Source organism: Pseudomonas sp. TWP3-1, assembly GCF_049896625.1.
GTDB lineage: Bacteria > Pseudomonadota > Gammaproteobacteria > Pseudomonadales > Pseudomonadaceae > Aquipseudomonas.
In genome coordinates, this window is the sequence record NZ_JAFCUQ010000002.1 from 287069 (window position 1) to 399566 (window position 112498).

General features: G+C 59.7%; 104 protein-coding genes and 1 pseudogene (2 of these 105 cut by a window edge). 55 read left to right on the forward strand and 50 right to left on the reverse strand.

Annotated elements, in window-relative coordinates; genetic code table 11:
- On the reverse strand, positions 1-342 hold the 5' portion of the coding sequence (aguA, locus tag ACP7BN_RS04500) for an agmatine deiminase (protein ID WP_426201940.1). It extends 765 nt beyond the left edge of the window; only the first 342 of its 1107 coding nucleotides appear in the window; it begins with the start codon at positions 340-342; its stop codon lies off the left edge, out of view.
- A 138-nt stretch (positions 343-480) separates the two neighbouring features.
- Complete coding sequence (locus ACP7BN_RS04505) at positions 481-3393, reverse strand: aminotransferase (protein WP_426201942.1); 2913 nt, start codon at positions 3391-3393, stop codon at positions 481-483.
- A 215-nt stretch (positions 3394-3608) separates the two neighbouring features.
- Between ACP7BN_RS04505 and ACP7BN_RS04510 the strand changes: the two genes are divergently transcribed.
- The 5 genes from ACP7BN_RS04510 (at position 3609) to ACP7BN_RS04530 (ending at position 8592) form a co-directional block, all read left to right on the forward strand.
- Positions 3609-4133 (forward strand): DUF3916 domain-containing protein, encoded by a 525-nt coding sequence (locus ACP7BN_RS04510; protein WP_426201943.1) that lies wholly within the window; start codon positions 3609-3611, stop codon positions 4131-4133.
- A gap of 140 nt (positions 4134-4273) precedes the next feature.
- On the forward strand, positions 4274-4819 hold the full coding sequence (gene rfbC, locus ACP7BN_RS04515; RefSeq protein WP_426201945.1) for a dTDP-4-dehydrorhamnose 3,5-epimerase: 546 nt from the start codon (positions 4274-4276) through the stop codon (positions 4817-4819).
- Between the two features lie 104 nt (positions 4820-4923).
- Positions 4924-6732: a sensor histidine kinase gene (locus tag ACP7BN_RS04520; protein ID WP_426201948.1), complete on the forward strand. Its 1809-nt coding sequence runs from the start codon at positions 4924-4926 to the stop codon at positions 6730-6732.
- Complete coding sequence (locus tag ACP7BN_RS04525) at positions 6729-8114, forward strand: sigma-54-dependent transcriptional regulator (protein ID WP_420646783.1); 1386 nt, start codon at positions 6729-6731, stop codon at positions 8112-8114. Before ACP7BN_RS04520 ends, ACP7BN_RS04525 begins: the two co-directional genes overlap by 4 nt.
- 22 nt (positions 8115-8136) lie before the next feature.
- Positions 8137-8592 carry a YiiD C-terminal domain-containing protein gene (locus tag ACP7BN_RS04530; RefSeq protein ID WP_426201951.1) on the forward strand — a complete coding sequence of 152 codons (456 nt, stop codon included), beginning with the start codon at positions 8137-8139 and terminating at the stop codon, positions 8590-8592.
- A 9-nt stretch (positions 8593-8601) separates the two neighbouring features.
- Here the strand turns inward: ACP7BN_RS04530 and cysQ are convergent, their stop codons facing one another.
- Positions 8602-9429, reverse strand: coding sequence for a 3'(2'),5'-bisphosphate nucleotidase CysQ (cysQ, locus tag ACP7BN_RS04535; RefSeq protein ID WP_426201952.1), 828 nt, complete (start codon positions 9427-9429; stop codon positions 8602-8604).
- A gap of 11 nt (positions 9430-9440) precedes the next feature.
- On the reverse strand, positions 9441-10007 hold the full coding sequence (nudE, locus tag ACP7BN_RS04540) for an ADP compounds hydrolase NudE (RefSeq protein WP_420646781.1): 567 nt from the start codon (positions 10005-10007) through the stop codon (positions 9441-9443).
- 88 nt (positions 10008-10095) lie between these two features.
- Here nudE and yrfG point away from each other — a divergent pair, with 88 nt between their 5' ends.
- Complete coding sequence (yrfG, locus tag ACP7BN_RS04545) at positions 10096-10758, forward strand: GMP/IMP nucleotidase (protein ID WP_426201954.1); 663 nt, start codon at positions 10096-10098, stop codon at positions 10756-10758.
- A 30-nt stretch (positions 10759-10788) separates the two neighbouring features.
- Here yrfG and lysM read toward each other — a convergent pair whose 3' ends face one another.
- Complete coding sequence (lysM, locus tag ACP7BN_RS04550) at positions 10789-11229, reverse strand: peptidoglycan-binding protein LysM (RefSeq protein ID WP_426201956.1); 441 nt, start codon at positions 11227-11229, stop codon at positions 10789-10791.
- A 138-nt stretch (positions 11230-11367) separates the two neighbouring features.
- Here lysM and ACP7BN_RS04555 point away from each other — a divergent pair, with 138 nt between their 5' ends.
- The 4 genes from ACP7BN_RS04555 to ACP7BN_RS04570 all read left to right on the forward strand — a co-directional run bounded on the left by ACP7BN_RS04555 (position 11368) and on the right by ACP7BN_RS04570 (position 16225).
- Positions 11368-12255: a LysR substrate-binding domain-containing protein gene (locus ACP7BN_RS04555; RefSeq protein WP_426201958.1), complete on the forward strand. Its 888-nt coding sequence runs from the start codon at positions 11368-11370 to the stop codon at positions 12253-12255.
- Positions 12256-12347: 92 nt separating this feature from the next.
- The gene (gene fdhD / locus ACP7BN_RS04560) at positions 12348-13187 is read left to right on the forward strand and encodes a formate dehydrogenase accessory sulfurtransferase FdhD (protein ID WP_426201960.1); all 840 of its coding nucleotides are present in this window, start codon (positions 12348-12350) and stop codon (positions 13185-13187) included.
- Complete coding sequence (locus tag ACP7BN_RS04565) at positions 13184-15532, forward strand: FdhF/YdeP family oxidoreductase (RefSeq protein WP_426201962.1); 2349 nt, start codon at positions 13184-13186, stop codon at positions 15530-15532. Before fdhD ends, ACP7BN_RS04565 begins: the two co-directional genes overlap by 4 nt.
- A gap of 210 nt (positions 15533-15742) precedes the next feature.
- Complete coding sequence (locus tag ACP7BN_RS04570) at positions 15743-16225, forward strand: glycine zipper domain-containing protein (RefSeq protein WP_420646775.1); 483 nt, start codon at positions 15743-15745, stop codon at positions 16223-16225.
- A 56-nt stretch (positions 16226-16281) separates the two neighbouring features.
- On the opposite strand, the gene ACP7BN_RS04575 is transcribed toward ACP7BN_RS04570, so the two are convergent.
- From ACP7BN_RS04575 to ACP7BN_RS04590, 4 genes are all read right to left on the reverse strand, one after another.
- Positions 16282-16713 (reverse strand): acyl-CoA thioesterase, encoded by a 432-nt coding sequence (locus ACP7BN_RS04575; protein ID WP_426201964.1) that lies wholly within the window; start codon positions 16711-16713, stop codon positions 16282-16284.
- Positions 16714-16744: 31 nt separating this feature from the next.
- A complete protein-coding gene (locus ACP7BN_RS04580) occupies positions 16745-17968 on the reverse strand; it encodes a 3-hydroxyacyl-CoA dehydrogenase NAD-binding domain-containing protein (protein WP_426201967.1) in 1224 nt (407 codons plus the stop codon).
- 111 nt (positions 17969-18079) lie between these two features.
- The gene (locus tag ACP7BN_RS04585) at positions 18080-20008 is read right to left on the reverse strand and encodes a RecQ family ATP-dependent DNA helicase (protein ID WP_426201969.1); all 1929 of its coding nucleotides are present in this window, start codon (positions 20006-20008) and stop codon (positions 18080-18082) included.
- Positions 20009-20401: 393 nt separating this feature from the next.
- Positions 20402-20905, reverse strand: coding sequence for a polysaccharide deacetylase (locus ACP7BN_RS04590; RefSeq protein ID WP_426201971.1), 504 nt, complete (start codon positions 20903-20905; stop codon positions 20402-20404).
- A gap of 304 nt (positions 20906-21209) precedes the next feature.
- Between ACP7BN_RS04590 and ACP7BN_RS04595 the strand changes: the two genes are divergently transcribed.
- The 6 genes from ACP7BN_RS04595 (at position 21210) to ACP7BN_RS04620 (ending at position 25530) form a co-directional block, all read left to right on the forward strand.
- Positions 21210-21488: a hypothetical protein gene (locus tag ACP7BN_RS04595; RefSeq protein ID WP_426201973.1), complete on the forward strand. Its 279-nt coding sequence runs from the start codon at positions 21210-21212 to the stop codon at positions 21486-21488.
- 106 nt (positions 21489-21594) lie between these two features.
- Positions 21595-22722 carry a hypothetical protein gene (locus ACP7BN_RS04600; RefSeq protein WP_426201974.1) on the forward strand — a complete coding sequence of 376 codons (1128 nt, stop codon included), beginning with the start codon at positions 21595-21597 and terminating at the stop codon, positions 22720-22722.
- Between the two features lie 343 nt (positions 22723-23065).
- A complete protein-coding gene (locus ACP7BN_RS04605) occupies positions 23066-23365 on the forward strand; it encodes a hypothetical protein (protein ID WP_426202209.1) in 300 nt (99 codons plus the stop codon).
- 60 nt (positions 23366-23425) lie between these two features.
- Positions 23426-23680 carry a hypothetical protein gene (locus tag ACP7BN_RS04610; RefSeq protein ID WP_426201976.1) on the forward strand — a complete coding sequence of 85 codons (255 nt, stop codon included), beginning with the start codon at positions 23426-23428 and terminating at the stop codon, positions 23678-23680.
- Between the two features lie 102 nt (positions 23681-23782).
- The gene (locus tag ACP7BN_RS04615; RefSeq protein ID WP_426201978.1) at positions 23783-24262 is read left to right on the forward strand and encodes a helix-turn-helix domain-containing protein; all 480 of its coding nucleotides are present in this window, start codon (positions 23783-23785) and stop codon (positions 24260-24262) included.
- Entirely contained in the window at positions 24259-25530 is a 1272-nt protein-coding gene (locus ACP7BN_RS04620) for a type II toxin-antitoxin system HipA family toxin (protein ID WP_426201980.1), read from the forward strand. The genes ACP7BN_RS04615 and ACP7BN_RS04620 overlap by 4 nt, the downstream gene beginning before the upstream one ends.
- 76 nt (positions 25531-25606) lie before the next feature.
- Here the strand turns inward: ACP7BN_RS04620 and ACP7BN_RS04625 are convergent, their stop codons facing one another.
- Complete coding sequence (locus ACP7BN_RS04625; protein ID WP_426201982.1) at positions 25607-27148, reverse strand: phosphoenolpyruvate carboxykinase; 1542 nt, start codon at positions 27146-27148, stop codon at positions 25607-25609.
- A 182-nt stretch (positions 27149-27330) separates the two neighbouring features.
- Positions 27331-28233, reverse strand: a complete 903-nt coding sequence (hslO, locus tag ACP7BN_RS04630; protein WP_426201984.1) for an Hsp33 family molecular chaperone HslO — start codon at positions 28231-28233, stop codon at positions 27331-27333.
- A 104-nt stretch (positions 28234-28337) separates the two neighbouring features.
- Between hslO and ACP7BN_RS04635 the strand changes: the two genes are divergently transcribed.
- The gene (locus tag ACP7BN_RS04635) at positions 28338-29138 is read left to right on the forward strand and encodes a phosphatase PAP2 family protein (RefSeq protein ID WP_426201986.1); all 801 of its coding nucleotides are present in this window, start codon (positions 28338-28340) and stop codon (positions 29136-29138) included.
- Between the two features lie 131 nt (positions 29139-29269).
- Here ACP7BN_RS04635 and ACP7BN_RS04640 read toward each other — a convergent pair whose 3' ends face one another.
- Positions 29270-29677, reverse strand: a complete 408-nt coding sequence (locus ACP7BN_RS04640; protein WP_426201988.1) for an RNA-binding S4 domain-containing protein — start codon at positions 29675-29677, stop codon at positions 29270-29272.
- A 253-nt stretch (positions 29678-29930) separates the two neighbouring features.
- Here ACP7BN_RS04640 and ACP7BN_RS04645 point away from each other — a divergent pair, with 253 nt between their 5' ends.
- Both ACP7BN_RS04645 and rimK read left to right on the forward strand, forming a co-directional pair.
- Positions 29931-30377: an ATP-dependent zinc protease family protein gene (locus ACP7BN_RS04645; protein WP_175559556.1), complete on the forward strand. Its 447-nt coding sequence runs from the start codon at positions 29931-29933 to the stop codon at positions 30375-30377.
- Positions 30374-31279: a 30S ribosomal protein S6--L-glutamate ligase gene (gene rimK, locus ACP7BN_RS04650; protein WP_007949201.1), complete on the forward strand. Its 906-nt coding sequence runs from the start codon at positions 30374-30376 to the stop codon at positions 31277-31279. Before ACP7BN_RS04645 ends, rimK begins: the two co-directional genes overlap by 4 nt.
- A gap of 150 nt (positions 31280-31429) precedes the next feature.
- On the opposite strand, the gene ACP7BN_RS04655 is transcribed toward rimK, so the two are convergent.
- Both ACP7BN_RS04655 and ompR read right to left on the reverse strand, forming a co-directional pair.
- Entirely contained in the window at positions 31430-32743 is a 1314-nt protein-coding gene (locus ACP7BN_RS04655; protein WP_420646765.1) for an ATP-binding protein, read from the reverse strand.
- Between the two features lie 102 nt (positions 32744-32845).
- A complete protein-coding gene (gene ompR, locus ACP7BN_RS04660) occupies positions 32846-33586 on the reverse strand; it encodes a two-component system response regulator OmpR (protein WP_426201991.1) in 741 nt (246 codons plus the stop codon).
- A gap of 360 nt (positions 33587-33946) precedes the next feature.
- Here ompR and ACP7BN_RS04665 point away from each other — a divergent pair, with 360 nt between their 5' ends.
- From ACP7BN_RS04665 to tauD, 7 genes are all read left to right on the forward strand, one after another.
- Entirely contained in the window at positions 33947-36277 is a 2331-nt protein-coding gene (locus tag ACP7BN_RS04665) for a Tex family protein (protein WP_426201993.1), read from the forward strand.
- Complete coding sequence (locus tag ACP7BN_RS04670; RefSeq protein ID WP_426201994.1) at positions 36277-36660, forward strand: PaaI family thioesterase; 384 nt, start codon at positions 36277-36279, stop codon at positions 36658-36660. The genes ACP7BN_RS04665 and ACP7BN_RS04670 overlap by 1 nt, the downstream gene beginning before the upstream one ends.
- A gap of 214 nt (positions 36661-36874) precedes the next feature.
- Positions 36875-38458 (forward strand): glutamate--cysteine ligase, encoded by a 1584-nt coding sequence (gene gshA / locus ACP7BN_RS04675; RefSeq protein WP_426201996.1) that lies wholly within the window; start codon positions 36875-36877, stop codon positions 38456-38458.
- A 271-nt stretch (positions 38459-38729) separates the two neighbouring features.
- Positions 38730-39707, forward strand: coding sequence for a taurine ABC transporter substrate-binding protein (tauA, locus tag ACP7BN_RS04680; RefSeq protein ID WP_426201997.1), 978 nt, complete (start codon positions 38730-38732; stop codon positions 39705-39707).
- A gap of 16 nt (positions 39708-39723) precedes the next feature.
- The gene (gene tauB / locus ACP7BN_RS04685) at positions 39724-40518 is read left to right on the forward strand and encodes a taurine ABC transporter ATP-binding subunit (protein ID WP_420646759.1); all 795 of its coding nucleotides are present in this window, start codon (positions 39724-39726) and stop codon (positions 40516-40518) included.
- Positions 40515-41354: a taurine ABC transporter permease TauC gene (tauC, locus tag ACP7BN_RS04690; protein ID WP_426201998.1), complete on the forward strand. Its 840-nt coding sequence runs from the start codon at positions 40515-40517 to the stop codon at positions 41352-41354. Before tauB ends, tauC begins: the two co-directional genes overlap by 4 nt.
- Positions 41355-41380: 26 nt before the next feature.
- A complete protein-coding gene (gene tauD, locus ACP7BN_RS04695; RefSeq protein WP_426202000.1) occupies positions 41381-42223 on the forward strand; it encodes a taurine dioxygenase in 843 nt (280 codons plus the stop codon).
- Between the two features lie 160 nt (positions 42224-42383).
- On the opposite strand, the gene mgrA is transcribed toward tauD, so the two are convergent.
- Genes mgrA through ACP7BN_RS04710 form a run of 3 tightly spaced genes read right to left on the reverse strand, consistent with a single transcriptional unit; the run spans position 42384 to position 47007 of the window.
- On the reverse strand, positions 42384-43421 hold the full coding sequence (gene mgrA / locus ACP7BN_RS04700) for an L-glyceraldehyde 3-phosphate reductase (RefSeq protein ID WP_426202002.1): 1038 nt from the start codon (positions 43419-43421) through the stop codon (positions 42384-42386).
- A 39-nt stretch (positions 43422-43460) separates the two neighbouring features.
- On the reverse strand, positions 43461-44780 hold the full coding sequence (locus tag ACP7BN_RS04705) for an LLM class flavin-dependent oxidoreductase (RefSeq protein WP_426202003.1): 1320 nt from the start codon (positions 44778-44780) through the stop codon (positions 43461-43463).
- Position 44781: 1 nt separating this feature from the next.
- Positions 44782-47007: a TonB-dependent receptor gene (locus ACP7BN_RS04710; RefSeq protein WP_426202007.1), complete on the reverse strand. Its 2226-nt coding sequence runs from the start codon at positions 47005-47007 to the stop codon at positions 44782-44784.
- Positions 47008-47213: 206 nt separating this feature from the next.
- Here ACP7BN_RS04710 and ACP7BN_RS04715 point away from each other — a divergent pair, with 206 nt between their 5' ends.
- A complete protein-coding gene (locus ACP7BN_RS04715) occupies positions 47214-48266 on the forward strand; it encodes a LacI family DNA-binding transcriptional regulator (protein WP_426202009.1) in 1053 nt (350 codons plus the stop codon).
- Between the two features lie 18 nt (positions 48267-48284).
- On the opposite strand, the pseudogene ACP7BN_RS04720 reads toward ACP7BN_RS04715, so the two are convergent.
- Both ACP7BN_RS04720 and ACP7BN_RS04725 read right to left on the reverse strand, forming a co-directional pair.
- A pseudogene (locus ACP7BN_RS04720) lies at positions 48285-48380 on the reverse strand (type II toxin-antitoxin system HicB family antitoxin); the annotation flags it as partial.
- Positions 48381-48400: 20 nt separating this feature from the next.
- Complete coding sequence (locus ACP7BN_RS04725) at positions 48401-49291, reverse strand: LysR substrate-binding domain-containing protein (protein ID WP_426202011.1); 891 nt, start codon at positions 49289-49291, stop codon at positions 48401-48403.
- Positions 49292-49422: 131 nt separating this feature from the next.
- Here ACP7BN_RS04725 and ACP7BN_RS04730 point away from each other — a divergent pair, with 131 nt between their 5' ends.
- Genes ACP7BN_RS04730 through ACP7BN_RS04750 form a run of 5 tightly spaced genes read left to right on the forward strand, consistent with a single transcriptional unit; the run spans position 49423 to position 52458 of the window.
- On the forward strand, positions 49423-50163 hold the full coding sequence (locus ACP7BN_RS04730; protein WP_426202013.1) for an SDR family oxidoreductase: 741 nt from the start codon (positions 49423-49425) through the stop codon (positions 50161-50163).
- Positions 50164-50195: 32 nt separating this feature from the next.
- Positions 50196-50702 (forward strand): DUF1097 domain-containing protein, encoded by a 507-nt coding sequence (locus tag ACP7BN_RS04735; RefSeq protein ID WP_426202015.1) that lies wholly within the window; start codon positions 50196-50198, stop codon positions 50700-50702.
- A gap of 30 nt (positions 50703-50732) precedes the next feature.
- The gene (locus ACP7BN_RS04740) at positions 50733-51629 is read left to right on the forward strand and encodes an SDR family oxidoreductase (RefSeq protein ID WP_426202016.1); all 897 of its coding nucleotides are present in this window, start codon (positions 50733-50735) and stop codon (positions 51627-51629) included.
- Between the two features lie 51 nt (positions 51630-51680).
- A complete protein-coding gene (locus tag ACP7BN_RS04745) occupies positions 51681-52172 on the forward strand; it encodes a DoxX family protein (RefSeq protein ID WP_426202017.1) in 492 nt (163 codons plus the stop codon).
- A 25-nt stretch (positions 52173-52197) separates the two neighbouring features.
- A complete protein-coding gene (locus ACP7BN_RS04750; protein ID WP_426202018.1) occupies positions 52198-52458 on the forward strand; it encodes a hypothetical protein in 261 nt (86 codons plus the stop codon).
- A 22-nt stretch (positions 52459-52480) separates the two neighbouring features.
- On the opposite strand, the gene betT is transcribed toward ACP7BN_RS04750, so the two are convergent.
- Both betT and epsC read right to left on the reverse strand, forming a co-directional pair.
- Positions 52481-54442: a choline transporter BetT gene (gene betT, locus ACP7BN_RS04755; RefSeq protein ID WP_426202212.1), complete on the reverse strand. Its 1962-nt coding sequence runs from the start codon at positions 54440-54442 to the stop codon at positions 52481-52483.
- Between the two features lie 502 nt (positions 54443-54944).
- Positions 54945-55871 carry a serine O-acetyltransferase EpsC gene (gene epsC, locus ACP7BN_RS04760; RefSeq protein WP_426202020.1) on the reverse strand — a complete coding sequence of 309 codons (927 nt, stop codon included), beginning with the start codon at positions 55869-55871 and terminating at the stop codon, positions 54945-54947.
- Between the two features lie 190 nt (positions 55872-56061).
- On the opposite strand from epsC, the gene ACP7BN_RS04765 reads away from it, so the two are divergent.
- The 12 genes from ACP7BN_RS04765 to ACP7BN_RS04820 all read left to right on the forward strand — a co-directional run bounded on the left by ACP7BN_RS04765 (position 56062) and on the right by ACP7BN_RS04820 (position 68182).
- Positions 56062-57054, forward strand: coding sequence for a D-cysteine desulfhydrase (locus ACP7BN_RS04765; RefSeq protein WP_426202022.1), 993 nt, complete (start codon positions 56062-56064; stop codon positions 57052-57054).
- Positions 57055-57259: 205 nt separating this feature from the next.
- Positions 57260-58060 carry a cystine ABC transporter substrate-binding protein gene (tcyJ, locus tag ACP7BN_RS04770; RefSeq protein ID WP_426202025.1) on the forward strand — a complete coding sequence of 267 codons (801 nt, stop codon included), beginning with the start codon at positions 57260-57262 and terminating at the stop codon, positions 58058-58060.
- Positions 58060-58725 (forward strand): cystine ABC transporter permease, encoded by a 666-nt coding sequence (gene tcyL / locus ACP7BN_RS04775; protein ID WP_420646745.1) that lies wholly within the window; start codon positions 58060-58062, stop codon positions 58723-58725. The genes tcyJ and tcyL overlap by 1 nt, the downstream gene beginning before the upstream one ends.
- A 4-nt stretch (positions 58726-58729) precedes the next feature.
- On the forward strand, positions 58730-59479 hold the full coding sequence (gene tcyN, locus ACP7BN_RS04780; protein WP_426202027.1) for an L-cystine ABC transporter ATP-binding protein TcyN: 750 nt from the start codon (positions 58730-58732) through the stop codon (positions 59477-59479).
- Between the two features lie 461 nt (positions 59480-59940).
- Entirely contained in the window at positions 59941-60705 is a 765-nt protein-coding gene (locus ACP7BN_RS04785) for a hypothetical protein (RefSeq protein WP_426202029.1), read from the forward strand.
- A 271-nt stretch (positions 60706-60976) separates the two neighbouring features.
- A complete protein-coding gene (locus ACP7BN_RS04790; RefSeq protein ID WP_426202030.1) occupies positions 60977-62218 on the forward strand; it encodes an SfnB family sulfur acquisition oxidoreductase in 1242 nt (413 codons plus the stop codon).
- A 36-nt stretch (positions 62219-62254) separates the two neighbouring features.
- A complete protein-coding gene (locus ACP7BN_RS04795) occupies positions 62255-63448 on the forward strand; it encodes an SfnB family sulfur acquisition oxidoreductase (protein ID WP_426202033.1) in 1194 nt (397 codons plus the stop codon).
- On the forward strand, positions 63448-64806 hold the full coding sequence (locus tag ACP7BN_RS04800) for an LLM class flavin-dependent oxidoreductase (protein WP_426202035.1): 1359 nt from the start codon (positions 63448-63450) through the stop codon (positions 64804-64806). The genes ACP7BN_RS04795 and ACP7BN_RS04800 overlap by 1 nt, the downstream gene beginning before the upstream one ends.
- Positions 64807-64932: 126 nt before the next feature.
- The gene (locus ACP7BN_RS04805) at positions 64933-65742 is read left to right on the forward strand and encodes a MetQ/NlpA family ABC transporter substrate-binding protein (RefSeq protein ID WP_426202038.1); all 810 of its coding nucleotides are present in this window, start codon (positions 64933-64935) and stop codon (positions 65740-65742) included.
- On the forward strand, positions 65743-66867 hold the full coding sequence (locus tag ACP7BN_RS04810) for a methionine ABC transporter ATP-binding protein (RefSeq protein ID WP_426202040.1): 1125 nt from the start codon (positions 65743-65745) through the stop codon (positions 66865-66867).
- Positions 66857-67501, forward strand: a complete 645-nt coding sequence (locus tag ACP7BN_RS04815) for a methionine ABC transporter permease (protein WP_064116958.1) — start codon at positions 66857-66859, stop codon at positions 67499-67501. Before ACP7BN_RS04810 ends, ACP7BN_RS04815 begins: the two co-directional genes overlap by 11 nt.
- A 54-nt stretch (positions 67502-67555) precedes the next feature.
- Positions 67556-68182 (forward strand): class I SAM-dependent methyltransferase, encoded by a 627-nt coding sequence (locus ACP7BN_RS04820; protein WP_426202043.1) that lies wholly within the window; start codon positions 67556-67558, stop codon positions 68180-68182.
- A 3-nt stretch (positions 68183-68185) separates the two neighbouring features.
- Here ACP7BN_RS04820 and ACP7BN_RS04825 read toward each other — a convergent pair whose 3' ends face one another.
- The 4 genes from ACP7BN_RS04825 to ACP7BN_RS04840 form a co-directional block, all read right to left on the reverse strand.
- Positions 68186-70438 (reverse strand): glycoside hydrolase, encoded by a 2253-nt coding sequence (locus ACP7BN_RS04825; RefSeq protein WP_426202045.1) that lies wholly within the window; start codon positions 70436-70438, stop codon positions 68186-68188.
- A 157-nt stretch (positions 70439-70595) separates the two neighbouring features.
- The gene (locus ACP7BN_RS04830; protein ID WP_426202047.1) at positions 70596-73649 is read right to left on the reverse strand and encodes an efflux RND transporter permease subunit; all 3054 of its coding nucleotides are present in this window, start codon (positions 73647-73649) and stop codon (positions 70596-70598) included.
- Positions 73646-74713: an efflux RND transporter periplasmic adaptor subunit gene (locus ACP7BN_RS04835; RefSeq protein ID WP_426202048.1), complete on the reverse strand. Its 1068-nt coding sequence runs from the start codon at positions 74711-74713 to the stop codon at positions 73646-73648. The genes ACP7BN_RS04830 and ACP7BN_RS04835 overlap by 4 nt, the downstream gene beginning before the upstream one ends.
- A complete protein-coding gene (locus ACP7BN_RS04840; RefSeq protein ID WP_426202050.1) occupies positions 74710-75813 on the reverse strand; it encodes an efflux RND transporter periplasmic adaptor subunit in 1104 nt (367 codons plus the stop codon). Before ACP7BN_RS04840 ends, ACP7BN_RS04835 begins: the two co-directional genes overlap by 4 nt.
- 146 nt (positions 75814-75959) lie before the next feature.
- On the opposite strand from ACP7BN_RS04840, the gene ACP7BN_RS04845 reads away from it, so the two are divergent.
- The gene (locus tag ACP7BN_RS04845) at positions 75960-77156 is read left to right on the forward strand and encodes an AAA family ATPase (protein WP_426202051.1); all 1197 of its coding nucleotides are present in this window, start codon (positions 75960-75962) and stop codon (positions 77154-77156) included.
- A gap of 198 nt (positions 77157-77354) precedes the next feature.
- Here ACP7BN_RS04845 and ACP7BN_RS04850 read toward each other — a convergent pair whose 3' ends face one another.
- From ACP7BN_RS04850 to ACP7BN_RS04910, 13 genes are all read right to left on the reverse strand, one after another.
- Entirely contained in the window at positions 77355-78233 is an 879-nt protein-coding gene (locus ACP7BN_RS04850) for a transporter substrate-binding domain-containing protein (protein ID WP_426202052.1), read from the reverse strand.
- Positions 78230-79012, reverse strand: coding sequence for an amino acid ABC transporter ATP-binding protein (locus ACP7BN_RS04855; RefSeq protein ID WP_426202054.1), 783 nt, complete (start codon positions 79010-79012; stop codon positions 78230-78232). The genes ACP7BN_RS04850 and ACP7BN_RS04855 overlap by 4 nt, the downstream gene beginning before the upstream one ends.
- Positions 79009-79668 (reverse strand): amino acid ABC transporter permease, encoded by a 660-nt coding sequence (locus ACP7BN_RS04860; RefSeq protein WP_426202055.1) that lies wholly within the window; start codon positions 79666-79668, stop codon positions 79009-79011. The genes ACP7BN_RS04855 and ACP7BN_RS04860 overlap by 4 nt, the downstream gene beginning before the upstream one ends.
- Complete coding sequence (locus ACP7BN_RS04865; RefSeq protein ID WP_426202057.1) at positions 79649-80314, reverse strand: amino acid ABC transporter permease; 666 nt, start codon at positions 80312-80314, stop codon at positions 79649-79651. Before ACP7BN_RS04865 ends, ACP7BN_RS04860 begins: the two co-directional genes overlap by 20 nt.
- A gap of 682 nt (positions 80315-80996) precedes the next feature.
- Entirely contained in the window at positions 80997-81794 is a 798-nt protein-coding gene (locus ACP7BN_RS04870; RefSeq protein WP_426202059.1) for a MetQ/NlpA family ABC transporter substrate-binding protein, read from the reverse strand.
- A 160-nt stretch (positions 81795-81954) separates the two neighbouring features.
- Positions 81955-82875, reverse strand: a complete 921-nt coding sequence (locus tag ACP7BN_RS04875; RefSeq protein WP_426202061.1) for a sigma 54-interacting transcriptional regulator — start codon at positions 82873-82875, stop codon at positions 81955-81957.
- A gap of 62 nt (positions 82876-82937) precedes the next feature.
- Entirely contained in the window at positions 82938-83519 is a 582-nt protein-coding gene (locus tag ACP7BN_RS04880; RefSeq protein WP_426202063.1) for an alpha/beta hydrolase, read from the reverse strand.
- A 169-nt stretch (positions 83520-83688) separates the two neighbouring features.
- A complete protein-coding gene (locus tag ACP7BN_RS04885; protein WP_003220570.1) occupies positions 83689-84090 on the reverse strand; it encodes an ExbD/TolR family protein in 402 nt (133 codons plus the stop codon).
- A gap of 1 nt (position 84091) precedes the next feature.
- On the reverse strand, positions 84092-84817 hold the full coding sequence (locus ACP7BN_RS04890; RefSeq protein WP_426202065.1) for a MotA/TolQ/ExbB proton channel family protein: 726 nt from the start codon (positions 84815-84817) through the stop codon (positions 84092-84094).
- 45 nt (positions 84818-84862) lie between these two features.
- Positions 84863-85678 (reverse strand): energy transducer TonB, encoded by an 816-nt coding sequence (locus ACP7BN_RS04895; protein WP_426202066.1) that lies wholly within the window; start codon positions 85676-85678, stop codon positions 84863-84865.
- Positions 85679-86066: 388 nt separating this feature from the next.
- Positions 86067-86393 (reverse strand): hypothetical protein, encoded by a 327-nt coding sequence (locus ACP7BN_RS04900; RefSeq protein WP_426202067.1) that lies wholly within the window; start codon positions 86391-86393, stop codon positions 86067-86069.
- A gap of 189 nt (positions 86394-86582) precedes the next feature.
- Positions 86583-87926, reverse strand: a complete 1344-nt coding sequence (locus tag ACP7BN_RS04905) for an aryl-sulfate sulfotransferase (protein WP_426202069.1) — start codon at positions 87924-87926, stop codon at positions 86583-86585.
- Between the two features lie 23 nt (positions 87927-87949).
- Entirely contained in the window at positions 87950-90310 is a 2361-nt protein-coding gene (locus ACP7BN_RS04910) for a TonB-dependent receptor (RefSeq protein WP_426202071.1), read from the reverse strand.
- A 165-nt stretch (positions 90311-90475) separates the two neighbouring features.
- Between ACP7BN_RS04910 and ACP7BN_RS04915 the strand changes: the two genes are divergently transcribed.
- Together ACP7BN_RS04915 and ACP7BN_RS04920 are read left to right on the forward strand one after the other, a co-directional pair.
- Positions 90476-91420, forward strand: a complete 945-nt coding sequence (locus ACP7BN_RS04915; protein ID WP_426202073.1) for a LysR family transcriptional regulator — start codon at positions 90476-90478, stop codon at positions 91418-91420.
- A 229-nt stretch (positions 91421-91649) separates the two neighbouring features.
- A complete protein-coding gene (locus tag ACP7BN_RS04920) occupies positions 91650-93266 on the forward strand; it encodes an alkaline phosphatase family protein (RefSeq protein ID WP_426202075.1) in 1617 nt (538 codons plus the stop codon).
- Between the two features lie 208 nt (positions 93267-93474).
- Here the strand turns inward: ACP7BN_RS04920 and ACP7BN_RS04925 are convergent, their stop codons facing one another.
- A complete protein-coding gene (locus tag ACP7BN_RS04925) occupies positions 93475-94383 on the reverse strand; it encodes a TauD/TfdA dioxygenase family protein (RefSeq protein WP_426202076.1) in 909 nt (302 codons plus the stop codon).
- 181 nt (positions 94384-94564) lie between these two features.
- Here ACP7BN_RS04925 and ACP7BN_RS04930 point away from each other — a divergent pair, with 181 nt between their 5' ends.
- Complete coding sequence (locus ACP7BN_RS04930) at positions 94565-95491, forward strand: LysR family transcriptional regulator (protein WP_420651268.1); 927 nt, start codon at positions 94565-94567, stop codon at positions 95489-95491.
- A 205-nt stretch (positions 95492-95696) separates the two neighbouring features.
- On the opposite strand, the gene ACP7BN_RS04935 is transcribed toward ACP7BN_RS04930, so the two are convergent.
- Positions 95697-96710 (reverse strand): ABC transporter substrate-binding protein, encoded by a 1014-nt coding sequence (locus tag ACP7BN_RS04935; protein WP_426202079.1) that lies wholly within the window; start codon positions 96708-96710, stop codon positions 95697-95699.
- Positions 96711-97011: 301 nt separating this feature from the next.
- Here ACP7BN_RS04935 and ACP7BN_RS04940 point away from each other — a divergent pair, with 301 nt between their 5' ends.
- The 3 genes from ACP7BN_RS04940 to ACP7BN_RS04950 are packed head-to-tail and all read left to right on the forward strand — an operon-like array spanning position 97012 to position 101047.
- Positions 97012-98610 (forward strand): ABC transporter permease, encoded by a 1599-nt coding sequence (locus ACP7BN_RS04940; RefSeq protein WP_426202081.1) that lies wholly within the window; start codon positions 97012-97014, stop codon positions 98608-98610.
- Positions 98607-99422 (forward strand): ABC transporter ATP-binding protein, encoded by an 816-nt coding sequence (locus tag ACP7BN_RS04945; protein ID WP_426202083.1) that lies wholly within the window; start codon positions 98607-98609, stop codon positions 99420-99422. The genes ACP7BN_RS04940 and ACP7BN_RS04945 overlap by 4 nt, the downstream gene beginning before the upstream one ends.
- 14 nt (positions 99423-99436) lie before the next feature.
- Complete coding sequence (locus tag ACP7BN_RS04950) at positions 99437-101047, forward strand: arylsulfatase (protein WP_426202085.1); 1611 nt, start codon at positions 99437-99439, stop codon at positions 101045-101047.
- 104 nt (positions 101048-101151) lie between these two features.
- On the opposite strand, the gene ACP7BN_RS04955 is transcribed toward ACP7BN_RS04950, so the two are convergent.
- Positions 101152-102225 (reverse strand): fatty acid desaturase, encoded by a 1074-nt coding sequence (locus ACP7BN_RS04955; RefSeq protein ID WP_426202087.1) that lies wholly within the window; start codon positions 102223-102225, stop codon positions 101152-101154.
- A 100-nt stretch (positions 102226-102325) separates the two neighbouring features.
- On the opposite strand from ACP7BN_RS04955, the gene ACP7BN_RS04960 reads away from it, so the two are divergent.
- Complete coding sequence (locus ACP7BN_RS04960; RefSeq protein ID WP_426202089.1) at positions 102326-103330, forward strand: AraC family transcriptional regulator; 1005 nt, start codon at positions 102326-102328, stop codon at positions 103328-103330.
- A gap of 128 nt (positions 103331-103458) precedes the next feature.
- On the opposite strand, the gene ACP7BN_RS04965 is transcribed toward ACP7BN_RS04960, so the two are convergent.
- Positions 103459-104844 carry a heavy metal sensor histidine kinase gene (locus ACP7BN_RS04965; protein ID WP_426202092.1) on the reverse strand — a complete coding sequence of 462 codons (1386 nt, stop codon included), beginning with the start codon at positions 104842-104844 and terminating at the stop codon, positions 103459-103461.
- The gene (locus ACP7BN_RS04970; RefSeq protein WP_420646708.1) at positions 104834-105514 is read right to left on the reverse strand and encodes a heavy metal response regulator transcription factor; all 681 of its coding nucleotides are present in this window, start codon (positions 105512-105514) and stop codon (positions 104834-104836) included. The genes ACP7BN_RS04965 and ACP7BN_RS04970 overlap by 11 nt, the downstream gene beginning before the upstream one ends.
- A gap of 136 nt (positions 105515-105650) precedes the next feature.
- Between ACP7BN_RS04970 and ACP7BN_RS04975 the strand changes: the two genes are divergently transcribed.
- Together ACP7BN_RS04975 and uraH are read left to right on the forward strand one after the other, a co-directional pair.
- Complete coding sequence (locus ACP7BN_RS04975) at positions 105651-106133, forward strand: GlcG/HbpS family heme-binding protein (RefSeq protein ID WP_426202094.1); 483 nt, start codon at positions 105651-105653, stop codon at positions 106131-106133.
- 16 nt (positions 106134-106149) lie between these two features.
- A complete protein-coding gene (gene uraH / locus ACP7BN_RS04980) occupies positions 106150-106560 on the forward strand; it encodes a hydroxyisourate hydrolase (protein WP_426202096.1) in 411 nt (136 codons plus the stop codon).
- A 61-nt stretch (positions 106561-106621) separates the two neighbouring features.
- Here the strand turns inward: uraH and ACP7BN_RS04985 are convergent, their stop codons facing one another.
- Together ACP7BN_RS04985 and ACP7BN_RS04990 are read right to left on the reverse strand one after the other, a co-directional pair.
- The gene (locus ACP7BN_RS04985; RefSeq protein ID WP_426202097.1) at positions 106622-106948 is read right to left on the reverse strand and encodes a hypothetical protein; all 327 of its coding nucleotides are present in this window, start codon (positions 106946-106948) and stop codon (positions 106622-106624) included.
- 69 nt (positions 106949-107017) lie between these two features.
- Positions 107018-107695, reverse strand: coding sequence for a Crp/Fnr family transcriptional regulator (locus ACP7BN_RS04990; RefSeq protein ID WP_426202099.1), 678 nt, complete (start codon positions 107693-107695; stop codon positions 107018-107020).
- Positions 107696-107778: 83 nt separating this feature from the next.
- On the opposite strand from ACP7BN_RS04990, the gene ACP7BN_RS04995 reads away from it, so the two are divergent.
- On the forward strand, positions 107779-108303 hold the full coding sequence (locus ACP7BN_RS04995; RefSeq protein WP_426202101.1) for a DUF962 domain-containing protein: 525 nt from the start codon (positions 107779-107781) through the stop codon (positions 108301-108303).
- A 99-nt stretch (positions 108304-108402) separates the two neighbouring features.
- On the opposite strand, the gene ACP7BN_RS05000 is transcribed toward ACP7BN_RS04995, so the two are convergent.
- The 5 genes from ACP7BN_RS05000 to oscA form a co-directional block, all read right to left on the reverse strand.
- Positions 108403-109392 (reverse strand): sulfate/molybdate ABC transporter ATP-binding protein, encoded by a 990-nt coding sequence (locus ACP7BN_RS05000; RefSeq protein ID WP_420646702.1) that lies wholly within the window; start codon positions 109390-109392, stop codon positions 108403-108405.
- 3 nt (positions 109393-109395) lie between these two features.
- The gene (gene cysW / locus ACP7BN_RS05005; protein WP_426202102.1) at positions 109396-110268 is read right to left on the reverse strand and encodes a sulfate ABC transporter permease subunit CysW; all 873 of its coding nucleotides are present in this window, start codon (positions 110266-110268) and stop codon (positions 109396-109398) included.
- A gap of 12 nt (positions 110269-110280) precedes the next feature.
- A complete protein-coding gene (cysT, locus tag ACP7BN_RS05010) occupies positions 110281-111099 on the reverse strand; it encodes a sulfate ABC transporter permease subunit CysT (protein WP_420646700.1) in 819 nt (272 codons plus the stop codon).
- 145 nt (positions 111100-111244) lie between these two features.
- A complete protein-coding gene (locus ACP7BN_RS05015) occupies positions 111245-112258 on the reverse strand; it encodes a sulfate ABC transporter substrate-binding protein (RefSeq protein WP_426202104.1) in 1014 nt (337 codons plus the stop codon).
- Between the two features lie 97 nt (positions 112259-112355).
- On the reverse strand, positions 112356-112498 hold the 3' portion of the coding sequence (gene oscA, locus ACP7BN_RS05020) for a sulfur starvation response protein OscA (protein WP_420646698.1). 40 nt of this gene lie beyond the right edge of the window; only the last 143 of its 183 coding nucleotides appear in the window; its start codon lies beyond the right edge, outside the window — the gene reads right to left on this strand; its stop codon occupies positions 112356-112358.

The following is a 112498-nucleotide window of genomic DNA, read 5'->3' on the forward strand; positions in this document are numbered from 1 at the left end:
ATCCCAGTTCACGCCGCGCACTTCGCCGCTGTTATTGATGACGAACGTCGGGCCGCTGTCGCGCACCCAGGCGTCATCACTGGACATCTCGACCACACGGATATTTGGCACGTCGAGGCGCGCGCGGGCGTTTTCGTACTGGCCGGCGGACACTGCCACGGTAACCGGTTCGAAACGCGCGATAGCCTTGGCCACTGCAGCGTGAGCCGCTTGCGCTGGCTTGCCACCCAGACGCCAGTTGTCCGGACGCTCGGGCCAGATCATCCAGGTTTGAGTTTGCGGCGCCCACTCGGCCGGCATGTAGAAGCCATCAGCGCGGGGGGTACTTTTCAATGTGGTCATGGCGATCAGGACTCCGGGAAACCGACGAGGTTTGCAAATTCAGCAATGGCGACTTTATAACCGATAAATATCGGCAATAGAAGAAAATTAACCGCCACCCATCTAAAATACGAAGAATAATACAGATATAAATCTGCTTTACAGACCTTCATCAAGCACTTTGGCCAGCATGTCGACAAAGAAATCCACGCTTTGGCGCGACGTGACCATCGGCGGTTTGATCTTCAATACGTTGAGATAGTCGCCCGTGGGCTGCATGAAAATCCCCAACTCGCGGAGACGATCGCACAGCAGCGTGGTTTCTTCAGTCGCCGGCTCCAGCGTTTCGCGATTGCGGACCAACTCAACGCCCAGATAAAACCCCGAACCATGCACCGCGCCCACCAGCGGATGTTTATCGATCAGCGCTTGCAGCCGTGCCTTGAAGTGCGCGCCCACCACTTGCGCGTTCTCCCAAAGCTTTTCTTCTTCCATCACATCCAGCACCGCCATGCCAATCTGGCAGCTCAGCGGACTGCCACCGGCAGACGAGAAGAAGTAGCCTTCAGCCTCCAACGCCTCAGCAATTTCCCGGCGAGTGATCACCGCGCCCAGCGGCTGTCCGTTGCCCATGCCTTTGGCCATGGTGATGATGTCCGGCACCACGCCCTGTTCCTCGAAACCCCAGAAGAAATGCCCCATACGTCCGTAACCGACCTGCACCTCGTCGGCGATGCACACCCCCCCACGCGCGCGGACTTTTTCGTAGACCGCCTGCAGATAACCCGGCGGCAGCGAGATGCCGCCAGCATTGCCATAGACCGGCTCGCAGATGAACCCGGCCAGTTGCCGTTGCTGTTCATCGATTTTTGCCAAGTGATGTTCGACGCTGCGCACGTAGTCCGGCGCCGAATCAACGCCGCGAAATTCGCCGCGATAGGTGTTCGGCGCTGTCACCGCATGCACCCAGTCCGGCCGGCTGCCGAGGGCTTGCGGGTTGTCGGCAATCGAGGTCGATACCGCATCCGCGCCGACTGTCCAGCCGTGATATGCCTCAAGCACACTGAGCATGTCGCGACCACCGCTGTAGGCCCAGGCCAGACGGATCGCCAGGTCATTCGCCTCGCTGCCACTGTTGACCAGAAACACCCGGTCCATGCCTTCCGGCGCCAGTTTCAGCAAGCGCTCGGAAAACTCCGCCACCGCCGCATAGTTGAAGCGCGAGTTGGTGTTGAGCAGCGACCACTGACGGCTCGCAACGGCCGCCATGCGCGGGTGACCGTGACCGAGCACCGCAACATTATTGAGCATGTCCAGATAGGAACGCCCCTGCATGTCGATCAGGTGATTGCGCCAGCCGCGTTCGATGCGCGGCGGGTCAACGTAATAGTGCTTTTGGGTACGGGCGAAACTGGCATCACGCCGAGCCAGCAAGGTTTGCCCATCCAGCTCCGGTTCGGCATCGCACGCCAGTCCCAGCAGCGCCGCTGGCGACGGGCACAATGCTTGCCACGCGGCTGCGCGCGAGGGCGTGCAAAACAGCGGCGCGTCGAGTTCAGCATCACGGATCAACTGCACGATCAACGGGCCGTTGACCGAACCCAGCACTTGTCCTTTTACCAGCGCGGCGCCGCTGTGCAGCGAGGTGACAATGCCCCACAGCCGCACGCTCAGTTGCGGGCCGTCCAGACGTAGCCCGCCATCCGCAGTTTGATGCAGCACACCGGCAAACGGCGCTTCCACCGTCGCGCCATCCGGCACGCGGAGTTCGACGTGCAGCGGGAAAGTCTCCGGCTCGTCAGCGCAATCGGGCCGCGTGCGCGACAACCGATATTGCCCATAGCGACTCGCAGCCAGACCATGCGCAGTCGCCGCTTCACTCAACAGCCGCTGATCAACGCCCTGCTGCTCCCAGTTGCCTGCCTCGAAATGCGGGCTGAGTACGCCAAGATCGATCAGCGCGAATTCGCGGCCGACCAGACCGGGTAACAGCGGCGCAAAACCTTCGCTGTCGATAGCCGGCAGACTCTGCCCGACCGTAGTGAGAATCGCCGCTTCCATCAAGCCCAACGGCACCGAAGTAGCAACGTGGAAAATCTCCCACTCGTGGCTGAGATTGTCACGGCTATACGTATTGCCGGGATCGATGCTGACCTGTTGCTCGCCGCTGAGCACCAGTACCGCCGCCCGCGCGACGATCAATGGCCAGAGCGCCAGCAGCTCAGCGTGTTGCAGTGGATTGACCGCGTGATACGCCTGCACCGCCGGCAGGATGACAAACGGATCGCCACCGGCGTGATGCAGCAGCGCTGCGCAGGTCACCGACAGATCGGTAATCCGCCACGTGCGAATCAGATCGCCGAAATCGATCACGCCTTGCAGTTGCCAGTGGCGCAGGGCGTCGCGCTGCCAGACTACGTTGTCATCAGTAATGTCCATGTGAATAGCTTGCACCGGCAGCTTTTCCAGCAACGGCTGCAAGCGGCGCTCGGCGTGCTGCGCAGCTTCGGCGATCAGCGTGCGCTGCTGCTCGTTCTTGATCACCGGCAGCAAATGACTGATCAGCGCGCTGGCATGGCGCGCATCCCATTGCAGCGTGCGTTCAAGGCCCGGATGGTCGAACCCGGCCAGGGCCAGATCCATCTCGCCGCAGAGTCGGCCAAAACCGGCCACCACATCGGCGCCCAAGTGGTCGAGGTGAGTCAGCGACTGGCCTTCGATGTAGCCCAGCAGCCGCACATGCACCGGCTCACCGTCAATCTGCAGCGACAGCAGACCTGCACCGCTGTTGGACGGGATCACTCGAGGGACATGCACGTTCGAATGTTCCGCCAGATACTTGAGGCCGGCGTGCTGGGCCTGCAACTCCGCCAGCGAATAATCGCCACGGCAGATCTTCAGGACGAATCGTCCGCGCTCGCTGTCGACTCGATAGTTGAGATCCTGCTGACTGCCCAGCGCCTGCAACGTACCGCTCAGCCCGTAATGCACCGCCAGCACATGCAGCGCCTGCTCCACTGAAACCTGCGGGCTGGGCAAACTGGCGCGGTGAATCAACGTGGCGAACGACATGGAACGACCCCTGAAATTTTATTAGGTGCTTATATCGCCATTGCTTCTGGCGATAAGCAACCCCTTATACCGGTCGCAGATCCGGTCGCGGTGGATGCCTCCCATCGACAGAGCGCCAGTCGAATTTTCCTACAGCATTCTCGGATTGCCTTTCACCTCTCCCCGCTTCACCCTAGTGTCCAAGGATTTCTCAATATCAAGGATAAATGCTCCAGATGACCCTTCGCCGTCTTGCACTCACAAACAAAAAGGTTCGCAATATTCCTCGTCGGCTGAGAGCACTCGCGGCATGGGCGGCAGATTTCGACGGCTATTTTCCTGAGCACCTTACGGCGCAGCAGAAGTACAGCAACTGGAAAATTCCGGTCATCACATCACTGGTCGAAGGGAAACAAGCGACCACAGCTATCCGCAAAGAATGCGCGCAATCGATGATTGACGCCGTTCACCACCTGATTATGGCAAGGCCGAAAGACGCGCTGGACTGTCGGATCGTTGCGTGCATTTGTCTTCCGAGCATGTTTTCCAGTGAGATTTGCATCTACACCGATCTCGAGTACCACCGCAGCCACATTCCATCTGCCGACTCTGGAAGCGTCGAAAACACAATGAGCCTCGCGGCAGACTGGGGACTGGTTCTACCAGAGGGCGTGAAAGAGCGGGGGCTGAGCTACATGACCGAGGACTGGGATGATCAACCTTATGAGGAGCATCAGTGGTATTTCGGTGAGGTCGACTGAAGCATCTCAAGATTGCTTTGCGCACGCCGATCACCGGCTGGCCATCAGTGAATCCATCGTTGAACCAAAACAAGGCACTCGCGTCGCTCGACGCTTTACGCAAGAATGTCCGCCATCTACGCTTATCCACAGGAGCTCCCATGAATGTAATCACCACCGACCTGCCCGGTGTTCTGATCATCGAACCCAAGGTATTTGGTGACGAACGCGGTTTCTTCTACGAAAGCTTCAACGCCAAGGCTTTCCGGGAAGCAACCGGTCTGGACACGCAATTTGTCCAGGACAACCATTCCCGCTCGCAAAAAGGCGTGTTGCGCGGCCTGCATTACCAGCTGGAAAACGCTCAGGGCAAACTGGTGCGTGTGACTGTTGGTGAAGTGCTCGACGTAGCCGTGGATATCCGCCGCAGCTCGCCGAATTTCGGCAAGTGGGTAGCTGTGCGCCTGTCTGCTGACAACCATCGGCAACTTTGGGTGCCGGAAGGTTTTGCCCACGGTTTCGTGGTGTTGAGCGAGTTCGCCGAATTCCTCTACAAGACCACCAACTACTACACGCCATCGGCCGAGCGCGCGATTCGCTGGGACGACCCCGATCTGGCCATCGACTGGCAGTTGGGCGCAGAACCGAAACTGTCCGCCAAGGATCAGGCCGCGTCGTTCCTCAAGGACGCTGAAGTTTTTTCCTGAAACCTTGTACGAATCTTCCACGGGCGCGCATCCGACAGCGGGTGCGCAGACTAAGCCCGTGGGCCTAGGCATAATGCGTCTGTTCCCTCAGGCGTTTGATGCTCATGACTCCACCACTCCCCCGCGGACCTCGCTGGCGCAGCCTCGCCCTGCTGGCCCTGTGCCTGGCTCCGCTGCTGTGGCCGCTGGAGCATCTGGCCGAGCGCTATTACCGCAGCGAACTGGCCGGCCAGAATCGTCAGACCCTCGACCTCTATGTGGCCAATCTGCTGGGTACCCTGCACCGCTACGAAGTGTTGCCGCAGATTCTCGGCGATCTGCCGGCCCTGCGCAGGGTGCTCGGCGCACCGGACGATGGCGTCACTCAGGGCAACGCCAACCGCCTGCTGAAAAACATCGCCGCACAGACCGGTGCCGAAGTCATGTACCTGATGGACACCAGCGGCAAGACGCTGGCGGCGTCGAACTGGGATAAACACGACAGTTTTGTCGGACGCAATTTTTCCTTCCGGCCGTACTTCAGCGAGGCCATGGCCGGGCGGCTTGGACGCTTCTTCGGTCTGGGCACCACCTCGGCCAAGCGTGGCTATTTCTTTGCTGCTGCGGTGCGCGACGGCGAAAAAGTCATCGGCGTGCTGGTGATCAAAGTCGACCTCGATCACACCGAAAGCCTGTGGGGCAAAACGCCCGAGCAACTGCTGGTAACCGATCACAACGGTGTAGTCATTCTCACATCGCGCCCGGAATGGCGCTTCCGCTCGACCCGTACGCTGAGCGACGCCGAGAATGCCGCCATCACTGCGATCCAGCCCTATCCGACCCGCGAACCACGGCCGCTGGACCTCAGCCCGGCAGCCTGGCTGACGCAGACCCACGACATCGCGGAAACCGGCTGGAGCGTAAGCATCCTCGCCCCACGGACCTTGATCGATCGCCCGGTGCGCACCGTGGTCGCCATCGGCGGCGCGACTCTGTTGGTGGTGATGCTGTTGCTCGGTCTGATGATGCAGCGTCGGCGCCATTATCTGGAACGCATTGCCTTTGAGGCCAAGGCCCGGCGAGAACTCGAAGGCCGGGTTGCCGAACGCACCAGCGATCTCGAAGGCCTCAACCGACGGCTGAAACAGGAAGTATTGGAGCGTGAACAGGCCCAGCAGGAACTGGTGCGCGCTCAGGACGATCTGGTGCAGGCCGGCAAGTTGTCGGCATTGGGCACCATGTCGGCGAGCATCAGCCACGAACTCAACCAGCCGCTGGCGGCGATTCGCAGCTATGCCGAGAACGCCGAAGTGCTGCTCGATCACCAGCGCACCGATGATGCCCGTGGCAACCTCAAACTGATCAGTGAGCTGACCGGACGGATGGCCTCGATCATTGCCCACTTGCGCGCCTTCGCCCGCCGCGATCGTCATGCGCCGGAAAGCGTCGCCCTGCAACCGGCGCTGGACGATGCCTTGGCGCTTCTGGCCAAACGGCGCAGGAGCATGGATGTCGAGTTGATCCGCGACCTGCCCGCCGCGACGCTGTGGGTCGAGGCCGGCGAAACCCGCTTGCGCCAGGTACTCGGCAATCTGTTGGCCAACGCTCTTGATGCCCTGACCGAGAAAGGCCCGCCGCGCAAACTCTGGCTGAGTGCCGAAGCCACCGCCGATGGCGTCAACCTGTACATTCGCGACAATGGCCCGGGGTTCTGCATGGAAGCCCTCGGCCGCGCCAGCGAACCCTTTTACACCACCAAGACCCGCACCCAGGGTCTGGGGTTGGGCCTGGCAATCTGTGAAACCCTGATGCGCGCCTTTGGCGGTGAACTGTCGTTCGCCAACCACAAGCAAGGTGGCGCCTTGATTACCCTGCGGCTGCGCGCCGGTGCGCCCGGGGTCAGCCTGCAACCGTCCGAGGACCGAAGTGCATGACCATCGACAACCGCATTCAGGTGGTGCTGATCGACGACGATCCGCACCTGCGACAGGCCCTCGGGCAGACACTGGATCTGGCCGGTCTGAAAATTCTGCCGCTGGCCGAGGCCAAAGGTCTGGCCGGGCAACTCGAACGCGACTGGCCGGGCGTGGTAGTCAGCGATATCCGCATGCCGGGCATGGACGGTCTGGAGTTGCTGAGCGAACTGCACGCTCAGGATCCGGAACTGCCAGTGCTGCTGATCACCGGCCACGGCGACGTGCCGCTGGCCGTCCAGGCGATGCGCGCCGGGGCCTATGATTTTCTCGAAAAACCCTTCGCCAGCGACGCCCTGCTCGACAGCGTGCGCCGCGCCCTGGCCTTGCGCCGGTTGGTGCTGGACAACCGCAGCCTGCGCCTGGCCCTGAGCGACCGCAATGAACTGAGCACGCGGCTGGTCGGTCAATCCGCCCCCATGCTGCGCTTGCGCGAACAGATCGGCGCGTTGGCGGCGACCAAGGCCGACGTGTTGATCCTCGGCGAAACCGGCGCCGGCAAAGAAGTGGTCGCCCGTGCATTGCATGACTTGTCGAGCCGTCGCAACGGCCCGTTCGTGGCAATCAACGCCGGTGCGCTGGCTGAGTCGGTGGTCGAGAGCGAACTGTTTGGCCATGAACCCGGCGCGTTCACCGGCGCGCAAAAGCGCCGGATCGGCAAGTTCGAATTTGCCAATGGCGGCACACTGTTCCTCGATGAAATCGAAAGCATGAGCATGGATGTGCAGGTCAAACTGCTGCGCATGCTGCAAGAGCGCGTAGTAGAACGGTTGGGTGGCAATCAGTTGATCCCGCTGGATATCCGGGTCATCGCGGCGACCAAGGAAGACCTGCGCCAGGCTGCGGACCAGGGGCGTTTTCGCGCCGACTTGTATTACCGCCTCAACGTCGCACCGCTGCGCATTCCGCCACTGCGCGAACGCGGCGAAGATGCGCTGGTGCTGTTTCAGCACTACGCCGACGAAGCCAGCGCCCGTCACGGTTTACCGCCGCACGAACTGCAACCGGCGCAACGCGCGCTGCTGTTGCGTCACACCTGGCCGGGCAATGTCCGGGAATTGCAGAACGCGGCGGAGCGTTTCGCCCTCGGTCTGGAACTGGCGCTGGACAACACCGAGTCAGAGGGCCATGGCGGCGCGTCATTGGTACTCAGCGGCGGCCTCAGCGAGCAAGTCGAGCATTTCGAAAAATCCCTGATAGCCGCCGAACTCGCGCGTACGCACAGTTCCGTGCGCAGCCTCGCCGAGGCCTTGGGCATTCCGCGCAAGACCCTGCACGACAAACTGCGCAAGCACGGCTTGAACTTCGCCGACAGCGGTAGTCACACAGACGATTGCGAATGAACACTTTTCGAGAGATCAGGACATGAACCGCGATAGTGAGTATCTGGAAGTCGTGCTTCATCGCGACATTCCGCTGACCCGGGAGATGGGCCTGAAAGTGCTCGGCTGGCACGACCACCAACTACGTCTGCACTTGCCGCTCGAACCCAACGTCAATCACAAGAGCACCATGTTTGGCGGCAGCCTGTATTGCGGCGCGGTGCTGGCCGGTTGGGGCTGGCTGCATTTGCGTCTGAAGGAAGCCGGCATAGAGGACGGACACATCGTGATTCAGGAAGGCCAGATCAGTTATCCACTGCCGGTCACGGGCGATGCCACCGCGATTTGCCCGGCGCCGGATGCCGCGGTGTGGAAGAAGTTTCTGGCGATGTATCAGCGTTACGGGCGGGCGCGGTTGACCCTGAATACGCGGATTGTGAACGTGGGAAGTGATGAAGATGCAGTGACGTTCAGCGGGCAGTACGTCCTGCACCGCTGAAACAACAGATCAGCCGCGGGCCAACTCCAACAACTTCGCCCGCCACGCAGCCTTCGCCGGCAGCGCCAGAAAAAACTCGTTGCGCAACGATTCCCGCGCCGGATAACAAAACGCTTCACCGTTCAGATCCAACACTTCGCCGCCCGCCCCTTCCAGCACACCTTGCGCCGCCGCCGTGTCCCACTGCGAAGTCGGCGCCAGTCGCGGATAGCAGTCAGCCACGCCTTCAGCCAGTAAACAGAATTTCAGCGAACTGCCGATATTCGCCAGTTGCAACTCACCCAGACTGGCGCTCAATCCGGCCAGTAAGCGCTCCTGCTCCGGACTGGAATGACGACGGCTGGCAACTACCGTAAATGCTTCACCCGGAGCCAGAGCATCGCGAACTTGAATTTGCTCAGGCGTGCCGCCGGTGTCGCCGCGCCATGCGCCGAGCCCGGCGCCGCCAACGTAAAACCGACCGCTGGTCGGAATCGACACTACACCAAACACCACCCGGCCGTTTTCGATCAGGGCGATATTAACCGTGAATTCCTCGCTGCCGCTGATGAACTCCTTGGTGCCATCCAGTGGATCCACCAACCACCAGCGCGTCCAGCCGGCACGCACGCTCTGGGGAATGTCGGCATCCTCTTCGGACAGAATCGGAATGCTCGAATCCAGCGCCGTCAGACCGGCCACGATCACATGGTGCGCCGCCAAGTCGGCAGCGGTGACCGGCGAATCATCGGACTTGGCGGTGACCGCCACCTCGGCGCGCCAGAACGGCAGGATCGCCGCGCCAGCTTGCAATACCAGCTCGATCACCGGCGCCATCAACGGATGGGGTAAATTCATCGACACTTCACTCATGACTGAAAAAATCCGCGCTGGCTTAGCAGATCGCGGGTCAGATACAACGCCGCCAAGGCGCGCCCCTCGGTAAATTGCGGATTCTGCGCCAGCGTCGACAGATCGCGCAGGTTGACCTTGTCCACGCGCATTGGCTCGGGTTCGTCGCCTTCAAGACGTTCTTCGTACAGATCGGTGGCCAGCACAACCTGGATCTTCTGGCTCATGTAGCCGGGGGACAAGGACAGTTCGGTCAGATGCTCGAGTTGGCGCGCGCCGTAACCGGCTTCTTCCTTGAGCTCACGCTCGGCCGCTGCCAGCACATCTTCGCCCGGCTCGATCAAACCTTTGGGTAACGACAATTCGTATTCATCGGTACCGCCGCAGTATTCCTCGACCAACACCGCGTGCTCGCCGTCGAGCATCGCCACGATCATCACGGCGCCATAACCGGCGCCCTTGCCGACCAGTCGCTCATAGGTGCGCTCCACGCCGTTGGAAAAACGCAGCTTCAGCTCTTCCACGCAGAACAGACGACTGGTGGCAACAATCTCGCGGGCAAGTACGGTGGGTTTCTGGCGCATGCAAAGCTCCTTGGCGTGAACGCGCTACTATAACGCGGCTTTTCCGATTGTTTGCGTCGGATATCTTTCTACCGTTCGAGACGTTGCCATGCCTTCACTACCCTGGTCCGACATCGATACCGTTCTGCTGGACATGGACGGCACGCTGCTGGACCTGCATTTCGACAACCATTTCTGGCTGGAATATCTGCCGCAGCGCTACGCTGATCTGCACGGCGTCAGCCGGGCCATGGCCGAGATGGAATTGCAGCCGCTATTCGAGCGCCATGCGGGTCAATTGCAGTGGTATTGCCTGGATTTCTGGAGCACCGAGTTGAAGCTGTCAGTGCGCGAGCTGAAACTGGAAACCGCACACCTGATCGCCCTGCGCCCGGATGCCGATACGTTTCTGGCGGCGATCAAGCAAGCGGGAAAACGCGTGGTGATGATCACCAATGCGCACCGTGATTCACTCTCACTGAAACTGGAACGGATCGAGTTGGCACCGTACTTCGAGCGGCTGATAAGCTCGCACGATTACGGCTTCCCCAAGGAGAACCCGCAGTTCTGGGATGCGTTGCAGGCTGATATCGGTTTCGACCCGGCGCGCAGTCTGTTCATCGACGACACCTTGCCGATCCTGCGCAGTGCACGGGATTTCGGTGTGGCGCATCTGTTGGCCGTCAAGGAACCGGACAGCCGCAAAGGGCCGAAGGACACGGCGGAGTTTGCGGCGGTCGGGGATTATCGCGATCTGATCAAAGGCTTATGACCCCTGTCGAAATCATTGTGGGATTCTGCGTTATTCAGGAATACGCAGCGTCTGCCCCGGATAGATCTTGTTCACGTCCTTGAGCAATGGCTTGTTGGCCTCGAAGATCTTGTTGTACTGGTTGGCATTGCCATACACCGCGAGGGAAATCGCGCTGAGGGTGTCGCCCTTTTTCACCACGACAAAGCGTGCAGCAGTTACCGCCGGCCCGGTCACCGTGATCTGATCATCAACACTGCCCACGCCCTCAATATTGCCCACTGCCAGCAAAATCTTTTCTTTTTCTTCCTGGCTCGCCACTTCACCGGTCAGCGTGACTTTGTCACCCTCAACGGTCGCCTGAATGTTCGGATTGCCCAACCCGACCTTGCTGATGTGCTCCTTCAACTGCTCGCCGGCATTGGCGTTGCCGGGGGTCAGCAGGTCGATCAGTTTTTCGCCCGCTTCTTTTACAAAACTGAAAATACTCATAGCGCACACTCCTTGATTTAGATTCCAGACGCCCAAGCCTAGACCACCTTGAGCAAATCCGGTTCCTGACCGACCAATGACCCTGCCCACACGCAAGCGTTAGAATCCCTCACCCCTTGCCTGCGCCCCGGAGCGAAGATGGACATCAAGCAGCTGAAATTCCTCATCGCCCTCGACGAAACCCGCCACTTCGGCCAGGCCGCCGCCCGGTGCCACATCACCCAGCCGACCCTGTCGATGCGCCTGCGCAGCCTGGAAGAAGAACTCGATCTGCCGCTGGTCAATCGCGGCCAACGCTTCGAAGGCTTCACCGCGCCGGGCGAGCGGGTGCTGGCTTGGGCGCGCACGGTGTTGGCGGCGTACGACGGTTTGCAGGCGGAAGCGGCGGCGTGTCGCGGCAATCTGGTGGGTACGCTGCGCCTCGGCGTGGTGCCGCTGTCGAGCTTCGATGCGCTGCCGCTGATGCAGCGCCTGCATGCGCAGCATCCGAACCTGCGCTTCGAACTGTCGGCGCTGAGTTCCGAGCAGATTCTCGAGCAACTGGCGAACAATCGCATCGATATCGGCGTGTCCTATCTGGATCGGCTGGACAACGAGCGTTTCGAATCGCTGGCCTTCAGCGAAACACGCATGGGTCTGCTGTATGACCAACGCTTCTTCACGTTCGGCGAGGAACCGTTGAGCTGGGAAGCGCTGATCGAGCTGCCGCTGGGCATGCTCACCAGCGGCATGCACTTTCGTCAGTCCATCGACCATAACTTCCACAGCCGTGGCCTGAGCCCGCAACCGCTGCTGCAAACCGATGCCGTGCATCAATTGTTGCAAGCGGTGCATGGCGGATTCTGCTGTGCGGTGATGCCGCTGGACGGCGGCCTGGAAAACCTCACCGATGACCTGCGCCTGCAACCCATTGAAAATGCTCAGACCCTCGCACGCCTGGGCTTCATCATGCGTCGTGGAGCACCTCGTTCAGCGCTGGCAGAGGCGTGTTTTGCGCTGTATCAAAAATCGCCAATAGCTTCTTGATCGACGGCATCTATCGGTAGATCAGTATTAGCGATTAGACGCGACAAGTTGCCGCGCCTAGTCTTAACGTTGATCAAACCGTCGGTGATGCCATGAACGCCAAGCGCCCTGCCTGCGCGGCGCCTGCTCTGCAAACGCCCGCGCCCTCTGCCAGCCAGACTTACAGCTACAGCGATCTTGCGTTGCAAGAGTCGACCAGCACCGCGCTGGCCGAAGAAGTCGCGTTGGCGATTGCCTACAACGGCATCAGCCAGGCCGTGATGCTGGTGACCCCGACCGACCTCGAAGATTTTATCGTCGGCTTCAGCCTCGGCAGCGGCATCATCGAACACGCCGAAGACATCTACGACCTGCAACTGAGCGGATCAGGCTCGGCGCAGTACGCCCAAGTAACCATCGCCAACCGTGCTTTCTGGAACCTCAAGACTCAGCGCCGGCAACTGGCCGGCACCAGCGGCTGCGGATTGTGCGGGGTGGAAGCGGTCGAACAGGCGCTGCCCGATCTCAAAGTGTTGCCCGGCGCACCGTTACCGCCGATTGAATGGCTCGACGGCTTGCGCCAGCGCATCGGCGCGTTCCAGCCGCTGGGCCAGCATTGCGGCGCAGTACATGCGGCGGTGTTCATGGACGCCAGCGGCCAGTTGCTGCTCGGGCGCGAAGACATCGGTCGGCATAACGCGCTCGACAAACTGATCGGCGGCCTGATCCGACAGAAGATTTCCACCAGCGGCGGCCTGGCGATTGTCACCAGCCGTTGCAGCCTCGAATTGATCCAGAAAGTTTTGCGCGCCGGCATCCAGACACTGGTCAGCCTGTCCGCGCCTACTGGCCTCGCTGTGCAATGGGCGCGTCGCCACAATCTCAATCTCATCCACCTGCCGCAGAAAAATGCGCCGCGGGTGTATAGCCCAGAAATGGAGAAACACCTGTGAGCCAACATCATCAAGCCGACCAGAAACCTGTCCCGCGCTATAAGCCTTACAAAGGCGCAGCCGGCGGCTGGGGCGCGCTGATCAGCGTGGCTCAGGCCTGGTTGACCAGCGACAATGCGCTGAAAAACCTGCGCATGATGCTCAAGACCAACCAGAACGGCGGCTTCGACTGCCCGGGTTGCGCGTGGGGCGACTCGCCGGAAAGCGGCATGGTCAAGTTCTGCGAAAACGGCGCCAAAGCAGTGAACTGGGAAGCGACCAAGCGCCGGGTGGATGGCAAATTCTTCGCCAAACACAGCGTGACTGCGCTGCTGGAACAGAGCGATTACTGGCTCGAATATCAGGGGCGTCTGACCGAGCCTGTCGTCTATGACGCCGAGACCGACCACTACAAGCCAATTAGCTGGGAGGACGCGTTCGCGCTGATCGGCAAACACCTGCAAGGCTTGTCGAGCCCGGATCAGGCCGAGTTCTACACCTCGGGTCGCGCCAGCAACGAAGCCGCATATCTCTATCAGCTGTTCGTGCGCGCGTTCGGCACCAACAACTTCCCCGACTGCTCGAACATGTGCCACGAGGCCAGCGGCGTAGCGTTGGCGCAGAGTGTCGGCGTCGGCAAAGGCACCGTGACCTTCGACGATTTCGAACACGCCGATGCAATTTTCGTCTGGGGCCAGAACCCTGGCACCAATCACCCGCGCATGCTCGAACCGTTGCGTGAGGCGGTGAAACGTGGCGCGCAGGTGGTCTGCGTCAACCCGCTGAAAGAGCGTGGTCTGGAACGCTTCCAGCATCCGCAGCACCCGATCGAAATGCTCACCAACGGCGACAAGCCGACCAACACCGCGTATTTCCGCCCGGCGCTGGGCGGCGACATGGCATTGATGCGCGGCATGGCCAAGTTCCTGCTGCAATGGGAACGCGATGCGCAGAAGGCTGGCGCGCCAGCGGTGTTCGATCACGACTTCCTCAATGAACACAGCGTCAACGTGCTCGAGTATCTGGGTGTGGTCGATGACACTCCATGGGAGCAGATCGTCGAGCAGTCCGGCCTGACCCTGGTGGAAATCGAACAAGCGGCGCGCATGTACGCCAAAGGCAAAAACGTAATCATGTGCTGGGCGATGGGCATCACCCAGCACCGCCACTCGGTGCCGACCATTCAGGAAATCGCCAACCTGATGCTACTGCGCGGCAACATTGGCCGGCCGGGTGCCGGTCTGTGCCCGGTGCGCGGCCACAGTAACGTGCAGGGCGACCGCACCATGGGCATCAACGAGCGTCCGCCAGTGGCGTTCCTCGATTCGCTGGAACGACGCTTCCAGTTCAAGGTGCCACGTCACAACGGGCACAACGTGGTCGAGGCGATCCACGCCATGGCCGAAGGTCGCGCCAAGGTGTTCATCGGTCTGGGCGGCAACTTCGCTCAAGCCACCCCGGACAGCCCGCGCACGTTCCAGGCACTGACCAATTGCGACCTGACGGTGCAGATCAGCACCAAGCTCAACCGCAGCCATCTGGCCCACGGCAAAGATGCGTTGATCCTGCCGTGTCTTGGTCGTACCGACATCGACATCCAGACCGAAGGCCCGCAAGCGGTCACCGTGGAAGACTCGTTCAGCATGGTCCACGCCTCCAACGGCCAATTGCAGCCGCTGTCGAACCAGATGCGCTCGGAACCGGCAATCATTGCCGGCATCGCTGCCGCAACTTTGGGCAGCAAACCGGTGGACTGGAACTGGCTGGTGGCCGACTACCGGCGCATCCGCGAGCTGATCGCCGACACCATTCCGGGCTTCAAGGAATTCAACGAAAAGGTTAAAAATCCGGGAGGCTTCTATCTCGGCAACAGCGCCGGTGCGCGCAAGTGGAACACCCCTTCCGGCCGGGCGAATTTCCGTCCGAACGTGCTGCCCAAAGATCTGGTGCACGAACGCACCCGCGCCACCGGGCAAATGCCGGACCTGATCCTGCAATCGATGCGCTCACACGATCAGTACAACACCACCATTTACGGTCTCGATGACCGTTATCGCGGGGTCAAGGGTCAACGTGATGTGGTGTTCGTCAACGAAGCCGACATCATTCGACTGGGCTTCAAGCCGGGGCAGAAGGCGGACATCGTGTCGCTGTGGGACGATGGCCGTGAACGTCGGGTCAAAGGTTTCACTTTGCTCGCATTCGATATTCCGGCCGGGCAAGCGGCGGCTTATTACCCTGAAGTGAATCCGCTGGTGCCGCTGGAAAGTACTGGCGATGGCAGCCATACACCGACATCGAAATTCATTGCGATTCGCTTGGAAGCGCCGAGTGAGACCGGGTTGATCATGGCCAAATCGGCCTGATATCTCACTTTCCTGCGCACACAAAAAAGGCCGCTTTTGTATAAAAGCGGCCTGTCCGAAGTAGCTAAAGACCGGCGAAAATCGCTTAAGTTCCGCAGTTAAAACAGTAACTTGCGTAATTGTATACAAGTCGTGCTATTCGTCGGATTTCGATTGTCACGCCCATCACAGAGCCTCAGGATCGCGCCGTCATCCCTTTGAGGCTCCTCTATGAAGTTCTCCCAGATTCTCTTGTTGTCCCTTGGCCTGGTCAGTGGTTTCGCTTCTGCCGGAGGCACCACCGAAGCAGGTGTGGGCGGCGCATTGGGCGGGGTTCTTGGCTCGGTCGTCGGTCAGTCTTTAGGCGGCAACACAGGTTCCACCATCGGCGCAGCATTGGGCGGCGCGGGTGGTAGCGCAGTTGGCGCCGACAAACGCAGCCGTGGCGAAGCGGCCATTGGCGGCGCGCTGGGCGCGGCCGGCGGTAACGTGGTGGGTCGCAGCCTTGGCGGCTCGACCGGCAGCCTGATCGGTTCGGCCGCAGGTGGCGGCGCCGGTGGCGCGCTGGGTAACTACATGGGCAACAAAAGTGATGACGACGACCGTCGTTACGACCGTGGCCGTGACGATCGTCGCTACTACCGTGACGACCACCGTGGTCGCGGTCATGCTTACGGCCACCGCAAGCATAAAAAGCACTATCGCCACCGTTAAGGCGCATGCTTGAGGAAAAATCGCAGCCCGAGGGCTGCGATTTTTTTTGCGCATTTTCAGACCACCAAGCGCTCCAGCGCTTCACGCAATCCGCCGGGAATGGCCACGGGTTGATTGGATGCCCGATCGACGAATACATGCACGAACCGTCCCGCCGCACAGGCCTCATCTTCGCCAGCCTTGAATACCGCCAGTTCGTATTGCACCGAGCTGTTGCCCAGTTTGCCAACGCGCAGGCCGATTTCGATTCGATCCGGGAACGCGATCGAGGCGAAGTAATCGCACGATGAGCTGACCACGAAACCCACGACTTCGCCGTCATGGATATTCAGCCCACCGACCTCAATCAGGTAGGTGTTCACCGCTGTGTCGAAGAAGCTGTAGTAGGTCACGTTGTTGACGTGACCGTAGGCGTCGTTGTCGTGCCAGCGCGTAGTGATGGGCTGGAAGTGCGGGTAGTCGGTGCGTTGCGGCGTCGGGTTGGACATCAATGTCGATTCCTCAAGTTATCTGCCCAGTTTAAAGGTAAAAACCTTTGCCTCGCGCCGCCAACTCACCGATCAACGGCGCCGGCCGCCATTGGTCACCCTGCCGCGTCTGCAACGCCAGCAAGCGCTGATGGATATCTGCCAGTCCCTCATCGTCCGCCCAGGCCATCGGGCCGCCCCGGTCCACCGGAAAGCCGTAGCCATTCAGGTACACCAGGTCGATGTCCTGCGCCGACTCGGCGATACCTTCCTGCAAGATCTTCGCGCCCTCGTTGACCAACGCCAGCATGCAACGCTCAAGAATCTCATGGGCTCCGATCTCGCGACGTTGAAAGCCCAAGCCTTCGCTGACGTTCAACACCAGCGCATCAACCTCGGGATCATGCTCCGCCTGCCGGCTGCCCGGCTCGTAGTGGTAATAACCGTTGCCGGACTTCTGCCCGAACCGACCCAACTCGCAGAGCCGGTTATCAATCTGAACCTCTGGCGCATCCTGCCCTTCACCGGCGAGTTCACGCGCACGCCATTCAAGATCAATCCCGACAACGTCATACATGCGAAACGGCCCCATCGCGAAACCGAAGCTCTGCAACGCGGCATCAACCTGATGTGGATAAGCGCCTTCAAGCAGCATCTTGCGTGCTTCGAGGACATACGGATGCAGCATGCGATTGCCGATAAAGCCATGGCAGTTACCCGATACCACGCTGACTTTGCCCATGCGCTCGCCCAATGCCAATGCGGCTTTCAACGCTGCCGGGGATGTTTGCGCACCACGCACGACTTCCAGCAATTTCATGATGTGTGCGGGGCTGAAAAAGTGCAGCCCCAGCATTTGATCGGGGCGCCTTGTCGCCGCGGCAATCGCATCAATATCCAGCGCCGACGTATTACTCGCCAGCAATGCCTCAGGCTTGAGCAAACCATCGAGCTCGCGGAAGATTTTTTGCTTGAGTTCAAGGTTCTCGTACACCGCTTCGATCACCAGATCGACATTGCGAATCGCCGCATAGTCCGCCGCTGAGCCAATCCTCGCGATCCGCGCATCTGCCTCGCCCTGATCAATGCGCCCCTGACGCACGTTATGCGCGTAGGTATCGGCCACTGCGCTCAGTGCCTGTTCAAGCATCTGCGGATTGTTGTCGACCCATTGCACCGTCACCCCGGCATTCGCCAGGCACATGACAATGCCACGGCCCATGGTTCCTGCGCCGATCACGGCGGCTTGCTGAATATCGAAGGCTGTCTGGCTCATTGTTGTTCTCTTGTTGGAGATCCAAAGACAAGTTTCACCATAGTCAGCCATCGGCGTTTTTTGAAGTTTATTAGCGTGATGATCAACATTCAGCGCGTGGATGAGACTGACTCAGAGGTGCGCCTCGGCCCAACTGCGCACTTGGGCATACGGATACTCCTCCAGCGCAGCAAATCCCGGAATTGCCCGAGCCTTGAGCTTGGTAAACAGCGGCACACTGATCCCGCACAAGAACCGCGTTAGGCGTTCTGCCGAAGGCGCATTGCCAGTGTGCTGCTCGTGCCTGTGGATAAAATCACTGCACAGCGCCTCGAAGTTTTTATCCACAAGCGCTGGCAAATCCGGGGGCGCCGGCAACCGCGCGATCTGACCATGGCAAACCGAACAATGCCCACATTGCTCGGGCGCATTGTGATCGCCGAAGTATTCGGCCAAGCGATAACCGAGGCAGCGCTCAGTGGCGAACAACTCAAGCATCGCGTGGATCCGCGCGACTTCTGTCTGCTCATGTCGGGTGAAATACGTGTGCAGTTCCGCGCTCAGACTCTGACTGTCGAAGTCAGTGTTCAGCAAACTGTAGACCTCGGTCATCTGCTTGCTCTCAAGCTCTACCCAGCCCTTCTCCTGAAAATAATCCAGCGCCTTCACCACCCGATTACGCTCAGCCGAATACTGCTCGTACATCGCGTCGAAATTCACCGTCGCCCATGTCCGTGCGCGACTGGACGTCCGGATGATCGCTGCGACGAAATCCTTGCGCTCGCCCTCGAAACGCTCCAGCAATGCCTCCGGCTCCAGCAGGTATTTGAAGCGGTACTCGGCGTAATACGCATAGCGCGGTGCGATCAGCCGACGCAGTTCCAACTGCACCAGCAGGGTCTTGAGCGGCAGCGCGCGGATGTTGCTCTGATCCGCCAGTGGCCCGAGCAAAAACTCCCATTGGCCGTCAGGTGCAGCGAGCTTCATTTCATCCAGCACATGACGGATGCCATCGCGCTCCGGCGTGTCACCGTAGACGAAGTTTTCCAGCACGTTGAGGCTGTCGCGGTTGGCCAGCACCAGACAATCCGAAGGCTGACCGTCACGCCCCGCACGGCCGATTTCCTGACTGTAGTTTTCGATGGATTTGGGCAGGTCGAAATGCACCACGTTGCGGATGTCGCTCTTGTCGATGCCCATGCCGAACGCAATGGTGGCGACGATGCAATTGGACTGCCCGCCCATGAAGCGTTTCTGGATCGCCTCACGTTTTTCATGTGGCAGGCCGGCATGATAAGCCTCGGCCTGAATGCCGCTGCGGCCAAGATGTTCGGCAATCTGCTCGGCGGTTTTTTGCAGGGTCACATAGACGATGCTTGGCTGGCCTGGACGCGCGCTCATCCATTCAACCAAGCGTCGGCGCTTGTCCTGGCCACGCACGGGCTCGACCAGCAGATTGAGGTTGGGCCGGTAGAAACCGGTGGTTACCACGTCGGCCTCGGCGATGCTGAATTTGCTCTGCATGTCGGCGATGACTTTCGGCGTTGCGGTAGCGGTCAGCAGCAAGGTTTGCGGGATGTTGAACTGACGCTGATAGTCCGGCAGCTTGAGGTAGTCGGGTCGGAAGTTGTGCCCCCACTCGGAGATGCAGTGCGCCTCATCCACCACCAGCAGCGAGATCGGTACCTGCTGCAAAAAATTGCGAAAGCGCTCGTTCTTCAAGCGCTCCACGGAAATCATCAGGATCTTCAATTCGCCGGACCGGGCACGAGCCATTACGTCGTTGGCATCATCGCGGCTCTGCGCCGAATCGATGCTGCCGGCCGAAATGCCGTGGCGTTGCAAAAAAACCAGCTGATCCTGCATCAGCGCCAACAACGGCGAGACCACAAGAGTCAGATGCGGCAGTAGAAGCGCCGACAATTGATAGCAAAGAGACTTGCCCGACCCAGTGGGAAAAATCGCCGCTGCCGAGCGACCGGCGAGCACCGCGCTGACTGCCGCTTCCTGACCGGGACGAAACTGTGGATAGCCGAAAACCTGTTCCAGGGTGTTGTGCATTCGCTGTCACTCCGTTGACCGCTGACATGCCAACAGCCTAGCGGGCGATCGCAGCGAGTCGAGAAAAGGTCGGGGGCAATTCGATACGGGATGATACAGCGTCGGGCGACGGGCCACGGGTTGAAACAGGCGATGTAATTTGTTTATCGCGCCGTTTGTCCGCCAAGCGGTAATGTGCCGGCTCCACAAAAATCTGCGCATGCCCCTTCACGCCAGGACGGCTGACGGGCGCAGATTCTCACCAAGGAATGATCATGTCGAACCGGTTGAAGTTACCCCTCGCCCTCATCGTCGCGTCACTGCTGCTGAGCGCATGTACGCCGCCACCCGATGGCTTACCGCCGCGCGCAGGTCTCTGGTTAGCGGATGCGGCTCAAGTGCGATGACCCCGCGCTAGGGCAACAGCACCGCAAGGCGCAGTTGCTCGTTCAATACCTGCTCATGCACGCCTGGGCTTTTACTCGCCCAGAGTGCATGGGCAGGGCTGATATCGCCTGTGAAGGCCGCTGCCAACTGACGCAAGTCGGCGACGCTGCGTACCCGCGGGCAAAACGCTTGGGCGTCACAGCTCTGACTGGAGTCGCGGTAAGTGCTCAGCAAACGATCCCAAAGTCCGTCACGTACTTGCCGGATCGATTCGAGGTGCACTTGCGGCACGCCCAGTTGCTGTTTCAATCCGCTCTCGTTCAACGCTTCGCTGGCGAGCAGCGCCTTGCCGAACATCAGCGCTTCGGCGCGAGACGCGGTGTCGATGCCTGTCTGGTTCGTCAGCGAATCCGGCCACCCGGTGCGTTCCAGACTGGCCAGCACCAACCCGTTGCCCGCATCGGAAGCCATCGTCAAACGACAACCGCTGACCCACAGCAAAATGATCGAGGCCATTCGTAGCCACTGCATACCTAATTCCCTTTAAGCGCGTGTCGGACGCTTGGAAACGCCCTACGGATTCTGGCGCGCACCATACAGAGGTTTGCCAGGAAACACCTGATAATCCAGTAGGAAACTTCTCATCTAAGGGTTTGGTGATGAAAAAGCCTCGAAAAGTCGTAGGGCAAATACCCGAGCCACGGAAAACCCCCTACGCATTCTGTCCATCGCGGCTGTCTTGTCCCGCTTGATCAGGCCCTTCTATAGTGGCCGGCGCGGCTGAACACTGGGTGTCGGCCCGCCCAAGCGACTGCATAAAGGACGCGCCTCAACCATGAACACCTTCGAACCGTTTGAATCCCGTTATCGCCCCCTTAAAAGCAACTACTGCGACAATCCGGTGCTGGTGATTGATACCGACGCAACTCAGAGTGATTTGCTCAATGCCGCCGAGCAACGCATGCGTGCAGCCACTGACCTTCTGGAAACTCTTTACTGCTTGTGTTTCAAACAGGCGGATGTGAAAGACATTCCGAACATCATCAATGCGCTTTATTTATTGATGCAGGATGGATGCGACCTGCTGGAAGTTGCAAAGCAACAAATTAAATAAGCCACATAATTTACAGACCTACAAAACTCGCAACAACCCACCGCTTTATTTATCGGAAAAACCAGCACTAGTCTGTTTGCTCTTACATCAACCAAGAGCACTACTCATGACAACATTAACTATTTTCTTTTGCGGCACGGGTTCCACAAAGTTTGATACCACCAATGGCAACTACTGGGACGGCGAACTGGTTTCCACGCTCGCCTCGCATCACGGCGGCCGCGAGTTCGCCGAGTGGCTGGTGGTTGACGGTCCCGGCACCAGCAATTTGCAGGCAGACGAACTGTTCACCAAGTCCAAAGACTACGGGCTCAGCGGCACGCTATTCGGCAAGGGCTGGGACGAAAACGTGCAACACGCCATGAATATCATTAAAGGCAAGTGTGACTGGCACCGCGAGCAACTGACCGAGCCCGAATACAACCGCCTGAAAGCTGCCGGCATCCCCATTGAAGATGTCAAAGTCGAAGGTTCGTGGATGTGGCGCAAATATAACTACGGCGATCGCAGCGTCACGCAACAGAAGTTGCAGGAACAGATAATCAAAACGTTTCGCAAGGACGGTGTTATCCCAACCAAAGTCAATCTTGTGGGTTGGAGTCGCGGTGGCATCAGTTGCCATATGCTGGCCAACGCAATGTTCAACGACAGCGCACTGAAGAACATCCCGGTGAACATCTTCGCGATTGATCCGGTGCCGGGCATCGGCAACTTTCAGGAGAACCGGGTCAAACTCAATTACAACGTAAAAGAGTACGTGGGCTTCTACGCACGCGACGAACGCTCGAAAGGCTTCAGCTGCGTCATCCCGCAAACGGCCACCGGCACCAAAACCAGCATTTTCCCAATGCCCGGCCGCCACGCCACACTGGTAGGCAATGCCGCGGCCGATGGCGTCGCTGGCGCGAAAGTGCTGGCCGAACCGGGCCTGATCGTCCGTCACTTCGCAGAAACCTGCCTCAAGCGCTGGGGCGTTACGCTGGCCAAGCCACTCAACCTGACCCAAGCCGACCTGCAAACCCACCACAACGCCATGACCCGCGCCGCCGCGCAGTACAAGGCGATGGAAAAGCATTCCTACACCTATTTCACCGAACTGGATCAAGGCGAGCGCTACGTTTCGCTGGGCAGCAAAGGCGTGATGTTTTCGGCGGTGAAGGGCACGATCTACGCGCCGGCCACGGGGCTGAGCACCGCGCTGGGGGATGTTGCGGCGTATCAGCATATTGGTTGAGGCGACGAAAAAACCTACAGCAACGGCCTATGCGAACTTCGTCCTGTTCCTACAAGTGAAGACTCTTTATCGCCTATCGCCGCTTGGTGGGTCGAATCTATAGTCGACTTCGCCGCTGCAAGAATCAGCGGCTCAGGTTTGGTCACCTGAAAAAACAGAGATAACGGATGCATGCCCTTGTATGCTGCCGACGTTTTTTGTCGGCTCGCTTTATGGCGGCTGTGTTTGGGACGCTTCGGCGTACCGGGTTATCTCTGCCGGTTTGACCAACTTGAACACAGTCCGCCTCCACCGCTTGGTCACGGTAGCAGCGGTTTATCCGAAGCCTACAGAGATCGCATTTATGAATTCACGGAAACAGTTCCCCACCGATCGCTACCAGCCACTCGAATCCAACCTCACCGACACCAAGCCCTTGGTGATCGACACAGAAGCCAACCCGCAAGACATCCTCGAATGCGCCTTCCAACGCCTGCGCGCATCCGCCGATCTGCTCGAAACCCTCTACTGCCTCTGCTTCAAACAAGCCGACGTCAAAGACATCCCCCATATCACTCATGCGCTCTACATACTGACCCAGGACGGCTGTGACCTGCTGCAGGTTGCGCAGCAACGCATGATGAATTGGAAAGCACCGGCCTGAAGCCAAGGGAGAACTCATTCCTGCGCTTCGCGTGGGAATGATCCAAATCAGGTAACAACCATGAGCCGATTTTTTGAAGAGTTACTTGAAAGCGTTCGAGAGATGGACGACATCGTTCGAGGTTTGCAGCGTCCCTCTCGCAAGTTCCATGTTGAAACACCGAAGAACGAACTGGCTAGATTGGAGCCAGATAAATCGAACCTGTCGGCAAACGTGGCCACTGTAACCGCCCAGGATGACCATCGGCACGAATCCTCCAGCGCAGCTAAGTGGCAATATTCTGCCTACCTAGCGATGAAAGCACTGGAATATTGATACTTAACCAATCACTTTACTCATTTAACTCGATCAAGCATGCCCCCTTTCAAGTGCTATTATTCTGGCAGTTAAGCTAAAAAACTGAGGGAATATTGGCACATGGCTAAGAAAACAGCGCCGCTGCTGCCCGCCACATCCAGACTGCTTTCAGAGTTTGGCGAGCGACTGAAACTGGCTCGCCTGCGCCGCAAGCTGACCGCCAGACAAGTCGCCGAAAGATCGGGCATGTCGCTGACAACACTGCGCTCGCTAGAGTCCGGTGGGTCGGGCGTCACCATGGGGGCTTATCTGTCGGTGATGCAGGTGCTTGGCTTGGAGAAGGACTTGAAAAAAATGGCCGACGTCGATGATCTGGGACGCCAACTGCAAGATGCCCAGTTGCTGCCAGGAGCAAAACCCCAGAGAGTCCGTGGAACGGCGAAGATCAACAAATCGCCCCCAGCCAATGGCACAAATACCGGGGTAATTGAGGACAGCGCGTACATCGCAAACCTGACCAAAGACTTTCCGCTCAACACCCACTCGCTTTCCGATCTGCTGAACAAGAAGAAAACCGACCCGAAGCCAGGTAAAGAATGACGCGAATTGCCGTTTATGCAGCCTGGGAATCCTTAAAGGGCGCGAGACGCTTAGGGTTTCTGCACGCCAGAAAGGCCCGAGCTAACGAAGGGTTCCAGTTTGAGTACGATCCTGCCGCACTTGCGGATCCGGAATTGAGCTTCATGGGGCTGGATCCCCGGATCAAACTTTTCCAGGGGCACCAGTTTCCGGGTGGTCATCAATCCCAATTCGGGGTGTTCGCAGACTCAAGCCCTGATAGATGGGGACGTTTGCTGATGAAGCGGCGTTTGGAACGAGAAATTCGCGACGCAATAGTGCCTGGAGGCAGCAAGCTCTTTGAGTCCGATTACCTGCTAGGAGTGCATGATGCCTTTCGAGTAGGAGCCCTGCGCTACAAACTCAATGATGAGGGCCGCTTTCTCGATGACCGAGAAAACATGGCGGCGCCACCATTCCTGAAATTGCGCGCGTTGGAGCAAGCAAGCCGCGCACTGGAAAACGATCCCGACAATACATCAGTCGAAGGTGGCGAATGGCTAAGAATGCTGATCGCACCCGGCGGATCACTGGGTGGCGCAAGACCTAAGGCCAGCGTCGCAGACCAGCGCGGGCAACTGTGGATCGCCAAATTTCCGAGCATTCGAGACGACTACGACGTCGGGGGCTGGGAAATGGTGGTGAATGCTCTCGCCAATAACTGTGGATTAAGGGTCGCAACCGGTACCGCTCAACGCTACGCCAGTGATCACCACTGCTTTATGGTCAAACGTTTTGACCGAAACGAAAGCGGTGGCCGTTTCCACTTCGCCTCTGCCATGACCATGACTGACCGCGTCGACGGCGACGATGCTTCGACTGGCGCGAGCTACATGGAATTGGCTCGGGTAATCATTGAGCATGGCTCCGATGTAGACACCGACCTGCGCGAGTTATGGTCACGAATAGTCTTCAACATTCTGGTCTCGAACACCGATGACCATCTGCGCAATCACGGCTTCATTCTCGATCCTGGTCGCGGGTGGCGGCTATCCGAGGCTTATGACATGAATCCGGTAGCGCATGCTGATGGGTTGAAGCTGAACATCACGGACTCCGATAACGCTTTGGATCTGGAGCTGGCGCGAGAAGTGGCGGGAACTTTCCGCGTTAATAACGAAGATGCCGAACAGATCATCAATGACTTTCAGCTAACCGTTATGCAGTGGCCGACATTGGCCAGCGCGCTTGGCATTCCAAGGCGTGAACAGGAAAATATGGCTCCTGCTTTTCAACTGTCGGAAAAGTGAAAGTAAGCGTCATCAAACCGTTATCCACAAAAAAGCCGCCCTAAAAGGCGGCTTTCTCATTCACCAGACCTAAGTCTTACAACTTCGGACCAGCAGCCTTGATCGCGTCGCTCACTTCGAACTTCTTGAAGTTCTCGATGAACAGACCGGCCAATGCTTTGGCGGCTTCGTCGTATGCAGCCTTGTCAGCCCAGGTGTTGCGTGGGTTCAACAGGCCAGTTTCAACGCCCGGTACGGCCAGTGGCACGTCGAGGTTGATGGTGTCCAGGTGCTCGGTTGCAGTGCCGATCAGGGCGCCGCTCTGGATCGCTGCGATGACTGCGCGGGTAGTCGGGATGTTGAAGCGTTTGCCGACACCGTAGCCGCCGCCGGTCCAGCCGGTGTTGACCAGGTAGACCTTGGAGCCGAAGCCGCGGATACGCTTGATCAGCAGCTCTGCGTATTCGCCGGCCGGGCGCGGGAAGAACGGTGCGCCGAAGCAGGTGGAGAAGGTCGACTTGATGCCGCTGCCCGAACCCATTTCAGTCGAGCCCACCAGAGCGGTGTAGCCGGACAGGAAGTGGTAGGCCGCTTGTTCTTCGTTGAGGATCGACACTGGCGGCAGCACGCCGGTCAGGTCGCAGGTCAGGAAGATTACTGCGTTCGGCTCGCCACCGAGGTTCTTCTCGGAGCGCTTGGCAACGTGTTCCAGCGGGTAGGCGGCGCGGCTGTTCTGGGTCAGGCTGACATCGGCATAGTCGGCGTGCTTGGCATCGTCGATAACGACGTTTTCCAGCACTGCGCCGTGCTTGATAGCTTTCCAGATGACCGGCTCGTTCTTCTCGGACAAGTCGATGCATTTGGCGTAGCAGCCGCCTTCGATGTTGAAAACAACGCCTTCGCCCCAGCCGTGTTCGTCGTCACCGATCAGGTAACGGCTTTCGTCGGCCGACAGAGTGGTTTTGCCAGTGCCGGACAGACCGAAGAACAGGGTCACGTCGCCTTCTTCGCCGATGTTTGCCGCGCAGTGCATAGGCAGTACGTCAGCAGCCGGCAGCAGGAAGTTCTGCACCGAGAACATGGCTTTCTTCATCTCACCGGCGTAACGCATGCCAGCAATCAGGACTTTTTTCTGGGCGAAGTTGAGGATCACGCAACCATCGGAGTTGGTGCCGTCACGCTCGGGCACGCACTCGAAGTTGGCAACGTTGAGCACTTGCCACTCATCGCGGCCAGCCGGGTTGTACTTTTCCGGATTGATGAACAGGCAACGACCGAACAGGTTCTGCCAGGCAGTCTGAGTGGTCATTTTCACGGCGAGGTAGTGATCGTCGGCCGCGCCTACATGCACGTGGGAAACGAAATGCTCTTGTGCGTTGTTGAATGCTTCAACGCGGTCCCACAGGGCATCGAACTTGTCGGCCGGGAACTTGCGGTTGATCGGGCCCCAGGCGATAGCGGCCTGGGTGGAAGGCTCTTCAACGATGAAGCGATCGACTGGCGAACGACCGGTGCGATGACCGGTGCGAACAACCAGAGCGCCGGTATCGGCAAGCTCGCCCTCACCGCGGTTCAGGGCTTCTTTTACCAGATCATCAACACTCAGATCGGTGTACACGGCGTTATTGGCTTGCGTCATGAGATTCCCCGTCGGCCAGTGGCCGAGTGTGCTCCAAACGTTTTGTAGTAGAAAGTCGTGCACTACTACCGCGACAAAAAGTGGGCCGGATTATGCCAGAAACGCCCAAAAAGAGTAGGGTCCTCCCGTCGTAACGGCGTAATTCCGTCGTAGCGCAGTGAATTTACCTGCGCTGAACCGTTTTAGTGCCGGGTATCTGACGGGGTCTCTACGCCTGCGCCAGCGAACAATTGGACAACATCTGTCGCATCAAACAGGTAGCGTTCGTTGCAGAACTGGCAATCGATCTCGATATTTCCACCGTGCTCGATGACCAGTGCCTGCGCATCTTCCAGACCGAGGCTGACCAGCGCATTGCCCGAACGCTCACGCGAGCAGCTGCAATGGAAATGCAAATGCTGCACATCAAACAGACGCACCTGCTCTTCATGGTAGAGACGGTGCAGCACGGTTTCGTTGTCCAGGCTCAACAGTTCATCGGCGGTCAATGTACTGCCCAGCGCGGTGATGTGCTGCCAACTGGCGGCGCGTTCTTCTTCGTCCTTCAAGCGGTCGGCCGGCAGCTGTTGCAACAGCAGACCACGGGCGCGACGGCCATCGGCGTACAGCCAGAACCGCGTGCCCACCTGTTGCGACATGACGAAGTAGTTGGTGAAGCACTCGGAGAGGGTTTCGCCGTCGAGATCGACGATACCCTGGTAGCGTTGGCCAACGGTCGGATCGACGGTCAGGGCCAGGACGCCGTTCGGCATCAGGTCGCTGAGGGTCGCGTCCGGGGCGATCTGGTCCGCGTGATAACGAGCCAAACCACGGATTTCGCGCTCGCTGGAGCACTCGATCATCAGCATCGGGATCGGGCCTTCGGAGCGCGCCTGCAGAATCAGCAAGCCGTCGAATTTCAGCGTGCCAACCAGCAACGACGCGGCAGCCATCAGCTCGCCGAGCAACTGCGCGACCGGCTCCGGGTACGGATGCTTGGCGAGCACTTCGGCATAGCTGCGTTCCAGCGACACCAATTCGCCGCGAGTGTCGCTGTCATCGAAGATGAAGCGTTGGGTGTAGTCGGTATCCGGGAGATCGGTCATAGGTCTGGGTATCTGAATTGATGACAAAATGGTTACAAGATATGAGAATGCCGCGCTTCTTTGCACCTGTTTGGTGCGTAACGTTCAGCCACGGGAGGCATTTTATGAACAATCCGGGTTTGTTCCAATCCAGATGGAACCTCGGCCGGCTGGTTCTGTGCAATGTGGTGCCGTTGGCGCTACTGGCTTTCTGGTTATGGCCTACGGGTCAGATGCTGTGTGTGCTTTTCGACGAGTGGCTGTTCCGCTCGCTCAATACGCCACTGGCCAGCAACCCCATATGGCTCCACATCTGGGCAATTGCAAGTCTGCGCCCGTTCGACATCGTTGTCGGACTGATTCTGCTGACGCTTCTCATCAAAGGCGACTGGGTGTTCAAGGCGATTGATGCACGCCGGGCGTTTTTCGGTTTTTTCTCGATTCTGCTGTTGATGGTGGTGATTCGCGCGCTGTTCTCCAAGTTCGCCGATCGCATGGGCTGGCAACACAGCAGCCCGTCGATGGTGCTCGAAGGCGCGGTGCATCTGAGCGATTACTTCCCGCACCTTGAGAAAACCTGGGAGCTGAAGGATCGCTCGAGCCAGAGCTTTCCCGGTGACCATGCTTCGGTATTGCTGATCTGGGCGCTGTTCATGGGCGTGTTCAGCCGCACGGTTGGCCAGTTTCTGGCGGTGTGGGGTCTGGCGCTGTTGTTCATGCTGCCGCGTTTGGTGGCTGGTGCGCATTGGGGTCAGGACGACTACATCGGCGGAATGCTGTTGGCGGTTTGGGCGTTGGGCTGGGGTTACTACACGCCGTTTGCTTATCACGCGGCGAATTTCTGGCTGAAGGTCACGGCGCCGATTTTTAGTTTGCTGGGCAAATTGCCGGTGGTTTCGCGGATGAGTGTGGTGCGTAGCGCCTGATACTGCGTCGCCTATGGCGAGTGCTGCGCACTCGATCGCCAGCAGGCTGGCTCCCACATTGGAATGCATTTCACTGTGGGAGCTAGCCTGCTAGCGATGAGGCCGCAACAATCACTACACAAATATCATCCTTACTCGCTGCTGCTGTTCCCACGAAATTTGAACAGATCCCGCCGCTGCTTTTTGCTCGGCTTGCCATCGGTGGTCACGCCAATCGCACCGGCCTTGCGCATCTCGGCGGACGCTTCGCGCTTGGCGATGCTGGCTTCGGTCTCCGCATACAGCGTCTGCGCCTCAGGCGCGCCACGGCGTACGATCGACAGAGCCTGCACCACGACAACTTTTGAATCGAACCCGGTGCGAATCTCGAATTCATCGCCGATGCGTGGCTCTTTGCCAGGCTTGCAGCGCTCTCCCCGACAATGCACCTTGCCACTCTCGATGGCGGCTTTGGCCAAGGCGCGGGTTTTGTAAAAGCGCGCAGCCCATAGCCACTTGTCGAGACGGACCTTATCGTCCTCTTCGCTTTTTTGTGCCATGGCATGTCCTCATTCTGAAATATTGGTGAACTGTACTACCGTTCCTGTCATGCCATGAATTACCCCGACGCGCATTACAATGTGCGCGTCGCCGTCTGGCTTGAACTACCAACAATCCGGGCCGTCGATATCTGTCGCCTTTTAACCATTATTCTGCGTGAATACCGCCAATCCGAGCCAATACAGGCCCGTCGGCAGTTTTCACCGGTTGAGCATTTTTTTGAAGACATTTGACCATTTGACCGTTGTCGGTCTGCGCGAGTGGGTGGCGCTCCCAGATCTGGGAGTCGCCGGCCTTCGGGCAAAAATCGACACCGGTGCCAGCACCTCCAGCCTGCACGCCACTGACATCGAGCCGTTTGAGCGCGATGGCCAGAAATGGGTGCGTTTCACCGCGCACCTGGGCACGGTGGTGCAACTGCGCCACCGGCGTTGCGAAGCACCGCTGGTGACCCGCAAGACTATCAAAAGCTCTAACGGCCACGCGCAGGAGCGCTACGTGATCAGCACGACGCTGGCCCTGGGTGATCGAGTCTGGCCGATCGAGTTCACCCTCGCCTGCCGCAAGTCCATGCGTTATCGCCTGTTGCTCGGTTCCAAAGCCCTGATCGACGGCCACCTGGTGGTCAATCCGGGCATCAAATATGTACAAGACAAGCCGGTGTTCCCGGTATCTACCTCTTCCACAGGTGTTGCATGAAGATCGCTGTGCTGTCGCGCAATCCGCGTCTGTATTCCACCCGCCGTCTGGTCGAAGCCGGAACCGAGCGCGGGCATGAAATGGTGGTGATCGACACCTTGCGCGCCTATATGAACATTGCCAGCCACAAGCCGCAGATCCACTACCGTGGCAAACCGCTGGAAGGCTTCGATGCAGTGATTCCGCGAATCGGCGCGTCGGTGACGTTTTATGGCTGCGCAGTGTTGCGTCAGTTCGAAATGATGGGGGTGTTCCCGCTCAACGAATCGGTGGCGATTGCCCGTTCACGGGACAAGTTGCGTTCGCTGCAACTGCTGTCGCGCCGCGGTATCGGTCTGCCGGTAACTGGCTTCGCGCATTCGCCGGATGACATTCCAGACCTGATCGACATGGTCAACGGCGCGCCGCTGGTGATCAAGGTGCTGGAGGGCACCCAGGGCATCGGCGTGGTCTTGTGCGAAACCGCGACGGCCGCGGAGTCGGTGATCGAAGCGTTCATGGGTTTGAAGCAGAACATCATGGTCCAGGAATACATCAAGGAGGCCGGCGGTGCCGACATCCGTTGCTTCGTGGTTGGCGACAAGGTGATCGCAGCGATGAAGCGTCAGGCCAAGCCTGGGGAATTTCGCTCCAACCTGCATCGCGGCGGCAGCGCCAGCCTGATCAAGATCACCCCGGAAGAACGCATGACTGCGTTGCGCGCAGCCAAGGTCATGGGACTGGCGGTGGCGGGTGTGGATATCTTGCGTTCCAATCACGGGCCGCTGGTGATGGAAGTGAACTCGTCGCCGGGGCTGGAAGGGATCGAGACCACCACCGGGAAGAATGTGGCGGGGATCATCATTGAGCATCTTGAGAAGAATGGCGGGCCGAATATGACTCGCACCAAAGGCAAGGGTTAAAAGCAGCTTGTTCCCCTGTGGCGAGGGAGCTTGCTCCCGCTCGGCTGCGCAGCAGTCGTGAACCAGGCAACCTTGTTCTAGCAGCGAACGCGGTTGTCTGGATCGGGAGTCCTTCGGCCTCCAGCGGGAGCAAGCTCCCTCGCCACAAGGTTAAACGGCGTCTCTTGGAAGCATCAACCCCAGCGGCAACCGAACCCGCGCCTCCAGCCCACCCCCGGACCGATTGCGCAACTCAACATTGCCGCCATGCATCGAAGCAATCCGCTTGACGATCGCCAGCCCCAAGCCAGTCCCCTTCCCGCCCCGCGCCCGATCACCACGGGTAAACGGATTGAAAATCGCCTCAAGCTCGGACGGGTCAATCCCCGCGCCACGGTCCATCACACTCAGCACCACATACGGCGCACTGGTGTCGCCGGATACATAAGCCGCCACTTCAACCCCGCTACCCGCGTGATTCAAGGCATTGCCAATCAGGTTGTTCAGCAAGCGTTTCATCGACACCCGGCGTAACGGGAACGGCTGAATAGGCTCCAGACGCAAACGCACTTTCTCTTCGCTCTGGTTGTACGGCGCAGCCACTTCACGCACCAGATCGCTGAGATCCACCTCTTCCACGGTTTCGTCACGACCGTCACGAATGAACGCGAGGAACTGGTCGAGAATCGCGTCCATGTCTTCGATGTCGCGCACCATGTCGTCAGTCAGATCGGTGTGATCGCCCATCAGCTCAAGCGACAAGCGCAGGCGCGTCAGCGGTGTACGCAAATCGTGAGACACACCCGCCAGCATCAGTTCACGCTCGCGGCCGGCCTGTTCGACATCCTCGGCCATCTGGTTGAAAGCGCGGTAAACCTCGGTCATCTCACTCGGCGTGTCGCTGATCGGCAGGCGCACGCTGCGACCCTGACCCAGTTGCCGGGCGGCGTAGACCAAGCGCTTCAAAGGTTGATTGAGCTGGCTGACAAAAATCCACGCCGATGCGGTGGACAGCAAGCCGATGGCGAGGAACCAGCCGAGCACGTTCCAGATCTTCTGTCCGCGCAACGGATGCGGGTACAGCGGCACTTTCAGCCAGCCATCACCCAGGCTAGGCGCGCGCACCCACAGCGCCGGCGGCGAGTGCATACGCAAGCGCACTTCGGTGTCGGCACCGAGTTCTGCCTGCATCTGCCGCTGGTAGATTTCGCTGTACGGCCAGTGCTGTTCGCCTTCCGGCACACCGGCGCCGACCACGCGGATCAGGGTTGCGGCATCGGCAATCTTCTCGCGGTTTTCTTCGTCGGCCGCCCAATAGGCGCGCAACGTCAGGGCCACGCCGTGGCTGTATTGGCGATCCACCAGCACGTCCTCGTTCATCAACAGATAAACCAGGGTCAGCGCCTTGGAAAACAGCACGACGATGAGCACCAGCCACAGGGTGCGGGAGAAGAAACTTTGCGGGAACCAGACGGGGGTTTTCATGGATAAGCGCTACACACTTGCAGGAGCGAGCAATGCTCGCATATTGCGGATGGCGAGTCTGCGGACAACTCATCCGCCAGACCCGCTCCTACAAATCACCAATCACTTGGTGGCGTTGCCATCCGGTACGAACACGTAGCCCACGCCCCAGACCGTCTGGATATAACGCGGTTTGGACGGATCGGGTTCGATCATCCGGCGCAGACGGGAAATCTGCACGTCGATGGAACGCTCCAGAGCATCCCATTCACGACCACGGGCCAGATTCATCAGCTTGTCGCGGGTCAGTGGCTGACGCGCGTTCATCACCAAGGCCTTGAGTACCGCGAACTCACCGGTAGTGAGCATGTGTACTTCGTCGCCACGCTTGAGTTCGCGGGTCGCCAGCGACAGCACGTAATCGCCGAACGTGACGTTTTCGTCTTCGCTGCCCGGCGCGCCCGGTACCGGTGCGGCCTGACGGCGCAGGACCGCTTTGACCCGGGCCATCAGTTCGTCCGGGTTGAACGGCTTGGCCAGGTAATCGTCGGCGCCCAGTTCCAGGCCCTTGATGCGGCTCAGCTCGTCGCCCTTGGCGGTGAGCATGATGATCGGGATCTGATTGTTCGCGCCACGCAGGCGGCGGCAAGCGGTCAGGCCGTCTTCGCCGGGCAGCATCAGGTCGAGAACCACCAGATTGAACACTTCGCGGGCCAGCAAACGGTCCATCTGCTCAGTGTTCGGTACAGCGCGGGCACGGTAGCCCTTGCTAACGAAAAAGCGCTCCAGCAGGCTGCTCAGCCCAGGATCGTCGTCAACAATAAGAATTTTTTCGCCTTCAGCAGGTTGTGCAGTGCTGCTCATTAGATGCTCCTTTTAGCTCGGCGCGCATTATGGCGTAGCTGTCGTTATACGCACCGTGTGCATTGTTAGCAGATTTTTCCTTCGCTGCCAGAAAACCGGGGTTTATGCCTACAGACTGCGTCGCCCCCGAATGTCAGAACGCTGGTTATAATGCGCGGCGTTTTGTGTCAGGCAACGTCTGAATCGTTACCTTAGATGGCCGCTGGTTTTTTCCATGGCCAGCGCAGTAATTGTTCGATTTCACGGGTCAATGGCATGCCTCTTGACCCAGGCAGCGGTGAGTACCAGGCCGCTCAACCAGACTCCGGGCCTGTATTTCCGTGCCTGCGAGCCTGCTTTCACAATTTGTCAGGTGGTTTTATGGACAGCATCAACAGCCGCATCGCCGAGGAACTCGGCGTACGCCCACAACAGGTCGAAGCGGCCGTCGCGCTACTCGATGAAGGCTCGACCGTGCCCTTCATCGCCCGTTACCGGAAAGAAGTCACCGGCAGCCTCGATGACACCCAGTTGCGTCATCTGGAAGAACGTCTGCGCTACCTGCGAGAACTCGACGAACGGCGTATCAGCATCCTCGCCAGCATTCAGGAGCAGGGCAAACTCACCCCTGAACTGGAACGCGACATCAAGCTTGCCGACACCAAGACCCGCCTCGAAGACTTGTACCTGCCGTACAAGCAGAAGCGCCGCACCAAGGGCCAGATTGCCCTCGAAGCCGGCCTCGGCGAGTTGGCCGACGGTCTGTTCAACGACCCATCGCTGACGCCGGAAACCGAAGCCGCACGCTTCATCGACGCCGAAAAAGGCGTGGCCGATGTAAAAGCTGCGCTCGAAGGCGCCAAGTACATCCTCATGGAGCGCTTCGCCGAAGACGCCAACCTGCTGGAAAAACTGCGCAATTACCTGAAACAGGAAGCCACCCTGAGTGCCCGCGTGATCGCCGGCAAGGAAGAGGCCGGCGCCAAATTCCGCGATTACTTCGAACACGACGAACCACTGAAGAGCATGCCATCGCACCGTGCGTTGGCGATTTTCCGTGGCCGCAACGAAGGCATTCTCAGCTCCGCACTGAAAGTCGGCGACGAACTGCCGGGCACCATGCACCCGTGCGAAGGCATGATCGGCCAGCAATTCGGCATCCAGAATCAGGGCCGTCCGGCGGACAAATGGCTTGGCGAAGTAGTGCGCTGGACCTGGAAGGTCAAGCTCTACACCCACCTCGAAACCGACCTGCTCGGCGAGCTGCGTGACGGCGCTGAAGCCGAGGCGATCAACGTGTTCGCGCACAATCTGCACGACTTGCTGCTGGCGGCTCCGGCCGGCCCGCGCGCCACCTTGGGTCTCGACCCGGGCTTGCGTACCGGTTGCAAGGTTGCTGTGGTCGACTCCACCGGCAAGCTGCTCGATCACACCACGGTTTATCCGCACGTGCCGCACAACAAGTGGGATCAGACCCACGCTGTGCTGGCTGCTCTGTGCGCCAAGCACTCGGTCGACCTGATCGCCATCGGCAACGGCACCGCCAGCCGGGAAACCGACAAGCTGGCCATCGAGCTGATCAAAAAATACCCAGCCATGAAAATGACCAAGGTCATGGTTTCCGAGGCCGGAGCATCGGTGTACTCGGCGTCGGAACTGGCAGCCAAGGAATTCCCGGATCTGGACGTGTCGATCCGTGGCGCAGTGTCCATCGCCCGCCGCTTGCAGGATCCACTGGCAGAGCTGGTGAAGATCGATCCGAAATCCATCGGCGTCGGCCAGTACCAGCACGACGTATCGCAGCTGAAACTGGCGCGCGGTCTGGACGCAGTGGTCGAGGATTGCGTGAACGCCGTCGGTGTCGACGTGAACACTGCTTCCGTGGCGCTGCTGGCACGGATCTCCGGCCTCAACGCGACCCTGGCGCAGAATATCGTTACCCACCGTGACGAAAACGGTGCATTCAAAACCCGCGCCGCCTTGAAGAAAGTCGCACGTCTGGGCGAAAAAACCTTTGAACAGGCTGCCGGCTTCTTGCGCGTGATGAACGGCGACAACCCGCTGGATTCCTCGGCGGTGCACCCGGAAGCCTATCCGCTGGTACAGCGCATCGCCGCTGAAACCGACCGCGATATTCGCTCGCTGATCGGTGATGCCGCGTTCCTGAAACGTCTGGATCCGAAGAAATTCACCGACGAGACTTTTGGTCTGCCAACCGTCACCGACATTCTGCAAGAGCTGGAAAAACCGGGCCGCGATCCGCGTCCGGAGTTCAAGACTGCCGAGTTCCAGGAAGGCGTCGAAGAGCTCAAGGACCTGGAGCTGGGGATGATTCTCGAAGGCGTAGTGACTAACGTCACGGCGTTCGGCGCGTTCGTCGACATTGGTGTGCATCAGGATGGTCTGGTGCATATCTCGGCGCTGTCGGAGAAATTCATCAAGGACCCACGCGAAGCGGTCAAGGCCGGCGACGTGGTGAAAGTGAAAGTCATGGAAGTCGATATCCCGCGCAAACGCGTAGGTCTGTCGATGCGCATGGGCGACGCGCCGGGCGAGAAAATCGACGGCGCACGTGGCTCGCGTCCGGGCTCGGCTTCGCGACAGTCTTCCGGCAACGCGCCGCGTAAAGAAGCCCCAACCGCGACTGCCGCGCCGAGCAACAACGCCATGGCGTCGCTGTTCGCCAACGCCAAGCAGTTGAAGAAGCGCTGATGGAAATTCCGGCCGGGCTGGTCGAGAGCGCATTTTTCAAGCTGTTGGGCTGCCGCCTGCACAGTCTGGAAACCGGGGTGGCGCAAGTTGCCCTGGCGCTGGAACCGCAGTTGCGCAACCGTGGCAACAAACTGCACGGCGGCGCGCTGTTCAGCCTGGTCGACATCGCCATGGGGCTGGCCTGTTCCAGCACCCACGGCTTTGATCAGCAAAGTGCGACCATCGAATGCAAGATCAACTACATCCGCGCCGTTTCCGACGGCGAGGTGTTGTGCACGGCGCGGGTCATCCACCCGGGCCGACGCACGCTGGTGGTTGAAGCCGATGTGATGCAGGGCGACAAACTGGTCGCAAAAGCGCAAGGCACGTTCGCTGTCCTGTAGATGTTGCCCATCATTTTGAGTTAATTTCGGCGCTGTGACCGCAGCGTTGGAATTTTCTTCGCCCGCGTCTGCCAGATTCAGGGAACGAAGTCGGCATTTCCAGTGGGGCTTCCATGGCCCGAAAACCAGGCGAAAACGCCAGTTTCAACTTCACCCTTGTAGACCGTCCTGCCCACCCCCATATTGGGGCGACTGACGCGTGAAGGAATCCAAATTGAGCGAACTTCTCAACCGCCGCCTGGCTCTGCTCGGTGAGCGCGCCAACCTCTCTCTGCTCGAGCAGTGCCTGCACGGTATCGAACGTGAATGCCTGCGCGTGACCGGCGAGGGTCGTCTGGCGCAAACACCGCATCCCGAAAGCCTGGGTTCCGCGTTGACCAACGAACAGATCACCACCGACTATTCCGAGTCGCTGCTGGAGTTCATCACGCCTGCCCTGCCGGATCCGGCCGATACGCTGGCCAGCCTCGACAAGATTCATCGCTTCGCCTACAGCAAGCTCGGCAACGAGTACCTGTGGAGTCCATCGATGCCGTGCCCGTTGCCGGCCGAGGAAGATATCCCGATCGCCTACTACGGCAGCTCCAACATCGGTCAGCTCAAATACGTCTATCGCAAGGGCCTGGCCCTGCGTTACGGCAAGACCATGCAGTGCATCGCCGGGATTCACTACAATTTTTCCCTGCCGGAAAAACTCTGGCCGCTGCTGAAAGAATCTGAAGGCTTTGTCGGCACTGACCGCGATTTTCAGTCGGTTTCCTACATCGCACTGATCCGCAACTTCCGCCGCTACAGCTGGCTGCTGATGTACCTGTTCGGAGCCTCGCCGGCGCTGGACGCGGGCTTCCTGCGCGGTCGTTCGCATCAGCTCGAACAGCTCGATCCGGACACCCTGTACCTGCCTTACGCCACCAGCCTGCGCATGAGCGACCTCGGTTACCAGAGCAACGCTCAGGCCGGCCTGACGCCGTGCTACAACGATCTGGCGAGCTACACCGACAGCCTGCGCAAAGCCGTGGCCACGCCGTACGCGCCGTACGTTGAAGTCGGTACGCACCAGGACGGCGAGTGGGTGCAACTCAACACCAACATCCTGCAGATCGAAAACGAGTACTACTCGAACATCCGCCCGAAACGCGTGACCTACACCGGCGAGCGGCCGATTCAGGCGCTGGTGGCGCGTGGCATTCAGTACGTCGAAGTACGTTGCCTGGACATCAACCCGTTTTTGCCGATGGGCATCGACCTCACCGAGTCGCGCTTCCTCGACGCGTTCCTGCTGTACTGCGCGCTGAATGACAGCCCGCTGCTGACCAACATCTCCTGCAGCGGCGCGACTTCGAACTTCCTCAGCGTGGTCAAGGAAGGTCGCCGTCCGGGCCTGCAATTGCAGCGTGACGGTGAGCCGGTCGAGATGAAGGCGTGGGCCGCCGAGCTGCTGGAGCAGATCGCCCCACTGGCCGCGCTGCTCGATCAAAGCCACGGCGGCGACGCTCACAGCAAGGCGCTGGATATGCAACTGGCCAAGGTCAAGGATTCGTCCCTGACGCCGTCGGCACAAGTGTTGGCGGCGATGGCTGAACATAAGGAAAGCTTTGCGCAGTTCTCCCTGCGCAAGAGCCAGGAGCATGCCGAGTACTTCCGCAGCGAGCCGTTAGCGGCTGAGGAACAGGCGAAGTTTGAGGAACTGGCGCGGACATCGCTGGCGGCGCAGGCAGAGCTTGAGCAGAACGAGGTTGGGGATTTTGATGTGTTTGTCGGGTCGTATCAGGCGAGTATTTTGGCGATCAGTAATTGACAGAGATCCCCTGTGGCGAGGGAGCTTGCTCCCGCTCGGCTGCGCCGCAGTCGCAAACCCATAAAACACGGATTACTTGTCACACCGCGTTGAATCGATTTGGGAGTCCTTCGGCCTCCAGCGGGAGCAAGCTCCCTCGCCACGAGAGTTCATCCCTGCCTTAGATTTTTCCGTTAATAAGCTAATTCGAAAAAGTTATTTATTTCTGGATTCTTAGATCATTTAGTCTCCTCACACGCCGACCCTCGGCCGCCTGATGAGGAGCTCCCCCATGAAATTGAATTCCCCGCTTCGCCTGCTGGCAGCAGCCTCTCTGGCTGCCGCGAGTTTTATGGCGCAGGCCGCCGACTTCACCGTCGCCTACCAAACCACCGTTGACCCGGCGAAAGTCGCCCAGGCCGACGGCGCTTACGAAAAAGCCACCCACGCCAAAATCGACTGGCGCAAATTTGATAACGGCGCCGACGTCATCACCGCGATCGCTTCCGGCGACGTGCAGATTGGCTACCTCGGTTCCAGCCCGCTGACTGCTGCGATCACGCGCAAAGTCCCGGTGGAAACTTTCCTCATCGCCACCCAGATCGGCGCCGCTGAAGCACTGGTCGCTCGCGACGGCGCCGGAATCAAGACGCCACAGGACCTGATCGGCAAGAAAATCGCCGTGCCGTTCGTGTCCACCGGTCACTACAGCCTGCTGGCTGCGCTGAAGCACTGGAACATCGATCCTTCGAAAGTCACCGTGCTCAACCTCGCCCCGCCAGCGATCATTGCCGCGTGGAAGCGCGGTGATATCGACGCCACTTACGTGTGGGATCCGGCGCTGGGCGTAGCCAAGGAAAACGGCAAAGTGCTGATCACTTCCGGTGAGCTGGCCAAGTTCGGCGCGCCGACTTTCGATGCGTGGATCGTGCGTAAAGACTTCGCCGAGAAGCACCCGGAAATCGTCACCGCGTTCGCCAAAGTCACGCTCGACGCCTACGCCGATTATCGTAAAGACCCGAAAGCCTGGCTCGCCGATCAAAGCAACGTCGACAAGCTGGTGAAACTGTCTGGCGCCAAGGCCAGCGATATTCCATTGCTGCTGCAAGGCAACGTCTACCCGCTGGCGGCGGATCAGGTCAGCGACCTCGGCGCGCCGACCACCAAAGCCATCACCGACACCGCCGTGTTCCTCAAGGAACAAGGCAAGGTCGACGCGGTACTGCCGGACTACGCGCCGTACGTCAGCGCCAAATACATCACCAACTGATCGGGAGCTAAATGCGATGGCCTTGCTACAGCTGGAGCGTATCAGCGCACAGTATCCCGGCAGCCCTGCACCTGTGCTGGCGGATATCTCCCTGACCCTCGGGCCTCAGCAATTGCTGGTGGCCCTCGGCCCGTCCGGCAGCGGCAAGACTTCGCTGTTGAACCTGATTGCCGGTTTCGTCGAGCCGAGTGCCGGGCGCATCACCCTTGATGGCGTGCCCGTCAAAGGCCCAAGCGCCGAGCGCGGGGTGGTGTTCCAGGACGACGCGTTGCTGCCATGGCAGGACGTATTGGCCAACGTAGGTTTCGGTCTGGAACTGGCCGGAGTGGCAAAGGACAAACGCGAAAAAATCGCCCGTGAAATGCTCGCGCTGGTCGATCTCTCCGGTTTCGAAAACCGGCGCATCTGGCAGCTCTCGGGCGGCCAAAAACAACGCGTTGGCCTGGCCCGCGCCCTCGCCGCCGATCCGCGCGTGTTGCTGATGGACGAACCCTTCGGCGCCCTCGATGCGTTCACCCGCGAACAGATGCAGGAACTGTTGCTGCAAGTCTGGCAACGCACCGCTAAACCGGTGTTCCTGATTACTCACGACATTGAAGAAGCGGTGTTCCTTGCCACTGACCTGATTCTGCTCGCGCCGAATCCGGGGCAGATCGTCGAGCGTCTGCACCTGGATTTCGGCCAGCGTTACGCTGCTGGCGAGTCGGCGCGGGCGATCAAATCCGACCCGCGCTTCATCGAAACCCGCGAACACGTGCTTGGCAAAGTGTTCGCGCAACGCAGCGCCGCCCAGCGGCAGGAGCGCGCATGAGCAGCTACGACGTTTCTGCAGCCACGGTAAAACCCGCCGGCACTTCGGTGGTAATTCCGGTTCGGCGCGGCCTGAGCACGCGCTGGATCAGCCTGCTGACATTGTCGGCATTGGTGCTGATCTGGTGGGCCGTAACCGCCAGCGGTTTGATCGAACCGCTGTTCCTGCCGCCACCCTCCGCCGTGCTGCAAAAAGGCTGGCTGCTGGTGACGACTGGCTATATGGACTCGACCCTGTGGCAGCACTTGGGCGCGAGTTTGAGCCGCATCGGTCTGGGCCTCGGCTTCGCGATTCTGACAGCGGTGCCGGTCGGCATCGCCATCGGTTCCAACCGCATCGCCCGTGGCGTGCTTGATCCGCTGATCGAGTTCTACCGGCCGATTCCGCCACTCGCCTATTTGCCGCTGATCGTGATCTGGTGCGGCATCGGCGAGTTGTCGAAAGTGCTGCTGATCTACCTGGCGATTTTCGCGCCGATTGCCATCGCGACCGCGACCGGCGTACGCACGGTCGACCCGGCCAAATTGCGCGCGGCGCAGTCGTTGGGCGCGACGCGGGCACAGCTGATTCGCCATGTGATTTTGCCCAGCGCCCTGCCAGACATTCTCACTGGCGTGCGCATTGGCCTGGGGGTTGGCTGGTCGACCCTGGTCGCCGCTGAACTGATCGCCGCCACCAGCGGTTTGGGCTTCATGGTGCAGTCGGCCGCGCAGTTTCTGGTCACCGACGTGGTAGTGCTGGGGATTCTGGTCATCGCGCTGATCGCCTTCGCCATGGAAATGGGCCTGCGCGCCCTGCAACGCAAACTGGTGCCGTGGCACGGCCAGGCCCACTGATAGCCCCGGAATTGAAGAGAACCACCATGAGCAGCCTGCATATCACTCCATTAAGCTCGGCCCTCGGCGCGCAGATCAGCGGCGTCGATGTCAGCCAGCCGCTGAACCTGGAACAACGCGACGCCATCGAACAGGCGCTGCTCAAATACCAGGTGTTGTTCTTCCGCAACCAGCCGATTGAGCCGTCACAACAGGCACGCTTCGCTGCCTATTTCGGCGACCTGCACATTCACCCGATCTACCCGAATGTACCGGAGCAACCCGAAGTGCTGATCCTCGACACCGCCGTCACCGACGTGCGCGACAACGCGATCTGGCACACCGACGTGACCTTCCTGTCGACCCCCGCCATGGGTGCTGTGCTCAGCGCCAAGCTGCTGCCGGAGTTCGGTGGTGACACTTTGTGGGCCAGCGGGATTGCGGCGTATGAATCACTGTCGGCGCCAATGAAGAGCTTGCTCGAAGGACTGACTGCGACTCACGATTTCACTCGTTCGTTTCCGCTGGAGCGCTATGGCAACACGCCGCAAGCGCTGGCGCAGTGGGAAGAAGCGCGGCGCAAGAATCCGCCGCTGTCGCACCCGGTGATTCGCACGCATCCGGTGAGCGGACGGCGCTCGCTGTTCGTCAACGAAGGCTTCACGTCGAAGATCAATGAGCTGTCGGAGACCGAGAGCGAAGCGATTTTGAAGTTTCTGTTTGCGCATGCGACACGCCCGGAATTCACCATTCGCTGGCGTTGGCAGCAGGACGATATTGCGTTCTGGGATAACCGCGTGACGCAGCATTATGCGGTGGACGACTACCGCCCGGCGCGGCGGGTGATGCAGCGGGCTACGGTGTTGGGGGATGTGCCTTTCTTCCGCTGAACCCAGAATAGTTGGTTGAATGTGAGGGCCTCATCGCGGGCAAGCCCGCTCCCACAGGACTGGTGGCGTACACAAAACTTGTGAACGCCGCTGTACCTGTGGGAGCTGGCTTGCCAGCGATGGGGCCGGAAGAGGCGCCGAAGAATCCGGCGCCGAACAGTTACTCAGCCGTTGAAGGCCGCTCCCAAAGATTAATCCCGCCCTCCTGCGCAAACCGGTCAATCTCCGCCAATTCCTCCGCACTGAAACTCAAATTCTTCAACGCCCCGACGTTCTCGATAATCTGTTCCGGCCGGCTCGCACCGATCAGCGCCGAAGTCACTCGCGGATCACGCAGTGTCCACGCCAGCGCCAGTTGCGCCAGGCTCTGCCCGCGACGCTTGGCAATCTCGTTCAGCGCGCGCACGTGAGCAATATTCGCCTCGGACAAGTGCGAAGCCTGCAACGAACCGCCGCCCGGGCGATTGACCCGCGCATCCGCCGGCACGCCGTTCAGATATTTGTCGGTCAACAGACCTTGCGCCAGCGGTGTGAAAGCAATCACGCCAGTGCCGAGCTCTTCGGTGGTGTCGAGCAGGTCTTTTTCCACCCAGCGATTGAGCAGGTTGTACGCCGGTTGGTGGATCAGCAGCGGCACTTTCCATTCTTTGAGCAGCGCAGCAATCTCACGGGTTTTCACCCCGGAATACGACGAGATGCCGATGTACAACGCCTTGCCCTGTTGCACCGCAGTGGCGAGGGCGCTGGCGGTTTCTTCCAGCGGGGTGTCCGGGTCGAAGCGGTGCGAATAGAAGATATCCACGTAGTCCAGACCGAGGCGTTGCAGGCTCTGGTCGAGGCTGGCCAGCACGTATTTGCGCGAACCGCCGCCTTGGCCATACGGGCCGGGCCACATGTCCCAGCCGGCCTTGCTCGAAATGATCAGCTCATCGCGGTACTGCTTGAAGTCTTCGCGCAGCAGACGACCGAAGTTGACCTCGGCGCTGCCGTACGGCGGGCCGTAGTTGTTGGCCAGGTCGAAGTGATTGATACCGAGGTCGAACGCGGTGCGCAGCAGCGAGCGCTGGGTATCGATCGGCGTGCTGTCGCCGAAGTTGTGCCAGAGGCCGAGCGACAGCGCCGGCAGCACCAGTCCGCTGCGGCCGACGCGGCGGTAAGGGATGGAGTCATAGCGGTTTTCGGCAGCGGTGTAAGTCATCGAATCCTCTCTTGTCTGTCTTGAATTGGGTGTCGATTGCTACGCAAATCGATTGCCGGGCCGGGCGAGGCCAAGGTTCTGGCGCAAGGTTCGGCCTTCATACTCGGTTCTGAACAGCCCGCGCCGTTGCAGTTCCGGTACTACGCCGTTGGCGAAGTCTTCGAGACCGCCGGGCAGATGCGGCACCAGCACGTTGAAACCATCCGCCGCGCCTTGCTCGAACCACTCCTGCAAGCGGTCGGCAATCTGCGCCGGCGTGCCGATCAGGCTGTAATGCCCGCGACCACCGGCAATCCTGCGACCGAGTTCGGCGAGCGTCAGGTTCTCGCGGCCCGCCAGTTCGGTCAGCAGTTTCTGACGGCTCTGCTGGCCACTGTCGGTCAGCGGCAATTCCGGCAACGGCCCGTGCAGCGGGTACTTCGACAAATCGAAGTTGCCCAGCATACGCCCAAGTAATGCCACGCCAACCTCGGGTTCGACTAATTGCTGAAACGTTTCATATTTCTCCAGCGCTTGCTGCTCTGTCTCGCCAACCACGACAAAAACACCCGGCATGATTTTCAATGAATCGGCGCTGCGGCCGAACTTGGCCAAGCGTCCTTTGAGGTCGGCGTAAAACGCTTGGGCGCTGGCCAGCGAAGTCTGTGCGGTGAACACCACTTGAGCCGTTTGCGCAGCCAGTTCGCGACCGGTTTCCGAAGACCCCGCCTGCACAATCACCGGTTGCCCCTGCGGCGAACGCGCGACGTTCATCGGGCCCTTGACTCGAAAGTGTTCGCCGACGTGATTCAGCACATGCAACTTCGCCGGGTCGTAGTAAGCACCGCTGGCCTTGTTGCGAATGAAGGCATCGTCCTCCCAGCTGTCCCACAACCCCGTGACCACCTGATGAAACTCACGTGCCCGGCTGTAGCGTTCAGCATGGCCGATGTGTTCGTCGCGGCCGAAATTCAGCGCTTCGGCAGCGTTGTCCGAGGTCACCAGATTCCACCCCGCACGGCCGCCGGACAAATGATCCAGTGAAGCGAATTTGCGCGCCACGTGATACGGCTCGTTGTAACTGGTGGTCGCCGTGGCGATCAGGCCGATGTGCTCGGTCACGGCACTGAGTGCCGAGAGCAAAGTCAGCGGCTCGAAGTGATCCGAGCGCGCCATGCGGCTGGCGATGTCGTGGGTCGGCGCTGCAACGCTGTCGGCGAGGAACAAAGCATCAAACTTTGCCGCTTCGGCGATCTGCGCCAGCCGTTTGTAATGAGCAAAATCCAGCCCGGCATTCGCCGGTACATCCGGATGCCGCCACGCCGCCACGTGGTGCCCGGTGGCCATGAGAAACGCGCCGAGTTTCAGCTGTCTGCTCATCTCAGAAATCCTTGCGCAGTTGCACGCCGAAGTAGCGCTCATCGTCCCGCGGCACGGCGCGGTAAATGTAATTGCCGCCGCTGGCCAGCAGCGGTGAATAAGACTTGTCCGCGAGGTTTTTGCCGAGCAGCGCCACGCGCCAGCCATTGGTGTAATCGGCCAATCCGATGCTGGCGTTCCAGATGCCGTAAGCGCCCTGCTTGGTGTCTACGTTCTGGCTGATGTCGTACTGCACTTCGCTCTGCCAGCTGTAGTCGGTGCCGAGTTCTATATCCAGGCCGTTATCCAGCGGAATCGTGTAGTCGGCGCGCACGTAGCTTTTCCAGTCCGGGCTGAACGGCAGCGGTTTGCCGTTGACGTTGCACGATGCCGCCGCGCCTGCCGGGCAGGCGAATTCGTCGATGCGTGCGCGGGTGTAGGCCAGTGCGCCGGAGAGTTTCAGCTGCTGGGTCGCCTGCAACGCGTAGTCGAGTTCCACGCCCTCGGTGCTGACGCTGCCAGCATTGATCAGGCGCGTCACGACTTGCCCGGCAACGGTGTCAAAAAAGTTCGCCTGATAGTTGTCGTAATCACTGTGGAAAATTGCCAGGTTGGTGGTCAGGCGATTGTTCCAAGAGGTGGCTTTGATCCCTGCTTCCCAAGTGTTGGAGGTTTCCGGTTTCAGCGCCTCGGTGTCGCGCGGCTGCATGTTGAAGAACACGTTGTAGGCCGGGCCTTTGTAGCCGCGCGAGTAGGTCAGATAGGTGGTGACCGCATCGCTCAAGTCGTATTGCACACCGAGGCGCCCGGACCAGCCGTCCTCGTCCACCGAACCGGAGCTGCTGGTCGCTGGTTGAATGCCGCTGACGGTGGTCGCCGAGGTCGAGACGCGGCGGTGATCGTATTCCAGATCATCGTGGGTGTAGCGCAGGCCGGCGATGCCACGAAAGTCCGAAGTGAAATTCAGCGTGCTCTCACCGAACACCGCGTAGCTGTCGCTGGTGGTGCTGTAATCGGCCACGCCTCGCTCGGTGCGGGTGGTTGTGGTGAGTGTGCGCTGATAGGTCTCGTCGTCCTTGCCGTGCATGTAGAACAGGCCACCGACGTATTCGAGGAATTCACCTTTTGGCGAAGCGAGGCGCAGCTCTTGCGAGTATTGATCGAAGGCCAGATCGCCCTTGTCCGCCGTGCCGGGGAATGCTGCGGTCACCGTGCCGAGACGGTCGCCGTCCTGATACTGGGTGTTGTCCCAGCCGCGCCACGCGGTGATCGACGTCAGGGTGTAATCGCCGAGTTGCCAGTCGAGTTGCCCGGACAAACCTTTGTTGGTGTCCTCGACGTGGCTGCGCGTGTCGGTGTTGATGTCGCGGTTGTGGCTGCTGGCATTTACCGGGCGCAACGCGTTGCTGAACGCCGGAGTCAGCGACTTGCTGACCACGCCGTTAGGCGCGTCGTCGTGCGACTGCATGTAGTCGGCGATCAGGGTGAAGGTGAGCTCATCATTCGGGGTGAATTCGAGTTTGCCGCGCACGCCGCGATGGTTGTAACCGTTGACCTCGTGCCCGTTATGTTGGTTGTCGACGTTGCCGTCGTAGCTGCCGAACAAAGTGCTGATCGAGCCTTTGAGCGTGTCCGGAATCAGGCTGCCGCCGATGCCGAAACGCGTGCGGCTTTCGTTGCCGCTGTAGTACGACTGGTCGATGTAGCCGTGGGTCTGGTTGGTTGGTGCCTTGCTGGTGATATTCAGCACGCCGGCCGAGGCGTTCTTGCCGAACAGCGTGCCTTGCGGACCACGCAGCACTTCGACGCGTTCCAGATCGAGCAGATCCAGAGTCGACTGACCAGGACGCGCATACACCACGCCGTCGATCACCGTGGCCACGGTCGGCTCAACGCTTGGAGAAGTGGAAATCGTGCCCACGCCGCGCACGAACAACGAGGTGTCTTTATTCGATGCACCGGTGCGGAAATTCAGCGACGGCACTTGCTGGACGATGCTCGCCACGCCGTTGCGATTGTCGCGTTCCAGCTGTTCGCCATCGATCACCGAGACCGCCACCGGGACCTTTTGCAGCGACTCTTCGCGGCGGGTAGCGGTGACCGTTACGGACTTGAGTGTCGGCTCTTGCTCAGTGCTGTCGGCGGCGAACGCAGCGGGCATTGGCAACGCGGCCAATCCGGTGAGTAGCCAGCCCGCAGCGCGAATCGATTGCGCCAGTTTGTGTGTCGCCCCAGGAATGTTATGCATGCTCTGCCCGCTCGAAAGTTGCCTTGAACCACTGCCGTTCTGCGACGACAGCGCCTGTTTCGGTGTCTTGGGCATTCGCTCGAGCGAGTAGCAGACAACGCGCTTTGTTAGCGCTAACATCGCCAGTATTGGCAACTCGGGCATAGAGCGTCCAATACTGAAAAATTACGTTTATATGCGATTTGGTTTCTAAGAAGGATCGAACCTTGAGCGAAGAAAAGCCGCGCAAACGCCGTGGCGCCGGGCGCGTGACCCTGAATGCGGTGGCTCGGCAAGCGGGTGTTTCGGCGATCACCGTGTCGCGTTACTTCAATCAGCCTGAGCAAGTCTCGCCTGAGCGCCGCGAGCGGATTGCGGCTGTGGTGGAAGCATTGGGCTACGTGCCGAATCTGGTGGCCGGTGGATTGGCTTCAGCGCGCGGCAAAATCGTTGGCATGGTTATCCCGAACATCTCCGGGCCGATCTTCGCCAACACCATTCAAGGCTTCAGCGACACTCTCAGTCGCCACGGTTATCAGCTGTTGTTGGCGTCGAGTTACTTCAGCACCGAGCAGGAAGAAAACGCAGTGCGCGCGTTCCTCGGCTGGTCGCCGGCAGCGCTGGTGTTGACCAGTCACTTTCACAGCGTGGGCACGGAAAAGATGATCGCCGAGGCGGATATTCCGGTGATCGAAACCTGGGATTACCAACCTGATCGCGAGCCGATGCAGATTGGTTTTTCGCATTTTGAAGTGGGCGTCAGCGCCGCGCGCTACCTGCATGACAAAGGCTATCGACGCATCGCGTTTGTACAGAACAGCGCGCCCGGCGACTTCAGTGCGCTGGAGCGCCGCGACGGTTACGCCGCCACTGTGCGCGAGTTGGGGCTGCAGCCGTGGGTGTTTGCACCGGATGCCGATCGTGCGCCGTTCGAAGCCGGTAAACAGGCGATGCAAGCCCTGATGAACACCTCACCGCGCCCCGACGCAATCATCTTCGCCAACGACAACCTCGCCGCCGGTGGCTTGCTCGCCGGCCAACGCGCCGGCCTGAAAATCCCCGAAGACTGCGCCGTGTTGGGTTTTGGCGATTACCCGTTTGCCGAGATGCTGCTGCCGAGTTTGAGCACAATCAAACCCCCGGCGCTGGAGATTGGTGTGCTCGCGGCGACGCGGGTGCTGGAGAGTCTCGGGGTACTGCCGACTGATGAAGTGCAGCGCTTGAATTTGCTGGAGTGCCGAATCATCGAACGCGAAAGCACCAGCCCCACAGAACTGTAGGAGCTGCTGCCGCCAAAAAACCGTAACGCCTGCGGAGAAGCACCCCGGTACATCCGGGACAATCACTCTGTAGTCCGAGTCGGCATCCTTGTGCAGAACGACCGGGAATTTCATGTGGCTGAATCCTTCCTCTGCTAGCCCGCGTCAGCAAACACTTCCCCCAACCAATCCACAAACACCCGAACCCGTGGCGACATGTGTCGGTTGTGCGGATACAACACCGAGACCGGCATTGGCGGCGGTGGCGTTTCAGTGAGCACTTCGCAGACCAGGCCCTGTTCGATCTGGGTTTGCATGCGGTAGTGCGGGCACTGGATCAGGCCTAGCCCGGCAATGGCCGAGGCAGCGTAGATTTCGGCGCCGAACACCGACAGAGCACCGTCGATGGCGACTTCCTGCAGTTCGCCGTCGACCACGAATTCGAAGGGAAACAACTTGGCCGTGGTGCGCGAGACGTAGTTCACCGCGCGATGGTTTATCAATTCAGAAAGGTTCTTCGGCTCACCGTATTGACGCAGGTACGCCGGGCTGGCGCAGGTGATCTGGCGCAGGTTGGCGACTCGCTTGCCGATCAGGCTGGAATCGCCAAGCGTCCCGGCGCGCAGCACGCAATCGACGCCTTCGGCGATCAGATCGACGAAGCGGTCGGCCTCGCTGATCGACAATTCGATGTCGGGATAACGCTCCATGAATTGCGGCAGCGCCGGGATCACAAAATGCTTGGCCAGCGTCCCGTGCAGATCCACCCGCAGCCGTCCTTTTGGCGCCACGCCGCGAAACGCTAATTCGGCATCCTCCAGTTCCGCGAGCAATTGCACACAGCGTTGGTAGTAAGCCTCGCCGTCCAGTGTCGGCCGCACTTTGCGCGTACTGCGCTCAAGCAAGCGAGTGCCGAGCCAGGCTTCGAATTGATTGAGGGTGTGAGTCAGTGTCGCCCGTGGCAGGTTCAGGTCATCGGCCGCCAGGGTGAAGCTGCTGCGCTCGTAGATCCGCACGAACACCTTCATTGCTTTGACTTGATCCACGGCGCTTTCCCCCGGCTTTTGATTGTTGGCGATTTTTGAACAGTCAAGGCAACTCTCGTGCATTTATCGGTGTGAGTAAACATGTGAAATTGGCTCCACACCCAATCAACACCTGCACAAGGATCATCGCCATGACTCAGCAAACTTCGAAAGTCGCCCTCGTAACCGGTGCTTCTCGCGGCATCGGCGCCGTGATTGCCAAGCAACTGGCCAGCGAAGGTTTCGCCGTCGCCATCAACTATGCGAGCAGCGCCAGTGAAGCCTCGAAACTGGTGGTGGAGTTGCGCCAGGCCGGGCATCAGGCCATGGCGGTCAAGGCCGATGTCGCCAATGCCGACGACGTGCAGCGCATGTTCGATGAGACCGAGGCACAACTGGGCAAGATCGATGTACTGGTGAATAACGCCGGCATCCTCAAGGTGTTGCCCTTGGCGCAACACACGGACGAATTGTTCGAGCAGAACTTCAACATCCACGCTCGCGGCACTTTCAATACCCTGCGCGAAGCAGCGACACGCTTGAACAGTGGCGGGCGGATCATCAACTTCTCCAGCAGCACCGTCGGCATGAACCTGCCGGGTTACGCGGTGTACATCGCCAGCAAAGCAGCGGTGGAGTCGCTGACCCAGGTATTCGCCAAGGAAATGCGCGGACGCAACATCACCGTCAATGCCGTGGCACCGGGCCCGGTCGCTACTGAGTTGTTTCTGCACGGCAAGAGTGAAGAGCAGATTCAGACCTTCGCCAAGATGCCTCCGCTGGAACGCCTGGCTCAGCCAGAAGACATTTCCCGCGTCGTGTCCTTCCTGGCCGGCCCGGATTCGGCTTGGGTCAACGGGCAAGTCCTGCGCGTCAACGGCGGCCTCGTCTGAGCGTCCTCACCCGAGTCAAGGAGAAGAAAATCATGAGTCATCCAGCCAATACCGCCCACACCGGGCAATCGAAACTGATGTTTACGCTGTTCACTGCGGTGGCTGCCGCCACTGCCGCACTGGCGGCCGGTTCCAGCCTGTTGCTGACCCTGCCAGTGTGGGCGATGTTTGTCGGTTGGGTCGCGTTCTTTAGCCGTGGCCTGACCTTACGCGACGGCCTGGTGAACCTCGGCTGTGTGCTGATGGGCATCGCCTTCGGCATGGGTGCGGCGCTGAGCATCGGCGCCCTGACGCCCACGTTGGGCCTGTTTGCCCTGCCGGTCGTGGTGTTTGTCGTGGCGATGGTCGTGGTGTCGCTGCGTGCCACCCGGACGATGAACAACCTCGTCGCTTACTTTCTCGGCCTGATCGCCTACTTCGCCTCGCACCTGGAACCCTCCCTGGAAAGCTTCGCTGAACTGGGCGGCGCCGGCGCCCTCGGTTCCTTCGCCGGCTGGTTGTCCCACGTCGCGCAACAACGCCTTCCTCGTCGCGCCTGAAACCACCCTCACTGTGCAGAGATCAACGCCATGAAATCCGTCATTCTGATTACCGGTGCCTCCAGCGGTTTTGGTGCACTGACCGCCCGCTCGCTCGCCGACGCTGGCCACACCGTCTACGCCAGCATGCGTGAAACCCTGGGCCGCAACGCACCACAGGTGACTGAAGTGCAGCGCTACGCCGACCAGCATCAGGTCGACTTGCGCAGCGTCGAACTGGACGTTGCGTCCACCGAATCGGTCGAGGCCGGTGTCGCAAAAATTATCGAGGATTGCGGTCAGCTGGACGTGATCATCCACAACGCCGGACACATGTCGTTAGGGCCCGCCGAGGCCTTTACTCCGGAGCAGTTTGCCCAGCTCTACGACATCAACGTGCTGAGCACCCAGCGGGTCAACCGCGCAGCACTGCCGCAACTGCGCAAGCAAGGCCAAGGCCTGGTGATGTGGGTGTCCTCCAGCAGTGCTCGCGGCGGTACTCCGCCGTATCTGGCGCCGTACTTTGCGGCGAAGGCAGCGATGGATTCACTGGCGGTGTCCTACGCCAGTGAGTTGGCACGCTGGGGCGTGGAAACCTCGATTATCGTGCCGGGTGCCTTCACCAAGGGCACCAACCATTTCGTGCACTCCGGCTCTCCCGCCGATCAGGCCCGTGCCGCCGAATACAACGAAGGCCCGTACGCCGGGGTACCGGATCAGGCACTCAAAGGTCTGGCCGCGCTGGAACCGGCAGACGCAGATGTGGGCGAGGTGGCCGAGGCTATCGTCGAGATCGTCGGCATGCCCTTCGGCACTCGCCCGTTCCGCCACCATATCGACCCGTCGCAGGACGGCGCGGAAATCGTCAACGCCATGGCCGATCGGGTACGCGCCGAGATGTTCCGCCGCATCGGTCTGGAAGACCTGCTGAAACCGACACTGCGCTAATGCCTGCTCTGCCACCGATCGTTCCCATGCTCTGCGTGGGAACGATCATTGATGACCCGTGCCTCGGAGCTCTCCATGCGCCAGAACCCGACCTTGCTTATTCTCGCCCTTGCGCCGTTCTATCGCCTCGGTGAACCCATTTCCTACGCCCTGTTACGCGCCACGTACGGTGTGATCATGGTGACCCACGGCTTGCCCAAACTGCTGGGTCAGTCGCACGGTTCGATGGCCGATCCGATGGCCGCGTCGATCAACCTGATCCAGAACGTCCTGCACCTGCCTATGCCGGGCCTGATTGGCCTGCTGGTGGCGCTGCTGGAAGGTGTCGGCGGATTGCTGCTGGCTCTGGGACTGGGCACGCGCCTGCTGGCGGCGATGATGGGTATCCAGATGCTGACGATCGCCAGTATTCTCGGACCTACGTGGCCCTGGATCGACCGTGGCATCGAATACCCGGTGCTGATGGCGTTTCTGTCGCTGTACATCCTGTTTCGCGGAGCAGGACGCTACTCACTCGACCACACTTTAGGTCGAGAACTCTGAAAGTTGCGGTCGCGAGGACGTCGCCATGCACACCACCATCATCATCTTCTTCGGCCTGATTCTGCTGACCCTGATGCTCTACATCGGCGAGCGCATCGGCTTCAGTCGCCAGACGATGGCCTACAGCTTCGCCGCGCTGTGGCTCGCGTTGACGGTGATTAATGGTGCAGTGGGCGTGGTGCATGCCGGCCAGCCGGTGGGGGCGGAACTGGTGATCGGCAGTATGGTTTTCGGCGTGCCAGTAGCGGCGATGGTGTTGTACATGGTGCTGAGCGCCGAGTCCTGACCGGACCCGACGCTCAGTGCGATCAACGCACCAGATGCAAGAACTGCATGTGCCGTTCGTACTGGTCGAGGATGTCGTTGATGATCTGCTCCTTCGTGTAGCCGACCAGATCGTAGTCCTGACTGCCCTCGCTCAAATGCACTTCGGCACGGTAGTAGCGGCGGTTGTTGAGTTGTTTGGAACCCATGCCGCCCCGCGCGAACGATGGCGTGAAGTAGCCACGCATCTGCACCTGATAGATGAACGGATGCTGCTCGCCGTGACCGATTTCCAGGCTGACGTTGTCATGCGCCGGATCCGGTTGGGTGACCACGTTCAGGCCTTTCTCGACGAATACTGCCGTCACTTCTTCAATCGCCGGACGTACCGTAGAGTCCATGAAGCGGTACACCTCGTCGCGCGACGGGAAGTGCACAGCCTGGCTCAAACGCTGACGCCAACCGCCGGTGCCACGCCGCGAACCGGAAACCGGTGCCAGCGAATGCAGCTGCGCGATCTGCTTCTGCGATTCCAGATAGAACGCTTTATGCAGTCCCCACATCATCAACAGCAGAATCAGCGAGAACGGCAGCGAGGTCAGCACCACCGCTGATTTCAGCGCATCGATACTGCCGGAGAAAAGCAGCGCACTGGTGATCAGCGCAGTCATCGCGCCCCAGAACACCCGCAGCCATTTCGGCCCGTCTTCGTCCGGATTGCCGCCCTTGGCCGACAAGGTCGAGAGCACCACGGTGCCGGAGTCGGCAGATGTGACGAAGAACACGAAGCTGATAAACACCGTCACCGCGATGACGGTTTTGCTCCACGGGTAGGTTTCCAGCAGCAGATACAGGGTCATCGACGGGTTTTCAATCGCCGACATACCCATCGCCGACATGCCGTGATTAAGCACCTGATCGATGGCGCTGTTGCCGAAAATCGACATCCACGCCAGGGTGAAACCCAACGGAATCAACAGCACGCCGAAGACGAATTCGCGGATGGTACGGCCACGGGAAATCCGCGCAATGAACAGGCCCACGAACGGCGACCAGGCAATCCACCAGGCCCAGTAGAACACTGTCCAGCCGCCGAGCCAGTCGCTCGGTTTGTCGTAGGCGTAGAGGTCGAAACTCTTCATCGGCAACGCGCCGAGGTAGTCGCCGACGTTCTGGATCAAGGTGTTCAACAGGTGCTGAGTCGGACCGGCAAACAGCACGAACAGCAGCAGCGCGCAGGCCAGCAGCATGTTGATGTCGGACATCACCCGAACGCCTTTATCGACGCCGGCCACAGCCACCAGAATCGCCGCGCCCATCATCAGCGTGATCAGGCCGACCTGAATCCATTGCGTATGGGCGATGCCGAACAGGTAGTCGAGACCGGAGTTGAGGTGCAACACACCAAAACCCATGTCCGCACCCAGGCCGAACACCGTGGCGATAATGCCGAAGCCATCCACCGCATAACCGATCGGGCCGTTGATGCGTTTGCCGATCAGTGGATACAACGCCGAACGCAGGGCCAGCGGCAGGTTATGCCGGTACGCAAAGTACGCCAGCGCCATGCCGACGAAAGCGAACACGCCCCAGCCATGCAAGCCCCAATGCAAAAACAGAATCTGCATCGCCTGGCGCGCCGCATCCGCAGTGCCCGCCTCGCCTTGAGGAGGCTGGAGCATATGCGTCAGCGGCTCGGAGACGCAGAAGAAGAACAGCGTGATGCTGATCCCGGCCGCGAACAGCATGCCGGCCCAGGACAGGTAACTGAACTCGGGCTCGTCGTGGTCGGCACCGAGTTTTATCTTGCCGTAGCCGGATAACGCGGTGACCACCACGAAGACCAGATACAAGGTCATCGCGAGCATGTAGTACCAGCCGACCGTATTGGCCGCCCAGTTTTGCGCTTCCAGCAGCCAGGCACCGGCCTGTTCCGGGATGGCGATGACCACCAGGCCAAACAGCAGAATCACCGTCGCGGCGAAGTAGAAAACCGGCGGATTCATCCGCACCAGACCGCTGGCGGGAGTAGACGATGCACTCATGAAAGGTGCACCTCGAGGGATTGAAACGTGGCTGAAATAATCGGACTCAGCAAAGGCAAGCCTCCTGTTGTGAGCGGGCAGCGAGCTACCGGTTTAACTTGAATGAACGTTCAAGTTAAACATGGATAGTACGCTAAGGACTAATCGCAAGGCTGGGCGGTACTGTTTGTACGCTAGCTCAAGGTTGGGTATGACGCGGGATTGGAGGGAATCGTTCACTGGGAAAATTAAAAGCAGAAGCACCCTCACCCTAACCCTCCCGAAACGTCGGACCGCCCGGAGGGAGAGGGGACTGATTGGGAGATGCTTCAGAGCACCATCGACCTGATGGTGCTTTGCTGAATCCATAATCAACTGGATTTTTCAGGTCGATGTATGACGCCAGACACCTCGGTCGGCCCCCTCTCCCTCCGGGCGGTCCGACGTTTCGGGAGGGCTGGGGTGAGGGTAGCTTTTGGCTGCCTTACTTCTGCGTCCCGTCATCATGCTGCAAATTCGCCTGGGTCAGATTGCACCCGGCCGGCACACTCCGGGTCAGCCAGACATTGCCGCCAATCGTCGAGCCCTTGCCAATCGTGATGCGCCCCAGAATCGTCGCCCCGGCGTAGATCACCACATCATCCTCGACAATCGGATGCCGCGGATGGCCCTTCTGCAACTGCCCGTCTTCATCCGCGGGAAAGCGCTTGGCGCCTAACGTCACCGCCTGATAAATGCGCACGCGCTCGCCGATGATCGCGGTCTCGCCAATCACCACACCCGTCCCGTGGTCGATAAAGAAACTACCCGCAATTTGCGCACCCGGATGAATGTCGATGCCGGTCGCCGAATGCGCGATTTCCGAACTGATGCGCGCCAGCAGCGGCAGACCCGCGCGGTACAAATGATGCGCCAGCCGATGGTGGATCACCGCCAGAATCCCCGGATAGCACAGCAGTACTTCATCTACGCTGCGCGCCGCCGGATCGCCGTGATAAGCCGCCAGCACATCGCTGTCGAGCAGGCTGCGCAGCTTTGGCAACGCCAGGGCGAAATCCTGAATGATCCTGATCGCCTGCGCCTCGACTTCGGTATCGACCTGCGCGCTGTGCCGGGCAACGTAGCGCAGCTCCAGACGCGCCTGAGTCAGCAGCGCATTCAGTGCCACATCGAGGGTGTGGCCGACGTAGAAATCTTCGCTTTCCTCACGCAAATCCACCGGCCCCAGACGCATCGGAAACAGTGCGCCACACAGCGCTTCAAGAATCTCCGCCATCGCCGCACGGGACGGCAACTCGCGTCCGCCCTGCTCGCCCGAAGCGCGGCCATTCTCTGCGCGCCACTGATCGCGCGCAGTACGCAGTTGGCTGACGATGGTCTGCAATTGCCAATGACTGGAACGCTCGCTCACGGTAAAGACTCCTCACGGGCGGCCGGACTGTCTGGCCGCCTCAACGGCGACTACTTTACGACAGGGCTACAGGCGCGAATTAAGAACCGATAGTGCTGGACTCAGTAGATTTGGCTATAAGCGATTGGCGGTTGATCCGGCAAATCGGCGTGCCTATAGTCCCGACATCTCTCTTTGCCAGTACGGGCTCATGATCAAACAACAGCTGCAACGCTTCACTCGTCTTGACCTGCTCGGCCAACCGACTGCCCTGGAAAAACTCGAACGCCTGTCTACCTGGCTCGGTCGCGACGTGTACCTGAAACGCGATGACCTGACGCCGCTGGCCATGGGCGGCAACAAGCTGCGCAAACTTGAATACCTCGCTGCCGACGCCCTCGCCCAAGGCGCCGACACGCTGATCACCGCTGGCGCGCTGCAATCGAACCACGTACGCCAGACCGCTGCGATTGCCGCGAAACTCGGGCTGAGCTGTGTGGCGCTGCTGGAAAACCCGTTGGGCACCGACGACAGCAATTACACCGGCAACGGCAACCGCCTGCTGCTGGATCTGTTCGACACCAAGGTCGAGCTGGTGGAAAACCTCGACAACGCCGACGAGCAACTGGCCGCCCTCGCCGCACGCTTGCGCAACAGTGGCAAGAAGCCGTATCTGGTTCCGATTGGCGGTTCGAATGCGCTAGGTGCCCTGGGATATGTGCGCGCCGGTCTGGAACTCGCTGAACAGATCAAGGACACCGGTTTGCAGTTTTCTGCCGTGGTGCTCGCCTCTGGCAGCGCCGGTACTCACAGCGGCCTGGCTCTGGCCTTGAGTGAAGTGCTGCCGCAACTGCCTGTGATTGGCGTAACGGTCTCGCGCAGTGAAGAGGATCAGCGTCCGAAAGTCCAGGGGCTGGCCGAACGCACTGCCGAGCTACTGGGCATCGAACTGCCGGAGAGTTTCAAGGTCGAGTTGTGGGACGAATATTTCGGGCCGCGCTACGGGGAGCCGAATGCCGGAACCCTGGCAGCGGTGAAGTTGCTGGCGAGTCAGGAAGGTGTGTTGCTTGATCCGGTGTACACCGGCAAGGCCATGGCCGGATTGCTCGACGGAATCGGTCGCGGACGCTTCGATGAAGGTCCGATCATCTTCCTGCACACCGGCGGCGCCCCGGCGTTGTTCGCGTACAAGGACTACTTGTAAGCACAGCGCTCGCATAGCGCTAAAAAGCATAACAAATGGAAAATTCATTATTTTCCATTCTAAGCAAACGGTCTTATAGTCTCGCCGCAGGCGAATTTGGCGCGAGACGCATAAGCTGCTTTAAGGCAGGATAGCGCTGTCGTTGAACTCCCGGATTTGCCAACTTTCCTTAAGCGTCTTCCATAAGAAAACACAGGGGCTTGTCATGAATTTTTCCGCACTACGTCGAAATCTGCTGGTAGGTTCGCTGGGCCTGGCGCTGGGCGCCGGTCTGCTCGGGCAAGCGGTTGCCGGTGAGCAACTGAAAACCATCCAGGACAAAGGCGTGATCAACGTCGGTCTGGAAGGCACTTATCCTCCGTTCAGCTTCGTGGATGCCGACGGCAAACTGTCGGGGTTCGAAGTTGAACTCTCCGAAGCGCTGGCGAAAAAGCTCGGTGTGAAAGCCAAGATTCAGCCAACCAAGTGGGACGGCATCCTCGCCGCTCTGGAATCCAAGCGTCTGGACCTGGTGGTCAATCAGGTGACCATTTCCGAGGAGCGCAAGAAGAAGTATGACTTCTCCGAGCCGTACACCGTTTCCGGGATTCAGGCACTGGTGCTGAAGGACAAGGAAGCTGCGCTGAACATCAAGACCGCTGCTGACCTGTCCGGCAAGAAAGTCGGCGTGGGCCTCGGTACCAACTACGAACAGTGGGTTCGCGCCAACGTGCCGGGTGCTGACGTGCGTACCTATGACGATGATCCGACCAAGTTCGCCGATCTGAACAACGGCCGTACCGACGCGATTCTGATCGACCGTCTGGCCGCACTCGAATACGCCAGGAAAGCCCCGAAAACCGTCGCCGCCGGCCAAGCGTTTTCGCGTCAGGAATCCGGGATTGCCCTGCGTAAAGGTGAGCCGGAACTGCTGGCGGCCCTGAACAAAGCGCTCGATGAGCTGCGTGCCGACGGTACGCTGAAAAAGCTTTCGGAAAAATACTTCAGCGCTGACGTCACTCAATAATGGAAGAAGCTTTCCAACTCGCACTGGACTCCGCGCCCTTCCTGCTGAAGGGCGCGTATTACACGGTGATCCTCAGTCTCGGCGGCATGTTCTTCGGCTTGCTGCTGGGCTTTGGCCTGGCGTTGATGCGCCTGTCGCGCTTCAAATCGGTCAGTTGGCTGGCACGCATCTACGTGTCGTTCTTTCGCGGCACGCCGTTGCTGGTGCAACTGTTCGTGATCTATTACGGCTTGCCGCAAATGGGTCTGGAACTCGACCCGCTACCGGCAGCCCTGATCGGTTTCTCGTTGAACATGGCCGCTTACGCCTGTGAAATCCTGCGTTCCGCGATCAGCTCGATCGAGCGTGGTCAGTGGGAAGCCGCTGCGAGTATCGGCATGACCCGCGCGCAGACTTTGCGCCGGGCCATCCTGCCGCAAGCCATGCGCACGGCGTTGCCGCCGCTGGGCAACAGCTTCATTTCACTGGTCAAGGACACTGCGCTGGCCGCCACCATTCAGGTGCCAGAGCTGTTCCGCCAGGCGCAGTTGATCACCGCCCGGACTTTCGAAGTCTTCACCATGTATCTTGCCGCCGCGCTGATCTACTGGGTTCTGGCTACAGTGCTTTCGCACTTCCAGAACAAGTTGGAAGAGCGGGTCAATCGGCACGACCAGGAGTCCTGACCTCATGATTGTCGTGGAAAAACTGACAAAGCAATTCAAGGGTCAAGTCGTGCTCAACGGCATCGATCTTGAAGTGAAAGAAGGCGAGGTCGTGGCGATCATTGGCCCCAGCGGTTCGGGCAAGACCACGTTCCTGCGCTGCCTGAATTTCCTAGAAGAACCCACCAGCGGCCGGATCAAGGTCGGCAAGATCGAGATCGATACCAGCCGTCCGTTGAACCAGCAGCAAAGCCTGGTGCGCAACCTGCGCCAGCACGTGGGTTTCGTGTTCCAGAACTTCAACCTGTTCCCCCATCGCACCGCGCTGGAAAACGTCATCGAAGGCCCGATTGTGGTCAAGAAGATGCCCCGCGACACAGCCATTGCCCTGGGCAAGAAGCTGATGGCCAAGGTTGGTCTGGCGGGCAAGGAAGACGCCTATCCCCGACGGCTTTCCGGTGGTCAGCAACAGCGCGTGGCGATAGCCCGGGCGCTGGCGATGGAGCCGGAAGTGATCCTGTTCGATGAACCGACCTCGGCGCTCGATCCGGAACTGGTCGGCGAAGTACTGGCGACCATCCGTGGCCTGGCGGAAGAAAACCGCACCATGGTCATCGTCACCCACGAGATGGCTTTCGCTCGTGATGTGGCCAACCGTGTGGTGTTTTTCGACAAGGGTGTAATCGTCGAGCAAGGTGACGCGAAAGAGTTGTTTGCCAATCCGCAAGAAGAACGTACGCGACAGTTTCTCAGCAAGTTCAGAAGTCACGCCTGACAACTCAAGCATCAAACTTCCAAGGATGGAAGTTACATCCGCCCCGCCTTACCTTCCTTTTAAACATCAATCTAAATTAGCGATCCATGCGGTACATATATATGTCCTGCAACAGATCTGTCACGCCTGAAATCTGTCAATACCCTAAGGCAAAGGTGGGCAGAGACATTCGCCGCGACCACCTGAAACCGCCGATATACGTGGCCGTCTTCGCAAAACAGGCTAGGCACAGTGCTTATTCAGCGTAGGAGCTTTCTGATTAACTTGTAATTCAAGGATTAAGTAAGCGTCTCTATTGACACTTCTCAAGGCGAACTTTTATCTAGTCACCCACCGGCACCCCGCATTGCAAACAAGCACTGTCAAAGTTCAACAACTGTTGATTATTTTATTGCCCGGTAATACACGACTTTTGTTCTTTCAGAAACGGACTTCTTTGCAATGCTTCAAGGAGAGAAAGCATGACTCGCACTTCGCACACCGCGCTGCTGGCAGCGCCCAGCCTGACGCTGGCGCAAAAAACCGGCATCAACCTGGCCGCTGCCGCTCATTTGCTGATCGACGTGGCGCCGTACCCTGGAATGGACGCAGGAGATCTGATCGAACTGTTCTGGGACGGCTGCTACGTGGCTTCGCGGGTGTTGGTCGACGAAGAGCTCGGTGCGCCAATCAGCTTGCGGGTGCCAGAGAGTTTTATTGCCAGCGGTTTTTCGACCATTCATTACCGGGTCATGCAGGTCGGCCAAGGCCCGGCGTTGTCGGCGACCACCCGGATCGAGGTCAAGCTCGACTGCCCCGGCGGCCAGCCTTCGCCGCTGTGCGGTGACGAAAACCAGCAACTGGCGCCGGTGATCCTGCCCGAGACCATTCGCCGTCAGGGCGTAAACCCTAGCCAGATCAAACGTGGCGTGCCGCTGACCATCGAGCCGTATCTGAACATGGCTGAAGACGATGCAATCACGTTGCGCTGGGGCGACGTGCGCATGGACCTGGCGCGGATCACGGTCGACGATATCGGCCGGCCGATCCAGGTCTGGGTGCCGCCGGCAATCATTGTCGAAGGCGGCGAAGATCTGCGGCTGGACGTGACCTATTGCATCCTCGACCGGGTCGGTAACAACTCGCGCTGGGCACCACCGCGCACGCTGAAAATCGGATGTGTGAATCCCTATCTCAAAGTCCCGCTCAAACAAATCCCCAAAGCCGCTGAGTCCCGCCAGGACTAAATCCAATTCCCTGTGCCCCAGCACAGGGAATTGCTGCATGTCTGCAAAAGTTGTTAACCAACCAGAACAGTCACCCTTCTATACATATTCCTAAAAGTTAGTTTATTTAATATTTATACACGCTTAGGGTATATACACCGGACCACCGGACATTCTTTCTTTCGTCGCACGTTGCGGCGTTTTTCATGAGATGTGAGGTAGGTATGGTCCGGAACACAATCACCCCAGTGCAGATCGCCAGGGCATTGCGTGCAGCCAAGGAGCGGCACTGATGTCCAGTCTGGCAGACGCAAACGTCCAGTCTGATCTGGACATCGCCCCACTGTTGTTGCCCGCGCAAGTGCTACGTAGCGACGCCCAAGCCATTAAGGCTGCCCATGACCTGGCGCAAGTCGCCCGCGTGCAAGCGGCCAAACGCGACCGTCAGCGCAAGTTGCCGTGGTCAGAAATCGAGCAGTTCACCCGCAGCGGTCTGGGCAGCATTGCCATCCCGCGCGAGTACGGCGGACCGCAGGTTTCGTACGTCACTTTGGCCGAAGTGTTCGCGATCATTTCCGCGGCCGATCCGGCATTGGGGCAGATTCCGCAGAACCAGTTCGGCATCCTCAATCTGGTACTCGGCTGCGCCACCGAAGCGCAGAAAAAACAGCTGTTCCAGAGTGTTCTGGAAGGCTGGCGCATCGGTAATGCAGGTCCCGAACGCGGCACCAAAGACACCCTCGAATTGAAGGCGCGGATCACTGCCGATGGCGATGATTACGTGATCAACGGCCAGAAGTTCTACTCCACCGGCGCGCTGTTCGCGCATTGGGTTGCGGTCAAGGCGCTGAACGATGACGGCAAGCAAGTGCTGGCCTTCGTGCGTCGCGGTACGCCGGGCCTGCGCATCGTCGATGACTGGTCGGGCTTCGGTCAGCGCACCACCGCCAGCGGCACCATCCTGTTGAACAACGTGCGGGTCGAGGCCGGCCTCGTTGTGGACAACTGGAAGATCAACGAAAAACCCAATACTCAAGGCGCCGTCTCGCAGCTGATTCAAGCGGCGATTGACGCCGGTATCGCGCGTGGCGCTATCGACGACGCCATCGAGTTCGTCAAAACCCGCGCCCGGCCGTGGATCGACGCCAAGGTCGAGCGCGCCAGCGATGACCTCTACGTGATCGCCGACATCGGCAAACTGAAAATCGAACTGCACGCCGCCGAAGCGCTGTTGCGCAAGGCCGGGCAAGTGCTTGATCAGGTACACGCCGCACCAATCACTGCCGATTCTGCCGCCCGCGCCTCGATTGCCGTGGCCGAAGCCAAAGTGCTCACCACCGAAATTTCGCTGCTGGCCAGCGAAAAACTGTTCGAGCTGGCCGGCAGCCGCGCGACCCTCGCCGAATTCAACCTCGACCGGCACTGGCGTAACGCCCGGGTGCACACCCTGCACGACCCGGTGCGCTGGAAGTACCACGCGGTCGGCGCCTATCGCCTCAACGGTAAATTGCCGGCCCGTCACTCCTGGATCTGACGACCAGAACTTTTGACCAGATCTCTGGAGAACCCTATGACCTTTTCCCATCCCGTCGCGATCATCACCAGCGACGTACAAGCCCTGATCGTCGCCAGCGACCTGGCCGAAGACTTCCAGCGCGACAGCAACCTGCGCGACCGTGAACGGCGTCTGCCGTTGCCGGAGCTCGACGTATTTTCCCGTTCCGGCCTGTGGGGCATCAGCGTGCCCAAGGAGTACGGCGGCGCTGGCGTATCCAACGTCACGCTGGCCAAAGTCATCGCCCTGATCGCTCGGGCCGACGGCTCGCTCGGGCAGATTCCGCAGAACCATTTCTACGCCCTCGAAGTGCTGCGGGTGAACGGCAGCCACGAGCAAAAACAACGCCTGTACGCCGAAGTCCTCGCCGGCCAGCGCTTCGGCAATGCGCTGGCGGAACTGGGCACCAAAACCGCCCACGACCGGGTCACCAGCCTGACTCGCGACGGCGATGGTTATCGCATCAACGGCCGCAAGTTCTACGCCACCGGCGCGATTTACGCGCAGCGCATTCCGACTTCAGTGGTCGATGAAAATGGCGTGCAGCAACTGGCGTTCGTGCCGCACGACAGCAAAGGTTTGACGGTGATCGACGACTGGAGCGGCTTCGGCCAGCGCACCACCGGCAGCGGTTCGGTGGTGTTTGAGGACGTGTACGTTGCAGCCGAAGACGTGATTCCGTTCCAGAGCGCTTTCGAGCGTCCGACCCCGGTCGGCCCGCTGGCGCAGATTCTTCACGCGGCGATCGACACCGGCATCGCCCGCGCCGCCTATGAGGACGCGCTGCACTTCGTGCGCAGCAAGACCCGGCCGTGGATCGATTCCGGCAACGACAAAGCCACCGAAGATCCCTTGACCCTGAAAAGCTTCGGCCACTTGAGCATCCGCCTGCACGCCACCGAAGCCTTGCTCGAACGCGCCGGGGAATTCCTCGATGCGGCGCAGGCCGAGACCAATGCCGAGACTGTCGCAGCAGCTTCCATCGCGGTCGCCGAAGCGCGCGCAATCAGCACCGAAATCTCGCTGGCCGCCGGCAGCACGCTGTTCGAACTCGCCGGCAGCCAGGCAACCCTGATCGAGCACGGCCTCGATCGCCACTGGCGCAACGCCCGGGTACACACCCTGCACGACCCGGTGCGCTGGAAATATCACGCGGTCGGCAATTACTACCTCAACGATGAAAACCCGCCACTGCGGGGGACCATCTGATGAGCGATGCGAAGAAAAAGATCCTGCTGAATGCGTTCAACATGAACTGCATCGGCCACATCAACCACGGGTTGTGGACGCATCCACGGGATAACTCGACCCAGTACAAAACCATCGAATACTGGACCGAGCTCGCGCAACTGCTGGAGCGCGGACTGTTCGATGGCCTGTTCATTGCCGACATCGTCGGCGTGTACGACGTCTATCAGAACTCGGTGGATGTGCCGTTGAAAGAGTCGATCCAGTTGCCGGTCAACGACCCGCTGTTGCTGGTCTCGGCAATGGCCGCCGTGACCAAAAACCTCGGCTTCGGCCTGACCGCCAACCTCACATACGAACCGCCGTATCTGTTCGCCCGGCGCATGTCGACTCTTGATCATCTGAGCCGTGGCCGCGTCGGCTGGAACATCGTCACCGGTTATCTGGACAGCGCCGCAAAAGCCATGGGCCTCAGCGAGCAAGTCGAACATGACCGCCGTTACGACCAGGCCGACGAGTACCTCGAAGTGCTCTACAAACTCTGGGAAGGCAGCTGGGAAAACGGCGCGGTGCTCAACGATCCGCAGCAGCGCATCTACGTCCAACCGGACAAAGTGCACAAGGTCGAACACCAGGGCGAGTTCTATCAGGTCGAGGGTTATCACCTGTGCGAACCGTCACCGCAGCGCACGCCGGTACTGTTCCAGGCCGGCAGTTCGGATCGCGGTTTGCTGTTCGCCGGGCGGCATGCCGAGTGCGTGTTCATCAGCGGCCAGAACAAGCCGTCGACCAAGGTGCAGGTGGACAAGGTGCGCGCCAGCGCCGTCGAGGCCGGGCGCAATCCCGAGGACATCAAAGTATTCATGGGCCTGAATGTGATCGTCGGCGCGACCGAAGAAGCCGCCAGGGCCAAGCATGCCGAATACCTGAGCTACGCCAGTGCCGAAGCCGGTGTGGCGCATTTCTCGGCCTCGACCGGGATCGATTTCTCCGAATACGCAATCGACGAACCGATCCAGTACGTGAAGAGCAACGCCATTCAGTCGGCGACCAAGAATCTGCAAAACAACGACTGGACCCGGCGCAAGTTACTCGAACAGCACGCCCTCGGTGGCCGCTACATCACTGTGGTCGGCTCGCCGCAGCAAGTCGCCGATGAACTGGAATCGTGGATCGCCGAAACCGGCCTTGACGGCTTCAACCTGACCCGCATCGTTACCCCGGAAAGCTACGTGGATTTCATCGAACTGGTGATCCCCGAGCTGCAAACGCGCGGGTCGTACAAGACCGCGTACGACAGCGGCAGCCTGCGCGAGAAGCTGTTTCACGCTGAAGCGCATCTGCCTGAGCAACACACAGGATCGGCATTCCGCCGCTAAAAGCATCGCTGGCAAGCCAGCTCCCACAGGGATATGTGGCGTTCACAGAACACTGTGGGAGCTGGCTTGCCAGCGATGAGGCCTGACCAGACAACACAAATTTCATGCACTGACTGGAAAATCACTATGACCAAGAAGCTCCTGTCCCACCCAGTCAAAGCACTGGCCCTGGCCCTCGGCCTGTTCAGCTCGGCAGTATTCGCCGCCGACGCACCACTCAAAATCGGCACCACCGCAGCGTTCGCGATTCCGCTGGAAGCCGCCGTCGAAGAGGCCAACAAACAAGGCCTGAAAGTCGAGCTGGTGGAATTCACTGACTGGATCGCACCCAACGTCAGCCTCGCCGCCGGCGACATCGACGTGAACTACTTCCAGCACATCCCGTTCCTGGAAAACGCCAAAGCCGCCGCCGGTTTTGATCTGGTGCCATTCGCACCGGGGATCATCAACAACGTCGGCCTGTACTCGAAGAAATACAAAAGCTTCGACGAATTGCCGGAAGGCGCCAGCGTCGCCATCGCCAACGATCCGATCAACAGCGGTCGCGGTCTGCAACTGCTGGCCAAAGCTGGCCTGATCACGCTGAAACCAGGCGTTGGCTACAAGGCCACCGAAGACGACATCGTCGCCAATCCGAAAAAGATCAAAATCCTGCAAGTCGAAGCCGTGCAACTGGTGCGCGCCTACGACGACGCCGATCTGGTGCAGGGCTACCCGGCTTACATTCGTCTGGCAAAGACCTTCGATGCCGGCTCGGCGCTGCTATTCGACGGCCTCGATCACAAGGAATACGTGATCCAGTTCGTGATCCAGCCGAAGAGCAAAACCGATCCGCGGCTGATCAAATTCGTCGACATTTACCAACACTCCCCGGCCGTGCGCGCTGCGCTGGATAAAGCTCACGGCAAGCTGTATCAGGCCGGTTGGGAAAGCTAAATGACCGCTGCCATTCAACGGCGACCGGAGATTCCGGAGCCAACTGCACTCGCCGAGCGCACCGAATTGCACCCCGAGCTGAACCGCGCCCACGTGCGCTTCATCGGCCTCGGTAAAACCTATGAAGGTCGGCAAGGCCCGGTCGCGGCGCTGCACGGCATCGATCTGGCGATCCAGCGCGGTGAAGTGTTCGGCATCATCGGCCGCAGCGGCGCCGGCAAGTCGTCGCTGATTCGCACCATCAATCGTCTGGAACAACCGACCTCCGGCCGGGTGTTGATCGATCAAGTGGACATCGGCGAGTTCGACGAGGATCGCCTGGTCGCCCTGCGCCGAAGGATCGGCATGATCTTCCAGCACTTCAACCTGATGTCGGCCAAGACCGTGTGGCAGAACGTCGAATTGCCGCTGAAAGTTGCCGGCGTACCGAAAGAGCAGCGCGAGAAAAAAGTCCGCGAACTGCTGGAACTGGTGGGTCTTGAAGCCAAGCACAAAGCCTATCCGGCACAGCTCTCCGGCGGACAGAAACAGCGTGTCGGCATCGCCCGCGCGCTGGTGCACGACCCGGACATTTTGCTGTGTGATGAAGCCACTTCGGCACTCGACCCCGAAACCACCCAGTCGATACTCGGCTTGCTGCGCGAGATCAACAAACGCCTGGGTCTGACCATCGTTTTGATCACCCACGAAATGGCCGTGATCCGCGAAATCTGCGACCGCGTCGTGGTGCTTGAACATGGCCGTGTCGTCGAGCAGGGGCCGGTGTGGGAAGTGTTCGGCAACCCGCAACACGAGGTCAGCCAGACCTTGCTCGCGCCGTTGCAACACGCGTTGTCGGACGAATTGCACAGCCGCTTGCACACGCAAGCGCCGTCATCCGACGCAGCGGTGGTACTGCGTTTGCAATTCACCGGCAGCAGTGCCGATGAACCAGACCTTGCAGCGTTGTTTGCCGCCCTCGGCGGACGGGTGAAATTGCTTCAGGGCGGCGTCGAACGGATTCAGGGCCATGCGCTCGGGCAATTGCTACTGGCGGTGGCCGGTTCAGCGCTGGATGCGGAGCAATTGCGCCAGCGCGCCGCGCAATGGGCGCAACGGGTGGAGGTGTTGGGTTATGTGGTTTGATCGCTTGCTGCAAGGTTTCATCGACACGTTTTTGATGGTTGGCGTGTCGTCGCTGATCGCGTTGCTGGTGGGGATTCCGATGGCGGTGATTCTGGTCACCAGCGACAAGGGCGGGATCTACCAAGCGCCGGTTTTGAACCGCGCACTGGGCGCGTTCGTGAACCTGTTTCGCTCGATCCCGTTTCTGATTCTGATGGTGGCGCTGATTCCGTTCACGCGGTTGATCGTAGGCACCACTTACGGCGTGTGGGCGGCAGTCGTGCCGCTGACCATCGCCGCTACACCGTTCTTTGCGCGGATTGCCGAAGTCAGTTTGCGCGAGGTCGATCACGGCTTGATCGAAGCCGCACAAGCCATGGGCTGCCGGCGCTGGCACATCGTCTGGCACGTGCTGCTGCCCGAGGCGTTGCCGGGGATTGTCGGCGGTTTCACCATCACGCTGGTGACGATGATCAACTCCTCGGCCATGGCCGGGGCGATTGGTGCCGGCGGGTTGGGCGACATCGCGTATCGCTACGGTTATCAGCGCTTCGACAGCCAGATCATGTTGACCGTGATTGTGTTGCTGGTGGCGCTGGTGGCAGTCATTCAATTGGGTGGAGATCGACTGGCGCGAGGGCTGAACAAGCGCTGAGTCCCGTTGCATGGCGTATATTCGGCAAATCCCATTGCCTGCGCAGCCCCGACCATGAAACAGACCCCCACCGATCTTGAGCAGATCACTTCCACAACTCTCGGCCACTACAACTCGGTGGCCGAAGACTTTCGCGAAGGCACCCGCGATCATGATGTCAGCCAGAATATCGACGCGTTGCTGCGGCATATTCAGGCTGAAGCACCGTTGAGCATTCTGGATTTCGGCTGTGGGCCGGGGCGGGATTTGCAGACGTTCACGCGGATGGGGCATGTTGCGGTCGGTCTGGACGGCTCGGAAAAACTCGCACAAATGGCGCGTGATGACAGCGGCTGCGAAGTCTGGCAGCAGGATTTTCTCAAGCTTGATCTACCCGCTGAGCGCTTTGACGGGATCTTCGCCAATGCCGTGCTGTTTCATGTGCCGTTGCAGGAATTGCCTCGGGTGCTGCAGCAACTGCACGGCACATTGAAGCCGGGTGGTGTGTTGTTCAGTTCCAACCCGCGCGGAGATAACCGCGAAGGATGGAACGGGCCGCGGTACGGCTCGTATCACGATCTTGAGGCGTGGCGGGTGTTACTGACGGCTGCGGGGTTCACTGAACTCGAGCATTACTTCCGGCCAGCCGGGTTGCCGCGCGAACAGCAGCCCTGGCTGGCCAGCGTCTGGCGCAAAACCTGACGTTCAGGGTCTAGCGCCAACCTGGAAGTGCTTCACCCTACCGTCGGGCGAATGCAAGGTAATGCTCTGCTCCGGCAAGAACTGTCCCTGCACCTCACGCACCTGCAGATCAAAATTGGCCAGCAGCCGCGTGCCATCCTCGAAGGACGTCTGCTGTACGCGGCGATCCTCGCTCAACCATTCGAAACCGCTAAGCGCCTGGGTCGCCAGGCGCTCATGCAGCGGTCGGAAAAAAACATCCTGACGGGCAATCAGCGGCAATCGCTGCTGCAACGTGTCGGCGCTCAAGTGATAGAGCGGCGGCACGTTGTACAGCAGTTGCGTCAGCTCATTCTCGACCCGCACGTTGCTCAATTTCAGACTGTCGAACAGCCAGTGATGGGTGGTGATGACCGATCCATGGAATACCGCCTGATACAGCGGCAAACGACTGGCCGGTTCAAAGTGGACGCGGCGGAAGGCTTCTTTGATTGGCACCGGTTTGAAGAACACCTCAGGCTGTTCCGGCGGATACCACTTGCCGACATAGTATTTGGACCGGGTGTCCTTGCTCATATCGACGTCGCCCCAACCAATCACCGGCGTCTGCATGCCATGCGCGAACAACACGCCTTGCGCGGTGGTCGCATTGCCGTCCTCCGAACCGCTGGGCAGTTGCAGCACTTGATTGATCCAGCGTGAAGCCTCGACATTACCTTGGGCATTCTGCGCCTGGGTCATGGTCGCCTCGGGACGGTAGCTGTCGAACAGCATGCCGGTGGCATAGGCATCGAGAAACCAGCTATTGAAACCGGCGGCGTCGCGAATCGCAGGGACGCGTTTCTCCAGCAATGGGCGCACACAACGCGGATCGGTGTAGTGACCCGACTGCTGGAAACCGCTTTTCATCTGGCCGTTTTTCAGCACGATTGCGCACTCAAGATGCGCCGTGTCGCCCAGATGTGCGGTGGTCCAGTCAGGATTTTCGCTACGACCGAGCGCGGTTTCATACGAGTCATATGGCGCGACCAGATACCCCGCCGCCACGCCCGCGCGGACCGCTTGCGGATGCCAGAGTCCACCCTCCCAGCCCTCGCCCAACCCCAGCCACAAGCGTGACAGCCCGGCACTCTGCAATTGCCTGACCGTATCCAGCGACAAGGTGTTGCCCCAGCGCTCGGGCTCGGGATTCAGCGCGTCAGAGAGCTCAGTTTCCACCTGCGTCCGCACCTTGGCATAACCGTTGACCAGCGCCTGCATGTCCGGCACCGCTTGGGCTTGCCAGGTCTTGCGCGCCAGCGTATTCAACGCGCCATTGAGACCGCGCATCAGCACAGTTTTCTGGTAGGCATTCAACGCCATCGTGCTGGCCACAACCTGCAATGCTTCACGATCCATCCCCGCGCGTAGCTGACTGGCCATCGCGTCTTGGGCGCGCAACTTGCCGAGCAGAATCGGCCAATTGCGCACGTCCTTGCTGCCAAGCAAGTCATTGCCCCACAGATAAACATGACTGGCACCCAAGAGCTTTTTCGCCTCAGGGGTTTTCTCGAATTTGCTGCTCAGGGTTTCGTAGCGGCCGTGATCGATCAGCCATTGCCGGTAGCGTTTTGCGCCGGCTAACGGATCGGCTTCCCCGAGAAACAGGCTGAAGGTCAGTGGCGTCGACGGCTGGAGTGAGGTGAATTGATGCCGGGCGCGCAACGCCAGCGTCTGGTCCTCTGCGCTGAACAGGATCTGATTGTTGTAGGGATTGGTCATCAGCCAGTTCAGCGTGAAGCTGCCATGGTCGACACCCCACAGCGGCAGGCTCAGATCCTGAGTGGTATTGAACGCGCCCTGTCCCAGCAGAAATTCCTGCCACAGCGGATCACCGCGCGGCACGTAATGCCCCTCGGCCAGCGGCCAGATCAGGCCTTTGCCCATGGCGCTCGCGGGTTGGCGCAAGAACTCCAGCTCGGCCGGGTCGCGCGCAGTGATCGAGAACGCCAGATCACGCTGATCAAGCCTTACGCTCAGCGTCCACGCGCCATCGTCCCATTGCCAATCGGCCCGCGTGGAAGTCGTGGTGAGCTGACTGACCTTGTGCGCGGCAACGCCAGCAGACGCCTGTAGCGTTTGCGCCTGTGCGGGAGTGACACGAATCGCCAGGGTTGCCGGGTCGAGTTCGACCCGCCACAACGGGTTTTCCAGCACGGTGTTGGCCGAGGCCCAGGGCGATAGCAACAAAGCGAAGCCGAGCACGGCACAGCGCAAGCCGAGATGGAGAAGCTGCATGGGGATATCCCTTCTGCGTCAAAGCAAGGGAGGGTAAAGCAGGCGGAGCGGGATGTCGGTCAGCAAGATGTTGGAGAATTGTAGAAACGATCGCTGGCAGGCCAGTTCCCACAGGTGCAATGCATTTGCCTGTAGGAATTGACCTGCCAACGCACCATCACGCCGCGTCTTTTTTCGGCTCGCGAATCTTGTACCAGGCCACATACAGCGCCGGCAAAAACAGCAGCGTGAGCAATGTCGCGATGATAATCCCGCCAATCATCGCGTAGGCCATCGGCCCCCAGAACACTTCCCGGGCAATCGGGATCATGCCCAGGCTGGCTGCAGCCGCTGTCAGCAAAATCGGCCGGCGTCGATGCTCCGTCGCTTTCGCCACCGCATCCCAAGGCTCAAGGCCTTCTTTCTCCAGTTCCTCGATCTGCGTCACCAGAATCACCGAGTTACGGATGATGATACCGATCAGCGCGAGAATCCCGAGGATCGCCACAAAGCCCATCGGCGTACCGGTCGGGATCAGCGCCAGCACCACGCCGATCAGCCCCAGCGGCGCGACACTGGCGACCAGAAACAGCTTCTGCACGCTGTGCAACTGGATCATCAGGAAGGTCGCCATCAGGAACAGCATCAACGGCACAACCTTGGCAATCGGCCCCTGGGCCTTGCCGCTTTCCTCCACCGTACCGCCAGTAGCGACCTTGTAGCCCACCGGCAAACCGGCGGCGAATTGATCGATGGTCGGTTTCAATTGCTTGACCAGATCGGTCGGCTGAATCTCGTCACGCACTGCGGCTTTGATGGTGATGGTCGGTTTGCGGTCGCGGCGCCACACCAGTGGCTGTTCCAGTTCATAACGCACAGTGGCGAAGGCCAGCAGCGGAATCGAAGTGCCGCTTGGCGTGACGATTTGCAGGTTCTGCAGGGTCTCCGGAGTACCGCGTTCAGCATCCTCGGCACGCCCGACCACGTTGATCAGATAGATGTCGTCATCGACCTGAGTCACCGGCGAACCGACAACGATGCTGTTCATCAGATTGGCCACGTCTTCCGACGACAAGCCCAGTTGCCGCGCCTTGTCCTGGGCGATGTCGATGCGCAGGACTTTGCCCGGCTCGTTCCAGTCGTAAATGATCTCGCCAATGTGCGAATTTTTGTCCAGCTCAGTGGCCAGTTCGATCGCATGTTTGCGCACCTGATCGATGTCCTTGCCGCTAACCCGGTACTGGATCGGCCGCCCGACCGGCGGGCCCATTTCCAGCGCTTGCACGTAACTGCCGATGCCGACGAAGTCCTTGCGCAGGCGTTCACGCAGCTTCTGGCTCAGCGCTTCGCGGGATTCAAAATCCTTGCTCACAATCACCAGCTGCGCGTAGTACGGGTTCTGCAATTGCTGGTCGAGCGGCAGATAGAAACGGATCGCGCCTTCGCCGATGTAAGTGCTCCAACGGACGATGTCCGGGTCGCCCTTGAGGGTGGCTTCGAGCTTGTCCACAGCCTTGCGCGTTTCGGCCATCGAGGCGTTTTGCGGCAGGTTGAGATCGACGAGAATTTCCGGCCGGTCCGACGAAGGGAAAAACTGGTTCTGCACGAACTGCATGGAAAACACCGACGCCGCAAACAACCCAACGGTGATGCCGATTGCCCACCAACGGTTGCGCATGGCCCAGAGCATGCCGTAGTTGAAGGCACGGCCGACGCGTCCTGGTTCTGCGTTATGCGGCTTCACCTTGGCGCTGAGAATATGCACGCCGATCACCGGCGCGAACAGCACCGCGACAATCCACGACACCAGCATCGCCACCACGATCACCGCAAACAGGGTGAAGGTGTACTCGCCGGCCGAACTGGCGTTGAGGCCAATCGGCACGAAACCGGCGACGGTCACCAGGGTACCGGTGAGCATCGGGAATGCGGTCGAGGTGTAGGCGAAGGTCGCGGCTTGTTCCTTGGTCTCGCCCATCTCCAGCCGCGTGACCATCATCTCCACCGTGATCATGGCGTCGTCCACCAGCAGGCCGAGGGCGATGATCAACGCGCCGAGGGAAATCCGCTGCATGGTGATGCCGCTGTATTCCATGAACACGAAGACCATCGCCAGCACCAGCGGAATCGAGCACGCCACCACCAGACCGGCGCGCACACCGAGGCTGATGAAGCTCACCACCAATACGATGATCACCGCTTCGAACAGCGCGCTGGTGAAGCCGCCGACGGCTTTTTCCACCACGTCGGCCTGATCAGAAACCGTGTGCACGCCAACGCCTACCGGCAAATCAGCGGTCAGCTGGTCCATGCGCTGGTGCAGCGCCTTGCCGAATTCCTGGATGTTGCCGCCCTTCTTCATCGCGATGGCGAGGCCGATCGCAGGTTTACCGTCGAAGCGGAATTCGGGGATTGCCGGGTCAACGTAACCGCGACTGATGTTGGCGATATCCGCCAGACGATAGAAGCGGTCATTCAGGCGCAGGTTGACGTCGGCCAGGTCTTTCTCCGAAGCGAACTGCCCGGAAGTGCGCACAGAAATCCGCTCCGGCCCGGCTTCAATCACACCGGCCGGCGTCACCGCGTTCTGCGATTGCAGACTCTGTACAACCTGGCGCTGATCGATGCCCAGTGCCGCGAGTTTGCGCGTGGAGAAGTTCAGGTAGAGGACTTCGTCCTGCTCGCCGACCATCTCGACCTTGCCCAGCCCCGGTACTTCGCGGATCTCGGCGCGCACTTGCTCGACGTAATCGCGCAACTGGCGCATCGACAAGCCGTCGGCGGTGAACGCATACACCGAACCGAACACATCTCCGAACTCGTCGTTGAATCCCGGCCCTTGCAGACCTTTGGGGAAGTCACCGCGAATGTCGTTGATCTTCTTGCGCACCTGGTACCAGATGTCCGGGATGTCCTTGGCGCTGGTGGTATCGCGCAGGTACACGAACACCGTGGATTCACCGGGCCTCGTGTAGCTTTTCACGTAGTCGAGGGAATCGAGTTCCTCGAGTTTTTTCTCGATGCGGTCGGTGACCTGCTTGAGGGTTTCTTCCTGCGTTGCACCGGGCCAACGGGTCTGAATGACCATGGTCTTGATGGTGAACGAGGGGTCTTCCTCGCGACCGAGGTTCATGTACGAAAACACGCCCATCAGCAGCGCGACGAACATCAGGTACCACACGAACGACTGATGCTTGAGAGCCCACTCGGATAAGTTGAAAGGCCCTTTCATCGTGGACTGTCCTCGTCGATTTTGACTTTCTGCCCCGGTTTGAGGCTGTTCACTCCCGCCGTCACCACGCGCTCACCAGCCTTCACCCCACCGGCCAGCACCACCGTGCTGTCAGTGCGGCTGATCAGGCTCACATCGCGTGGCGATACGGTTTGTGCCTGCGAATCGATGACCCAGATGCGTGTCTTGCCGTCGACCTCCTGCACCACGCTAGCCGGCAATTCCAGACGCGGCTTGATTGCCGAGCTGAGGGTGACGCTGATCGCGGTGCCGAGGCGAAAGCCCTGCGGCGTATCGGTCAGTGTCAGACGTGCACGGCGCGTACGGGTTGCACTTTGTGCCTGCGGTTCGATTTCGCGGATGGTCGCTGTGGTGTTGATGCTCGGGTCGAGTTGCGCGGCCACCGAGAACACCACATCCGCCGGCAGTTGATCGACCAGCGTGTCCGGCAGATCGATCACCGCTTCCTTGATGTCCGGTTGCGCCAGTGTCACCACTTGCTGGCCGGCAGTAACCACTTGCCCGGCCTCGGCATTCCACGCGGTGACCACGGCTTTGTGGTCGGTGCGCAGTTGCACGTAGTCGAGCTGATCCTTGGCCTGACTCAGCGCCGCCCTGGCTTGATCGAGCGAAGCCTGCGTGGTTTTCAGATCGGTCTGTGCGATGTCGAGTTGCGCCTGAGCGCCGACGCCGCGGTCGAACAATTGCTGCTGGCGACGAGCGTTGGCCTGAGCGTTGATGTACTGCGCCTGGATGCGTGCGAGATCGCCTTGGGCGGCGCGTAACTGGTTCTGCTGATCGGTCGGGTCGAGAGTCGCGAGCAAGGCGCCCTTCTCGACCTCGGCGCCGACATCGACATTACGGCTGGCGATGCGACCCGGCACACGGAAACCGACATTGCTTTCGTAACGCGCCTGAATGCTCCCGGCGAATCGTCCGAGGTCTTCTTGATTGAGGGTTTTGACTTCCACCGACAGCACCGGACGCACCGGCTCCGGTGGCGCTTCCTTTTCCGAGCAAGCGCCGAGCGCCAGTAACGCGGACAACAGCAGCAGGCGCTTCATGGCTGGGCTTCCACTTGCAGATCCTTGTAGGTGTTTTCAGCGATCTCGACTTTCATCCCCGGATGCAGCAGTTGGCCGCCGGCGATGATCACTTTGTCGCCAGCTTTCAAGCCGTCGCTGACGATGACTTTGCCGGTGAGATAACGACCGACCGTAACCGTGTGCAACTGCGCTTTGCCCTCGCCGTCGATGATCCACACCGCCGGGTCGCTGAGGTTTTTCGTCAGCGCCGACCACGGCAACTCGACGGCGGATTTGCCCGCGGTTTTCGCTGTGGCGCTGACCACAGAACCGAGCTGCATGCCGTCCGGCAAGGCATCGAGGGTGACTTTGACTTGCACGGTGCCGGTCTGCGCCGAAACTGCCGGGGTGATTTCGCGCACGGTGCCGGTGGTTTTGATTTTCGGGTTGTCGAGCAGGCTGACCTCGATCGAACGATCCGATGGCGGCCCGGACAATAGTGATTCGTAGATGTTGAATACCGCGTCACGACCGCCGTCGCGCGCCAGGCTGTAGATCGGCACGGTGGCTTGCACGACTTGCCCGACTTCAGCCTGACGCGCCGTGATGATGCCCGGCGCATCGGCGACCAGCGCCGTGTAGCTCAGCTGTTCGCGGGCATTGGCCAGTTGCGCCTGCGCAGCGGTAAGCGCGCTCTGACTGCTGCGCAACGCGGCTTGGGCAGAGTCGTATTCGGATTGGCTGGTATAGCCCTTGGGCAGGAGTTTTTGCTGACGCACGAACGCCGCTGCAGTCTGTTTGACCCGCGCCTGCTCGGCCAGCACCTGGGCATTGGCGGAATCGACGTTGGTCTGCAAATCTTTCGGATCAAGTTTGGCCAGCACTTGTTTGGCGGTGACGCGGTCGCCGACATCGACCATGCGCTGAATGATCTTGCCACCGACGCGGAACGACAAATCGGTCTGCACCCGCGCCTGCACGTCACCGGTCAGGGTCACCGAGGCGGCGTAATCCGCCGGTTTGACCTCTTGCACGAACACGCGCGGCAGGTCCTTTTCGGCCTGCTTCTTTTCGCCACAGGCGCTCAGCAGCACGAGCAGACTCAGTATCACCACTGTTTTCAAACCGGGACTCGCCATGCAGACTCCTTTGCGTTTGTACGAACGTGCAAGTGACGATACGACTGTGAGCTTAGAACAGGGTTCCGCCTTCGCTTGCGCGTTATCAGCATTTACCCGCGCAGGCGTATCCTGACGCAGATTCGGGGTACCAGAGAAGGACTTTCATGCTCAAAACCCTTGCGGTGGCCAATTACCGCTCGATCAATAAATTGGTGATCCCGCTCGGCCGCTTGAACCTGATCACTGGCCCCAACGGCAGCGGCAAGTCCAACCTGTACCGGGCGTTGCGCCTGCTCGCGGAAACCGCGCAGGGCGGCGTGGTCAATGCGCTGGCTCGCGAGGGTGGGCTGGACTCGACGTTCTGGGCCGGGCCGGAAAACATTAGCCGACGCATGCGTAATGGTGAAGTGCCGATTGAATCGACCGTGCGCCAAGGCGTGAAGCGCCTGCGCCTGGGATTTGCCGGGGAGGATTTCAGTTATTCGATCAGCCTCGGACTGCCCGACTCGAATGGACATTTCATGCTGCCCGGCAATTCTCAGCCCATCCCCTCGCGGTTTAGCCTCGACCCGCAGATCAAGCGTGAATGCATTTGGGCGGGCCAAATCTATCGTCCGGCGAGCCTGCTGGTGGATCGCGACGGCCCGATGATCCGCACTCGGGATAACCGCAGCTGGGACGTGCTGGCCCAGCACACGCCGAACTTCGACAGCCTGTTCGACCAGGTCGGCAGCCTGCGCACCTCGCCGGAAGTGTTCCAGATGCGCGAATTCATCCGGCGCTGGCGCTTCTACGATCACTTTCGCAGCGACGCCGACGCGCCGGTGCGCCAGCCGCAACTGGGCACGCGCACGCCGGTGCTGCATCACGATGGCCGCGACCTGGCGGCAGCGTTGCAGACGATCATTGAAATCGGCGATCCCGAGGCGTTGCAAACAGCGATCAGTGACGCTTTTCCCGGAGCACGACTGCATATCGAACCGCAGGCCGGCGGACGTTTCGCCATCGAGTTTTATCAGGAAGGATTGCTGCGGCCATTGTCGGCGGCGGAGTTGTCGGATGGCACGCTGCGTTATCTGCTGCTGGTCGCGGCGCTGCTGACGCCACGGCCACCGTCGCTGATGGTGCTGAACGAGCCGGAAACCAGTCTGCACCCGGATCTGCTGCCGGCGTTGGCGCGGCTGATTATTCGGGCGTCGGAGGAGTGTCAGGTTTGGGTGGTGTCGCATGCTCGGCGGTTGATTTCGGCGTTGCAGGAGGATGAGGAATGCAATTGCATCGTGCTGGAGAAGACGCTGGGGCAGACCGGGATTGTCGGGCAGCGGATACTCGATGAGCCGGCGTGGAATTGGCCTGACTAAGTGTGTCAGTTGGAGAGCCCCTCACCCTAACCCTCTCCCGGGGGAGAGGGGACTGATCGAGTTGTTCTTTAAAGTTACGTCGACCTGAAAGTCTTGAGCCGAACTCCGGTTCTGAAAGCACAGAGATCGGCTCCCTCTCCCTCGGGAGAGGGCTGGGGTGAGGGGCAGGCCTCACCACCGACCCAACAGGCAATCACCTCACCCCTGCCACTTCCCACCCTCGACAATCACGCTCTCAGGCCTGGTGTCATCGCTCAGCTCTTTACGCACGTATTGGTCATACAGCTTGAGCAGGTATTGCTCCTCTCCCAACTTGGCCAACTCAGCGTTCACCCAGTCACGCAGTTCGATATTGCCCTTCTTCACCGCCGGCGCAATCGGTGCCTCGGCGCCGAGTTTTTCGTCCAGCACGCGGTAGCCCGGGTTCTGTTTGGCCCAGCTGAACAGCACCAGATTGTCCTGCGCGTAAGCATCGCCACGACCATTGGCCAGGGCTTGCAGTGACTCGGAGTTTTTCTCGAATTTCAGCAGCTTCCAGTCCGGGTGATTCTTGGTCAGCCAGATGTCGGCCGTAGTACCGGTGGTGACGATGGTGGTGCGGCTCGCCAGATCATTGAGTTTCTTCACGTCGCTGCCCTGCGGCACCAGTGCCTGCACCGCGACTTTGAGGTTCGGGTTGGTGAATTCCACCGCTTCCTTACGCTCAGGGGTGACGGTCATGTTGGCCAGGATCAGGTCAACCTTGTCGCTTTGCAGGAACGGAATACGGCTCGCCGGCTCCACTGCGACGAACTCGACCTTGTTCTCGTCGCCGAGCAGATCCTTGGCGAATCGACGGCCGATGTCGGTATCGAAACCGACATAACGCCCGGCTTCATTGACGAAACCGAATGGCGGCTTGTCGGTGAATACGCCGACGATCAATTTGTCGCGCGCCTTGATCTTGTCCAGATAGCTGGCAGGGGCGGTGCTTTCGCTGGCGACTTTCGGCTTGGCCGGTTCGTCGGTCTTGTTGCAGCCGGCCAGCAGCGCGAGGCTCAGCAGCGGCAGTACGAATAATGCTTTGGCAGTTTTCATGGCAGTTCCAGTTCCTTGGTTCGAGTCGTTTTGGGCAGTGCTGCGACGTAGGAGAATTTCTCCAGGAACTGCTGCGCGCGTGCGGTTTGCGGGTTCGTAAAGAAAAGCTCGGGCGGGTTCTGTTCAAGGATGCGCCCGGCATCCATGAACACGATGCGATCAGCCACCGCGCGGGCGAAGGCCATTTCGTGGGTGACGATCAACAGGGTCATGCCTTCGCGGGCCAGCCCCTGAATCACTTCAAGCACCTCCTTGACCATTTCCGGATCGAGGGCGGCAGTGACTTCATCAAACAGCATGACCCGTGGGTTCATGCACAACGAACGGACGATAGCGATGCGTTGCTGCTGACCGCCGGAGAGCTGGCGCGGAAAAGCATCGCGCTTGTCCGCCAGGCCCACGCGCTCGAGCAGCGCTTCGGCTTGTTGCTGCGCTTCGCGGCGTTGGCGTTTCTGTACTTTCAGCGGGCCGAGCAACAGGTTGTCGAGCACGCTCATGTGCGGGAACAAGTGATAACTCTGGAACACCATGCCGATCTGCTGGCGGATATCGCGCCAGTCGGTGTCCTTGTCGAGCAGTTCGCGCCCGGCAAATTTCAGCGAACCACTGTGGGCCACTTCGAGACCGTTGAGGCAACGCAGCAGCGTACTTTTGCCGCAACCGCTGGGGCCGAGAATGACGATGACTTCGCCGGATTTGACGCTCAGGTCGATGCCGTTGAGAACCTGCTGCTCGCCGAAGAATTTGTTGAACCCGTGAAACTCGATCAATGCGCTCATGCTTGTGTCCAGCGCCGCTCGAGCACGCGCGAGGCGGCCGAAAGCGGGTAGCAGATGAAAAAGAAAAACAGAAACAGCACGCCGTAGATCAGCACCGATTCGTAGGTGCGCTCAATGATTTGCTGGCCGACCTTGATCACATCGACCACGCCGATCAGCACCGCCAGCGAACTGGTCTTGATGATCCGTGTGTAGACGTTGATAGTCGGTGGCGTCATGCGTTTGAGCGCTTGCGGCAGCAGCACGTAGCCGAACAATTGCGGCGCGCTCAGACCAATCGACAGCCCCGCCTCACGCTGCCCGCGCGGCAACGAATGCAACGCACCGCGCGCCACTTCGCCAACCTCGCTCGCGCCCCACAACGACAGCACCAGCACTGCGCACCAGAAACTCGGCAAGCTCACGCCAAAGAAAATCGGCAGACCGAAGAACAGCAGATACAGCCAAACCAACACCGGAATCGCGCGGAACAGCTCCAGATAAATCCGCAGAATCACGTTCAGCCACCTCACGTTCAGCGTGCGCAGCACACCGTAGAGCACGCCGCCGACGGTGCTGATGGCGATGCTCAGAAATGAGATCGACAAGGTCTGCCCGGCACCTTTGGCCAGTTGCGGCAACGACACCCAGAGCAATTCAAGACCCGAACTGGCCATGCTGGATCCTCCGTTCCAGACGGCTGAGCAGCAGCGACAGCGGCAAGAACAACAGCACGCAAATCAGCGTCAGCACGGCGAGCATTTCGTAGGTTTTGTAATACAGCGCGATGTAGCTCTTGGTGGTGTAGAGGATTTCCGGCACCGCCACCGCCGAGACGATGGTGGTTTCCTTGAGCAGAAAAATGAAATTGGCGAACAGCGACGGCAGGCTGAGGATTCCCGCTTGCGGCAGGATCACGTAACGCAGCAACTGGCCGTGAGACAACCCGATGGAACGGCCGGATTCAAGCTGCGCCTGCGGCACGGCATCGACCCCGGCACGCAGCACTTCCGTCAGGTAAGCACCGCCAAGGAAGGTCATGGTGATAATCGCAGCGGCGAAACCGGAGACTTTGATCCCCAGCGCCGGCAAGGCGAAATACACGAAGAACAGCTGGATCAGCAGCGGCGTGTTACGCGCCAGTTCCACATACAGGCCGACCAGTCTTTGCAGGTACGGCGTGCGGAATACCAGAATCGTCGCGTTGAGCAACGCCACCAGCATTGAGGTGCCGATAGCGATCAAACCTACCTGCAGGGTCACGCCCACGGCTTTGAGAAACGCCGGCAGGGTGCTGAGGATAAATGCGTAATCGAAGGTCATGAAACGTCCTGACGCCACTGGGTAAGCGGCGGTGATGCACTCCATGGACAGCGAATGGCTGTCCGGCAGGCATCGACTTTAAAGGTATAAAAACCAGAATTTAAATACCGTTAAAGCATATTGATATCACTCAAAAAACTATCCCGTGGGTTTGCCGGGAAGGAATAAGAAGGCTATTTTCCTTTTCGCTGTAGGAAGGGTCTTTTTTTCGGGAGAGCCCTCCAAGGACGAACAGCTTTTGGCCAGACTCCCCGGCCAAACCATTACAAGGAAGAGAATATGGCTGACGTAAAAGTGCCGCAGCGGCTGGATCCGCAGGACATTGTGAAATTGCTGGTGGCGTTGCGCCGGGCGTTGAAGACCACGGCGTAAACCAAAAGCCCCTCACCCCAGCCCTCTCCCGGTGGGAGAGGGGGCCGACCGAGATGTCTCGCGGCATACATCGACCTGAGAAAACGAGTCGATTATGGATTGCACAAGGCAGGACTCTGAACGACTGAGTCGATTATGGATTCGGCAAAGCAGGATCAGGTCGGCGTATATCTGAAGCATCCCCCAATCAGTCCCCTCTCCCCCCGGGAGAGGGATAGGGTGAGGGGCTTTTAAGGCATACAAAAACGCCGATGACTATCACTAGCCATCGGCGTTTTCACACCTGAAGGGGGTGTTTCAAAGCGTCAGATCAGAACGCCGGCAATACCGCGCCGTTGTATTTCTTCTCGATGAACGCTTTCACTTCCGGGCTGGTCAGGGCTTTGGCCAGTTTCTGGATTGCGTCGCTGTTCTTGTTGTCCTCACGGGCCACCAGGAAGTTCACGTACGGCGAATCCGCGCCTTCGATCACCAGCGCATCCTTGGTCGGATTGAGCTTGGCTTCCAGCGCGTAGTTGGTGTTGATCATGTCCAGATCAACTTCCTTCAGAACGCGTGGCAGCAGGGCCGATTCGAGTTCCTTGAACTTGAAGTTGTGCGGGTTTTTGGCGATATCTTTCGGCGTGGCCAGCGCATTTTTCGGGTCTTTCAACTCGATCAGGCCAGCCTTCTGCAACAGGATCAGGGCACGGCCGCTGTTGCTGCCTTCGTTCGGGATCGCGATGGTCGCGCCGTCTGGCAGTTCGGCCAGGGTTTTGTACTTACTCGAGTAGCCGCCGAACGGTTCAACGTGCACGCCCTGCACAGTCACCAGATATTTGGCTTTGTCGTCCTTGTATTTGCCGGCGTTGAAGCTGTCCAGGTACGGTTTGGTCTGGAAGTAGTTGGCGTCCAGACGCTTCTCGCCAACCTGCACGTTCGGCTGCACGTAGTCGGTGAAGACTTTGATTTCCAGATCCACGCCTTCTTTGGCGAGGGTCGGTTTGATCAGTTCGAGAATTTCAGCGTGCGGCACCGGGGTCGCAGCAACTACCAGCTTCTCGCCGGCCTGAGCCAGCGAAGCAGTCAGAGCAGCCGCCAATGCGGTAAACAACAGAACCTTTTTCATGCAGTGTCCTTATCGAAAATCACGGTCGTCATCGACGACGGCATTAATACGTGTGCCAGCAATGTGCTACTGCTGGCGTGAGTCGGACAATACCGGGATTTTTTATTCCCGGACAATAACGATTATTCACCTTCATATGCATTTTGTTCATATGCAGGCGCTAGACCAGTCCGCTGTTCTTCAATAGTTGTTTAAGCGCGGTCTGGTCAGCGTTGGAGCCGCTGTCGAGGATCTGTCTGATCTGGTTTTCGATCTGCGTCAGCACCGGCGGCAGGTTCAGATGCTCGGGCAAGATCTCGTCGCCAGTGCTCACCAGCAGCGCAAAGTGAATGACGTTTTCCAGCTCGCGGGTGTTGCCCGGCCAACTGTGTTGCTCGAGTACATGCTGCGCGGCTTCGCTGATCAGCGGCACTGGCAGGTCCAGACGCTGGCTATAGATGCCGAGGAAATATTCGGCCAACGACAGGATATCGCCGATGCGCTCACGCAATGCCGGCAGTTCCAGATGACCTTCGCTGAGATAGTGGTAGAGCCGCTCGTGGAATTTCCCCGCCGCCACCGCTTGCGCCAGATCGATGCTGGTCGCCGCCACCAGGCGCACGTCCACCGGACTTGGCTGATGCGCGCCGACGCGGGTGACTTCGTGATTCTCCAGCGCGCAAAGCAATTTGATCTGAATCGGCAGCGGCAGGTCGCCAATTTCATCCAGGTACAAGGTGCCGCCATTGGCTGAGCCAAACCACCCGGCGCGACTGCTGGCCGAACCGCTGTAACTGCCGGCGGCATAGCCGAAGAGTTCGGCGTCGGCGTAGGTCGGGCTGATTGCGCCGCAATTCACCGAGACAAACAGACCGCTGCGATCACTGGCGCGATGGATATGCCGGGCGAGCAATTCCTTGCCGGAGCCGGTCTCGCCGCGAATCAACACCGAAATCGAACGCGGGGCCAGATTTTCCAGCTCTTCGCGCAATTGCCGCGAGCGTGGATCGACGAACACCAGCGCCTTGGCGCGGATGCTCAGGGGACTTTTTTCCGCATCGGGAAAGGTCAGCAACGGCTGACCGAAGGTTTCAAGACTCATGGCAGACTCCCGCCCAAAACCGCCGGGAGACGGGGGCGATTGTTAGATAAAAAAGAAAGGCTTCAAGCGCGACGCCGGGCGTGGTGTTCCAGGCGATTTTGCAGGCGATACAGATAGGCAAAACCCTGCTCCCAGCGCTGATGCCCGGACTTCACATTGATGTGCCCGGCACCGGCGAGAATCCCCGCCTCGGCGCCCCAGTTGCGCGCCAGCTCCAGCGCGCGCGGCGCACTGACGGCGGCGTCGTTGTCGGAGCTGACCACCTGGCTCGGGAACGGCAGCAAGTCAGTTGGAATCGGCGCGAAATTACGCAATGCCGGCGCGCAGGCCGGACGTTCGACATCCGCCGGCGCAACCAGCAACGCACCGCGTACCTGACGCAGGTACTGCAACGGCGCAGTCGCCGCCCAATGCGCGACGGTGACGCAGCCGAGGCTGTGGGCGATCAGGATCACTGGTGTGCTGTCGGCGGCAATCGCCTCGGCCAGCGCGGCAACCCAGTCTTCACGGCGCGGGGTCAGCCAGTCGGCCTGCTCCACGCGCGCGCTGTTGGGCAGGCTGTTCTGCCAATGGGTTTGCCAATGATCTTCTGGCGATCCTTGCCAGCCCGGCACAATCAGATAGCGGATTGATTCGTTGCGCATGGGGGTGCACTCCTGCGTCGTGTCTGTTACTGGAGGAGTATAGGGAGGGGATTTATATTCGTTAAGGAATAAGAAGCTATTTATTAAGACCTGAAACGCATATGTAGTGCGAAGCAAAAAAAGGGCCGCACCCTGCCAAGGAGACGGCCCCGGAAAACTTGAAAAACCCTTACCGCGCAGTAATCACCGACAACTTGGTAATCCCCGCCCGCTCGATCGACGCCATGGCTCGCGCCACTTCGCCGTAATTCACTCCGTCATCCGCCTGCAATTGCACGCGTACTTCCGGGTCTTTGGCCTTGGCCGATTTAAGGTTGAACTCCAGCAGATCCGGCTGGATTTCATCCTTGTTGATAAACAGTTTGCCGGCGCCATCAATACTCACCACCAGCGGGTCTTTCTGCTCGACCGGCGCCACCGCCTCGGTCTTCGGCAGGTTGATCGGGATCGCATTGGTCAGCAGTGGCGCGGTGACGATAAACACCACCAGCAGCACCAGCATCACGTCCACCAGCGGTGTCACGTTGATCTCGCTCAGGACCTCATCGCTGTCTTGCGTGGAGAAGGCCATATCAGGATGCCTCCTTCACTTTCGCTGTGTTGCCCTGCGCCGCGACTTTGTTTGCCGTGGGGTGAATCAACACGCGGAACGCACTCTTCTGCGCCAGGCTGTAGAAGTCGTGGGCAAAATCGTCCAGATCCGCCGCGGTCAATTTCAGACGCCGCAAAAAGTAGTTGTAAACCAGCACCGCCGGCACCGCGACCGCGATCCCCACGCCCGTGGCGACCAGTGCTGCACCAATCGGGCCGGCGACGGTTTCCAGACTTGCCGAGCCTGCTGCGCTGATTCCCTTCAACGCTTCCATGATTCCCCACACCGTGCCGAACAACCCAATGAACGGCGAGGTACTGCCAATACTCGCAACCACCGCCAGACCGCTTTCCAGCGAACGTCGCTCGCGGACGATCTGCTGGCGCAAGGCACGTTCCAGACGATCCTGATGGTTGATCGCATGGCTCAGATCCGCTGCCTGCGGCGCCTCGCCCACCTGAATCGCCGCGTAACCGGCCTGCGCCACCCGGGCCGCAGCGCCGGGCTGGGTTTCACTCAACTCGGCGGCGGAGTCGAGACTCGACGCCGCCCAGAAGCGTTTATGGAACTTGCGATCCTGCGCTTTCAATCGACCGAACTGCACGGCCTTGAGCAGAGCCAGGCCCCAAGTGGCGACGGAAAAAACCACCAGCAGCCAGATCACCGCGCTTTCGATGGATTCCAGTGGAGATGCCAGTAACGTCATGATGTGTTCCCTCGTGTAAACGTTTAGCGCGAATTAGGTTTCGGTTTAATGAATCTTGAAATCGATGGGTACGCTGACCCAGCCGTCCTGGGCGACATCACCCTGCTTGGCCGGGACGAAACTCCAACGCTTCACGGCGTCCTGTGCCGCGTCGTCGAGTTGTTGCCGGCCGCTGCTTTTCTGAATCTGGATCTCACCCGGTTTGCCGTTGGCCAATACGTGCACCCTTAACAACACCGTGCCTTCCCAGCCGCGACGCTGGGCCAGCGACGGATATTCCGGCGCCGGGTTTTTCAGGTAGGCGGCGTTGGCCGAGGCCGGGGTTACCGGTGCCGGCGCTGGTGGGGCAGGAGGCGCAGGCGCGGCGACGGGTGCTGTCGGTTGTGGCGGCGCCGGGGGTTGTTCAACCGCCTTCGGTGCCGGTTTTGGAAGCGGTTTGGCCACCGGCTTCGGTTTTGGCTTGGGGATCGGTTTTGGTGGCGGCGGCTTCACCGCGAGTTCGTCTTCAACCGGCGGCGGAGGCTCGACCACAGGCGCTGGCGGCGGCGGTTCAACCACCGGTGGCGCTGGCGGCGCCGGGCGCGAAAATTCGATGGTCATCGGTGGAATTTCCGGCGGCACAATTGGCAGTGCTGGCGTCGGATGCTGATTGATCCAGTAGATCACCGCGCCATGCACCACCAGCGCCAGCACGCCGAGCAGAATCGTTTCGCGGCGGCTCAGAATTCCCTTGGGTGCGCGCTGCAAACGCAGCTGCCCCAACGGCACGCGATGGGGTCGGCCAAGATCGACCAACTCACCATTCGGCGCCTGGCGCCACAGCACCTCCTGTGCACTGGCGGCGGTCTGGACATTGCCCATTGATTAACTCCCTGCGGTCTCTTTGCGGTCTCTTTGCAAAAGCTGTCGATTGCGCCGCTGTTGAATCCCCCACGACGCCATCGATGGGTCAAATCATTGGGCTTGACGCTTATCTCCGAAAGTAATCTTTCATGTTATGGATAGACGTTTATGGAATATGTAAAACGGTCAACCTCGCCAACGCCGCGGCCCATAAGGCCTACAGCGATGCGAGTAAAGCGGCATGCTTTTGCGGCATTGAAAATATTCGCGCAAGGCATCGGATAAAACGCTGACCCGGCATCCGGGGACAACTGATACCAAGTAAATAGTTGATTTTATTTTTTGATTGAGCAAATAAAAAGGCCGATGCATTTGTATGCACCGGCCTTTATTTATGTCAGCGGAGTTACTGTTTGACGAATTCCCCTGCCAAGAGAACTACTTCACCGTCAAAGTTGGTACGGGAACCGGCTGCGCGAACTTTCGAGTAGTTGTGATCGGGTGAAAACAACGACCACGCCTGAAACCCGCTGTTGCCATTCAGACCGACAAACGTAATGGTGGTAGGTTGTCCGGTGCTGTTCTGGAAATGGTAATGCCCGTAGCTGACATCGTAATTCACGCCGCCCTGGCTGAATTGACCACTGAACGTGCCGTTGGAGTCGTTGCCATCGGTAATCGTCAGTTTGGCGCCAGCGTTGGCGTTTACATAAGTGCCATTAATGCTCGACATAATTCGATTTCCTTTATCGTTGGATAAGAGTCTTCCGATGAGAGCAAGTTTCCTCCTGGAAACTCACGAGACTCAGGATGGTTCGACATCGATAGCTTGTCCACGCGATTTATAAACCGAATTGCGATAAGTACCGTTCAACTAACTCATAGCTTATTTCGATTTGCTCGAACATTAATTACATTTCAACTAACGACTGGCGTTGGTCTGTTGCACGCCAACCACAGGCGCAATCACTGCGGTTTCCGAACGCGGCGTCCCGGCTGGCACCCAGTCATAACTCACAGGCAACGCTCGATAGACCCAGTTGCTGATTGCATCGCTGCCCGGCGCCTTGCCTTGATACGGGCTGACGTATTCCCAAACGTTCTCGCCGCTGGCGGTGACCTGAAAAAAGCGCCCGTTCATGCCTTCATCGATCAGTGTGTTGCCGTTGGGCAAACGCCGCGCACTGCTGATGAACGAGCTGTAGAACGCCCAGCCCGGTTGCTTCGAATTGGCGGCGCTGTACTGCCAGACGATCTCGTTTTTCAGCGGATCGATTTCCAACACTCGCGAGCCTGAAATCAGTCCCAGTTTGGCGTTTGGATAACCTGCCGAACCCTGGTTATCGAACACCAGCAGATTACCGGCGCCGGGCAGCCCGGCCGGGATGATATGCGCGTCATGCTGACCGACAAACTGATCCACCGGACGCGGCAGTTGCTGCGCGGTTTTCGGGTTGATCAGCGGCAGATTCGGCCCCAGACGCCAGACCACTTTGCCGCTGCTCTTGTCGATGATCGCAATGAAGTTGGCATTGCGCGAATCGAACAGCAGGTTGTCCGGGTGGAAGCGCTTGTCACCCGCATCGAACCACTTGTTCGGCCCGACCAGGCTCAGGTTGTTGATGTGCAGGTAATCCGGATCGTCGCTGGCGCGCACCAGTTTCAACTGCTCGGCAGTGAAGCCGAATTCATTCAAGTGATCCGAGGCCAGCCACTGCCATTTCACCTCCCCCGTCGGGCTGACTTCGTAGATCGCATCGTCGATCACCTCGGGCACTTTGAAGCCTTTGACCTTGTGCACCTTGTTTGCCAACACCAGGGTGTTGCCATTGCTCAAGCGACGCTGATCGTGATGCTGTTGCGCAGCGCCACCGGGGGCCTTGTCGCCCCACTGCCAGACGACTTTGCCGCTCCAGTCCAGCTCGCCGACGCTCTGGTTGCCGAGGCCGTTGCCGGCCGAGCCAAGCTTGCCCGGGTCTTTTTCGCTGAGTTGCAACAACACACGCCCGCGCTCGCCGCCGACCAGTTTCGGGTCGATGATCGCCGAGGGAAACCCGGCTTGCGCCCAGGTTTTAACTTGGTTGCCATTCATGTCGATCAGGTGCGTCTGCTTGTCGGCGCCGCTGAAAATCACATACTGGTTAAAGGCCTTGGCCGGGTCATACCGGGTGACGCCGGTCGGGTAGACGCTGGGCGCGGCGAGCGCTCCGGCACTGAGCACGGCGCTGGACAACAGCAGCGGAAAAGCGGTTTTGATGCGCAACATGATGCAGCTCCTTAAGGGTCGGATCAGAAGTCGTAGCGACCGGTAACGCCGAGGGTGCGCGGCGTGCCGAGCAGGCCTTCATAGCCGCCGTTGCCGCCGGTCCACAGGGTCGTGTAGTAGGTCTTGTCGAAGGCGTTTTTCAGCCACAGCGAGACGTCCCACTGGCCCTGATTGAAATCGCCACGCAGACCTGTGGATAAGTTGACCACCGCGTAGCTCGGGATCTGGCCGTAGTCGGAATCCTCCACGGTGCCCACCGCTTTCGAGCGGAACGCATAGCTGCCGGTGACGTACGGCTGCAGGCCATTGGCGAGATTCCATTCGTATTTGCCGTTGGCGTTACCGATCCATTTCGAAGCGCCAACCACTTGATGGCCGCTAAGGTCGCAGGAGGCCGGAGCACCTGGCGCCTGGCTAACTTCCGGCGGGCATGGCGCATCTTTGTAAGAGAGGTAGCTGACGTCGTTGAACGAGCCGTTGAAGTTCAGCGTCAGGCCACGCAGCGGGATCACGGTGCTTTCGAACTCCACACCGCGCGAGCGCACGGAACCGGCGTTGGTCAGGTATTGCACGCGGTTGACGTCGTCATAGGCGTTGGTCTGATAGGCGTTGACCTGCGTCCAGAACAGGTTGGCATTGAGCTGCAAACGCCGATCCCACAACGTGCTTTTGAAGCCGAGCTCGGCGTTGTTGGCGCGCTCGGTGCCGATCAGCAACGAGTCGGCGCCGGCAGTCGGTGCCGAGCCGACCGCGAGGTTGACCCCACCGGATTTCTCGCCGTGAGACAGGGTCGCGTAGCCGAGCAGATTATCGGTGACGCGATAGCTCAGGTTGAGCAAACCGGAAGGGCTGGAGCTGTACTGATTCAGATCGCCAGAGTCATAAGCTCCGACCCGACCACGCCGCGCGGTGGCCGCCGCACCCGTCACCGCTACCCCGCCGAGCGGTGCGTCACGAGTGACATCGGCGTTCTTCTGTTCGTAGGTGCCACGCACTCCGGCGGTGAAGTCCAGACGCTCGCTGAGGTGCCAGGTGCCTTGGGCGAACAGCGCGAAACTGTCGGTCTTGATATGGCCGTTGCCGACGCTGTCGACGTTGGCCAGCGCACCGCGTGGCGTGCCGTTCCAGATGTCCGCTTGCGGGCCGTAATTGAGGAAGGATTTGTTGTCCAGATCCGAGCCGAAGTAGTACGCGCCAAGCACGTAATCGAAGAACTCACCCTTGGGCGAAGCCAGGCGAAATTCCTGAGAATACTGTTTGTCCTCCACCGACACCCCGGCGTTGTAGCTGGCCGGCACGTTGAGGCCGTCGTCATTGCGCGGGGTGAAATTCCAGAAGCGATACGAGCTGACCGAGGTCAGGGTGTAGTCACTCGGCAGCGTCCAGTTGGCTTCGACCGAGGTGCCGCCCTGATGCACGGTGACGTGTTGATCGTTGTCCAGATTGACCTTGCGGTGCGAGCCGTTGACCAGCGTTGCGCCCGCAGCAGCGGCGCGCGCCGAATACAGGTTGGTGCCGTTGGTGGTCGGGCCGGTGCTGTACAGCACGCGAGTGCCGGCGCTGGAATCTTCTTCGTTGTAGTCGCCGATCCAGCGCAGATTGAAATTCTCATTGGGCTTGAACAGCAACTGCGCGCGGAAACCCTCGCGCGAACCGCCGTTCAGATCATGGCCGTTGTATTCGTTCTTGATGTCGCCGTCGCTGCGCGTGCGATACGCCGAAAAACGTCCAGCCAGCACATCGTTGAGCGGCCCGGAAATCGTGCCCTTGGTCTGGAAATATCCGTCCTCGCCAACCGAGGTTTCAATGCTGCGCTCGGGGGTGAAACTCGGTGCGCGGGTGCTGATGTTGATCACCCCGGCGGTGGTGTTCTTGCCGAACAACGTGCCCTGCGGCCCGCGCAGCACTTCAAGCTGTTCGATGTCCATCAAATCGAACACCGCCATCCCCGGACGGCCCAGATACACGTTGTCGATGTACAGCCCGACGCTGCCTTCCAGACCGTCACTCGCCGGGTTATTGCCCAACCCGCGAATCGACACGCTGGACTGGCGCGCATGCATATAGGCGACGTTGACGCTCGGCACCAGTTGCTGCAAATCCTGAATCCGGTAGACCCGCTGCGTCTCCAGCGTCTGGCCGCTGACCACACTCATCGGCGTCGGTACGTCTTGCGAACTTTCTTCGCGACGGCGGGTGGTGACGGTCACGGTTTCCAGTTGCGAACCGGCGGTTGCGGCTGTCCCGGCGGGGGCCGCCGCAGAGGCTTCGGTCTCGGCCGCGTAAGCGTGAGTCCAACTTGCACTTCCTGCCAGCAACAGGGCCAGGGGCAGACGTTTGAGCCGTCGTGGCGGCGGCGGTGAAGCGAGGTTCAACGGACTCATAAGGCGGCTCCTGAGCAAAAAACACACAGACATCTTTCTTGCTGCATATTCTTTTAAGTTATTTATTTATGGTTTTAGAAAGATTTACTGCATAAGAGATTGCCTTTATAAGGAGTCGACCTAATGCATATCCAATGCATTTCCCGGATATTTTTTATGTGAAAAATGCATATCGACTTGCGGCAACTTCGTCACTTCATCGCCTTGGCTGATCAACGCAGCTTCGTCGCCGGCGCATTGGCGGTGAATCTGTCGCAGTCGGCATTCAGCCGTAGCATTCAGGCGCTGGAACACAGCGTCGGCTGTCAATTGGTCGATCGCGGACGCAAGGATCTGCCGCCAACCAAACAGGGTCAGGTGCTGCTCGAGCATGCGCGGCGGCTGGTCAGCGGCGCGCAGCAGATGGCCAACGAGATCAGCCAGTTCAACGGGCTGGAAGCGGGCGAGTTGCGCTTCGGCTGCGGCCCGGCGCCGGCAGCGGGTTTGATCCCGCGCGCGATTGGCAGCTTCATCGGCCGCTACCCGAAAGCGCGGGTGCATTACCAGGTCGATGACTGGCAGAGCCTGAGCAAAAGACTGCTCAGCGAAGAGTTCGAATTCTTCGTCGCCGACACACGCCAGTTCGAGGCGGATCCGGATTACCAGACCCATCGCCTGCGCCCGCGCAAATGGCATTTCTGCTGCCGCATCGGCCATCCGCTGGCCGGACGCGAGCGAATCAGCGCGACTGAATTGATGAGTTATCCGCTGGCGGTGAGCATCCGTCCGCCGAACCTGCGCAAGGTCATCGTCGACCTCAGCGGCCGCCCGGATTTCACGCCGAATGTGGAGTGCGAAAACAGCGCGAGTTTGCTTGGCGTGGTGCTGCGTTCGGATGCGATCGGCATCGTTGGCGCGTACTCGGATGCGCTGCATCTGGCCAAGGGTGAGCTGGTGGTGCTGAAGATCGAAGGGCTGGCGGATGATCTGGAGGAGCTGTACACCCGCTATGGGATTGTCAGCCGCGCCGGGTATCGCCTGTCGCCGCTGGCGGAGGCGATGATTGCGCAGATCAAGGCGATTGATGAGGTGGATGAAGAAGTGTGTTCCCTGGAGAATTTTGCGGTGTGATCCACCGCTATCGCTGCGATGCGGCGGGCCGACAAGCCAGCTCCCACAGGATTCGCGCCGAGCACAGATAATGCGAACTCCCCAGATACTGTGGGAGCTGGCTTGCCAGCGATGGCGGCAGCCCAGGCACCGATGCATTCCCTGCATAAAATCCATTCCCCGAATGCACTTGCCCAACACCCCCGTCGAAAGCGAAAACCCTCGCCTGTCCTTCTGACCGGTGAGCCTCATGTCCAACCCCGAAAACCCCGTGCGCAACGTGCTGTACATCATGTGCGATCAGCTGCGCCGCGATTACCTGTCCTGCTACGGCCACCCGCATCTGCACACGCCGAACGTTGATCGCCTCGCGGCGGCCGGCGTGCGCTTCAGCCGTGCTTACACCCAAGGCACGATCTGCGGGCCGTCGCGGATGTCGGCCTACACCGGGCGTTACGTCAGCAGCCATCAAGTGGCGTGGAACGCCGTGCCGTTGCCGCTGGAAGAACTGACCATCGGAGATTACCTGCGCCCGCACGGTATCCGCACTGCGCTGGTTGGCAAGACTCACGCCACCGCCAACGTCGATGCTCTTCAGCGTTTGGCGATCAATCCGGACAGCGCACAGGCCGAAGTGCTGAATGAAGTCGGCTTCGAACCCTACATGCGCCACGACGGGATCTTCCCCGACGACCCACTGTTCGACGACAAACGCGAATCCGCGCCCTACACCCATTACCTGCGCGAGCAAGGCTTCGAAGCTCGCAACCCTTGGCACGACTGGGCCAACGCTGCCGAAGGCGAAAACGGCGAAATCCTCAGTGGCTGGAAAATGCGCCACGCCGGTTTGCCCGCGCGCATCCCCGAGCAACATTCCGAGACGGTGTACACCACTGATCGGGCCATCGACTTTATTGGCGAACAAGGCGAGCAACCCTGGTTTTTGCACCTATCCTTGATCAAACCGCACTGGCCTTACATCGCACCCGCTCCGTACCACACCTTGTACAGTACGAAATCGATTCTGCAACCGGTGCGCGCCGCGCCCGAAAAAATCAGCGACCACCCCGTCTATACGGCGTTTCGTCAACACGAGGAAAGCCTCAACTTCTCCCGCGACGCAGTACGATTGACTGTAATCCCCACCTACATGGGCCTGATCAAGCAAGTCGACGATCAGCTCGGGCGTTTGTTCGATTTTCTGCAAAGCAACGGCCGTTGGGACGACACCTTGATCGTGTTCACCAGCGACCACGGCGACTTTCTCGGCGATCACTATCTGGGCGAGAAAGAGTTCCTGCTCGAACAAGCCGTGGGCGTGCCACTGATCGTGCGCGATCCGCGTGCGGCGGCGGATGTAACGCGCGGAACGGTGGAGGAGCGCCTGGCGGAAACCATCGACGCTCTGCCGACTTTTCTCGAAGCACTGGGAGTACCGAGTGCCGAGCATCGGCTCGAAGGGCGCTCATTGATTCCTTTGCTGCACGGTGAGAATCCGGACTGGCGCCGCTATGCGATCAGTGAATACGACTATGCCTTTCAGGCTCCGGCACGTGAGCGACTTGGGCAGCCGATTGATCGTTGCCGCATGACAATGGTGCGCAGCGAGCGCTGGAAATATCTGGCGTACGACGGCTTTCGGCCACAGTTGTTTGATCTGCTGAATGATCCGCAAGAGCTGATTGATCTGGGCGCAGATCCGGCTTACGCGACCGTGCGCGAAGAGCATGCGGGGTATTTGTTCGAGTGGGTGCGCGGGTTGAAGCGGCGCACGACGATCAGCAATCAGGAGATTGATTTGCGCGGGCAACGGTTTCGCTATGGCGAGCCGGAGACCGAGAAATTGGTGCAGATCGGCGTTTGGTAGGTGAGCAAAATCAAGAGCCCCTCACCCTAACCCTCTCCCGGAGGGAGAGGGGACTGATTGGGGGATGCTTGAGAACTACATCGACCTGACCCTGCTTTACCGAATCCACAATCGACATAGCTTTTTCAGGTCGATGTAACCCGCCAGACACCTCGGTCGGCCCCCTCTCCCACCGGGAGAGGGCTGGGGTGAGGGTAGCTTTTGATCCTCAGTCACGCCCCTTGATCGTCTGACTGCGCTGCCCCGAAGCCCCCACCGGCACTTCACCCTTGAGCGTCACCCGCCGCACCACCCGATCCTGAGTCCCGTAATCATCAATCGCATAATGCTGCGTCGAACGGTTATCCCAGATCGCCACATCACCGGCCTTCCAGCGCCAGCGCACAGTGTTTTCCTGACGTATCACATGACTCTGCAACAGCCCGAACAAATGCGCCGAATCCGCCTGGGAATAACCCTTGATGCGCTTCACAAAATGCCCCAGCAACAGGCTCTTCTCGCCGCTGATCGGGTGCACACGCACCACCGGGTGTTCGGTCTCGTAGACGGTCGAGGTGAAGATCTTGCGATAGCGCTCAAGCTTCTCCGCCGACACGTCCGGCTTGGCGCCGGCGTAGTCATATTCGTTGCTGTGCACCGCGACCAATTTGTCTGCCAGTTCACGCAGCTCGGTCGGTAGTTCGTTGTATGCGGTGGCGGTGTTGGCCCACAAGGTGTCACCGCCAAATGCCGGAGCCACCACCGAGCGCAGGATCGAGGCTTTCGGGTAGGCGTCAACGAAGGTCACGTCGGTGTGCCACGAGTTGGCGCGCTGGCCCTCGGCTCCGTCCAGTTCCAGCAAATAACGGGTGCCCTCGCGGGACGGCACGGTCGGGTGCGCCACCGGCTCGCCGAGCAAATGGGCGAAGGCTTCCTGACGTTGATCGTCGAGCTGGGTCTGCTCGCGGAAGAACACCACCTTGTATTGGACCAGCGCCTGTTGAATCGCTTCGACGGTGACGACGTCCAGCTCACCAGACAGGTGCACGCCACGGATTTCGGCGCCGATACGACCGGCCACCGGATGGATTTCCAGCGCGTGGACAGCGGGTTTTACAGCGAGTGCGGCATTGCTCATGGGTAGACCCTCATCGACTGCTTGCGGTTGGACGGCAGCGAAACAACGCTCTATCTATATTCATTTTAGATCTAATAGATATTCACATGCTTCGTTGACGGAATAAGAGCTTGCATTTAAAACCTCAAGCAACGCTCGTCGCAAATGCCTTCGAGCTATTTTTAGGATGCCGGAAAAGCATATGGATCTTCGCCAGTTGCGCTACTTCATCGCCCTCAACGAGCACCGCAGCTTTGTGCGTGCGGCGGACGCCATGGGCATCACTCAACCGGCGTTCAGCCGCAGTATTCAGGGGCTGGAGCAAGAGTTCGGCTGTGTGCTGGTGGATCGCGGCAACAAGGATTTGCGTCCGACTCCTGAAGGCCAGGTGGTGCTGCAACACGCGCTGACGTTAGTGCAAGGCGCGGCGCTGCTCAGCGCTGAGGTGACGCAGATGACCAAGCTCGATGCCGGCGAACTGCACTTCGGTTGCGGCCCGGCGCCAGCGGTGAAACTGGTGCCGGATGCGGTCGCGCAATTCATCAATGCACACCCGAAAGTGCGCACCTGTTTTCAAGTGGATAACTGGGAAAAACTCAGCCGCGCGCTGACTCGCGAAGAGATCGAATTCTTCATCGCCGACATCCGCCATTTCGAGTCCGACCCGAACTTCCAGACCCAGCCACTGACGCCCAAGCGCGGAGTGTTTTTCTGCCGGCCGGGGCATCCACTGCTGGCCAAGGAAAGCCTGTCGACCAACGACATGTTCGACTATCCGCTGGCGACCACGTTGATTCCGCCGGGCATTCGCAAACTGCTGGCGAACCTCAGCGGGCGGATCGATTTTTCACCGACCATCGAGACCGAGCATTTTCCGGCGCTGGTGAAGGTGGTGCTGCAATCGAATGCGATTGGCATCGGCACGGAAGAGGCGTTTTACGAGGACATTGCCCAGGGCTCGCTGGCGCTGCTGCACTGGCGCAACTTGCCGCAAAATCTGGAAAGCATGAATGCGCGGTGCGGGATTGTCAGCCGCACCGGGTTTCGCTTGTCACCGGCGGCGCGGGCGATGATTGAGACGTTGGTGGCGGTGGATAAGGGGGTTGGAGAGGCGCGGGTGGCGGGGTGAACTTCGGGTTTTGTGGCCGGCTTGAGATTGCTGCCCTCACCCTAGCCCTCTCCCGGAGGGAGAGGGGACTGACCGAGGTGTTTGGGTCAGTTACATCGACCTGAAATATCAAGTCGAACTCACGTTTTGAAAGTCACAAAAATCGGCTCCCTCTCCTGGAGGAGAGGGCTGGGGAGGGGCTGGATTTAAAGTCCTGCTCAAAAACTCAGAGCTTCGCAGCTTCCAACTCCCGCGCCACCCACTCATTAACCTTGAACGGCTTGCGAATCAGCTTCTGCTGCGCCGCCAGATCGACCTTGTCCTGCAAGCTGCCAAGGAACACCGGGTCCAGCGTCGACGGAAACACTTCAGCCAATCTCTGATCCTTCAGATCCTCGGTCAAAATCACCGGTGGATAACTCGCCAGCCCCGAAACCAGCTGCACGTACGCCTCCTTGTTGCTCTCCTGCGTCAGCCATTCCACCGCTTGCTGCTGCGCCTTGAGCAGTTTGCTCACCGCCTCAGGATGCGCATCGACAAACTTGCCAGTGCCCACCAGCACCGACTGCACACTGCCGGCGCCACCCAGATCCTTGGTGTTCAGCGGTAACTCGGCCAGGCCTTTGATCTGCAACGCGGCCAACCCGGAACTGCCCCATGACGCGTCGATCTGCTTCGCTGCCAACGCTGCAACCGCCGCAGTGAAATCGAGGTTGATGACCTTCAGATCTTTTTCGCTCAAACCCTGACTGGCCAGCGCCGCATCGAACGACAACTGGGTCGCCGTACCGCGAAAGATCGCCACGCGTTTGCCTTTGAGATCCTGCAAAGTCTTGATCCCGGAACCCGGCACCACGCCGAGATATTGCTTCACGCCACGTGCGCTGGCGCTGAGCAGACGCGTGTCCAGTCCGTTGGACTTGCCAATGATCGCAGCCAGATCACCGAGGTACGCCAGATCGACCTGACCATTGGCGAACGCTTCGTTGATCACCGGGCCAGCGCCTTTAAAGAAGCTCCACTGAATCTTGATGCCCTGCTCGGCAAAGGCTTTTTCGAAGATCTGCTGATCGCGCAATACATCGACCACACCGCCCCCGCTGTGCTGCGTGCCGGCGCTCAGATCGGGCACGGCGATGCGGATTTCCTTGAGTTCGTCGGCGTGGGCACTGAGCGCCAGCAGACCCGCCAGTGCCGGGGCGGCAAACAGACTGATGACACGTTTAAAGGGAAAGTTCATGGGTGCGGCTCCTGGTCACGACGGGCGTTGAGGAGCTGAAAGTAGGCGCAATGCACATCTGCACTTAAATACTATAAAAGAACATTTTTATAGCTTTTTGAGCTAAGCCAGCAAATTCGGGACGTGGGGGAAGGTATGCATTGAGAGCATCGAAAATATTCTTCGAATGCATTGGATGCGCAGGGGCCGCAGGCCTTAAATGGCGTGCCTTATCTCTAAACAGATCAATAAATTGTTTTTATATAACTATTTGTTATCTGCTAATTCCGCTAAAGATCCAACCCGACAACGGAGGTCACCCATGGCCCGTGATTCGCTGCTCAGCCTGCCGCTGCCCGCGCCGCCGCTCAAAAGTCAGCGCGTGTGGCCGAGCCTGAGCCATCGGCTGTTGCCATGGATTGTGCCGCTGGCATTGTTTGCCTTGTGGTGGCTGGCGGCGCGCAATCACTGGATGAGCGAGCAGATCCTGCCGGCGCCATCGTTGGTGTGGAGCAGCGCCGTTGAATTGTCTCAAGGCGAGCTATGGAGCCATTTGTGGATCAGCCTGCAACGGCTGTTCTGGGGCTTGCTGGCCGGGATCTCGGCCGGTGCAATTCTCGGCGCGGCGCTGGGTTTCAGTCGGCGCCTCGAACGCCTGATCTTCCCGACCTTCGCCGGTCTGGCGCAGGTGCCAACGCTGGCGTGGATTCCGCTGTTCATGGTGTTTTTCGGCATCGGCGAAGTGCTGAAACTGGTGGTGCTGATCAAAGCCATCGTGGTGCCGGTGACCCTGCACACACTGGTCGGCGTGCGGGATGCGCAGCCGAAATTACGCGAAGCGGCGGCAGTTTTTCGCCTGCCACCATACCTGCTGATTCGTCGTCTGGTGCTGCCCGCCGCCCTCCCCGCATTCATGGCCGGCGTGCGTCTGGCACTGGCTGCTGGCTGGACTTCTTTGCTGGCAGTGGAGTTGCTGGCCTCCAGTGAAGGCATCGGTTATCTGATGGTCTGGGCGCGGCAGCTGTTCATGCTCGACATCGTGTTCGTGTGCATCGTAGTCATCGGCCTGATCGGTGTGGCGATGGATCGCGGGATCGGTCTGCTGGACAAAAAACTGGTGCACTGGCCGCACCCGGCCACCGCCGAAATCCGCCGTGGTCCGCGCTATGAAGGCTGGCAGCGCGTGCAGCCATGGCTGTTGCCGCTGGGCTTGCTCGCGCTGTGGCAACTGGCGGTCGATCAACAGTGGGTCGATGCCGCGATTCTCGCCAGTCCACTGAATGTGCTGGAAGCCACGCTGAACGGTTTACTCGACGGCACCTTGATCAGCGGCATGGCGCTGAGTCTGGGTCGCACCCTTGGCGGTCTGTTGATCGGTGGCAGTCTCGGCCTGGCGCTGGGCTTGCTGCTGGGCCTGTCGCGCACCAGTGAACGGGTGCTCGGGCCGACCTTCGCCGCAATCCGCCAGATCGCTATTTTCGCCTGGGTGCCTCTGCTCACTGCGTGGTTCGGCCTGGGTGAACTGGCAAAGTGGGTGTTCGTCGCCCTCGCCGCATTCTTCCCGCTGTTCATCGCCACCCAACGCAGCGTCGCCAACCTCTCGCCGCAGCTCAACGAAGCCGCGCAAGTGCTGCGCCTGAGCCTCGGCCAGCGTCTGCATCGACTGGTCCTGCCCGGCGCTGCACCGGGGATTTTCGCGGGCCTCAGACTGAGCCTGATCTACGCCTGGCTCGGCACCATCGGCGCCGAATATTTCATGCCGTCCAACGGCGGCATCGGCAGCCAGATGATCGGCGCACAACAACTGCTGCGCATGGATCTGATCATGGCCGGCATGCTGCTCGTCGGCCTCACCGGCGCCCTGCTCAACCTGATCGGCCAACGCCTGGAAATTCGCGCGACCCGCTGGAGACACGCATGAACGCATCGATTGTAAGCTTCAATCACGTAGGCAAATCCTTCGACGTCGACGGTTTCGAACTGGAGGCGATCCGCGAATTCAACCTCGACATCGCCGAGGGCGAATTCGTCGCTATCGTCGGCTCCAGCGGCTGCGGCAAATCGACTTTGCTGCGCCTGCTGGTGGGCCTCGACACACAGTTTCGCGGGCAGATCACTGTGGATGGCAAAGCCGTCAGCGGCATCGGTGGCGAGCGCGGCATCGTGTTTCAGGAGCACCGCTTGTTCCCGTGGCTGACGGTGGCCGACAACATCGGCCTCGGCCTGGTCAACGAGTCGCTGAGCACCGCCGAAAAACAGCGGCGGGTCAGCGATTTCATTGACCTCGTCGGTTTGCGCGATTTCACCCGCGCCTATCCACATCAACTCTCCGGCGGCATGGCGCAACGGGTGGCCATCGCGCGCGGACTGGTCGCCAGCCCACGAATTCTTCTGCTCGACGAACCCTTCGGCGCACTCGATGCGCTGACCCGTCAGCAGATGCAGGATGAGCTATTGGCGATCCGCGCACGGGCAAAAATCACCACGATTCTGGTCACTCACGATGTCGAGGAAGCCATCTTTCTTGCCGACCGCGTGGTGGTGATGGAACCGCGTCCGGGACGCATCAAGCAAGTGGTCAACATCGCCCTGCCCCATCCGCGCCAACGCAGCAGTTTTGACTTCCACCAATTGCGCGAAGAACTGCTGCACGAGCTGACCAGTGATGACCATTACCAACCGAGCGTGCCGGTGCAGATCCGTGATCTGCCGCTGTCATTTATTGCCTGCTGACCTGGAGTGTTTTGATGCCGCAACGTCCCAATTTTCTGGTGATTCTGGCCGATGACCTCGGCTTCTCCGACCTCGGCGCGTTCGGCGGCGAAATCGCCACGCCGCACCTTGATGCCTTGGCCAACAACGGCCTGCGCCTGACCGATTTCCACACCGCACCGACCTGTTCGCCGACCCGTTCGATGTTGCTCACCGGCACCGACCACCACATCGCCGGCATTGGCACCATGGCCGAAGCGCTGACGCCGGAACTGATCGGCAAGCCAGGTTATGAGGGCTACCTCAACGACCGAGTCGTCGCGCTGCCGGAGCTGCTCCGCGAGGCCGGCTACCAGACCTTGATGAGCGGCAAATGGCACCTCGGCCTGACTGCCGAACTGGCGCCGCAGGCGCGCGGTTTCGAGCGTTCTTTCTCGCTGCTGCCTGGAGCCGCCAACCACTACGGTTTTGAGCCGACCTACGATGAGCAGACGCCCGGCCTGTTGAAATCCACTCCAGCGCTGTACATCGAAGACTCCACGTTCGTTGATGAATTGCCCAAGGATTTCTACTCCTCGGACGCCTTCGGCGACAAGCTGCTGCAGTACCTCAAGGAACGCGATCAGACCCGACCGTTCTTCGCTTACCTGCCGTTTTCTGCGCCGCACTGGCCGTTGCAGGCGCCGAAAGACATCGTCGACAAATACCGTGGGCGCTATGACGCTGGCCCGGAAGTCTTGCGTCTGGAACGCCTGGAAAAACTCAAGGCTCTGGGGCTGATCGAGCCGGATGTCGAACCGCATCCGCTGATCCAGCTGACCGCGCAATGGGCTGAGTTGAGTCACGAGCAAAAGCAGATTTCCGCGCGGGCAATGGAGGTCTACGCGGCGATGGTCGAGCGCATGGACTGGAACATCGGCCGGGTGGTCGATTACCTGCGCCAACAAGGCCAGCTCGACAATACTTTCATCCTGTTCATGTCCGACAACGGCGCCGAAGGCGCGCTGCTTGAAGCTTTCCCCAAATTCGGCCCGGAGCTGGTGACGTATCTGAGTCAGCATTACGACAACAGCCTCGACAACATCGGTCGCGCCAATTCCTACGTGTGGTACGGGCCGAACTGGGCGCAGGTGGCGACCGCGCCGTCGCGGCTGTTCAAGGCGTTCACCACCGAGGGCGGGATTCGCGTGCCGGCGCTGCTGCACTATCCGCAGTTGCCGTTGAAGGGGCAGATCAGCCACGGTTTTGGCACGGTGATGGATGTTACGCCAACCATTCTCGATCTGGCTGGCGTGCGTCATCCGGGCAAGCTGTGGCACGGCAAACCGGTGGCGCCGTTGCGCGGTAAATCGTGGCTGGGGTTCTTGTCTGGCGAGACGGCGCAGGTGCATGACGAACACACGGTGACTGGCTGGGAATTGTTCGGGCGCCGGGCGATTCGGCAGGGGCAATGGAAGGCTGTGTGGATTCCCGGGCCGGTGGGGCCGGCGACGTGGCAGCTTTATGATTTGGGGAGTGATCCGGGGGAGATTGATGATCTGGCGGTGAGTCAGCCGCAGAGGCTTGAGGCGTTGATCGAGCATTGGCAGCGCTATGTTGAGGAGACTGGGGTGATTCTCAGTGAGTCGCCGTTTCAGCCGGATTAATGGTGCCTGAGCTACCGCTATCGCTGGCAAGCCAGCTCCCACAGGGTAATGCATTCCAAATGTGGGAGCTGGCTTGCCAGCGATGAGGCCCTCAAACTCACCCATCAAGCCCGGGCTGTACGCACTTCTTCCTGTGCCACGGCTTCTTTGCGAACAAACCGGTTCGCCCGGCCAAACGTCCCGAAGTCATTAAACCGAACCCCCATCTCGCGCATCACCTTATGCGCCACCGGCACGGTCATCTGCCGAATATAAAACGGTTCCTTCACCACAAAATGATGGATGCCGTGGCTGCTGCCAAAGTTGAAACAGAACGCCTGCAACGGCCACAGCCACCAAGGGTTCAACACCTGACATTGCTGCAGCACATTGCCCGGCTCGACATCGCCGTAGTAATGCATGTTTGAACTGACGAAGTGCAGGCAAAAAGTGCGCAGTACGTTAGGGCCAATGATCACTACAGCCGCGATGTCGATCACCTGCATCACTGCCAGCGTGGTCACCGACCATTCGATGGGCGAGCCGCTTAGATACGCGATGCCATTGGCCGCGTGAAATCCGAGAAACACATACCAGGCACCCCAATGCAGCAGCGCCAGCGGCGCGTAGACCTTGAAAACCTTTTTCAGAATGTTCCACTTGTGCGCCCACGTCGGCGTTCGCAGCAAGCGGATGAACGCCGACATCATGTTGTCCCCGACCATCAGCAACCGCGCAAAACCCCACGGCTCGCCGTTGGTGATTGCGCGTTCTTCCATGTCGGCCTCGGTGCCCGAGACCTTGTGGTGATTGAGGTGCAGATGCCGACGGATCCACGGATTGATCGTGCTCGGCCGCGCCAGCCAGACCAGGCCCATCATCAGGTTGTGCGGCACGCGCTGTTTGCGAAAGTACATGCTGTGGATCAGGTCGTGTTCCAGTTCGTGGGTCAAGGATGCGAAAAACGCGTTGAGCAGCAGGCACACCCACCACGCCATATGCCCGGTGATGTACAGCGCCGCCGAGCCGATCATTCCGAACAATGCGAACGTCAGAATCCCTGCACCAAGCGCGTCCTGATGCTTGAGAATCGGGTAGCGCTCGCGTAGCTCTACACCCTTTGCCAGCACCACTTGGCGAATATGCGCGGATCGCTGAGCAGCATTGTATTGCTGGGGACTTGCAGAAGTACCGTCCATGCTTCCATCCTCGGGTTTATGATGTTCGCATCCTGCCCTGCGCAGATGACGAACACGGTAGCCGAAAACGCCAACCTGTTGACCGGAAGCGCCAATCAGCATGACGGAACCGACCTCACTTGCCAGCTGGACCCGTGCCCTGCGCAAGCAACTCGATGCGCTGGGGCTGGACAGCACTGCCCTGTGCCGACAGGCCGGGCTCGATCCAGTGCTGATGGACGACCCCAACGCGCGCTATCCGTTGTCCGGTACCACACGCCTGTGGGAGATTGCGGTACAGGCCAGTGGCGATCCGGCGCTCGGCCTGCGCGTGTCGCGGTTCGTCAGCCCGACTACGTTTCACGCACTGGGCTATGCGCTGGTCGCCAGTGGCAGCCTGCGCGAGGTGTTCGAGCGCATCGTGCGTTATCACCAGGTGGTCAGCGATGCGCTGGAGTTGGAGCTCGTGCGCACAGAGGATCGCTATCGCTTCAGCCTGAAAATCCCGGTCGGTAATCCGGCTCCCGCGTTCGAAGCCATCGATGCCTTCGCCGCAATCTACGTCCGTACCTGCCGCAATCGCCTCGGCCGCGATTACGCACCGCTGGCAGTCTATCTACGACGCCCGGAACCGGCTGATGCGCATCAATGGCACAAAGTCTTTCGCTCGCCGGTGCATTTCGCCGCCGAGGTGGATCGCATCGAATTCACGCTGAGCGACTTCGACAGCCACCTCGACGACGCCAACCCGGAACTCGCCGAGCACAACGAAACCGTGCTCAAACGCACCCTCGCCCAGCTCAAACCCCTGACGTGGGAGCGCAAAGTGCGCGACGCGATTGAAGAACAACTGCCCGAAGGCGAACCCAGCGCCGAACGCATCGCCCAGGCTTTGCACCTGAGCTTACGCAGCCTGCAACGGCATTTGGCAGATGAAGGCTGCCGCTTCGACACGCTGCTTAACGAAAGCCGCGAGAATCTGGCGCTGCTGCATTTGCGCGATCCGCAATGTTCGCTGAGTGAGGTGAGTTATTTGTTGGGATTCGCGGATACCAGCAGCTTTAGCCGCGCGTTCAAGCGCTGGACCGGGATGACGCCGGGGCAGTTTCGGGATCAGATGCGTTGAGCAGAATTTGTGCTGGATTCAATTACGCCATCGCGGGCAAGCCCGCTCCCACAGGGATCTGCAGGGAATGGGCGTTTTGTGTCCAACACAAAAACCTGTGGGAGCGGGCTTGCCCGCGATGGCGTCAGTCAGATCAACAAAAATCCAAGCTCAAAAACCGTACCCCGCGCATCACTGCTAACCCGCACCTGGCCGCCATGCAGTTGCATGATCGACTGCACGATCGCCAGCCCCAAGCCCCCGGAATCACCCGGTTCAGCACGGGCCGGATCGACGCGGTAGAAGCGGTCGAACAGTTTGCTCAGGTGTTCGTTCGGGATCGCCGGGCCGTGGTTGTGGACTTGCAGCCAGCACACTCCCGGTTCATCGCGCCGACGCAGGCTGATCACGGAATCGATATCGGCATGGCGAACCGCGTTGGCCAACAGATTGCCCAAGGCGCGTTGCAGCAGTTGCTGATCGGCGAACAACTCGCCGCTGAGGTTGTTTTCCAGTCGGATTCCCCGGTCATCGGCCAAGGCTTCGAAGTAGTCGCATAACTCTTCGCCAATTTCGTTTAGATCCAGCGTGCGCAGATCGAGCGCGCGCTCGGCCTGCTCCGCGCGCGCAAGGAACATCAAATTCTCGGCCATGCGCTTGAGCCGTTCGAATTCCTCCATATTCGAGGCCAGCACTTCCTGATATTCCGCGCTGCTGCGCGGGTGATTCAGCGCCTGGCCGTTGCTCGCGAGCAAGGTGTGCAGCGGCGTACGGATTTCGTGGGCGAGGTCGGCGGAGAACTGCGAAAGACGCTGGAAGCTGTCGTCCAGCCGCGCCAGCATGCCGTTGAGCGCTTGTACCGGTTCGAGTAATTCAGCTGGTGTGTCGTCCGCCGGCAAACGTCGATCGAGGCTGCGCAGGTCGATGCCGCGCACCGCTTCGCTCAGTTTGCCCAGAGGACGCAAGGCACGGCGTAACAGCAACAGACCGAGTGCAAAGGCGAGCACAGCACCGAGACCGACTGCCAGATACAAGCGCATGCGATAACTACCGAGCATCTGCTCGCGTTCGCTCAGCACTTTGCCGGCAATCACCGTAAGCGCTTCGCCGTTCGGACCTTGGGCCTGGCCGGATAACAAAGCCAGTTCAGCCCCGTCGGGCGCCTGCCAAGTCAACACATCGCCGCGTTGCGGGGATTGGTCGCGGGGGATCGCGTTCAAGTCGGGAAGACTGCGCTGGCGCGGGTTGATCGCGATTACGCTGGAGCCGTCCGCACGGCGCACCAGCAGCAAACTGTCGAGGTTGCCGAGCATGTTCTGATACAGCCGTGGCCGCGCCTGCAAGGCGTCGAGACTGTCGCTGTCAGCAAGCAAGGCGCGCACTTGCTCCAGACGACCGAGCAACGCCATGTCGTCGCGCCAGGCGATTTCCGAGGCCAGCGAGCGATACAGAAACAGGCCAATGGCACTGAGTACCAAAGCGCAGACCGCGGCGAACGCCAGGGCGAGACGCCAGGCGATGGATCTAGAGCGCATCGTCCGGCGCTTCCAGTTGATAGCCGACCCCGCGCACGGTGTGGATCAGCTTCGGCATGTACGGATCATCGACCTTCGAGCGCAGACGCCGCACCGCGACCTCGACCATGTTGGTGTCGCTGTCGAAATTCAGGTTCCACACCTGCGAGGCGATCAGCGTACGCGACAACACTTCGCCCTGACGGCTGGCGAGCAATTGCAGCAAAGCGAATTCCTTGTTGGTCAGTGAAATGCGCTGACCTCCCCGACTGACCCGCCGCCGCAGTACGTCGATTTCCAGATCGGCGATGCTGTACGACTCGGCTTCGCGCATCGGCCCGCGGCGCAGCAGCGTGCGCACGCGCGCCAGCAACTCGGCGAAGGCGAAAGGTTTGAGCAGGTAGTCATCGGCGCCAAGTTCGAGGCCGCGAACGCGGTCTTCAATGGCATCCTTCGCCGTCAGAAACAGCACTGGCGTGGCGCCGCGCTGGCGGATCAGTTGCAACAATTGCCAACCGTTGAGACCCGGCAGCATCACGTCGAGGATGATCAGGTCGTATTCCTGCTGCTCGATGAAGTAGCGCCCGTCGAGGCCATTGAGCGCCACATCTACCGCAAAACCCGACTCTCCCAGCCCTTTGGCGAGGAAATTCGCGGTTTTGGCTTCATCTTCTACAACCAGCAAACGCATGGCACACCTCGATTATTCAGGCACACAGGCTAGGCGCCTTCGGCGGTTTTGCCCATTACAAACTTGTAATCCGCCTGACGAGGTTTCGACGGTGACCGGCGGCTAAGGTGGCGACCTCAGTTTCTGGAGCTTGCCCATGACCGTCAAATACTTGATTGCCAGCCTCGCGATCAGCCTCAGCAGCGGCGCGTTTGCCGCGCCTGAACTGCCGCGTCACGCCGACCTCGACCTGAAAAACGCACGACTGCTCGCCGACATGGCGCTGGAAAACTGCAGCGGTACGGTGTCGGTGCTCGACCGTGGCGGCAACCTGTTGGTGACCCTGCGCGGTGACGGAATCGGCCCGCACAACACAGCTGCCAGCCAGCGCAAGGCCTACACCGCGCTGTCGACGAAAACCCCGACCCGACTTTTCGCCGAGCGCGCCCGCAGCAATCCGGAAACCGCCAACCTCAACACCCTTGATGAGTTGCTGTTGCTCGGCGGCGGGATTCCGCTGTTTGCCGGCAAGGAATTGGTCGGTGCCATGGGTGTGGCCGGTTCCGGCGGCGGTGAGCAAGACGAAAACTGTGCGATCAAGGCTGCCGAGAGGGTCGGCCTGTCCTTCAACCGTTCTTGAACCAAGGAGAATCACCATGACTGCTTTGCGTATGACTTTCGCGGCACTCGGCCTGAGCGCTTTTTCAAGCCTGGCGCTGGCCGCCGGCAACCCTTTGAGCGTGCACGTGCTCAACCTGGAAAACGGCCTGCCGTCGCCGGGCATCAACGTCACGCTGGAGAAACACGTCGGCCAGGACTGGCAGCCGCTGGCTAAAGGCACCACCAATGAGCAGGGGCGGATTGCCGAACTGTTCCCGGCTAACAAGCCGTTTGAGGCGGGTGAGTACCGGGTGGTGTTCAAGACCGGCGAGTACTTCGAGAAGGCTAAACATGAAACGTTTTTTCCGGAGATTCCGGTGATCTTTCAGGTTAAGCAGACGGATCAGCACTACCACATTCCGTTGCTGCTGAGCCCTTATGGCTTCTCGACCTATCGCGGGTCGTAAGAACAACACATGACTCCATGTGGGAGCTAGCCTGCTAGCTCCCGCAAGGGTTTTGAGTGATTTAGGGGCCTACAACTTTAAAATCGAAAATTTTCGTGAACGGCGACCTTTCACGGTTATTCGTCTGGAATGCGACTGCGGAGTAGGAACGTACATCCAAGTTGAAATCATTAGTCCAGTTACCGTTAGCATCAGCCGTAGCCGATGCCAGCTCTGTACCATCAATCGGGACTGAAACAACGACCACCATCCAGCCCGCCAGAGCGGTGCCCGAAAAATTCACGGGATTGTTGACGTCACCATTCGGGCTATTGACCACCGGCGGTTCGATGCTCTTGTTTTCATTCAGTTTGGTGTGATCAACGCCGCTGGTTACTTTACTGTTCATCGGTTCAACTCCTTTTGTTGTCTTGATTGACCTACCTCTTTTACATCGCCCGATGTGCGCCAGCTACTGTCAGATCTGACAGGTGGCGCGCAGTTTCTGCATGTCCAGAATCTCGATTTCCCCATAGCCGAGACCAATAATTCCCTGCTCTTTCAAGTCCTTGAGAATCTGATTGGTGGTCTGCCGTGACAGCGACAGCATCGACGCCAGCTGTTCCTGTGGCAGCTGCAAAACCCGGCGTGGCGGATCGAGTTCGCCATAGCCTTCGGCAATCATCAGCAAACGGTGCGCCAGACGCGCCGGAGCCGGCAACAGGCTCAGTTGTTCGAGATTGATAAAGGTCAGCCGCAGTTTGTGGGTCATCAGCAGCGCCAGATGCCGCCAGTACACCGGTTGCTCATCAAGCAATTGCAGCAGCGCAGCCTGCGGAATATTCAGCAACGTACACGGCCCCACCGCGTAAGCGTCGTGAGTGCGCGGCTGCCCATCGAACAGGCAGATCTCGCCGAACCAATGCGGCGCTTCCACCAGACTCAGCAATGCCTCCTTACCCTGCTCACTGACCGCACCGATGCGAACGGCGCCGTCGAGTACCGCGTACAAGCCGCACGGTGCATCGCCGCGCTGAAACAAGCGTTGCCCCGCCGTCAGCCGCCGCTCCCTGGCCGCTGCCAGCAGACTATCCTGAAAGGACGCAGGCAGATGACTGAACCACTGCCCGGTCAGCAGCCGTGAACGCATTTCCATGAACACTCCTGGATTGTCGTCTGCCTGACAGAGTGAACGCCGATTGCGGCACATGCTGCGATCACCCTACAGGAGGAACAACAATGAAAAGCCTCGTCGATCATTTGAGTCAATACGCCGCTTACCACCGTGACCCGCGCAACATTGCCAGCCACTTTATCGGGATTCCGCTGATCGTAGTGGCGGTCGCGGTTTTGCTGTCGCGGCCGGAGTGGTCGCTTGGCGGATTGTGGATTTCGCCTGCCGTGCTGGTGGCGCTAGCCTCAGCGTGGTTTTACCTGCGACTGGAATTGAAACTCGGGGTGTTGATGACGGCGTTGTTGGCGCTGTCGGTATGGGCCGGGTATGTGCTGGCGCAGCAGAGCACGCTGGTGTGGCTGAGCAGCGGGCTGGGGATGTTTGTGGTGGGCTGGGCGATCCAGTTTGTCGGGCATCACTACGAAGGGCGCAAACCGGCGTTTGTCGATGATGTAACGGGGCTGATTGTCGGGCCGTTGTTTGTGGTCGCGGAGTTGGCGTTCGTGCTCGGGTTGCGGCATGAATTGAAAGAGCAGATCGAGGCGCGGGCTGGAGCGGTGCGGGTCAATCCGAATCGCGCAGCTGTGTAGATCGCAATCGCGGGCAAGCCCACTCCCACAGTGATCGAGTCGTTCACAAATTACGTGTTCGCCGAAGAACCTGTGGGAGCGGGCTTGCCCGCGATGCTTTTAGAGATTGGCGACTTTCTGCCAGACCTTGGGTTTGAAGAACAGAGTTTCACCCTTGGCCAACCCGATCAGGCTGTCGTGATCTTTCACCACTTCCGCTTCGATCAGATCAGTCTGCCCTTCAACCTTCAACGTCACCCGTGTGGTCGCGCCCAGCGGCCGGATATCGCGTACTTCGGCAGCGTGGTGATCTTCCAGCTCATGCTTGGACAACGACACTTCGTGAGGACGGAATAGCACGTGATTGTCGTCGCTCAGCAGCAAGCGATTGGAATCGCCGAGGAAGTGATACACGAAATCGCTGGCCGGGTTTTCGTACACCTCGCCCGGTGAGCCGATCTGCTCGATCACACCCTTGTTCATCACCACAATACGGTCGGCGACTTCCATGGCTTCTTCCTGGTCATGGGTCACGAACACCGAAGTCAGGTTGATATCTTCGTGCAGACGCGCGAGCCAGCGGCGCAACTCCTTGCGCACCTTGGCGTCGAGTGCGCCGAACGGCTCATCGAGCAGCAGTACTTTCGGCTCGACCGCCAAGGCACGGGCCAAAGCAATCCGCTGACGCTGACCACCGGACAGCTGTTCCGGATAACGATCCGCCAGCCAGTCCAGTTGCACCATGTTCAGCAGCTCATGCACCTTGGCCGCAATCTGGGTTTCGCTCGGACGCTGGTTTTTCGGCTTCATGCGCAGGCCGAATGCGACGTTGTCGAACACCGTCATGTGGCGGAACAGGGCGTAATGCTGGAATACGAAACCGACGTTGCGATCACGCACATCGTGACCGGAGACGTCTTCACCGTGGAATACGATGTTGCCTTTGTCCGGGGTTTCGAGGCCCGCAATGATCCGCAGCAGCGTGGTCTTGCCGCAGCCGGACGGGCCGAGCAACGCGACCAGTTCACCGCTGTGAATGTCCAGGCTGATGTTGTCCAGCGCCTTGAACGCATTGAAATTCTTGCTGACGTTACGCACTTCGATCGACATGAATTATTCCTCCGCGGCGCTGGCGCGCAGGCGGTTGATACGGTTTTCGCTCCACTGCTTGAGCAGCAGGATGAAGAGCGCCAGGATCAGCAACAGGCTCGCCACAGCGAACGCGGCCACGTGGTTGTATTCGTTGTAGAGGATCTCGACGTGCAACGGCAAGGTGTTGGTCACCCCGCGAATGTGCCCGGAAACCACCGACACCGCACCGAACTCGCCCATGGCCCGCGCGGTACACAGCACCACGCCATAGATCAGGCCCCATTTGATGTTGGGCACGGTGACGTGCCAGAACATCTGCCAGCCATTGGCACCGAGCAGGCGTGCGGCCTCTTCTTCCTGCGTGCCTTGCTCCTGCATCAGCGGAATCAACTCACGCGCCACGAATGGCACGGTGACGAAAATCGTCGCCAGCACGATACCCGGCAAAGCGAAGACGATCTGGATGTCGTGCTCCTGCAGCCACGGCCCGAACAGACCCTGAGCGCCGAACATCAACACGTAGACCAGACCGGCGATGACTGGCGATACCGAGAACGGCAGGTCGATCAGCGTCACCAGCATGCTCTTGCCGCGGAACGAGTACTTGCTCACGCACCACGCGGCGCTGACGCCGAACACCAGATTCAGCGGCACCGAAATCAGCACGGCGAACACCGTGAGTTTCAGCGCCGACAAGGCATCCGGTTCAAAGATCGCGGTGAAGAATGCACCGAGGCCGTTTTTCAAACCCTGGGATACGACGATGAACAGCGGCAGCAGTAGAAACAGCGCAAAAATCAACCAGCCGAGGCCGATCAATATTCTGCGTGCAGTCGCGCTGCCACGCCGGGCAGCGTTGGCCGAGGAAGCGGCCGCAATAGACGATTGGGACATGTTCGCGCCTCCTTATGGGGTTTCAATGCGCCGCTGCAGCAAGTTGATCAGCAGCAACAGGACGAAGGAAACCACCAGCATCAGCACGCCGATGGAAGTGGCGCCGGTGTAATCGTATTGGTCGAGTTTGACCATGATCAGCAGCGGCAGGATCTCGGTTTTCATCGGCATGTTGCCGGCGATGAAAATCACCGAACCGTACTCGCCGACACCACGGGCAAACGCCAGGGCAAAACCGGTCAACCAGGCTGGCAACAGCGCCGGCAGCAAAATATGCCGGAACACCTGAAATGGTTTGGCACCAAGGCACGCGGCAGCTTCTTCGACTTCACGCGGGATATCGGCCAATACCGGCTGCACCGTACGCACCACGAATGGCAGCGTGACGAAGGTCAGCGCCAAAGTAATGCCGAGCGGGGTGTAAGCGATCTTGAAGCCGAGGTCGGCGGCGAACTGCCCGACCAGCCCGTTAGGCGCGTACAGCGCGGTCAGCGCGATGCCGGCTACTGCCGTCGGCAGAGCGAACGGCAGGTCGATCATCGCGTCGATCACCTTGCGCCCGGGGAAGGTATAGCGCACCAGCACCCAGGCCAGCAGCGTACCGATGATGCCGTTGATGATCGCCGCGCACAGCGCGGTGCCGAAGCTCAGCTTCAAGGCTGCCAGCACGCGCGGTGCGGAGATGATCGTCCAGAACTGATCCCAGGTGAGCTGCGAGGCGTGGACAAACATCGCCGCCAGCGGGATAAGCACAATCAGGCTGAGGTACACCAAGGTGTAACCCAGCGTCAGCCCGAAGCCGGGTATGACGGGGGAGATACGACGCGACATAAAAGTCCTTGGTTGTGTGGCGAGGGAGCTTGCTCCCGCTGGACTGCGCAGCAGTCCCTATTTCTTATGAGCGCTGCGCACTCAAGCGGGACGGTGCGGCGATCCGACGAGCTCCCTCGCCACAATGAGTCCGGGTCTGCTCAGATTACTGCGCCTGATAGATCTGGTCGAATACACCGCCGTCGTTGAAGAACTTCGGCTGAGCGCTTTTCCAGCCGCCGAAGTCTTTGTCGATGGTCACCAGATCCAGCGTCGGGAACTGCTTGGCGTACTTGGCCGCTACGTCCTTGTCACGTGGACGGTAGAAGTTTTTTGCAGCGATTTCCTGACCGGCCGGGCTGTACAGGTGTTTCAGATAGGCTTCGGCGATCTGCGCATTGCCCTTCTTCTCGGCGTTCTTGTCGACCACCGCTACCGGTGGCTCGGCAAGGATCGACAACGAAGGCACGACGATCTCGAACTTGTCCGCGCCGCCGTCTTCTTTCAGCGCCAGGAACGCTTCGTTTTCCCAGGCCAGCAACACGTCACCCTGACCGTTGTTGACGAAGGTGATGGTCGAACCGCGAGCGCCGGTATCCAGCACCGGAACGTGCTTGAACAAGGTCTGGACGTATTCTTTGGCTTTAGCTTCGTTGCCGCCATTGGCTTTCAGACCGTAGGCCCACGCGGCGAGGAAGTTCCAGCGTGCGCCGCCGGAGGTTTTTGGATTCGGGGTGATCACCGAGACGTCGTTCTTGACCAGATCGCCCCAGTCCTTGATGCCTTTCGGGTTGCCTTTGCGCACCAGGAACACGATGGTGGAGGTGTATGGGGTGCTGGCGTCCGGCAGGCGTTTCTGCCAATCGGCCGGCAGGGTTTTGCCGAGCTTGGCGATTTCGTCGATGTCGCCGGCCAGGGCCAGGGTCACAACGTCGGCACGCAGGCCATCGATCACTGCACGCCCCTGTTTGCCCGAGCCACCGTGGGATTGCTGGATTTTCACGTTGTCGCCAGCGTGGTCTTTCTTCCAGTAATTGATGAATTCAGCGTTGTAATCCTGATACAGCTCGCGCGTCGGGTCATACGACACGTTGAGCAGTTCGTAATCCTTGGCAACCGCGGAACCGGCAAACACAGCGCTGGCCAGTGCGGCCAAAGCGTAACGGCGAATCGACGACATGGTGAAAGCTCCTGGAATTCTTGGTGGTGGCTTTTTCTTATGAATATCTGGAATCGGGTTTGCCGGTTAAAGATCGTCCGATCTTTTGACTTTCAACTCAGCCCGGCTGTTTACCAGGTTGCTGCAAACGGAATTTCTCTTTGCGTTCGATCTGAACCACCTGGGCGTTATGCACAGTGATTTCCACCGCGCCGAATCGCAGGTCGCGCAAAGCGGCCTGGATTTCGCGCAAGATGGTGC

Excerpts from the sequence above, each read along its gene's own strand:
- ACP7BN_RS04590 (WP_426201971.1), bottom strand. The coding sequence starts at position 20,905 with ATGCAGTGGCTACGAATGGCCTCGATCATTTTGCTGTGGGTCAGCGGT.
- tauD (WP_426202000.1), top strand. The coding sequence starts at position 41,381 with ATGAGCAGCCTGCATATCACTCCATTAAGCTCGGCCCTCGGCGCGCAG.
- ACP7BN_RS04990 (WP_426202099.1), bottom strand. The coding sequence starts at position 107,695 with ATGGAAATGCGTTCACGGCTGCTGACCGGGCAGTGGTTCAGTCATCTG.
- ACP7BN_RS04745 (WP_426202017.1), top strand. The coding sequence starts at position 51,681 with ATGACCCGTGCCTCGGAGCTCTCCATGCGCCAGAACCCGACCTTGCTT.
- ACP7BN_RS04885 (WP_003220570.1), bottom strand. The coding sequence starts at position 84,090 with ATGGCCTTCTCCACGCAAGACAGCGATGAGGTCCTGAGCGAGATCAAC.
- ACP7BN_RS04570 (WP_420646775.1), top strand. The coding sequence starts at position 15,743 with ATGAAGTTCTCCCAGATTCTCTTGTTGTCCCTTGGCCTGGTCAGTGGT.
- ACP7BN_RS04605 (WP_426202209.1), top strand. The coding sequence starts at position 23,066 with ATGAATTCACGGAAACAGTTCCCCACCGATCGCTACCAGCCACTCGAA.
- ACP7BN_RS04975 (WP_426202094.1), top strand. The coding sequence starts at position 105,651 with ATGACCGTCAAATACTTGATTGCCAGCCTCGCGATCAGCCTCAGCAGC.
- tcyL (WP_420646745.1), top strand. The coding sequence starts at position 58,060 with ATGGAAGAAGCTTTCCAACTCGCACTGGACTCCGCGCCCTTCCTGCTG.
- cysT (WP_420646700.1), bottom strand. The coding sequence starts at position 111,099 with ATGTCGCGTCGTATCTCCCCCGTCATACCCGGCTTCGGGCTGACGCTG.
- tauA (WP_426201997.1), top strand. The coding sequence starts at position 38,730 with ATGAAATTGAATTCCCCGCTTCGCCTGCTGGCAGCAGCCTCTCTGGCT.
- tauB (WP_420646759.1), top strand. The coding sequence starts at position 39,724 with ATGGCCTTGCTACAGCTGGAGCGTATCAGCGCACAGTATCCCGGCAGC.
- ACP7BN_RS04655 (WP_420646765.1), bottom strand. The coding sequence starts at position 32,743 with ATGAAAACCCCCGTCTGGTTCCCGCAAAGTTTCTTCTCCCGCACCCTG.
- ACP7BN_RS04800 (WP_426202035.1), top strand. The coding sequence starts at position 63,448 with ATGAGCGATGCGAAGAAAAAGATCCTGCTGAATGCGTTCAACATGAAC.
- ACP7BN_RS04520 (WP_426201948.1), top strand. The coding sequence starts at position 4,924 with ATGACTCCACCACTCCCCCGCGGACCTCGCTGGCGCAGCCTCGCCCTG.
- ACP7BN_RS04890 (WP_426202065.1), bottom strand. The coding sequence starts at position 84,817 with ATGACGTTACTGGCATCTCCACTGGAATCCATCGAAAGCGCGGTGATC.
- ACP7BN_RS04805 (WP_426202038.1), top strand. The coding sequence starts at position 64,933 with ATGACCAAGAAGCTCCTGTCCCACCCAGTCAAAGCACTGGCCCTGGCC.
- ACP7BN_RS04965 (WP_426202092.1), bottom strand. The coding sequence starts at position 104,844 with ATGCGCTCTAGATCCATCGCCTGGCGTCTCGCCCTGGCGTTCGCCGCG.
- ACP7BN_RS04635 (WP_426201986.1), top strand. The coding sequence starts at position 28,338 with ATGAACAATCCGGGTTTGTTCCAATCCAGATGGAACCTCGGCCGGCTG.
- ACP7BN_RS04595 (WP_426201973.1), top strand. The coding sequence starts at position 21,210 with ATGAACACCTTCGAACCGTTTGAATCCCGTTATCGCCCCCTTAAAAGC.
- nudE (WP_420646781.1), bottom strand. The coding sequence starts at position 10,007 with ATGCGCCAGAAACCCACCGTACTTGCCCGCGAGATTGTTGCCACCAGT.
- ACP7BN_RS04935 (WP_426202079.1), bottom strand. The coding sequence starts at position 96,710 with ATGAACTTTCCCTTTAAACGTGTCATCAGTCTGTTTGCCGCCCCGGCA.
- ACP7BN_RS04835 (WP_426202048.1), bottom strand. The coding sequence starts at position 74,713 with ATGAAGCGCCTGCTGCTGTTGTCCGCGTTACTGGCGCTCGGCGCTTGC.
- ACP7BN_RS04845 (WP_426202051.1), top strand. The coding sequence starts at position 75,960 with ATGCTCAAAACCCTTGCGGTGGCCAATTACCGCTCGATCAATAAATTG.
- ACP7BN_RS04880 (WP_426202063.1), bottom strand. The coding sequence starts at position 83,519 with ATGCGCAACGAATCAATCCGCTATCTGATTGTGCCGGGCTGGCAAGGA.
- ACP7BN_RS04820 (WP_426202043.1), top strand. The coding sequence starts at position 67,556 with ATGAAACAGACCCCCACCGATCTTGAGCAGATCACTTCCACAACTCTC.
- ACP7BN_RS04840 (WP_426202050.1), bottom strand. The coding sequence starts at position 75,813 with ATGGCGAGTCCCGGTTTGAAAACAGTGGTGATACTGAGTCTGCTCGTG.
- ACP7BN_RS04510 (WP_426201943.1), top strand. The coding sequence starts at position 3,609 with ATGACCCTTCGCCGTCTTGCACTCACAAACAAAAAGGTTCGCAATATT.
- hslO (WP_426201984.1), bottom strand. The coding sequence starts at position 28,233 with ATGACCGATCTCCCGGATACCGACTACACCCAACGCTTCATCTTCGAT.
- rimK (WP_007949201.1), top strand. The coding sequence starts at position 30,374 with ATGAAGATCGCTGTGCTGTCGCGCAATCCGCGTCTGTATTCCACCCGC.
- ompR (WP_426201991.1), bottom strand. The coding sequence starts at position 33,586 with ATGAGCAGCACTGCACAACCTGCTGAAGGCGAAAAAATTCTTATTGTT.
- ACP7BN_RS04945 (WP_426202083.1), top strand. The coding sequence starts at position 98,607 with ATGAACGCATCGATTGTAAGCTTCAATCACGTAGGCAAATCCTTCGAC.
- ACP7BN_RS04830 (WP_426202047.1), bottom strand. The coding sequence starts at position 73,649 with ATGAAAGGGCCTTTCAACTTATCCGAGTGGGCTCTCAAGCATCAGTCG.
- ACP7BN_RS04610 (WP_426201976.1), top strand. The coding sequence starts at position 23,426 with ATGAGCCGATTTTTTGAAGAGTTACTTGAAAGCGTTCGAGAGATGGAC.
- ACP7BN_RS04600 (WP_426201974.1), top strand. The coding sequence starts at position 21,595 with ATGACAACATTAACTATTTTCTTTTGCGGCACGGGTTCCACAAAGTTT.
- ACP7BN_RS04790 (WP_426202030.1), top strand. The coding sequence starts at position 60,977 with ATGTCCAGTCTGGCAGACGCAAACGTCCAGTCTGATCTGGACATCGCC.
- lysM (WP_426201956.1), bottom strand. The coding sequence starts at position 11,229 with ATGAGTATTTTCAGTTTTGTAAAAGAAGCGGGCGAAAAACTGATCGAC.
- ACP7BN_RS04555 (WP_426201958.1), top strand. The coding sequence starts at position 11,368 with ATGGACATCAAGCAGCTGAAATTCCTCATCGCCCTCGACGAAACCCGC.
- cysQ (WP_426201952.1), bottom strand. The coding sequence starts at position 9,429 with ATGAATTTACCCCATCCGTTGATGGCGCCGGTGATCGAGCTGGTATTG.
- fdhD (WP_426201960.1), top strand. The coding sequence starts at position 12,348 with ATGAACGCCAAGCGCCCTGCCTGCGCGGCGCCTGCTCTGCAAACGCCC.
- ACP7BN_RS04855 (WP_426202054.1), bottom strand. The coding sequence starts at position 79,012 with ATGAGCGCATTGATCGAGTTTCACGGGTTCAACAAATTCTTCGGCGAG.
- ACP7BN_RS04985 (WP_426202097.1), bottom strand. The coding sequence starts at position 106,948 with ATGAACAGTAAAGTAACCAGCGGCGTTGATCACACCAAACTGAATGAA.
- ACP7BN_RS04750 (WP_426202018.1), top strand. The coding sequence starts at position 52,198 with ATGCACACCACCATCATCATCTTCTTCGGCCTGATTCTGCTGACCCTG.
- mgrA (WP_426202002.1), bottom strand. The coding sequence starts at position 43,421 with ATGACTTACACCGCTGCCGAAAACCGCTATGACTCCATCCCTTACCGC.
- tcyJ (WP_426202025.1), top strand. The coding sequence starts at position 57,260 with ATGAATTTTTCCGCACTACGTCGAAATCTGCTGGTAGGTTCGCTGGGC.
- ACP7BN_RS04730 (WP_426202013.1), top strand. The coding sequence starts at position 49,423 with ATGACTCAGCAAACTTCGAAAGTCGCCCTCGTAACCGGTGCTTCTCGC.
- ACP7BN_RS04625 (WP_426201982.1), bottom strand. The coding sequence starts at position 27,148 with ATGACGCAAGCCAATAACGCCGTGTACACCGATCTGAGTGTTGATGAT.
- ACP7BN_RS04765 (WP_426202022.1), top strand. The coding sequence starts at position 56,062 with ATGATCAAACAACAGCTGCAACGCTTCACTCGTCTTGACCTGCTCGGC.
- ACP7BN_RS04810 (WP_426202040.1), top strand. The coding sequence starts at position 65,743 with ATGACCGCTGCCATTCAACGGCGACCGGAGATTCCGGAGCCAACTGCA.
- ACP7BN_RS04705 (WP_426202003.1), bottom strand. The coding sequence starts at position 44,780 with ATGAGCAGACAGCTGAAACTCGGCGCGTTTCTCATGGCCACCGGGCAC.
- ACP7BN_RS04525 (WP_420646783.1), top strand. The coding sequence starts at position 6,729 with ATGACCATCGACAACCGCATTCAGGTGGTGCTGATCGACGACGATCCG.
- betT (WP_426202212.1), bottom strand. The coding sequence starts at position 54,442 with ATGAATCCGCCGGTTTTCTACTTCGCCGCGACGGTGATTCTGCTGTTT.
- ACP7BN_RS04905 (WP_426202069.1), bottom strand. The coding sequence starts at position 87,926 with ATGTTGCGCATCAAAACCGCTTTTCCGCTGCTGTTGTCCAGCGCCGTG.
- ACP7BN_RS04960 (WP_426202089.1), top strand. The coding sequence starts at position 102,326 with ATGACGGAACCGACCTCACTTGCCAGCTGGACCCGTGCCCTGCGCAAG.
- ACP7BN_RS04930 (WP_420651268.1), top strand. The coding sequence starts at position 94,565 with ATGGATCTTCGCCAGTTGCGCTACTTCATCGCCCTCAACGAGCACCGC.
- ACP7BN_RS04815 (WP_064116958.1), top strand. The coding sequence starts at position 66,857 with ATGTGGTTTGATCGCTTGCTGCAAGGTTTCATCGACACGTTTTTGATG.
- ACP7BN_RS04910 (WP_426202071.1), bottom strand. The coding sequence starts at position 90,310 with ATGAGTCCGTTGAACCTCGCTTCACCGCCGCCGCCACGACGGCTCAAA.
- yrfG (WP_426201954.1), top strand. The coding sequence starts at position 10,096 with ATGCCTTCACTACCCTGGTCCGACATCGATACCGTTCTGCTGGACATG.
- ACP7BN_RS04735 (WP_426202015.1), top strand. The coding sequence starts at position 50,196 with ATGAGTCATCCAGCCAATACCGCCCACACCGGGCAATCGAAACTGATG.
- rfbC (WP_426201945.1), top strand. The coding sequence starts at position 4,274 with ATGAATGTAATCACCACCGACCTGCCCGGTGTTCTGATCATCGAACCC.
- ACP7BN_RS04970 (WP_420646708.1), bottom strand. The coding sequence starts at position 105,514 with ATGCGTTTGCTGGTTGTAGAAGATGAAGCCAAAACCGCGAATTTCCTC.
- ACP7BN_RS04795 (WP_426202033.1), top strand. The coding sequence starts at position 62,255 with ATGACCTTTTCCCATCCCGTCGCGATCATCACCAGCGACGTACAAGCC.
- ACP7BN_RS04925 (WP_426202076.1), bottom strand. The coding sequence starts at position 94,383 with ATGAGCAATGCCGCACTCGCTGTAAAACCCGCTGTCCACGCGCTGGAA.
- ACP7BN_RS04940 (WP_426202081.1), top strand. The coding sequence starts at position 97,012 with ATGGCCCGTGATTCGCTGCTCAGCCTGCCGCTGCCCGCGCCGCCGCTC.
- ACP7BN_RS04900 (WP_426202067.1), bottom strand. The coding sequence starts at position 86,393 with ATGTCGAGCATTAATGGCACTTATGTAAACGCCAACGCTGGCGCCAAA.
- ACP7BN_RS04995 (WP_426202101.1), top strand. The coding sequence starts at position 107,779 with ATGAAAAGCCTCGTCGATCATTTGAGTCAATACGCCGCTTACCACCGT.
- ACP7BN_RS04740 (WP_426202016.1), top strand. The coding sequence starts at position 50,733 with ATGAAATCCGTCATTCTGATTACCGGTGCCTCCAGCGGTTTTGGTGCA.
- ACP7BN_RS04585 (WP_426201969.1), bottom strand. The coding sequence starts at position 20,008 with ATGCACAACACCCTGGAACAGGTTTTCGGCTATCCACAGTTTCGTCCC.
- ACP7BN_RS04785 (WP_426202029.1), top strand. The coding sequence starts at position 59,941 with ATGACTCGCACTTCGCACACCGCGCTGCTGGCAGCGCCCAGCCTGACG.
- tauC (WP_426201998.1), top strand. The coding sequence starts at position 40,515 with ATGAGCAGCTACGACGTTTCTGCAGCCACGGTAAAACCCGCCGGCACT.
- tcyN (WP_426202027.1), top strand. The coding sequence starts at position 58,730 with ATGATTGTCGTGGAAAAACTGACAAAGCAATTCAAGGGTCAAGTCGTG.
- ACP7BN_RS04710 (WP_426202007.1), bottom strand. The coding sequence starts at position 47,007 with ATGCATAACATTCCTGGGGCGACACACAAACTGGCGCAATCGATTCGC.
- ACP7BN_RS04950 (WP_426202085.1), top strand. The coding sequence starts at position 99,437 with ATGCCGCAACGTCCCAATTTTCTGGTGATTCTGGCCGATGACCTCGGC.
- ACP7BN_RS04615 (WP_426201978.1), top strand. The coding sequence starts at position 23,783 with ATGGCTAAGAAAACAGCGCCGCTGCTGCCCGCCACATCCAGACTGCTT.
- ACP7BN_RS04505 (WP_426201942.1), bottom strand. The coding sequence starts at position 3,393 with ATGTCGTTCGCCACGTTGATTCACCGCGCCAGTTTGCCCAGCCCGCAG.
- ACP7BN_RS04530 (WP_426201951.1), top strand. The coding sequence starts at position 8,137 with ATGAACCGCGATAGTGAGTATCTGGAAGTCGTGCTTCATCGCGACATT.
- ACP7BN_RS04580 (WP_426201967.1), bottom strand. The coding sequence starts at position 17,968 with ATGAGCCAGACAGCCTTCGATATTCAGCAAGCCGCCGTGATCGGCGCA.
- ACP7BN_RS04620 (WP_426201980.1), top strand. The coding sequence starts at position 24,259 with ATGACGCGAATTGCCGTTTATGCAGCCTGGGAATCCTTAAAGGGCGCG.
- ACP7BN_RS04920 (WP_426202075.1), top strand. The coding sequence starts at position 91,650 with ATGTCCAACCCCGAAAACCCCGTGCGCAACGTGCTGTACATCATGTGC.
- ACP7BN_RS04850 (WP_426202052.1), bottom strand. The coding sequence starts at position 78,233 with ATGAAAACTGCCAAAGCATTATTCGTACTGCCGCTGCTGAGCCTCGCG.
- ACP7BN_RS05015 (WP_426202104.1), bottom strand. The coding sequence starts at position 112,258 with ATGTCGTCGATTCGCCGTTACGCTTTGGCCGCACTGGCCAGCGCTGTG.
- ACP7BN_RS04640 (WP_426201988.1), bottom strand. The coding sequence starts at position 29,677 with ATGGCACAAAAAAGCGAAGAGGACGATAAGGTCCGTCTCGACAAGTGG.
- ACP7BN_RS04575 (WP_426201964.1), bottom strand. The coding sequence starts at position 16,713 with ATGTCCAACCCGACGCCGCAACGCACCGACTACCCGCACTTCCAGCCC.
- ACP7BN_RS04870 (WP_426202059.1), bottom strand. The coding sequence starts at position 81,794 with ATGAAAAAGGTTCTGTTGTTTACCGCATTGGCGGCTGCTCTGACTGCT.
- ACP7BN_RS04875 (WP_426202061.1), bottom strand. The coding sequence starts at position 82,875 with ATGAGTCTTGAAACCTTCGGTCAGCCGTTGCTGACCTTTCCCGATGCG.
- ACP7BN_RS04670 (WP_426201994.1), top strand. The coding sequence starts at position 36,277 with ATGGAAATTCCGGCCGGGCTGGTCGAGAGCGCATTTTTCAAGCTGTTG.
- uraH (WP_426202096.1), top strand. The coding sequence starts at position 106,150 with ATGACTGCTTTGCGTATGACTTTCGCGGCACTCGGCCTGAGCGCTTTT.
- ACP7BN_RS04860 (WP_426202055.1), bottom strand. The coding sequence starts at position 79,668 with ATGGCCAGTTCGGGTCTTGAATTGCTCTGGGTGTCGTTGCCGCAACTG.
- ACP7BN_RS05000 (WP_420646702.1), bottom strand. The coding sequence starts at position 109,392 with ATGTCGATCGAAGTGCGTAACGTCAGCAAGAATTTCAATGCGTTCAAG.
- ACP7BN_RS04915 (WP_426202073.1), top strand. The coding sequence starts at position 90,476 with ATGCATATCGACTTGCGGCAACTTCGTCACTTCATCGCCTTGGCTGAT.
- ACP7BN_RS04825 (WP_426202045.1), bottom strand. The coding sequence starts at position 70,438 with ATGCAGCTTCTCCATCTCGGCTTGCGCTGTGCCGTGCTCGGCTTCGCT.
- ACP7BN_RS04865 (WP_426202057.1), bottom strand. The coding sequence starts at position 80,314 with ATGACCTTCGATTACGCATTTATCCTCAGCACCCTGCCGGCGTTTCTC.
- ACP7BN_RS04895 (WP_426202066.1), bottom strand. The coding sequence starts at position 85,678 with ATGGGCAATGTCCAGACCGCCGCCAGTGCACAGGAGGTGCTGTGGCGC.
- ACP7BN_RS04955 (WP_426202087.1), bottom strand. The coding sequence starts at position 102,225 with ATGGACGGTACTTCTGCAAGTCCCCAGCAATACAATGCTGCTCAGCGA.
- cysW (WP_426202102.1), bottom strand. The coding sequence starts at position 110,268 with ATGTCCCAATCGTCTATTGCGGCCGCTTCCTCGGCCAACGCTGCCCGG.
- ACP7BN_RS04665 (WP_426201993.1), top strand. The coding sequence starts at position 33,947 with ATGGACAGCATCAACAGCCGCATCGCCGAGGAACTCGGCGTACGCCCA.